Below are 115,062 nucleotides of genomic sequence, written 5' to 3'. Positions count from 1 at the left end.
TTCGGCTCGAACGCCGGGGCGCGATTGCGCTCATCACGGTCAACAATCCGCCGGTCAATGCGCTTGGCCACGCTGTGCGTGCCGGGTTGCAGGCAGCGTTTCAGGCGGCTGAAGCCGACCCTGAAGTGACGGCCGTGGTGCTGGTCTGCGAAGGCACCACTTTCATGGCCGGCGCCGACATCAAGGAGTTCGGCAAACCGCCGCAGGCACCGAGCCTGCCGGAGGTGATCGAGGTCATCGAGGGCAGTCGCAAGCCGAGCGTCGCGGTGATCCACGGCACCGCCCTGGGTGGTGGGCTGGAGGTCGCGCTGGGCTGCCATTACCGTATCGCCCGGCCGGACGCCAAGGTCGGCCTGCCGGAGGTGAAGCTGGGCCTGTTGCCCGGCGCCGGCGGTACCCAGCGCTTGCCTCGGCTGGCCGGTGTCGAGAAGGCGCTGGATATGATCGTCAGCGGCCAGCCCATCGGTGCGGCGGAAGCGCTGGAGCACCATATCGTCGATGAGCTGTTCGAAGGCGATCTGATCGAGGCCGGTCTGACCTATGCGCGTCGCCTGCTCGACGAGGGCCGCGGCCCGCGCCGCAGCGGCGAGCAGACCCGTGGTCTGGAAGGCGTCGACAACGAGGCGCTGATTCGCGCCAAGCATGCCGAGGTGGCCAAGCGCATGCCGGGGCTGTTCTCGCCGCTGCGGTGCGTTGCCGCCGTTGAGGTGGCGACCAAGCTGCCGCTGGCCGAAGGCCTCAAGCGCGAGCGCGAGCTGTTCACCGAGTGCCTGAATTCACCGCAGCGCGGCGCGCTGATCCATTCGTTCTTCGCCGAGCGTCAGGCCGGCAAGATCGACGACCTGCCATCCGACGTCAAACCCCGCCCGATCAGGACCGCCGCGGTGATCGGCGGCGGCACCATGGGTGTCGGCATCGCCTTGAGCTTCGCCAATGCCGGGGTGCCGGTGAAGCTGCTGGAGATCAATGAGGAAGCGCTGCAACGCGGCCTGCAGCGCGCCCGCGACACCTACGCGGCCAGCGTCAAGCGCGGCAGCCTGACCGAGGACGCGATGGAAAAGCGCCTCGCGCTGATCACCGGCGTCACCGATTACGGCGCCCTGGCCGATGCCGACGTGGTGGTCGAAGCCGTGTTCGAGGAGATGGGCGTCAAGCAGCAGGTCTTCGAGCAACTGGATGCGGTGTGCAAGCCCGGTGCGATTCTCGCTTCCAACACCTCGTCGCTGGACCTGAACGCCATTGCCGGCTTCACCAGGCGCCCCGAGGATGTGGTCGGCCTGCACTTCTTCAGCCCGGCCAACGTCATGCGTTTGCTGGAAGTGGTGCGTGGCGAGCGGACCAGCGATGAAGTGCTCGCCACTGCCATGGCGATCGGCAAGCAGCTGAAGAAGGTCTCGGTGGTGGTCGGCGTCTGCGATGGCTTCGTCGGCAACCGCATGGTCTTCCAGTACGGCCGCGAGGCGGAGTTCCTGCTGGAGGAAGGTGCCACGCCACAACAGGTCGACGGGGCGCTGCGCAACTTCGGCATGGCCATGGGGCCGTTCGCCATGCGCGACCTGTCCGGTCTCGACATCGGCCAGGCGATCCGCAAGCGCCAGCGCGCGACGCTGCCGGCGCACCTGGATTTCCCCTCCGTCTCGGACAAACTCTGCGCCGCCGGCATGCTCGGGCAGAAGACCGGCGCCGGCTACTACCGCTACGAACCCGGCAACCGCACCCCGCAGGAGAACCCCGACCTCGCGCCCATGCTGGAAGCCGCGTCGCGGGAAAAAGGCATCGAGCGAAAGGCGCTGGACGAGCAGTACATCGTCGAGCGCTGCATCTTCGCGCTGGTCAACGAGGGCGCGAAGATTCTCGAGGAAGGCATTGCCCAGCGCTCCAGCGACATCGACGTCATCTACCTCAACGGCTACGGCTTCCCGGCCTTCCGCGGCGGGCCGATGTACTACGCCGACAGCGTCGGCCTGGACAAGGTGCTGGCGCGGGTCAAGGAACTGCACGCGCGGTGTGGCGACTGGTGGAAGCCAGCGCCGCTGCTGGAAAAACTGGCCGCCGAAGGCCGCACCTTTACCGAATGGCAGGCCGGGCAGTGAGCCCCGCCCGCCTGCATTCCGAACGCACCATGAGGACCTTCCCATGAACGTCAACTATACGGCCGAAGAGCTCGCCTTCCGCGATGAAGTGCGGGCCTTCTTGAAAAGCGAGCTGCCGGCGGACATTGCCGCCAAGGTCAAGCTCGGCAAGCACATGTCCAAGGAAGATCACCAGCGCTGGCAGCAGATCCTGGTCAAGCGCGGCTGGTATGCGCCGGGCTGGCCGGTGGAGCTGGGCGGCACCACCTGGGGCCCGGTCGAGAAGCACATCTTCGACGAGGAGTGCGCCGCCTTCGGCGCACCGCGTACCGTACCCTTCGGCGTCAACATGGTCGCCCCGGTGATCATCAAGTTCGGCACCCAGCAGCAGAAGGACCATTACCTGCCGCGTATCCTGTCCGGCGAGGACTGGTGGTGCCAGGGCTACTCCGAGCCGGGAGCGGGTTCCGATCTGGCCAGCCTCAAGACTCGCGCCGTGCGCGATGGCGACCACTACGTCGTCAATGGCCAGAAGACCTGGACCACCCTTGGTCAGCACGCCAACATGATCTTCTGCCTGGTGCGCACCGACCCTGAAGCCCAGCAGCAGCGCGGCATCAGCTTCCTGCTGATCGACATGAAGAGCCCGGGCATCAGTGTGCGGCCGATCATCACCCTGGACGGCGACCACGAGGTCAACGAAGTCTTCTTCGACAACGTCCGCGTGCCGGTGGAGAACCTCGTCGGCGAGGAAAACCAGGGCTGGACCTGCGCCAAGTACCTGTTGACCCATGAGCGTACGGGCCTGGCCGGTATTGGCGCCTCCAAGGCGGCGCTGGCACATCTCAAGCGCATCGCCATGAAAGAGGTGTGCGACGGCAAGCCGATGCTCGAAGACCCGCTGTTCCGCGCTCAGGTGGCGGAAGTCGAGATGCAGCTGATGGCCATCGAGATGAGCACCCTGCGCATCCTCGCGGCGGCGAAGGAGGGCGGTGTACCCGGCGCCGAATCGTCGATTCTCAAGATCAAGGGCACCGAGATCCGTCAGGCCATCACCCACCTGCTGCGCAAGGTCATCGGCCCGTACGCGCTGCCCTTCCTCGAGGAGGAGCTGCAGCTGGACTACGACGGCGAGCTCTTGCACGCCGACTACAGCGCATCGCTGGCCGGCGACTACTTCAACATGCGCAAGCTGTCGATCTTCGGCGGCTCCAACGAAATCCAGAAGAACATCGTCTCGAAGATGATTCTCGAGCTGTAAGGGGGCACCGCCATGGACTTCAAACTGACCGAAGAGCAGCAGATGCTGCAAGACACCGCGGCGCGTCTGGTGCGCGACGCCTACCCGTTCGAGCAGCGCGAGAAGTTCAGCGAGTCGGAACTGGGCTTCTCGTCCGAGTTCTGGGCGCAGCTGGGTGAGCTGGGCCTGACCGCCGTGCCGTTCTCCGAAGAGATCGGCGGCTTTGGCGGCGGTGGCGTGGAAACCATGCTGGTGATGACTGAACTGGGACGCGGCCTGACGCTTGAGCCCTACCTGCAATCGGTGATCTTTGGCGGCGGCCTGCTCAACCAATTGGGCAGCGATGCGCAGAAACAGGACCTGCTGCCGCAAGTCGCAGCCGGTTCGCTGCAACTGGCGGTGGCGTTAGACGAGCCGCAGAGCCATTACAACCTCAACGACGTGCAGACCAAGGCAGAGGCAGCGGACGGTGGCTATCGCCTGAACGGCCGTAAAGCCGTGGTGATCGGCGGTCACAGCGCCGGGCTGATCATCGTCTCGGCGCGCACTTCCGGTGACAGCCGCGACGAGGCCGGCATCAGCCTGTTCCTTGTCGATCCGAACGCCCAGGGTGTCAGCCGTCGCGTCTACCCGACCATCGATGGGCGCAAGGGCTGCGAGCTGTTCCTCGATAACGTGCAGGTGGGTGCCGAGGCGCTGCTTGGCGAGCTGGGCAATGCGTTGCCCGCGATGCGCTACCAGCAGGGCCGCGCCATCGCCGCGCAGTGCGCCGATGCCCTCGGCAGCATGGATGAGGCCTGCAAGCTGACCCTGGATTACCTGAAGACGCGCAAGCAGTTCGGCGTGCCGATCGGCAAGTTCCAGGTCCTGCAGCACCGCATGGTGGACATGCAGACCGAGCTGGAGCAGGCCACCAGCATGGCGATCCTCGCCGCGACCTTTGCCGATGGCGAAGACAACGACGACCGCCGTCGCATCATCGCTGCCGCCAAGTACATCTGCGCCCGCGCCGCGCGCAAGGTGGCCGAGGAAGCCATCCAGCTGCACGGTGGCATCGGCATGACCTGGGAATACAACCTCGCCCACCACGCCAAGCGCCTGGTGATGGTCGCCCACCAGTTCGGTGACGACGACCACCACCTGAAGGCCTATGCGAAGCTGATGCTGGTGGCCTGATCGTCCCGCCTGCAGCATGAAAAAACCCGCTCTCAGGAGCGGGTTTTTTATGGCCCGATGGTCGTGTGTGGTTCGAGAGTGCAGAGGATCGAACGTGGGCGGGGTCGGGTCGGTGTCCCTGGGTGGATCGATAAGGCGTAATCCACTCCAGGGGCATGTCGGATCAGACCGGTTTGGCCTGCGCGTCGCTCCCCGCTGCGCTCTGCGGCTTCCACTCCTGCAAGCGATCCAGGCTGCCGCGGTAATGCTTGAGCCCCATGCCGAGCAGGATCATGGCGCCGACCAGGGCGATGCCGGTGACGATCAGCAGCGAGTAGCGCAGGGCGTTGTCGTCGCCGAAGACGAAATCGGTGCCCAGCGCCACCGCGGTCGGGCCGATGCCGAGGCCGACCATGGTGATGACGAACAGGTACACCGCCGACGCCTGGCCGCGCATGGAGTTGGGCATGATCTCCTGGATCGCCGCCGGGCCCACGCCGAAGGGCATGGCGATGGTGAAGACATGCAGGGCGATCAGCGCCAGCGCCAGTTCGCCGGTGCCGGCCAGGTAGGCCAGGTTGAGCGGCAGGGTCAGGGCGGCGGAGATGATGCCCACGCGCAGCGGCGCGTCGCGATAACCGCGCCGGTGCAGCAGGTCCGACAGTCGCCCGCCGGCGATGATGCCGATCGAGCCGGCCACCGCGACGACCGAGCCGTAGAGCACGCCGACGTCGCTGGCCGACCAGCCGTAGGTGCGGATGAAGAAGGTCGGAATCCACGCCGAACTGCCGTAGGCGGCGAACGCCAGGCAGGCGAAGCCGAAGTTGTGACAGAGCACGGTGCGACGGTTCTGGCGGATGTAGCCGGCCACTTCGCTCAACGGCACCTCGACGCCGGCGCCGACGCCCTTGCGCGACGGCTCGCGGATCAGCAAGAGCACGGCGGTGAAGAGCACACCGGCCGCGCCGAGTACGAGGAAGATCAGCTGCCACGGGCGCACCATGCCGAGCATCGGCAGCTCCACGTCGCCCTGTGCCGAGGCGAACTTGACCACCAGCCCGCCGAGCAGAAAGGCCAGGCCCGAGCCGATGTAGATGCCCATCGAATAGACGCTCATCGCGGTGCCGCGCAGCTTTGGAGGAAAGCTGTCGGCGATCAGCGAGTAGGCCGAGGGCGACAGCGCCGCCTCGCCGACACCGACGCCGATGCGGAACACGAGAAACTGCCAGAAGGTGCGCGCCGTGCCGCACAGCGCGGTCATCAGGCTCCAGACCAGCACACCGATGGCGATGATGCCGCGGCGGCTCTTGCGGTCGGCCAGACGCCCGATGGGCACGCCGCAGATGGTGTAGAACACCGCGAAGGAGAAGCCCATCAGCAGGCTCATGTGGGTGTCGGTGATATCCAGGTCGCGGCGGATCGGTTCCACCAGCAGGTTGAGAATCTGCCGGTCGACGAAGGACAGCACGTAGGCGAGCATCAGGATCGCGACCGTCATCCAGGCGCGGGTGCTCGAGGGGTAGCCGTTAGTGTTGCCGTTATTGTTGTTGTGCATGGCAGCTCCGGGTGGCGGGTTGGCTGTAACCAGCCCACTCACTGTTGTCGGAGATCAGCCATCCGGCAAGATCAATAACCGCTGCATATGTTTCGAAATATGCTTAGGGTGTTCCGCTGTGCGAAATCTCCTCAGGCTACCGTCCGCTGTTCGGCTGGTGTCAGCTCCGGTAGCAGCCAGCGCGACCATAAGCTGTCAGCGAAGCCTCGCCGAAAGAAACCGAAGTGGCCGATTCGCGTGGCGCCAACTTCGGCCGGTGCGAGGCGCAGCATGGTCTTGGGCGCCGAGCGGTAGAACCCGTGCAGGGACTCGGTATTGCGCGCTGACATCATCTCGTCGTCGCTGAAGGACAGCGAGGTCAAGGGGGTGCGCACGGCATCGAAGGCCTGGCGCATGGGCTCGCCTTCGACGCCGACCAGGTACTCCGGATGCAGGCACCAGCGCCGCCATTGGCGGATCACCCCGGCCGGCAGGTCACCGACCGCCCCGATGCGGCCGCCTGGGAAGTAGCCCGCCACCGCGGTCAGTACGGGCGCCAGGCCATGCCAGAGCAGCCAGGCCTTGTTGCGAATCTGCGGGCTGTTCTCGCGCCAGTAGCCGCTGCCGGCGGCGATGGTGACGATGCGGGTCAGGCGTTCGTGGCCGTTGACCAGTGGCAGGATCTGGGCACCGACGCTGTGCCCGATCCAGTACAGCGGCAATCCGTCGGCGGCCTCGGTTGCCGCGGCGAGCACGGCGCTGCAGTCGTGACGCCCCCAGTCGAGGATGTCCACCTTCAGCTGCCGCAGGGGCACCTGGCGCGAGCGGCCCATGCCCAGGTAATCGAAGGTCACCGCCAGGTAACCCCGGTCGGCCAGCCAGTTGGCGAAATCGGTATAGAAGCGCTGCGGTACGCCCATCGCCGGGGCGATCAGCACGACGCCGGCAGGCTCGTGGCTGGGCCGGTACCAATAGCTGGACAGGGCATGGCCGTTGCCGTTGTCGATGAAGCGTTCTTCAACCTGTATCGTCGCCATCTTGTTGTTCTCCGCGCTGTTGCGATTGCTGCGATCGGTGCAGTATACGAGCGGTAGAAGATAATTCTAGAAAAATATTCTAGTAGCACGGGAGGCCGGATGGCCCGCAGTAGCCGCAAGCAGGAAATCCTTCAGGCCGCGCTTGCCTGTTTCACCGAGTTCGGCGTGGAAGCGACCACCATCGAGATGATCCGTGATCGCTCCGGCGCCAGCATCGGCAGCCTCTATCACCACTTCGGCAATCGCGAGCGGATCATCGCTGCGCTGTATCTGGAAGGCATCGGCGAGTATGCCGCGTTGCTCGAAGCCGGGTTGATCGAGACGCTGGATGCCGAGGCCTGCGTCCGGCTGTTCGTCACCAGTTATATCGACTGGGTGGTGGCCAATCCGGACTGGGCGCGCTTCGTCCTGCACAACCGCGGGCGGGTCGAGGCGGGGGAGATGGGCGAACGGCTGCGCGAGGTCAATCGCGTACATGGCGAGCGGGTCGGAGCGATCCTGCGCCGGCATCGCGAAAGCGGAGCCTTTCGGCGCATGCCCGGCGACTGCTTTCTCGCGGTGGTGATCGGGCCCTGCCACGACCTGGCGCGCAACTGGCTGGCTGGGCGCTCGCGCACCGCGCTGGCGGACTGTCGCGAGCTGCTGGCGGATATCGCCTGGACCAGCGTCAGGGCCTAGCCAGGCGGTAGGCTAGACGCCGAGGCTCTCGATATCGCGAGCCAGCATCTCCAGCTGGTGGGCCAGCGAGCCCTTGAGGGTCTCCTCGCTGAGCTGGAACGAGGGGGCACCGCAGGTCAGCGCCATGATGCTGCCATCGGCCAGGTGCAGGGGAACGCCGGCGGCCTTGACGTTGCGGTCCCAATCGCCGAGTGACAGGCAGAACCCGTGCTGGCGAAACTCCTCGAAGGACTCCTCCAGCGATTGCTTCATCGCCGGCCACTGGTCGCCGTACTTGGTTTCCAGCGCGGCCATGAGGTGCCCGCGTTCTTTTTCCGGGGTGGCGGCGAGAAAGGCGCGACCGGCAGCGGTCGTGGCCAGCGGCAGGCGCACGCCGGCGTCCATGCGCAGGGTGGAGACTTCCGCGGGCCGGCAATTCTCGATGTAGATCATCGACAGGCGGTCGCGACAGGTCAGGCCCACGGTGGTGTTGGTCCGCCGCGCGAACTCGTCCATGTAGGGCTTGGCCAGCTGGCGCACGCGCAGATTGGAGACATAGGCATAACCGAGCGCCAGCACGCCGGAGTCGAGCTGATACTTCTCCAGCTGTTGCGAATAGCTGAGGTAGCCGAGCTTGGTCAGGGTGTAGGTCATGCGCGACACCGTGGGCTTGGGTAGCCCGGTGATGCGTGCGATGTCCTGGTTGCCCATCACCACCGAGCCGTGGGTGAAGGCGCGCAGCACATCCAGCCCGCGGGACAGCGCCTCGACGAACTTGCGGTCCTTGGGGTTCTCGGTGTCGATGTCTTCAACGTCGCTCATGGTGTCTCGGTCTGTCTGAAGGTGGGCCGCAGGCGATCGGCAGTAAGTCGCTGCCGGACCGGGTGGGCGGGTAATAAGCAGAGGGGCCATGGTAACCAAAACGGCCGGCAATTTCGCAGAGTAAAACCACAGCGACCGGTCGGGCTCTGGTCCGACGCTGGCGCGACGAACGGTACGGGACGGACGGGCCGCGGAGACCCGCAGCAACTGGCGCGTGCAGAGCCGGCGTGCTGTTGCGGCAAGTCAATCCGCGCTTGTTGCTCGGGGGGCTTTCTGATATAAAGCAGCGCTCTTTTCTAGGGGCCCGGTTTCTTCGCTTGCCGCGTAGCCGGTAAGACCCCAACGAAACGTGGCGCTGAGCGCCGAAAGACAAGTGATTTCAAGCGGCCAACCCATGCCGGGTTGGGCATGTGGTTTTAGAGGGCTGAGGCATGTCGAGAGTCTGTCAAGTTACCGGTAAGGGTCCGGTAACCGGGAACAACATTTCCCACGCGAACAACAAAACCCGTCGTCGTTTTCTGCCGAACCTGCAGCATCATCGCTTCTGGGTCGAGTCCGAGAACCGCTTCGTTCGTCTGCGCCTGACCGCCAAGGGCATGCGCGTCATCGACAAGCGTGGCATCGACGCCGTTCTGGCTGAAATCCGCGCTCGCGGCGAAAAGGTTTAAGGAGAACTATCATGCGTGACCTGATCCGTTTGGTGTCCAGCGCCGGTACCGGCCACTTCTACACCACCGACAAGAACAAGCGCACCACGCCCGACAAGATCGAAATCAAGAAGTACGATCCGGTCGTGCGCAAGCACGTGATCTACAAGGAAGCCAAGATCAAGTAATTGATCGGCCCTTGAAGGAAAAACCCGCCACTCGGCGGGTTTTTTCGTTTCTGGTGTCCGGTTTGCGTTGGGCGGTCCGTCATTGCGTGCCGCCCGCGGCTGGTGGGTCGCTCAGGCCGCTTTGCGAATGGCCCCGGCCAGGCGTTCGATCATCGCATCGATGTGCTCGCGTTCGACGATCAGGGCGGGTGACAGGGCAATGGTGTCGCCGCTGGCACGGGCCAGCAGACCATCGGCGAAGCACTGGCGGAAGATCTCGTAGGCGCGCTTGCCGACCCCATCGGGATGGGGCGCAAACTGGATGCCCGCCACCAGGCCCACCGTGCGGATGTCCAGCACGTTTGGCAGGTCCTGCAGGCTGAACAGGGCGTCCTGCCAGTAGCCTTCGATCTCGATCGCTTTCTGGAACAGATTCTCGCGCTGATAGATCTCCTGGGTCGCCAGGGCGGCGGCGCAGGCGACCGGGTGGCCGGAATAGGTGTAGCCGTGGAAGAACTCGATGGTGCTTTCCGGCCCCTGCATGAAAGCGTCGTGGATTCTCTCGTCGACGAACACCGCGCCCATGGGAATGGCGCCGTTGGTCAGCCCCTTGGCGCAGGTGAGGATGTCCGGCGTGACGCCCCAGCGCTGAGCGGCGAAGGCTTCGCCGACGCGGCCGAAGCCGGTGATCACCTCATCGAAGATCAGCAGGATGCCGTGCTTGCGGGTGATCTCGCGCAGGCGCTGGAGATAGCCCTTCGGCGGCAGGATCACCCCGGCCGAACCGGACATGGGCTCGACGATCACCGCGGCGATGTTTTCCGCGCCATGCAGCGTGACCAGCCGCTCGAGCTCCTCGGCTTTCTCTGCGCCATGTTCAGGCAGGCCGCGGCTGAACGCGTTGCGCGAAAGGTCGAGGGTATGGGGCAGGTGGTCGACACCCGGCAGCAGCGCGCCGAAAGCCTTGCGATTGTTTGCCATGCCGCCGACCGAGATGCCGCCGAAGCCCACGCCGTGGTAGGCCAGCTCGCGTCCGATCAGTCGGGTGCGACTGCCCTGGCCGATGGCCCGCTGATAGGCCAGCGCAATCTTCAGCGCGGTGTCGGCCGATTCCGATCCGGAGTTGGTGAAGAACACCCGGTTCAGGCCGGCGGGGCTGATGGCGGCGAGCTTTTCCGCCAGCTCGAAGGGCAGCGGGTGGCCCATCTGGAAGGTGGGCGCGAAGTCGAGCTGGGCGATCTGCCGGCTCACCGCCTCGGTGATCTCGCGCCGGCCGTGGCCGGCATTGCAACACCAGAGCCCGGCGGTGCCGTCGATCACCTGGCGGCCCTCCGTATCGGTGTAATACATGCCATCGGCGCGCTCGAGCAGCCGCGGGCTGCCCTTGAACTGGCGATTGGCGGTGAAAGGCATCCAGAAGTGTTCGGCTGAGGCGGCGCGCTGCGGATCGGTGGTCATGAGTGCTCCGGCACGGTGGCGGGTTCGGCGACTATGCTGTAGCGCGACTGCACCCGAGCGCCCAGCGGTTTCGGCGAGTCTATGTTTAATAAAACGAACAAAACAAGGCTGGCGCCGGCCGTTCGTAAAAAATATTGATAGGGCTGGCGTCGCTGGTTTAGGGTGCTTTTCTGACTATCCGACAGACACCGAGGACGCTCCATGACCACCCTGACTTACGCCGACTGGCAACAGCGTGCCCGCGACCTGCGCATCGAAGGCCGGGCCTTCATCCAGGGTGAATACACCGCGCCCAGCGCCGGCGCCAGCTTCGATTGCATCAGCCCGGTCGACGGGCGCGTGCTGGCGCAGGTGGCGAGCTGCGACGAGGCCGACGCCGACCGCGCGGTGATCAGCGCGCGCATGGCGTTCGAGTCCGGCGTCTGGTCACGCCTGGCCCCGGCCAAGCGCAAGGCGACCATGATCCGCTTCGCCAACCTTATCCAGGCCAACGCCGAGGAACTGGCTTTGCTGGAAACCCTGGACATGGGCAAGCCGATCAGCGATTCGCTGGGCATCGACATCCCCGGTTCGGCCAATGCGCTGCGTTGGGCCGGCGAGGCGATCGACAAGGTCTACGACGAAGTCGCACCCACGCCGCACGACCAGCTTGGCCTGGTCACCCGCGAGCCGGTGGGCGTGGTGGCGGCCATCGTGCCCTGGAATTTCCCGCTGATGATGGCCTGCTGGAAGCTCGGCCCGGCCCTGGCCACGGGCAATTCCGTGGTGCTCAAGCCGTCCGAAAAGTCGCCACTGACAGCCATTCGGGTGGCGCAACTGGCCATCGAGGCGGGCATCCCGCCGGGCGTGCTCAATGTGCTGCCGGGCTATGGCCATACCGTCGGCAAGGCGCTGGCGCTGCATATGGACGTCGATACCCTGGTGTTCACCGGCTCCACCCGCGTCGCCAAGCAGCTGATGATCTATGCCGGTGAGTCGAACATGAAGCGTGTCTGGCTGGAGGCTGGCGGCAAGAGCCCGAACATCGTCTTCGCCGACGCACCGGACCTGGAGGCGGCCGCCAGGTCCGCCGCCAGCGCCATTGCCTTCAACCAGGGCGAAGTCTGCACCGCGGGGTCGCGGCTGCTGGTCGAAAGCGCGATCAAGGAGCGCTTCCTGCCGATGGTGGTTGAGGCGCTGAAGACTTGGAAACCCGGTAATCCGCTGGACCCGGCAACCAATGTCGGCGCTCTGGTCGACACCCAGCAGCTCGACACCGTGCTCGGCTACATCGAGGCCGGCCGCAACGATGGTGCACAGGTGCTGATCGGCGGCCAACGGACGATGCAGGATACCGGCGGCCTGTACGTCGAACCGACCATCTTCGATGGCGTCAGCAATGCGATGAAGATCGCGCGCGAGGAGATCTTCGGCCCGGTGCTGTCGGTGATCACCTTCGATACCGCCGCCGAAGCCGTTGCCATCGCCAATGACACCCCCTATGGCCTCGCCGCCGCGGTGTGGACCGCCGACATCTCCAAGGCCCACCTGACGGCCAAGGCGCTGCGCGCCGGCAGCGTCTGGGTCAACCAGTACGACGGTGGCGACATGACCGCGCCCTTCGGCGGCTTCAAGCAGTCGGGTAACGGTCGCGACAAGTCGCTGCACGCGTTCGACAAGTACACCGAACTGAAGGCGACCTGGATCAAGCTCTGACGACATCCGTAGGGTGGATGTCGCTTTTCCCATCCACCTTGATGCTGGTGGACCGATGCAGCGTGATCCGCCCTACGGTTTTTCAGCGTTCAGCTAGCTTTGCCCCCACTGCCCGCTGCGGCGCATTGCGCCCCAGTGGTGCTTGCGTCGCGAGAACCACTGCCAGAGGCCGCGGCAACGCCAGAGGGTGTTGAGCTGGCGATAGCCGAAGTTCTCCAGCACGGCCATCAGGAACAGCCGAAGCATATCGCGGCGGCGTTCGTAGACGCGGAACGACATGGTTTCCAGCAGCAGTCCGTTGACCGATAGCAGGATGCCCATGCCGATGGCCACCAGCAGGAAGGCCGTCAGCGCCGCATAGGAGACCACGCCGAGCACGAAGCCGCCGATCATGAAGCCATAGCCGACCAGCTCGATCAGCGGGCCCAGCCATTCGAACAGGGCCATGAACGGCCAGGCCAGCCAACCCGGCGTACCGCCGCGCAGGCTGAAGGCCAGGCGCGCGTGACGGCCGAGGCTTTCGGCGAGGCCGCGCTGCCAGCGGCTGCGCTGGCGCCCCAGGGTGCCCAGGTCCTCGGGACATTCGGTCCAGCAGATGGGGTCTGGCAGGTAGCGGATACGGTAGGGAATTCGCCGTTCACGGTGATAGCGGTGCAACCGCACCACCAACTCCATGTCCTCGCCGACGGTGTCGGTCCGGTAACCGCCGACGGCCATGACCCGCTCACGGTCGAACAGGCCGAAGGCGCCGGAGATGATCAGGACGGCGTTCATCGGCGACCAACCCAGGCGGCCGAAAAGAAAGGCGCGCAGGTATTCGACAATCTGAAAGCGCGCCAGCCAGTTGCGCGGCAGCCCGGCGCGGATGAGAAAGCCGCCGCGCACCTCCGAGCCGTTGGCGATGCGCACGGTACCGCCGGCGGCAATGGTGCGTTCGTCCTCGAGAAAGGGCTGCACCACCCGCAGCAGGCTGTCGCGCTGCAGGATGGAGTCGGCGTCCACACCGCAGAACAGCCCGTGACGTGCCGCGTTGATGCCGGCGTTGAGCGCATCGGCCTTGCCGCCATTGGCCTTGTCGATCACCCGCAGGTTGGCGTAGCGCCGTGAACGGTAGATCGCCAGCACCGGCTGGTGCTGCACGGCCTGGCGCAGCGGCTCGGGGTGCGGCACCAGTTCGAATTCATCGATCAGCACGGCGAGGGTGTCGTCCTTGGAGCCGTCATTGATGACCACCACTTCGAATTCGGGATACTGCAGCTGCAGCATCGAGCGCACCGAGGTGCGGATCGTCGCCTGCTCGTTGTAGGCAGGCATGAGCACCGAGACGGGCGGCTCGACACCGAGGTAGGGCGCTATTTCGCCCGTCTCCGCGCGCTGACGGATGTAGCCCATCAGGCTCACCATCGACAGCATGTTGAGCAGCAGGTACATGCCGTTGAGCAAGAAGAAGTAGAGGATGAAGCCCAGTTGCAGCCACCACAGCCAATCGATCGTCACCGCCGGACCTCCGCGATCGCGCGGCGCAGGGCGTCCTGGCCATAGCGATCCTCGACCTGCAGCAACAGCTCCTGCAAGCGTTCGGAGGTAACGCCGGGAAGCCGGGCCAGGCTGTCCGCCGCGGCCTGGCGAACCCACCAGCTGGTGTCGGCGAGCAGGGGCAGGAAGACCGCGCTGTCCTCGCTGCGCGCCTGCTTGTCGAGCGCTTGCAGGGCGGCCAGCCGGACGTTGGGGTGCGCGTGCTGCATGGCGCGTAGCAGGCGGCCGCGGTCACGCGGGTCGGCCAGCTCGCAGAGGCAGCGCAGGGCTACCTGCAGCTGCTCCGGTGCAGCGTCCTCTTCCAGGCGCGCCCGCGCCCAGGGCGCCGCGTGCCGCGGGTCGCCATGAATCAGCAATGGTATGAGCCGTTCACGCCGCGGGTCCTCGGAGCCCGTCAGTGCGATCAGCAGCGGCAGGGTCACCGCCTGCTCGCCGGCCAGCTGACAGAGGTTGGCCAGGCGCGGCAGGGCCCAGTCCGGTCGGGTCACCGCGGCGGGCAGGATGAGCTGCATGGCGCGTGCGGCGTCCATGGCGATCAGCGTCTGCGCCGCGGCGAGCGAGACGGTCAGGTTGCGGTTCATCAGGAGGGGTTGCACGGCATCCCAGTGCGCGGGGTCGGCAAGGTTGCGCAGGCAGGTGAGGCCGATCAGCTTGCTGCGTACTCGGCCGCGCAGCAGGGTCAATGCCTGGCGGTCCATGCCGAGGGCGGTCAGCGCGCGATTCATGCGGTCGCGGGCGGCGCCACGCAGCTGCAACTGGGTGCGGTTCCATTGCAGCAGAAACCACAGCTGGCGACCGCGGGGCAATGGCGGCAAGGGATCAGGCAGCGTGTCGCCCAGACTGCAGAGCGCGAAAAACGGACGCCACTGGTCATTGAACTGCTGGCGGCGTGCGGCGCGGCGCCGGGACACTTCGCCCAGCAGCATCACCTGCACCATCACCAGCATGGTCAGCGCACCCAGGCCCAGCGCACAGTAGAGCGCCAGTTGCAGGATGCCGTCTTGCGGCCAGATCGACAGCCAGGCCTGGACCGGCGCTTCGCAGAGCCAGGACGGACACTGGACGATCAGGTCAAAACGCATGCCGCAGACCGAGCTGCAGCCAGCGCCGCGTGTAGTAATCGCCCTGCTCGTGGTGGCCGAGCTCCCAAGTCAGCGCCCAGCGGCTGTCCAGCCAGTGACGCCCCTGCAGGCTGACGGCGCGGACGTCGCTGGTGATCAGGCGCTGCTCCTCGACCGCTTCCTCTTCACCGGCGGTCAGCCTGAGCCCGGCATAGCTCAGGCCGTCGTAGAAATAGTCCAATGCCAGGTCATGGCCGATCGGGGTGCCGGCATTGGCGACATCGGTGATGTTCAGCGTGTAGCCGGCACGCCAGGCCCCCCAGTAGCGCTCGGCCGCCAGCGCGAGTCGATCGACTCGGGTGGTTTCGTATTCGGTACGCCTGACACTGGCCGCGCCGAGAAAGCCCGCCGGCAACCGCCGTTGCAGGCGCAGGTCCGCATGCCATTCGGGCAGGAAGTAGGGCGAGGGTTGATAGCCAACCTCGGGCTGCAGGGTCCAGTTCTCGTCCAGCGGGATGACTGCGCCCGCTTCGACGCCCTCGTCCCACTCGCCGAAGCGTTGCTCACGTAGCAGGGCGCCGTACCAGCCGAGGCCTTCGGGCTGCGTCGAGGTGTAGTCCAGGCGCTGGCTGCGCCAGTCGTCGAAGCCATTGTCGAGCCAGTCCTGACGAGCCGAGATTTCCAGTTCGTGACGGCGCTGCGCAGGCGCGGAGGCGATGGGCGCGGTTGCGGTGACCGGCGAGGTCAGCGCGGCGCGGGCCTGCTGGATCACCTGCTGGACCTCGGCGTAGTCCGGTGCGATTGTGGCGGCGCGCTCCAGCGGCTGCAGCGCCGCCTGCGGCCGCCCCGCCCAGAGCAGCGCCTGGCCCTGGCCGAGCAGGTAGTCGGCATTCTCGGGCTCGTCGCGCAGCAGGCGGTCATACAGCGGCAACGCCTGTTCGGGCTGGCCCTGCCAGGCGTGGACACGCGCCAGCAGGAAAAGCGCCTCGCTGTCCGCGGGTTGCTCGGCCAGGTGCGTGCGCAGCGTGGCCTCGGCCGCGTCCAGCTGTCCCGCCTCGACCTGTTGCCGCGCTGTGGCGACATCAGCCAGGGTCGGTGTTGCGAGCAGGGCTGCGGAGGCGGCCAGGGCGAGCGCCAGGCAATGTGACCTCATCGCGGCCTCCTCAGCAGACGGCGGATGCGTGCCAGCAGCTCCTCGGGTTGGAACGGCTTGGTCACGTAGTCATCGGCGCCCAGTTCCAGCGCCCGCACGATGTCCACTTCGCGCGCCTTGGCGGTCAGCATCAGCACCGGCACGCTTTCCCAGCCCGGTTGCGCGCGCAGGCGTTCGATCAGCTCGAGCCCGTCGTGGTAGGGCAGCATGATGTCCATCAGCGTGAGGTCGGGCGGCGAGGCGCTGGCCAGCTTCTCCAGTGCCTGGCGCCCGTCGGCGGCATGCTCGACGCTGAAACCGTGGCGCTCGAGCATGAAGCGGATGAGGAAGGCGATGTCCTCCTCGTCCTCCACCATCAGGATGCGCGGGTGGCTGGAATCGCTCATGCATTGACCTCTTCGGAATCCCGGGACTGGCCGGGCGGCCAGTGATTGAGCAGTTGCTGGATCAGCATGGCCAGCTCGGCACCGTCGTGTCGCGATTTGACCAGTTGGCGCAGGGCCAGGCGGCTGTCGTGCACGGGCGAGTCCATAGCCGAGAAGATGATGACCGGCGGCGGCGGGAGTGCCTGGGCCAGCTGGTCGAACAATTCGCTGCCATCGCCGTCAGGCAACATCAGGTCGATGATCGCCAGGTCGAACGGCTGCTGCTCGATCAGACGGCGCGCTTCGGCCAGGGTGCCCGCGCCCTGCAGGTCGACCTCCAGCGGCTCGACCAGACGGGCGAGCAGCACGCGCAGATCCTCGTCGTCCTCGACGTGCAGGATGCGCGGTCGCCCGCCGTTGCTCGTGAGGCAGGCGCGCACCACGTCCATCACCCGCGAGGGGTCGATCGGCTTGTGCAACCAGTCGATCACGCCCACCGCGCCGCCCCGCAGCACGCCATCGTCATTGTCACGGCGTTGCGGCTGCAGGCTGACGATGAGGACCGGCAGGTGACGGTAGGCGCTCTGGCTGCGCAGGTTCTGCAGAAAGGCGATGCTGTCTTCGTCGCTCAGGGCGGGGCTCAGCGTCAGGGCCTGGACGCTGAACTCGGCGAGCAGCTCGCGCGCCTTCACCGCGGTGTCGGCAGTGACGGTCGCGTAACCGTGTTCTTGCAGCGCGCTGGCCAATTGCTCGGCAGCCTGGGCGTCCGGCTCCAGCACCAGGATGCGCGCCTGTGGCCCAGCGGATCCACGCCCCGGCAGCGGAGGGCTCATCGTCGTGACCGCCGGCTGCGCGGGGGCCAGCTCCAGCGGCAGGCGCAGCCAGAAGCGCGTGCCCTGGCCCTCCTGCGAGTCGAAGCCGATGCGGCCGTGCATCTGCTGCACCAGCGAGCGGGTAATCGCCAGGCCCAGCCCGGTACCGCCGCGCTTGCGGGCATCGGAGGAGTCGGCCTGGGCGAAGCGCTCGAATATCCGCCCGCGGAAATTTTCCGGAATACCCTGGCCCTGGTCCTGGACGCCCACCTCCAAAGTGTTGCCGTCGCGGCGCAGATCGATGCTGACCACGCCCCCGGACGGCGAATGCTTGATGGCATTGGACAAGAGGTTGGCCAGCACCTGGGCGAAACGATCCGGGTCGAGGTTCACCTCGGTGGGCACCGGACCATCCGGCAGAAGCAGCGTCAGGCTGACGCCATATTCGTCGCCGTAGGGCTTGAGATCCGCCAGCGCCTGTTCGATCAGTGCCTGCACATCGCAGCGGGTGAAGTGGAAGGGCAAGCGGCCGGCCTCGAGCTTCTCGATGTCGAGAATGTCGTTGATCAGGCGTACCAGGCGCTCGCTGTTCTTGTGCGCGATGTCGAGTAGCGGACGGGCGCCTGCGTCGATGTCCCCGGCAACGCCGCCGACCAGCATGCCAAGGGCACCGCGGATGGCGGTCAGCGGCGTGCGCAGCTCATGGCTGACCGTCGAGATGAACTCGGTCTTCATCTGTTCGATGCGCCGCCGCAGGGAGATGTCGACCGCCACGGTAACCACGTGACAGCTGCCATTGGAGAGCGTCAGGGGGCGCTTGACCACCTGCAGCCAGCGTTCGTGGCCTTGCGTGTCGGTCACGCTGACTTCGGTGATGCGCAGTTCGCCGCTGCCGCCGAGCAGGTCCGCTTCGCCCTGTAACAGCGGCAGGACCAGGTGAGCCTGGGCGATTTCCTCGCTGCGACGCCCTTCGATGGCTTCCGGCTGGCAGCCCAGCAGTTCGGCGAACGCGCTGTTGCAAAGCAGAAAGCGGCCCTGGTCGTCGCGCACGAAAATCTGGTTTTCATCGGTGTCGACGACCCGCCGCAGAAAGACTTTCTGGTCCTCGAGGATATCCCGGGCGCGCTGCAGTTCGGTGATGTCGCGGGCGATCGCCAGGTGGTCGCCCAGCCCGGTAGGTGCGAGGCGCACCTCGAAGGTTCGCTGGCCATCGATCTCGCACCAGGTGGTCTGGCGCAGCTCGAGTGAGTGGTCGGCCTGGTCCAGCAGATTGACCAGCAGGGGCTCGATCGCGGCGGGGGCCGGTGCGCGCGTGCCGTTCGTTGCGGACAGTGCGGTCACCCGGCGCTTGCGATCGAGTGCATAGAGGTCGTCGGGAATCGCCTGCAGCAAGGCCCCGAGCCGGGCTTCTCCGGCCTGCGCCTTGACCGCCAGCGCCTGGCGGATGCGCAGGTTGCGGCGGATCGCCCATATCGCGGCGAGGAACAGCGCGGCGACCAGCAGGGCACCGATCACGGCGAGCTGGCGGCTGCGGTCGAGCGTATCGGCGACGGCCCGGTTGGCGGCGGCCAGCCGCTGGCGCTCGCGCTGTTCCACGGCGTTCAGCAACACGCGCAGGCGGTCCATGATCTGCTTGCCGCCGGCGCGTTGCAGCCGCTCGGCCGCCGCTTGCAGGCCCAGCTCCCGGCGCGCCTGGATGTTCGCGTCAGCGATCACCAGGCGTTCGGCGATGTTGCGGTCGAGCTGTTCGAACCAGCGCTGATCGGGGAAGTCGCGTTGCGCGACGAGGGGTTCGAGGCTGCGACGGTGCGCCTCGATCTGCTCGAGCCCGATCTCGTAGGGATCCAGGTAGCTCGGCTCGCCCGTCAGCACGAACCCGCGCGAACCGGTTTCGATGTCCTGCAGGGAGGACAGGATGGCCTGGGCCGCGGTGATGATCTCCAGGCTCTGGCTGACCGACTGGTTGGTCCGTAGCACGGCGTCCTGAGTGCGCTTGCCCTGCCAGCCAAGCGCGACGAGCACGAGGAACGCACCTAGAAACGCAAGCGAATGCCAACTTATCGCAAGTCTTGCGGGCAAAACCAGACTCCTTCAGCGGGACAGGCGTGTCGCATTGGAGCACAGGCGTTCACGGGCTCCAAACGGCAGGCTAGAGCCGGCGATACGCACGCCGGTCGTGGTCAGTGTAGTTGGAGTCGCGGCAGAGGGAAGCGGTTCGCTGGCCGATCGGTCAGCCGTGCCGGGCGATGCGCACCTGGTTGCGGCCGTTGTGCTTGGCGTCGTAGAGCGCCTGGTCGGCCTGCTCCAGCATCGCCCCCGGGGCGGCGTTGCCGTCGGTTTCGCTGATGCCTGCACTGAGCGAGACGCTGAAGGTTCGCGTGCCGGCGTGGAAGTTCAGCGCGGCGAACCGCAGGCGGATTTCGTCGAAGATCCGCCTGGCCTGCTCGGCGGTACAGTCTGGCAGGACGGCGACGAACTCCTCGCCGCCGTAGCGGCCGAGGCTGTCGATGCGTCGCAGTCGCTGGCGCAGCAGGTTGGCGAGCGAGCGGATCACGTTGTCGCCGGCCGCGTGACCGTATTGGTCGTTGACCCGCTTGAAGTGGTCGAGGTCGATCATCACCACGCTGGTCGGCTTGCCGTTGCGTTGCGCACGCTGGACCTCGAGTGCGACCTGTTCCTTGATGTCGGCGTGCTTGAGCAGTCCGGTCAGGCTGTCGCGGGCCAGCGCATTGCTCAGCGAACGTGCCCGCTTGGCGTGGGAGAAGACCGCGGCGATCAGCGCGTTGTCGCTGATCGGCTTGGTGATGAAGTCGTCGCCGGCCTTGAGCAGCGCGGCCATCTGCCGATTGATGTCGGTCTCGGCGGACAGGTAGATGATGGTCACGCGCAGCCATTCGGCGTGCAGGCGGATCATCTGCGCCAGCTCCGGGCCCGAGCAGCCGGGCATGTTCACGTCCAGCAGAAGCACTTCCGGGTTGAAGCTGTGCAGCGTCTCGAACAGCTCGCTGGGGTCGCTGAGGATTTCCACCAGCATCTGCGAATTGCGCAGCACCAGGCTGTAGCGGGCGGCCAGGTCGGCGTCGTCGTCGATGATCAGGATGCGGTAGGGCTCGTTGAGCTGCAGGTTGAGGCTGTGTTCGAGGCTGTTTTCCAGCTGGGTGATGTCCACCGGCCGGGTGAAGTAGCCCTGGGCACCGGCGCGCACGGCGGCGAGCTGGTTATCGAAGTCGAGGTGCTCACTGATCACCATCAGCGGAACGGGCGCAGGCAGGGATTGCTGCAGCTCGGTAAGGGTCTGCAGCTCGCCGTCGTACTGGCTGACGATCAGCGCGTCCGGCCGTTGCACCGCCGTGGCGGCCTGCAGGGCGCCGGTCTGGGTGAACATCAGCACCTCGTAACCGAAGTTCGCCAGGGCCTGGCACATCTGCTCGCCAGCGTCGCGGTCCGCCTCGAGCAGGTAGACGCGGCAGCCGGCAGGGCGTGACGCCTCCGGGTCCGGGCTCGCCACCGGCGTGTTGGCCGGGGCGTCGAGGGCTTGCGTCACCCACTGTTCGATCGCCTGGGTGAACTCGCGCAGGGCTTGGGCGCCGGGTTTGGCCGCATCCAGCCAGCGGTCGGCGCGCTGTTCCAGCTGCCGCGCCTGTTGACCCAGCGCGGCGAAGCCGAAGGTCCCGGCGGCGCCGGCGAGGCGGTGCAGGCGTTCGCGGATATCCACTACCTGGGCCCGACGCTGTTCATGTTCAGGGGTCTGTTGCAATCGCTCGGCGAGGGCGGCCAGTTCCGGCAGCTCCTGTTGCAGGCGCTCGGCGAATCGGTCGGTCAGCGCTTGCAGCTGGCTGAGCAGCGTGTCATCGCCGTTACTCATGTTCGCGTTCCCATATCTCGTTCAGCTGTGTCGCCAGTTGCAGGGGATCGAAAGGTTTTTGCAGGAGCTTGCGCACGCCCAGGTGTCGCAGTTCGTTCAGCTCGGCCGGGTGCTGCTGGCCGGTCAGCAGCACGACGGGGATGCGTTGCAGGTCGATGCGGCTGGACAGCTGGCGCAGCAGCTCCAGGCCATCCATCTCCGGCAGCATCATGTCGAGCAGGATCAGGTCCGGGGCGAAGGCGGCGGCCTGCTCCAGCGCCTGCTGGGCCGAGGCGCAACTGAGGACCTGGAAGCCACCGAGCTTTTCCAGCGCGATGCGCGTTACCACCTGGATGGAGGGCACGTCCTCGACATGCAGGATGCGCTTGAGCGGCTTCATGCTGGCGCTGCCTCGACAGGCGCGCATGGTAGCTCGAACCAGAAGCAGGCGCCGGCGCCCGGGGACGAGTCGAAGCCGATGCGGCCGTCCATGTGTTCGATCAGCTCCTTGCTGATGGCCAGGCCGAGCCCCGTGCCGCCCTGCTGGCGCGTGTCGGACGAGTCGGCCTGGGCGAACTTGCTGAAGATGCGCTCGCGGAAGGCCTCGCTGATGCCGGGGCCCTTGTCCCTGACGCTGACCCGCACGTGGCCGTCGCCGCGGGCTTCGGCCCAGAGTTCGATGGTTTCGCCGGTCGGCGAGAACTTGGCAGCGTTGGACAGCAGGTTGCTCAGCACCTGCTGCAGGCGCATGGTGTCGACCTTGATCATCACCTCGGGACAGTCGCCGAGCAGCAGGCTGACCTGATAGCTGTCGGCGTAGCCCTGGTTGCTGCGCACCGCCTGCTCGAGCAGCGGGCGCAGCGGTTGCTCTTCCAGTTCGAAGCGCATCTTGCCGGCGTAGAGCTTGTCGATGTCGAGCAGGTCGTCGATCAGCGCGCTGAGCCGCTTGCTGTTCTGGTGCGCGATGTCGAGCAGCTCTTCCAGCTCGGCGGGTATCTCGCCCATGACGCCGCCACAGATGAGTCCGAGCGAGGCGGTGATCGAGGTCAACGGCGTGCGCAGCTCGTGGCTGACCGTGGAGACGAAATCACGCTGCATGATCTCGATCTGCTTGCGCTCGGTGATGTCGTGCAGGACCACCACGGCGCCGCTCTGCTGGCCGTTGGAGGCATACATCGGGTCGGCATTGGCCAGGACGTGGCGCACCGTACCGTTGGTGACGATCGCCATTTCCGCGTTGCGGATCCGCTCGCCGCGCAGGGCCCGCATCAAGGGCACCTCGTCGACCGTCATGGGTGTCTCGCCATCGGCATGGAACAGCCGGTAATACTCCGGCCATTGCGCGGGAGGAATGGTGTGCGCATCCAGCCCGTGCCAGACACGGGCGGCGCGGTTGAACAGGGTCAGGTTGCCTTCGGCATCGCAGGCCACCACGGCCTCGGACAGCGCTTCGAGCAGGCGGCGGTTCATCTCCTGCTGCTTGTCCAGTTCGAACTGCGCGGCCTTGCGTTCGCTGACGTCGGTGACCAGGCCGTGCCAGAGCACCGAGCCGTCGGCCTGGCGCAAGGGCGTGGCGCGCGCCTCGACCCAGATCAGCCCCTTGCGCGGATGCTCGATGCGATGCTCAAGATGCCAGGGCGTGAGGGTGGTCGCTGCCTGACGGATGCTCTGCAGCACGCGCTGGCGGTCATCGGGGTGAATCTTGTTGTAGATCGGCCCGATGCTCGGGTCCATGTCGGCGGCGCTGACGCCGTAGATCTCCTCCACACCTTCGCTGACGTAGGGAAACGAGCTGTTGCCGTCCGGTCGCCAGCAGAACTGGAAGAGCATGCCCGGTACCTGAGCGGCAATCTGCTGCAGGCGCAGTTGCAGGTGTTCCTGGTGCGCCAGGTCGTAGGCGCTGACGACGTAGCCGCGCAGCAGTTCGCGCTCGTCGTGGATGGCCGACACGTTCAGCAGCACCGGCACGTTACCGCCGTTGCGGTGCAACAACCGCCATTCGCGCATCTCGCGGCGGCCTTCGATGAGGGGCGCGGTGAGCACGCCGAAGCCGGGCTCGACGGTTTCGCCCAGCTCGTTGCTGAGGATCTTCGCGCGGCGAGCCAGCGCATCGGGCGGGAACAGCTTGTCGGTCAAGGACTGACCGACGAGCATCGACTCGGGGTAGCCGAACAGCCGCTCGGCAGTGGGGTTGGCGCCGGAGATCCGCCCGTCGGCCGAGGTGACCAGCATGGCGCTCGCTGCGCTGTTGAGCAGCGCCTGCTGCATGGCGGCCTGCTCGGCGTAACGGTGCGACTGCAGGCGTTCTTCGAACAGGCGCATGATCTGCCGGCTGAGACGGGCCAGCGCGTCGCGCTGCTTGGCGCTGAGGCGGCGCGGCTTGCGGTCGATGACGCAGAGAGTGCCCAGGTTGTAGCCGTCTGGCGTGGTCAGCGGGGCGCCGGCGTAGAAGCGGACGTTGGGCGCCGCCGTGACCAGCGGATTGTCGCTGAAGCGGGGGTCCCGCGATGCGTCGGCTACCTCGAAGATGCCCTGGCCTTCGATGGTGTGCGTGCAGAAGGAAATGTCCCGCGGGGTTTCGTTCACGTCCAGGCCCAGGCGGCTCTTGAACCATTGCCGGTGATCGTCGAGCAGCGAGATGAGTGCGATGGGGGTCTGGCAGATGTGCGAGGCGAGCTGGGTGAAATCGTCGAAGGCCGATTCGTCAGGCGTGTCGAGGATTTCGTAGCGCAACAGCGCGGCGAGCCGGGACAGTTCGCGGGGCGGCGACGGTACGCTTGGCGGCATCGCGTTGAATTTCATCTGGCTACCCTGCCTCGCTTGAAGTGGAGCGCCGTCGGTCAGGCGCGACTGTCTTCCCAGATGGCGCGGATCTGCCCGGCCAGGCGCATGGGGTCGAACGGCTTGATGATCACGTCGCGCGCGCCGAGCTTGCGCAGATGGTCGATCTCGCTGGGCTGCACCTTGGCGGTCATGAAGGCCACCGGGACCTGGCTCAGGTCGATGCGCTCGCTCAGCCGGGCCAGCGTTTCGGGCCCCCCCATGCCGGGCATCATCACGTCCAGCAGGATGAAATGCGGGGCGAACCGTTCGACTTCCTCCAGGGCTTGCAGGCCGGAGGCACAGGAGAGCACTTCGTAGCCGCCGATCGCTTCCAAGGCCACTTTCGCCACGGCCTGGATGGACGGGTCGTCCTCGACGTGCAATATCCGTTTCAGTTCGGCCATGCGGTGTCTCCGTCGTTCAGTGCGCAGCGGACAGGCTGCGAGCAGTTTGCCATCTCCGCCGCGCGTTGACGCCGTCCGAGAAAAAATAGTCCTTATTCGGGCGGCGTGGCGGGCAGTTCGAACCAGAAGCAGGCACCCTGACCCTCGTCGGAATCGAAGCCGATCTGCCCGTGCATGCGCTCGATCAGCTCCTTGCTGATGGCCAGGCCCAGCCCGGTACCGCCCTTCTGTCGGGTATCGGACGAGTCGGCCTGGGAGAACTTTTCGAAGATCCGCGAGCGAAATGCCTGCGGTATGCCCGGCCCTCGGTCGCGAACCGCCACGCGGACCCGGTCGCCGCGTCGGCTGCTGCTCAGGGTTACGACTGCCCCGGCCGGCGAGAATTTCGCCGCGTTGGACAGCAGGTTGGCCAGCACCTGTTGCAGGCGGTGGCCATCGACACGCACATCGACGGCGACGTGCTCAGCCAGCTCGAAACGCACGTCGTGCCTGTCGGCATAGGCCTGGTTGGCGCGCAGTGCGTCCTCGAGCAATGGCTGCAGCGGCTGCTGCTCGAGGGTGAAGCTCATCTTGCCGGCGATCAGCTTTTCCATGTCGAGCAGGTCGTCGATCAGCAGGCCCAGGCGCTGGGCGTTCTGCTGCGCGATCGCCAGCATCTGCGCGGCGGTCGGCGGTACTTCACCGACCGCGCCGCCGTTGACCAGCCCCAGCGCGCCGGTGATCGACGTCAGAGGCGTGCGCAACTCATGGCTGACGATGGAGACGAATTCGCTCTTCATCTGCTCGATGCGCTTGCGCTCGGTGATGTCGCGCACCAGCCCGATGAACTTGCGCTCGCCGCGGTGATGGATTTCCGACACACGCAATTCGATGAGGAACAGCTCGCCGTTGCGACGCAGCGCCTGCAGTTCGCGGGTCTGCTCCAGCGCGCGGCCCTCGCCGCGTCGCTCGTAGGCACCGAGATAGCCGTCATGGGCGGCGCGGTGCGGCTCGGGCATCAGCATCGACAGGTTGTGCCCAAGGACCTCCTGCTCGCGATAGCCGAAGGTGCGCTCGGCGGCATGGTTGAAGGTTTCGATCAGGCCGTGCCCGTTGATGATGATGATCGCGTCGGCGACGTTGGCGATGAGCAGCCGCACATAGCGTTCGCGCTCATGGGCCTCGCGCTCGGCAAGGGTGCGGGCGGTGACGTCCCAGATGAAGCCGTCGTACCACTGCAACCGGCCCTGGGTGTCACGCAGGGCGCGGCTGATTTCCTGCACCCAGAGCGTTTCGCCACGCGCGTTGATCAGGCGGTAGCTGCGCTCGAGCTGATCCTGGCCGTTGCGCTGCAGGGTCTGGCGGTCCTCGGGATGAATCAGGCTGTTGTAGTCGCGGCTACCCGGCGCGAGAAAGTCGCTCGCCGGGTAGCCGGTCAACCGCTCGATGCCGTCGCTCAGATAGCGCAGCGAGCGCTCGGGGTCGACTCCACGCCGGTACACCGCGCCAGGCAGGTTGCTGACCATGCTGCGGAAGCGGCTCTCGCTCTCGGTCAGCGCCAGCGTGGTGTTCATCAGCGGGGTGATGTCGGCGACGAAGCCATGCCAGAGCGTCGAACCGTCGCGCAGGCGCTCGGCCGTCGCGTGGACCTCGACCCAGATCAGCCCCTTGTCGCGGTGGTTGATGCGATAGCGTGTCGTGGCGGCGCCCTGATCGGCGGCCGAGCGCTCCATCGCGTCGCGCAAGCCGGGGCGATCCGGCTCGTATACCGCCGAAAAAGCCAGCGAGGCGTTTTCGATCAGCTGCTCGGGTTCGATGCCGTAGAGCGCGCGCGAGCCGGCGCTGGCATAGAGGAAGCTGTAGCGGCCTTCGGCGGTGCGGCGCAGCTGGTAGACCATGCCGGGCAACAGGCTGGCGATCTTCTGGCCACGCTCGAACAAGCGTTTGCGCTTGCGCTCCTGCTTTAGCGAGCTGAGGCGATGGGCGCGCTGCACGACGCCGCGCCGATGCAGCACCACGGCGAGGGTCAGCAACAGGGCTTCGGTGATCAGCCAGGCCAGGGTCCACTTGAGCAGCATCCGCCGTTCGCCGCGCCGGTGCTCGTCCAGCGCTTCGGTTGTATCGCGCCAGGCCAGTGCAACGGCCATCGGCAAACGGCTCGGGTCGTCCTTCGCGCGGACATCGTGCAGCGGCACCTGGTTGAGCAGGAAGCTCCGCCCAGCGGCCTCGAGCAGGCGCAGGGCCTGACCCGACGCCGGTGCGGGCAGGCTCCGTTGCTGCGCCCAGTGCAGGATCTGCGGTGCTGAATGCGCATCGAGCAGCCAGCCGTCGAGGCCGTCCAGCTGGATACCGACCGGCGAGTTCCAGAAGACTTCCTCCAGCTCCTGGCGGTTGACCAGCAGGCCGAGCCCGGCGTTGAGTTCACTGCCCAGCTCGTCGAGCGACGGCAGGATGCCGAAGCCCACCTCGAGCGCACCGATCACCTGGCTGTCCAGGCTGCTGCTGGCGCGGATCGGCACAATGGCCCGGTTGCCGGCGCTGTGCTGGCCGATGTCCAGGCCCGAGACCACATGCCCCTGGGTCAGGGCCCGATAGAGCATGGGCCGCCGGTCGGCGACCGCATCGCCAAAGGCGTCCATGTCGTTCATGCGCACCAGGGCGATGCCGGCCTTGCCCCAGTAGACCTGCAATTGCAGGGCGCCCTGGGCCTTCATGGTCGTCCAGGTCGGTGTCAGCGAGCTGATCAGCTGCGCGCGGATGCGGCCCAGCCGGGGGCCGTCCCATTCGGCGCCGGCGTTGACCGCGCGGTCTGCCTGGCGGATCAGCCGCAGGGTCTGCGGGCTGGCGCTGAGCGCCGTGGCCAGCACCCGCGCGCGCTGCTCCAGCCCCTGCTGCGCGCTGCGCAGCGCCAGCGCCTGCAATTCGCCCTGCTGTTCGATCTGCAGGTTCCACAGCACCTCGCGGGCACGGTGGTCGTTGATCGCCAGCCCGCCGAACAGGAGCGCCAGCAAGAGGCTGCCAAGCCCCAGTATCCAGCGCGGATCGGTAGGGCGGCGAATGTTCTTCATCGGGACGGTACACCGTACAACGCTTGCATGGGGCTTGGACTCTCGGTGCCGCCTGCAGGGTTCCGCGGCAGAGACGGCAGGTTAGTGGCCAGGTGCCATATGCGCAAACCCGACCGTGCCTCCCTGTATCGGCGGGCGGGATGGTTCTGTCAGACCCTGAAACGAAAAAAGAGCGCAGAACGACGGACGGCGGCGTATATAGGCAGGGAGCGGAGAATAATGGCAGCCGGCCTGCCCTCTGCGGGTCCGCGACACCTTACAACGCGAGGCAGCACCCTTTTATGTGGTATTCCGGTTTTCTCGGCCTTTCCGCCTGGCAGGTGGTTGTGGCCACCTTGCTCCTGACCCACGTCACCATCGTGGCGGTGACGGTCTACCTGCACCGGTATTCGGCGCATCGCTCGCTCGAGCTGAATGCCGGGCTCAAGCACTTCTTCCGCTTCTGGCTGTGGCTGACCACCGCCATGAACACCCGTGAGTGGACCGCCATCCACCGCAAGCATCACGCCAAATGCGAAACCGAGGAGGACCCTCACAGCCCGGTTCAGAAAGGCCTCGGCACCGTTCTGCGGCGCGGCGCGGAGCTCTACATGGAAGAAGCGAAGAACGAGGACACCCTGCGCATCTACGGCAAGAACTGCCCGGACGACTGGATCGAGCGCAACCTCTATACGCGCTTTCCCAATCTGGGCATCGTCCTGATGCTGGCGATCGACCTCGCCCTGTTCGGCGTCGTTGGTCTGACCGTCTGGGCGGTGCAGATGATCTGGATTCCGTTCTGGGCTGCCGGTGTGGTCAACGGATTGGGCCATGCGGTGGGCTACCGCAACTTCGAGTGCCGCGACGCGGCGACCAACCTGGTGCCTTGGGGCATCCTGATCGGCGGCGAAGAACTGCACAACAACCACCACACCTACCCGAACTCGGCCAAGCTCTCGGTGCGCAAGTGGGAATTCGACATGGGCTGGGCCTGGATCAAGCTGTTCAGCCTGTTCGGCCTGGCCAAGGTGAACCGTACGGCGCCGATCGCTCACCGCGTCAGTGCCAAGCACCAGCTCGACATGGACAGCGCCATGGCGATCCTCAACAACCGTTTCCAGATCATGGCGCAGTACCGCAAGCTGGTCATCGGCCCGCTGGTACGCCTGGAGCTCGAGCGCGCCGACACCTCCGTGCGCCATCACCTGCGCCGTGCCAAGCGCCTGCTGGCCCGTGAACCGAGCCTGCTGCACGACGAGCAGCAGGCGCGCATCGCGGTGATCCTCGAGCAGAGCCAGTCGCTCAAGGTGATCTACGAACAACGCCTGGCGCTGCAGCAGATCTGGACCCGCACCAGCGCCAACGGCCATGAAATGCTCAATGCCATCAAACAATGGGTGCAGGAAGCCGAGGCGAGTGGCATCCAGTCGCTTCGCGAGTTCGCCGAGCATCTGCGGACCTACTCGCTGATGCCGGCCGTCGCCCGCTGACGACCTCTGATCGGCGCGATCGCTGAGGGTCGCGCCGGCCGGAACTTTAGGTAGGCGGCACTCTCTCAACTGCATTCTTTTGTCAGCGACAGCTGCGCCGGCACGCCGCCGGTAGCTGGCGCCTTTCTGGAACGCAGGTATGAATCTGTTGAAGCAGCGCAGCGAAACCGGCCAGGGCATCGTCCCCCCCACCGAGGCTCAGACCCTTCTGGCGCTGATGCACGCGCGCGCCGAGGTCGAGCGACTGAGCGAGCGCGAGCACCTGTTCAGTACACTCATGGGAGCGGTCAATGCGGTGCTCTGGGCCTTCGACTGGAAGGCCCAGCAGATGATCTATGTCAGCCCCGCCTACGAGCAGATTTTCGGCCGTTCCGCTGCCCTGCTGCTGGCCGATTTCGGCGAATGGCGCAACAGCGTCTACCCCGACGACGTCGAATATGCCCAGCAGACCATGCTCGACGTGCTCGAAAAGGGCGCCGTCGAGGAGCGCGAGTACCGCATCATTCGGGCTGACGGGCAGTTGCGCTGGCTGAGTGACAAGTGTTTCGTGGCGCGCCGCGCCGACTCCGAACACGGCCCCATCATCGTCGGCATCGCCGAGGACATCACCGAAAAGAAACAGCTCGAAGGTGAACTCCAGCGTTTGGCCACCATCGACGTGCTGACCCAGAGCAGCAACCGCCGGCACTTCTTCGAATGCGCCCAGCGCGAGTTCGACCTGGCTCGCCAGTACGCCTCACCGATGGCGTTTCTGTTGCTCGACATCGATGATTTCAAGCGCATCAACGACACCCATGGTCACCAGATGGGCGATCAGGTGCTGCAGCGGGTCGCCCAGTGTGGTTCCTCGGTGCTGCGCCGAGGCGACCTGTTCGGGCGCATCGGGGGCGAGGAGTTCGCGCTGCTGTTGCCCGGTTGCCAGCCGGATCTGGCCGAGCAGATCGCCGAGCGCTTGCAGCGGGAGATTCAGCGGCTGGTCTTCACCAGCGCTGACGGCCAGCGTTTCGGCGTGACCGCGAGCCTCGGGGTGACCTACCTGCGGGCCAGCGACACGGACCTCAGCGCCCTGTTCGCGCGCGCCGACGCGGCCATGTACAGCGCCAAGCGCCTGGGCAAGAACCAGGTGATCGTCGGCTGATTCCCCTCATGATCCGCTGATCGCCGCCGCCACGGGCCGTGGCGGCGGTCGGGTCAGGCCTGTGGCTGCTGCTGCGTGATGCAGTGAATGTTGCCGCCGCCCAGCAGAATCTCCCGACCCGGCACCATGACCACCCGATGTTCGGGAAATACCTCGGCGAGGATGCGCTCGGCCTCGGCGTCCAGCGGGTCGCCGAACGCGGGCGCGATGATGCCGCCATTGACGATGAGGAAGTTCACGTAGCTGCCGGCCAGTCGGATCGACGGGTCGCGCGGCTGGCTGCCGTCCAGCGCAACGACACCGGCGCACTCCGCTTCGGTGGCATGCAGCGGACCGGGGATCGGCATCTTGTGCACGGTGATCGCGCGGCCCTTCGCATCACGGGCCTGCGCCAGCACCGCCATGGCCGCCTGGCAGCGTTCGAAGTTGGGGTCGGTCGGGTCGTCGGTCCAGGCCAGCAGCACTTCGCCAGGGCGCACGAAGCAGCAGAAGTTGTCGACGTGGCCGTCGGTCTCGTCGTTGAACAGGCCGTGCGGCAGCCAGATGACCTTGTCGATGGACAGGTGATCACGCAAGACCGCCTCGATCGCTTCGCGCGACAGGTGCGGGTTGCGGTTGCGATTGAGCAGGCATTCTTCGGTGGTGATCAGGGTGCCTTCACCGTCCACGTGAATGGAGCCGCCCTCGAGCACGAAACCCTCGGTGCGGTAGCGATCGCAGCGCTCGATCTCTAGAATCTTCTGCGCCACTTCATCGTCGCGCTGCCAGTCGGCGTAAAGACCGCCGTCGAGCCCGCCCCAGGCGTTGAACGTCCAGTCCACGCCGCGCAGCCCGCCGTGGCCGTCGATGACGAAGGTTGGACCGGTGTCGCGCACCCAGGCATCGTCGGTGCTCATTTCCACCACACGGATGCGCGCATCGGCCAGCGCGGCGCGGGCGGTGTGGAACTGTTCGGGCATGGCGCAGACGGTCACCGGCTCGAAACGCGCGATGGCGGTGGCCACGGCAGCAAAAGCGGCCTGGGCCGGCGCACCGTTGTCACGCCAGTTGTCGGGGCGCTGCGGCCAGACCATCCACGTCTGACTGTGCGGTGCCCATTCGGCGGGCATGTGGTAACCGTCTTGGCGAGGCGTGGAGGTCAGGGTGGTCATTGAGGATCCTATGGTTGCAAGGTGGTGTGGTTACGCCGGCCCACCGGGGCAGTTGCGGGAACTGAAGGCGTCCACGGCTTGGGGGCCGGCTCGGCGAGCGCCGCCCAGGTGCCGTATTGGAAGCCATGACGGTGTGGGACGCAATCATCCGCTGGTCAGCGGGGCCAGCCGCCATTCTGTTGAGTCATGCACGCCGGGACCTGAGCCATTCGGGCCCGAGCGATTACCGCCTCGCCGGGTGTGGTATGCACGCTTTCGTGAGCATATCGCCGCTACGCTGGTCGGATGTCATGAGCCGTTCGACGAAACAGGTTCCAAAGCCGCAGGAGAAGCGTTGCGTTGACTGATACGACACCCTCTGACGCCACTCTGGATTGTGCCCAAGAGCCGATCCATCTACCGGGGGCCATCCAGCCGCACGGCGTGTTGCTGGGCTGCACCTTGCCCGACTGGTCCATCGCGCATGTCTCGGCGAATTGCCAGGCATTCTTCAGCGGCGTCGAGCCGGCGTCGCTGCTGGGGCAGCCGCTCGATCGTGTGTTGCCGCTCGAGACCGTCCACGCGGTGCGCAACCAGTTGCAGACGGCCATGCTCGCCGGTACGGCAGAGCGCCTGGATTGCCTGGCTCTGGACGTCGGGGCGCAGCGATATGACCTGACGGTGCACATGGCCGACGGACTTGCAGTGATCGAGGCGACGCCAGCGGTGCAGGGCTCGGGCGCGAACGGGGTCAGCCTGTTGCGCGGCCTGGCGGGGCGCCTGCGCCGTGCGCCAACGGTCGCGCGATTGCTGACGCTCGCCGCGCAACAGATGCGGGCGGTGACCGGCTACGACCGGGTGATGATCTATCGGTTTCTGCATGACGATTCAGGTGAGGTCGTGGCCGAGGCCGTACGGCCGGGTACCGAGTCCTATCTCGGTCTGCGTTACCCCGCCACCGACATTCCCGCACAGGCGCGCACGCTCTACCGTCGCCAGCCCCTGCGCCTCATCCCTGACGTCGATTACCAGCCGGTGCCGGTGCTGCCGGGGCGCGGCCCGGACGGACTGCCGCTCGACCTGGGCCTGGCGGCGCTGCGCAGCGTATCGCCCGTTCACATCCAATACCTGCGCAACATGGGGGTCCGGGCGACGTTGACGGTCAGCCTGATGAAGGGCGATCGCCTGTGGGGCTTGATCGCCTGCCACCATGGCGAGCCCCATTACCTCAGCGGCGCGCTGTGCTCGGCGGCCGAGCTGTTCGGTCAGATGCTGTCGTTGCAGATCGACGCGCGCGAACAGCAGCACGAGCAGCAGCGACTGTCCCTGGCGCAGGATGCACACGATCAGTTGCTGGCGGCCATGTCCCCGCGAGACACCGTCTTCGAAGATCTGGATCGCTATGCCGACATGCTCAACAGCATGATCGCCTGCGATGGCATGGCGGTCTGGTCCAACGGAGCGCTCAGCGGGCGCGGCATGCTGCCGCCCGAGGACGCCATCGCCGAGCTGATCGCCTTTCTCGAGCGGATGCCGGCCGACCGTATTTACGCCACGTCGTCGCTTTCCGAACATTTCGCCGCCGCGGGCCGGTTTGCCGAATGTGCCAGCGGGGTGCTGGCGATCCCCATCTCGCGAGTGGCGCAGGATTACCTCCTGTTCTTCCGCCGCGAGCTGATCCAGACGGTGAGCTGGGGCGGCAATCCTGACAAGGCGACCCAGAGGGACCCGGCGACCGGCAAGCTGCATCCGCGTAGCAGCTTCGAGGCATGGCGCGAGACGGTCCGGGGCCACGCCCAGCCGTGGACGACCAGCGAGCGGCGGGTCGCCGAAACGCTCCGGGTGGCCCTGCTCGAGGTGGTGCTGCGACGCTCCGAGCTGATCGCCACCGAACGTCAACGCGCCCAGGACAGCCAGTCCCTGCTGATCGCCGAACTCAATCACCGGGTAAAGAACGTACTCAGCCTGGTGCTGGCAACGACCCGTCAAAGCGCCCAGCAGGCGACTTCGGTCGAGGCGTTCACCGAGGAGGTCGAGCGGCGCATCCAGGCGCTGGCCAGTGCCCACGACCAGATCAACGCACCCAGCGGTACCTCGACGCATCTCCGCGCGCTGCTAGAGTCCGAAGCGCGCGCCTGGTGCCGCGAGGACGAGCCGGACGAGCGCGTGCAACTGACGGGCGATGCGGTGCTGCTCGATGTACGCGCCTATCAGACGCTCGCGCTGGTGTTCCACGAAATGATGACCAATGCGGCGAAGTACGGTGCGCTCAGCGTGCCGGGCGGGCAACTGGCCGTGACCTGGCGGCTGGTCGAGGGGCGCGGGTTGGAGATCGAATGGAACGAGAGCGGCGGACCGATCGTTCAGGCTCCGACGCGCCGAGGCTTCGGCAGCATCGTGACCGAGCGCACCATCGCTTTCGAACTGCAAGGCGAGGCGCGCGTGGAATTCAGGCCCGAGGGCCTGTTCGCGTTCTTCATGGTTCCGGCCGAGCACGTCTCGCCGAGCGCGGACCAACCGCGGCGGGCCGACGCGGCGAAGCGGACAACCAGCTCCATAGCCGGCCTGCGCCTGCTTCTGGTCGAGGACAGCATGATGATTGCCCTGGATGCCCAGACCATGCTGGAGGATGCGGGTGTGCAGGTCGAGATCGCCGGCTCGCTGGACGATGCGCGTCGTGCCCTGCGGCTCGATCGGTTCGATCTGGTGGTGCTCGACGTCAATCTGGCTGGCGAAACCAGCCTGGGCATCGCCGCCGAACTCGAGGCCGAGCAGCGTCCGTTCCTCTTCGCCACCGGCTATGGCGCTCGCACAGCCATCCCCGAACGCTTCGATCAGGTGCCGGTGGTGACCAAGCCCTACAACCTGAGTGCGCTTGCCTACGCCATGGGCCAGTTACCCGGCGTGCCGCGGTAGGGGCGACGGGCGCACCGCCACGTGCGCCCGCGCAACCGTCCGCTCAGACGGTATGCAGGTACCAGTTGTATTCCAGGTCGGAAATCGAGTGCTCGAACTCGGCCAGCTCGCTTTCCTTGCAGGCGACGAAGATGTCGATGTAGTCGGGGTTGATGTAGCGGGCCATGATCTCGCTGTCATCGAGTTCACGCAGGGCGTCGCGCAGGTTGGTCGGCAGGCTTTGCTCGACCTGCTCGTAAGAGTTGCCCTCGATCGGCTGATCGGGCTCGATCTTGTTGGTCAGGCCGTGGTGAACCCCGGCGAGCACGCCGGCCAGCAGCAGGTACGGATTGGCGTCGGCACCGGCCACGCGATGCTCGATGCGCACCGCATCGGGACTGTCGGTCGGGACGCGCAGCGCCACGGTGCGGTTGTCCAGCCCCCAGCACGGTGCGTTCGGCACGTAGAACTGCGCGCCGAAGCGCCGGTAGGAATTGACGTTGGGGCAGAGAAAGGCCATCGAGGCCGCCATGGTCTGCTGAATGCCGCCAATGGCGTGGCGCAGCGTGTCGCTTTCCAACGGGTTGTCGGTGGCGAAAATATTGTTGCCATTCTTGTCCAGCAGCGAGATGTGCACGTGCAGCCCGTTGCCGGCCTGGCCCGGATAGGGCTTGGCCATGAAGGTGCTGTCCATCTCGTGGTCGTAGGCGATGTTCTTGATCAGTCGCTTGAGCAGCACGGCGTAGTCGCACGCCTTGATCGGATCGGCGACGTGGTGAAGGTTGACTTCGAACTGCGCCGGGGCGCTTTCCTTGACGATGGCATCGGCGGGTATGCCCTGCTCCTTGGCGCCTTCGAGGATGTCCTGCAGGCAGTCGACGTACTCGTCGAGGTCATCGATCAGGTAGACCTGGGTGGAGTGCGGGCGCTTGCCCGAGATCGGTGAGCGCGGCGGTTGCGGGCGGCCGTTCACGTTCTCCTGGTCGATCAGGTAGAACTCCAGCTCGAACGCGGCGCAGATGGTCAGGCCCAGCTCGTCGAACTTGCTGACCACCTGGCGCAGCACTTCGCGGGGGTCGGCGAAAAACGGTGAGCCGTCGCGCTCGTGCATGGTCATCAGCAGCTGAGCGGTGGGGCGTTTCTGCCAGGGTTCGTTACTCAGGGTGTTGGGGATCGGGAAGCAGGTCCGGTCGGAATCGCCGATGTCCATGCCCAGCCCGGTGCTCTCGACGGTGATGCCATTGATGTCCAGGGCGAACAGCGAGGCGGGGAGGTTGATGCCTTTCTCATACACCTTGTGCAGGCTGCCGCGCTCGATGCGCTTGCCTCGGACGACGCCGTTCATGTCTGCAATCAGCAGGTCGACGTACTGGACCTCCGGGTGTTCCTTGAGAAACGCGTTCGCTTCGTTGAGCTGAACGGCACGCGGCGGGGGAAGCATGATGAAGCACCTTAATTGTTAAAAATTTCAATCATCAAACGGCTCGTCTTGGAGTCAATCGAAAAGCCTTGTCGCTGTCAATAGCGCCCGGAAGTGCCCTGTGAAGGCCCGCAATGGGCGTTTTTGGGGCAATTGGCCTGCATCCGATCAATCGAATAGGCTGCTTTGCGACACGCCAATGCTTGGCTATTGTCTATAAAAATGAACAAGACTACTCTCCGACGAGCCCTAACCGGAAAGACGAGTATCCCATGCCTCGCGTGCCATTGATCGGCGTTTCGGCCTGTACCAGGCAGATCGGCCACCACAGTTTCCACATTGCCGGGGATAAGTACCTGCGTGCTGCCGCCATTGCCGGCATGCCGCTGGTGATTCCGGCCCTGGGTGAGCTGATCGATCCCGATGCCCTACTCGATAGCGTAGACGGTCTGCTTTTCACCGGCTCGCCGTCGAATGTCGAGCCCCATCATTACGGTGGCCCGGCCAGTGCCGAGGGCACGCCGCACGACCCTTCCCGTGACCGCCTCACGCTGCCCTTGATTCGTGCAGCGGTGGACGCCGGCGTGCCTGTATTCGGCGTCTGCCGTGGTTTCCAGGAAATGAACGTGGCCTTCGGTGGCAGCCTGCACCAGAAGGTCCATGAAGTCGGCCGGTATGCTGATCATCGCGAGCGTGCCGACGATCCGGTGGAGGTGCAGTATGGGCTCAGCCATCCGCTGCACGTTCAGCCCGGTGGCCTGCTCGAGCAGCTCGGGCTGCCCCGGACCATCGAGGTCAACTCGGTGCATGGTCAGGGCGTCGAGCGGCTCGGCCAGGGGCTGCGCATCGAGGCGCTGGCACCGGACGGGTTGATCGAGGCGTTTTCCGTCGAGGGCGCACGCAGTTTCGCCCTGGGCGTGCAATGGCATCCTGAATGGAAGGTGCATGAGCACCCGTACTACCTGGCCTTGTTCGAGGGCTTTGCCCGCGCCTGCCGGGAACGCGCAGGACGGCGCTGAGCGCAGCCGGCACGGCGCTCGTAACATCAATTCTGAGGTCGATATGTCCAGCAAGCTTGACCAGCTCACCGGCTGGCTGAAAGAACGCAAGATCACCGAGGTGGAATGCCTGATTAGCGACCTGACCGGCATCGCCCGCGGCAAGATTTCCCCGACCAACAAGTTCCTCGACGAAAAAGGCATGCGGCTGCCCGAAAGCGTGCTGCTGCAGACGGTGACGGGTGACTACGTCGAGGACGACATCTATTACGAATTGCTCGACCCGGCGGACATCGACATGTTCTGCCGCCCCGATGCCGATGCCGTGTTCCTGGTGCCCTGGGCCATCGAGCCCACCGCCCAGGTGATCCACGACACCTACGACAAGATGGGCAACCCCATCGAGATCTCGCCGCGCAACATCCTCAAGCGCGTACTGAAGATGTACGCCGACAAAGGCTGGCAGCCGATCGTCGCGCCGGAAATGGAGTTCTACCTGACCAAGCGCTGCGAGGACCCGGATCTGCCGTTCCAGCCGCCGATCGGCCGCTCCGGGCGCCAGGAGACGGGCCGGCAGTCGTTTTCCATCGACGCGGCGAACGAGTTCGACCCGCTGTTCGAAGACATGTACGACTGGTGCGAGGCGCAGGGGCTGGACCTGGACACCCTGATTCACGAGGAAGGCACCGCGCAGATGGAAATCAACTTCCGTCACGGCGAAGCGCTGCACCTGGCCGATCAGATCCTCGTGTTCAAGCGCACCATGCGCGAGGCGGCGCTCAAGCACAACGTCGCCGCCACGTTCATGGCCAAGCCCATGACCGGCGAACCGGGCAGCGCCATGCACCTGCACCAGAGCGTGGTGGACCTCGAAACCGGGCGCAACATCTTCTCCAGCCCGGACGGCTCCATGAGCCAGCTGTTCCTGCACCATGTCGGCGGGCTGCAAAAGTACATCCCCGAGCTACTGCCGATGTTCGCACCGAACGTCAATTCGTTCCGCCGCTTCCTGCCCGATACCTCGGCGCCCGTGAACGTGGAATGGGGCGAGGAGAACCGCACCGTGGGGCTGCGGGTGCCGGATTCCGATCCGCAGAACCGTCGGGTCGAGAACCGGCTGGCCGGCGCCGATGCCAATCCCTACCTGGCGATCGCCGCGAGCCTGCTGTGCGGCTACATCGGCATGGTCGAGGAGCTCAACCCGAGCCCCCAAGTGCGCGGCCGTGGCTATGAGCGCCGCAACCTGCGCCTGCCGCTGACCCTTGAAACCGCCTTGGAGCGCATGGAGAACTGCCGCGAGCTGCGCAAGTACCTGAGCCCGAAGTTCATCACCGGTTATATCGCGGTCAAGCGCGCCGAGCAGGAGAACTACAACCGGGTGATCAGCTCCTGGGAGCGCGAATTCCTGATGTTGTCGGTCTAAACGCAGCTGCAAGCCGGAAGCCGAAGGCTGGCAAGAGGCTCCGGCGTCTGGCTCCAAAAACTTTCAAAGAGGTGATTGATGAGCGATTCGCAAACCCTGCAGTGGCAAGCCCTGAGCCGTGACCATCACCTGCCGCCGTTCACCGACTACAAGGCGCTGAACGCCAAGGGGACGCGGATCATCACCCGGGGCGAGGGCGTCTATCTGTGGGACAGCGAGGGTCATCGGATCCTCGATGCCATGGCCGGGCTCTGGTGCGTCAACCTGGGGTACGGTCGTGAGGAGCTGGTCGAGGCCGCGACGAAGCAGATGCGCGAACTGCCTTACTACAACCTCTTCTTCCAGACCGCACACCCTCCGGCGCTGGCCTTGGCCAAGGCCATCGCCGAGATCGCACCCGAGGGCATGAACCACGTGTTCTTCACCGGCTCCGGCTCGGAGGCGAACGACACCGTGCTGCGCATGGTGCGCCATTACTGGGCGATCAAGGGTCAGCCGCAGAAAAAGGTGGTGATCGGCCGTTGGAATGGCTACCACGGGTCCACCGTTGCGGGTGCCAGCCTGGGCGGCATGAAGGCGATGCACGAGCAGGGCGACGGCCCGATCCCGGGGATCGAGCATATCGACCAGCCCTACTGGTTCGGTGAAGGCGGCGACATGGACCCGGACGAATTCGGCGTGCGTGTCGCCGAGCAGCTGGAGCAGAAGATTCTCGAAGTCGGTGAAGACAGGGTCGCGGCCTTCATCGCCGAGCCGATCCAGGGCGCCGGCGGCGTCATCATTCCGCCGGACAGCTACTGGCCGAAGATTCGCGAGATCCTGGCGCGCTACGACATTCTCTTCGTCGCCGACGAGGTGATCTGCGGCTTCGGGCGCACTGGCGAGTGGTTCGGCAGCGACTACTACGGCAACGCGCCGGACTTGATGCCAATCGCCAAGGGACTGACCTCCGGCTACCTGCCGATGGGCGGCGTGGTGGTGCGCGACGAAGTGGTGCACACGCTCAACGAAGGCGGCGAGTTCTACCACGGTTTTACCTATTCAGGGCACCCCGTCGCCGCCGCGGTAGCGCTGGAGAACATCCGCATCATGCGCGACGAAAAGATCGTCGAGCGCGTGAAGACGAAGACGGCACCCTATTTGCAGTCTCGCTGGCGTGAGCTGGTCGAGCACCCGCTGGTGGGCGAGGCGCGTGGTGTCGGCATGCTCGGTGCGCTGGAGCTGGTGAAGAACAAGAAAACCCGCGAGCGCTTCGCCGGGTCAGGCGTCGGCATGCTCTGCCGCGAGCATTGCTTCCGTAATGGCCTGGTGATGCGCGCGGTGGGGGACACCATGATCATTTCGCCGCCGCTGGTGATCGACGAGGCGCAGATCGACGAGCTGATCGGTAAAGTCAGGCTGTGCCTCGACGCCACGGCGAAGGACGTTCATGGATGAAGGGTGGGGCCATGCCGCGCGAGCGGATGGCGCGGTGCCGGCAATGCCAACGAGTCCGCTGCAAAGCGCGTCCGGCCTGTTGAAAAAAAGCCACCGAACTTGCCAGACTGCGCGCGTGTTCTGGCCTGACTTACCGAGGGGTGTGTCGATGCCGGCACAGCCGCACTAGTAATCCAGGCGCAACGGGAATTGGCGAGCGAGCCGGGCCCTGCGTGTCCTGTCCCTAGCCCCGATACAAATGATCACAACAGGAGCTGCACGGATGAAACCCTTTGCCAAGACGCTACTCGCATTGACGCTGGCCGGCGCGGTCGCCGGCGCTGCACAGGCCGAAGACAAGGTACTGCACGTTTTCAACTGGTCCGACTACATCGCCGAAGACACCCTGGATAACTTCACCAAGGAAACCGGCATCAAGGTCGTCTACGACGTGTTCGACAGCAACGAGGTGCTGGAGGCCAAGCTGCTGGCCGGCAGCTCCGGCTACGACGTCGTGGTCCCGTCCAACCCCTTCCTGGCCAAGCAGATCAAGGCCGGCGTATTCCAGAAGCTCGACAAGAGCAAGCTGCCGAACTGGGAAAACCTCGACCAGGACCTGCTCAAGGCACTGGAGCCGAGCGACCCGAGCAACCAGTACGCCGTGCCGTACATGTGGGGCACCATCGGCATCGGCTACAACCCGGAAAAGGTCAAGGCGGCACTGGGCGAGGACGCGCCGGTCGACTCCTGGGATCTGGTATTCAAGCCCGAGAACATGGAGAAGCTGAAGGCATGCGGCGTGTCCTTCCTCGATTCGCCGACCGAGATTCTGCCCGCCGCGCTGCATTACCTGGGCTACGAGCCGGACAGCAACAAGAGCGACGAGCTGAAGAAGGCTGAGGAGCTGTTCATGCAGATCCGCCCGAACGTCGCCTACTTCCATTCCTCGAAGTACATCTCGGACCTGGCCAACGGCAACGTCTGTGTCGCCATCGGCTATTCCGGTGACATCTACCAGGCCAAGGCGCGCGCCGAAGAGGCCGGTGGCCAGGTCAAGGTCAGCTACAACATTCCGAAGGAAGGCGCCGGTACCTTCTTCGACATGCTGGCCATCCCGGCCGATGCGAAGAACGTCGAAAACGCCCATGTCTTCCTCAACTACCTGATGAAGCCCGACGTCATGGCCTCCATCACCAACTACGTACAGTTCCCCAACGGCAACGCCAAGGCCACGCCGCTGGTCGATGAGGCGATTCGTACCGACCCGGGCATCTATCCGAGCCAGGAAGTGCTGAAGAAGCTGTACACCTTCCCGGATCTGGAACCGAAGACCCAGCGCGCCATGACTCGCAGCTGGACCAAGATCAAGTCGGGGCGTTGATGGACCCCGTTCGGCCAGGCCGGCAGGCCTGGCCGGAGCGCAGGGCCACCGGCCCTGCGGTGTTCCAGATAGCCCGGCACGGCGCTCGCCGTCCGGGCCAAACAGGGCTACAGGCGGTACTTCCCAGGTACGGGCGCATCGGCAGTTGCGTTCTGCCAGTTGATTTTTAGAGGTTTTTCAAATAAACAGCCCGCCTTTCGCCTTGCTGAGCGCCTGGCGGCTGTCACAAAGAGGACCATTCCATGCGCACGACACTGAAGTCGCTCATCGTCGCCGTTGCCGTCAGTGGTGCCGTTTCGGCCCAGGCTGCCTCCGTACACATCTACAACTGGTCGGACTATATCGGCGAAACGACGCTGGAAGAATTCGAGAAGGAGACGGGCATCAAGCCGGTCTACGATGTCTTCGATTCCAACGAGACGCTTGAAGGCAAACTGCTCGCCGGCCGGACAGGCTACGACGTGGTGGTGCCGTCCAACCATTTCCTTGGCAAGCAGATCAAGGCCGGTGCCTTCCAGAAACTGGACAGGTCCAAGCTGCCGAACTGGGAAAATCTCGACCCATCGCTGCTCAAGCAGCTCGAGAAGAACGACCCGGGTAACGCCTACGCCGCGCCCTATCTGTGGGGCACCAATGGCATCGGCTATAACGTCGAACAGGTCACGACCGCGCTGGGCATCGAAAAGGTCGATTCCTGGGCGGTGATCTTCGAGCCCGAAAACGCCAAGAAGCTGGCCGGCTGCGGCATCGCTCTGCTCGACTCGGCCGACGAAATGATCCCGGCAATGCTCAACTACCTCGGGCTCGACCCCAACAGCGAGAACCCGGACGATTACGCCAAGGCCGAAGCCAAATTGCTGGAGATTCGCCCGTACGTGCGTTATTTCCACTCGTCCAAGTACGTTTCCGACCTGGCCAATGGCAATATCTGCATCGCCGCCGGGTTCTCCGGTGACGTCTTCCAGGCCGCCGCGCGGGCTGACGAGGCCGGCAAGGGCATCGACATCGCCTATTCGATTCCGAAAGAGGGCGGCAACCTCTGGTTCGACATGCTGGCCATCCCGGCCGATGCGCAGAACGTCGAGCAGGCCCACACCTTCATCAACTATCTGCTCAAGCCCGAGGTGATCGCGTCGGTGAGTGACTATGTCGGCTATGCCAACCCCAACGTGAAGGCGGATGCGTTGATGGACCAGGAAGTGCGCAACGACCCGGCGGTCTACCCACCGCAAGCGGTGCTCGATCGCCTTTACGTGTCGGCCGAGCTGCCACCGAAGGTGATGCGCCTGATGACCCGTACCTGGACCAAGGTCAAGTCCGGCCAGTGACGATACCGGGTGCCTCGGGTGGGCTATCCGCCCTCCGCGGCGCCTGCACACAGATTTCCTCCGGCAGTGCCGGGTTCATTTTTCATTCGGGAGTTCTCGCATGGCCGTAGCCTCCAGCGCCTACAAAAAGGCCCTCACCGGTGAGAGCCAGAACAAGCAGGTGCTGCTGAAGATCGATCGCGTCACCAAGAAGTTCGATGAAACGGTGGCGGTCGATGACGTCTCGCTGAGCATCCATCAGGGCGAAATCTTCGCGCTGCTGGGTGGGTCCGGCTCGGGCAAGTCCACCCTGCTGCGTATTTTGGCCGGCTTCGAGCGGCCCACAGAGGGTCGCATCTTCCTCGACGGCCAGGACATCACCGACATGCCGCCCTACGAGCGGCCGATCAACATGATGTTTCAGTCCTATGCGCTGTTCCCGCACATGACGGTGGAACAGAACATCGCCTTCGGCCTCAAGCAGGACGGCCTGCCAAAGGACGAGATCAAGGCGCGGGTCGACGAAATGCTCGGCCTGGTGCAGATGACCCAGTACGCCAAGCGCAAGCCGCATCAGCTCTCCGGCGGCCAGCGTCAGCGCGTGGCCCTGGCCCGTTCTCTGGCGAAAAGGCCCAAGCTGCTGCTGCTCGACGAGCCAATGGGCGCGCTGGACAAGAAGCTGCGCTCGCAGATGCAGCTGGAGCTGGTGCAGATCATCGAGCGCGTCGGCGTGACTTGCGTAATGGTGACCCACGACCAGGAAGAGGCCATGACCATGGCCGAGCGCATCGCCATCATGCACCTGGGCTGGATCGCCCAGGTTGGCAGCCCGATGGACATCTACGAGACCCCGGCGAGCCGCCTGGTCTGCGAGTTCATCGGCAACGTCAACCTGTTCGAGGGTGAGCTGGTCGAGGACATGGGCGATCACGCGATCATCGCCTGCCCGACGCTGGAGAACCCGATCTATGTCGGCCACGGCATCAGTACCCGCGCACAGGACAAGCACATCACCTATGCGCTGCGCCCGGAGAAGCTGTTGATCGCCTCCCAGTTACCGGAACTGGAGCGGCCCGGCTACAACTGGGCGAAGGGCATCGTGCATGACATCGCCTATCTGGGCGGGCACTCGGTGTATTACGTGAAGCTGCCGTCCGGTGGCGTGTTGCAGGCCTTCATGGCCAACGCCGAGCGCCACGTCAAACTGCCGACCTGGGAGGAAGAAGTGTTCGTCTACTGGTGGGATGACAGCGGCGTGGTGCTGCAAGCATGAGGCGCTCGCCCCTGAATGCCGGACGTCGCCTGGTCATCGGCGTGCCCTTCCTGTGGCTGGCGCTGTTCTTCCTGGCGCCGTTCGCCATCGTGCTGAAGATCAGCTTTTCCGAAGCCGACGTGGCGATCCCGCCTTACACCGATATCTTCGCCTATGCCGACCAGCAGCTTCAGGTGCTGATCAATCTGGGTAACTACATCTTCCTCAGCGAAGACGACCTCTACTGGGCCGCCTATGCCGGATCGCTGCGGATCGCCTTTTTCAGCACCTTGTTGTGCCTGCTGATCGGTTATCCGATGGCCTACGCCATCGCCCGCGCTCGCAAGGACGTGCAGACCGTGTTGCTGCTGCTGGTGATGATGCCGACCTGGACCGCCATCCTGATCCGTGTCTACGCCTGGATGGGCATCCTCAGCAGCAACGGCATCCTCAACGGGCTGCTGCAGGGGCTGGGGTTGATCGACGCGCCGCTGCAGATCCTCAACACCGATCTCGCGGTGTACATCGGCGTGGTCTATTCCTACCTGCCGTTCATGATCCTGCCGCTGTACGCCAACCTGGTGAAGCACGACTTCAGCCTGCTCGAGGCGGCATCCGACCTCGGTGCGAGCAACCTCAGCGCGTTCTGGAAAATCACCGTGCCGCTGTCGAAGAACGGCATCATCGCCGGTTGCATGCTGGTGTTCATTCCGGTGGTCGGCGAGTTCGTCATTCCCGAACTGCTTGGCGGGCCGGAAACGCTGATGATCGGCAAGGTGCTGTGGCAGGAGTTCTTCAACAACCGCGACTGGCCGGTGGCCTCCGCCCTGGCGGTGGTGATGCTGGCGATCCTGCTGGTGCCGATCATTTTGTTCAACCGCAACCAGAGCAAGGAACTGGAGGGCAAGCTATGAAGCGCTACAGCTTTTCCAACCTGATCCTGGTGCTCGGGTTGCTGTTCATCTACCTGCCTATGGTGCTGTTGGTCATCTACTCGTTCAACGCCTCGCGGCTGGTGACGGTATGGGGCGGTTGGTCGGTCAAGTGGTACGTCGGCCTGCTGGACAACAGTCAGCTCATGGGCGCGGTGATGCGCTCGCTGGAGATCGCCGCCTACACCGCCGTCGCGGCGGTGGCGCTGGGCACCATGGCCGCCTTCGTGCTGACCCGTATCCCGGTGTTCCGGGGTCGAACGCTCTTCGGTGGGCTGGTCACCGCGCCGCTGGTGATGCCCGAGGTGATTACCGGCCTGTCGCTGTTGCTGCTGTTCGTGGCCATGGCACAGCTGATCGGCTGGCCGGCCCAGCGCGGTATCGTGACCATCTGGATTGCCCACACCACCTTCTGCTCGGCCTATGTGGCAGTGATCGTGATGGCTCGCCTGCGCGAGCTCGATCAGTCCATCGAGGAGGCGGCGATGGACCTGGGCGCACGCCCATGGAAGGTGTTCTTCCTGATCACCATGCCGATGATCGCGCCCTCGTTGGCCGCTGGCGGCATGCTGTCCTTCGCCCTGTCCCTGGACGATCTGGTGCTCGCGAGCTTCGTCTCCGGTCCCGGCTCGACCACCTTGCCGATGGAGATCTTCTCCGCCGTGCGGCTCGGAGTGAAGCCGGAAATCAACGCGGTCGCCAGCCTCATCCTGCTGGTCGTGTCACTGGCCACCTTCATCGCCTGGTACGTCGGGCGGCGCGCCGAGCAGCGTCGCCTGCGTGCCATGCGACAGGCGATGGATGAAACCACCGGCCAGGGCTGGCAGCCACTGGACAGCGCCGTCAGGACGCCCCCCTCCGCCCATAGCTGAGGGGCAGGCTACGGCTGATCGCGTTCCTGCCAGTCGCAGAAGCAGGCGACCGCCAGCGAATGGCTGGCGCGTACGCTTCGACCGGCGAGGACGGCTTCGATGATGGGTTCCACGAAGCTGTTGTCCGAGCTGCACACCGCGCCTTCGCTGTATGGGCCGAGATAGGCGAGCTCACCCTGCGGGTCCCAGATGCCGACCGCCGGGCTGGCGGGAAGCTGATCCGCACCGGGAAGGGCCGGTAATGGCTCGAGCGCTGAAAGCTGCGCGGGCAGGCGGCCTTCGGTGCCCGGCTTTTGCACTATATAGAACCTGACCTCCTTGCCGGCGTAGCGCGACAGCAACTCTGCGAGATGTTGCTGGTTGCCGACGTTGCACGGGCAGCCCGGATCCCAGAAATGCACGAAGCGCACGGGCCCCGGACCCCGCAAGGCGGGCGGTAAGCTCAGCGCGTCACCGGAGAACAGCTCGGCACGCTCGCCCTCGAAGGTCCGCAGGTAGCGCGCCTCGAACCATCTGAACGCCGCCAGCATGGCGCCACCCCAGACCAGGGCGATCAGGACGAGGATGACGAGTGTGCGTTTTCTGGACATGGGGTCTCTCTCGTTGGGGCCGCCAGCTTGCCATGGCCGGCCGCAGAGCTGAATATTCCGCCACGTTCAAGTCAGATACCGCCATGTCCCCCGTCATCGACCCCGATCTTCTGCGTGCCCGGCTCGCGCCCTTTGGCCGCTGCGCCGAGCTGCCTGTCGAAGCGGCCCACTACCAGGCCTTCTACGGCCTCGACCTGCCACATCGGCACCGGGTGAGGCGGCATCTCGGTCGGCTCGCCGTGCATGACTACCAGATCGTTGCCCAGGCCTGGTATCCGGAACGGCCCGTCGCGACCCTGTTGGTCCTGCACGGGTATTACGACCACATGGGGCTGTACCGGCACGTCGTCGACTGGGGCTTGCGGATGGATTTCGCCGTGCTCGCCTGCGATCTGCCGGGTCATGGGCTGTCCAGTGGCCCGCGGGCCAGCATCAACGAATTCGACGAGTACCAGGCCGTGCTGGAGGCGCTACTAGACGAGGCGAAGCGGCTCGACCTGCCGCGTCCCTGGCACCTGCTTGGGCAGAGCACCGGCGCGGCCATCGTCGTCGATCACCTGCTGCACTCGCCTCCGCGACCGGAGTTGGGGCGGGGCATCCTGCTGGCGCCGCTGGTGCGGCCCTGTGCCTGGCGCTGGTCGCGGCTTACCTACGAAGTGGTGCGCCGCTTTGCCACGCAGATCCCGCGACGCTTCAGTGACAATTCAGGCGATCCGGACTTTCTGGCGTTCATTCGTTCCAAGGACCCGCTGCAGCCGGACATCCTGCCCACTGCCTGGGTCGGGGCGCTGGCGCGCTGGATTCCGCGTATCGAGGGGGCCGGTCCCAGTGAGCACAGTCCGCTCATCGTGCAGGGCGAGGCCGACATGACGGTCGACTGGCAGCACAATCTGCCGGTGCTCGAGAGCAAGTTCGCCGCGCCGGAGATCCTGCGGCTGCCCAGTGCACGGCACCATCTGGCGAACGAGCGCGAGGAGCTGCGCCGCCGCTATTTCGACTTTCTCAGCGAACGGTTGCGCTGAGCCTCAGGCGCCATGCTGGGCCTGGAGCTCTTCGCCGCTCAGGCCAACGGCTAGGCCCGCGCGCAGCGCCTCAAGGGCGGCCTGGTAATACGCCTGGCCTGCGTCGGAGCGGGCGAACTCGACGAACTCTTCGAGCTCGGCGTCGGACAGGTTGCGATAGATGAACAGGAGCGTGTTATCCAGGTCGCTCTCGACCTGCTGCTGCATGCGTTCACGCTGGCTGTCGAGCAACCCCTGGGCCTGGTTGCCACCGAGCAGGCCCGGGATCATCTGACTGAGGCTGTCGGCAGCGACACCGGCCAGCGCCAGGCTGACTTCCGCGCCGGCCTCGGCGGCCGGCAGGGCCTGGGCCAGATGGCGAATGAGCAGTTGCCGGTTGCTACCGGCCTCTATCCGCGGAATGCCATTCTCATAGCGGGCCAGCTGCTCGCGGCGCCCGGCAAGGGTCTCGGCTGCAACGACCTTGTGGCCCAGCGGGGACTGGAAAAACGTCAGCGCCGGCTGCGGATCGTCCAGGTGCTGCCGCAGGGCCTGCTTGGCGCGGTGGTCAATGGCGTCGACGGCAAAGCGGCGGTTGCTGTTGGTTACCAGGGCCTGGTAGACCGCTGGCGGGAGGGTGTTCTTGTAGCGCTGCTGGGCCGCCAGTAGCGCGTCCTTGAAGTTGGCGCGTTGTTCGGTCCAGCCGGCGGTCTCGTAAAGTTCGTCATAGGTGTCGGCGAAGCTGTGAAAGCTCAAGGCCAGCAGTGCAATAGCGATAAGGGCGCGCATGGAAACTCCTGTCGGGCGGGCAGTTTATTTTCAGCGCGCCGACGGTTGCTGTCGAGGCGCGAAAGGGCTGCTGATAGACTCCTGACAGTCCCCCTGGAGTCTCTTCCTTGCAGTTCGATACCATCATTGACGACCTTGCCGAGCGTGGTTGGTCGTTGCAGCGTCGTTTCCTTACTAGCGATCTGACCCTCGATCTGGCGGCAGAGTGCCGCAGACGCGAGGCCCGGGGTGCGCTGGCGCCAGCCGGTATTGGTCGTGGCGAAGCCGTGGCGGTACGCGAGGGGATCCGTGGGGACCAAATCCAGTGGATTGAACCAGGCCAGTCGGCGCTCTGCGATGGCTATCTTGCGCAGATGGACGCCTTGCGTCAGGCGCTCAACCAGGCGTTGTTCCTCGGGCTCGAAGAATTCGAATGCCACTTCGCCCTTTACCCGCCGGGCGCCTTCTACCAGACCCATCTGGATCGTTTCCGCGACGACGACAGCCGCTGCGTCACCACCGTGCTCTACCTGAATCCGGATTGGCAGCCCGGCGATGGCGGCGAGTTGCGCATGCATTTCGCTGACGGTACCCAGCTCGACATTCCGCCGTTGGGGGGCGACCTGGTGGTATTCCTGTCTGGCGATTTTCCTCACGAGGTGCGGGTGACACACGCCGATCGCCTGTCGCTCACCGGCTGGTTCCGCCGACGCCCGGCCGACATTCTCAATCTGTAACCGCCAGATGCAAAAAGCCCGGCGCGAGGCCGGGCTTCGGGTGACACTAGGCCGTTACATGCCCAGCAGGTTCGGCAGCGCCAGCGATATCGAGGGTACGTAGGTGATCAGCACCAGGAAACTCAGCATCAGCGCGAGCCACGGCAGGACGGCGCGGATGACCTGGGTGACCGGCATGCCGGTCACCGCCGAGGCCACGAAGAGGTTCAGGCCCACCGGCGGCGTGATCAGGCCGATTTCCATGTTCACCACCATGATGATGCCCAGGTGAATCGGGTCGATCCCGAGTTGAATGGCGATTGGGAACAGGATGGGCGCTAGGATCAGGATGATCGCCGACGGCTCCATGAAGGCCCCCGCCACCAGCAGCACGATGTTCACCACCAGCAGGAACATCCAAGGCTGCAGCCCGGCCTCGAGGACCATGGCGGTGATCTGCTGCGGAATCTGCTCGGTCGTCAACACATGCGCGAAGNATTGGGAACAGGATGGGCGCTAGGATCAGGATGATCGCCGACGGCTCCATGAAGGCCCCCGCCACCAGCAGCACGATGTTCACCACCAGCAGGAACATCCAAGGCTGCAGCCCGGCCTCGAGGACCATGGCGGTGATCTGCTGCGGAATCTGCTCGGTCGTCAACACATGCGCGAAGAGCATGGCGTTGGCGATGATGAACATCAGCATGATCGACAGCTTGCCGGATTCCAGCAGCACCTTCGGGCAGTCGCGCAGGGTGATGTCCTTATAGACGAACAGCGCGACGAAGGCCGAATACACCGCAGCCACAGCCGCCGCTTCGGTCGGGGTGAACATGCCGGTGTAGATGCCGCCGAGGATGATGACCATCAACAGCAGGCCCCAGATCGCCTTGCGCGCGGCGGACAGCCACTCGCGGAAGGTGGCGCGCGGCATGGCGGGCAGGTTTTTCTTCACGGCGACGATGTAGATCGCCACCATCAGCCCTAAGCCGAGCAGCAGGCCAGGCACGACACCGGCCATGAAGAGCTTGCCGACGGAGGTTTCGGTCGCCGCGGCGTATACCACCATGACGATCGACGGCGGGATCAGGATGCCCAGCGTGCCGGCGTTACAGACGATGCCGGCGCCGAACGCCTGCGGGTAGCCCGAGCGCACCATGCCGGCGATGGCAATAGAGCCGACCGCCGCTACCGTCGCCGGGGAGGAGCCCGACAGCGCGGCGAACAGCATGCAGGCCATGACCGCGCCGATGGCCAGGCCCCCGCGGATATGGCCGACGGTGGCGTTGGCAAAGTCGATCAGGCGCTTGGCCACGCCGCCGGTGGTCATGAAGGCGCCGGCGAGCAAGAAGAAGGGAATCGCCAGCAGGGTGTAGTGCTCGGAGGTCTCGAACAGCTTGATCGCCAGCGAGCGCACCGAATCCTGGCTGAAGAACATGATGGTCAGCGAGCCGGCGAGGCCGAGGGAGATGGCAACCGGCACGCCAATGAACATCAGCGCGAAGAGCGCGAGGAACAAGAACAGGATTGTCATTATTTCGGCTCCTCTTCACCGAGCTTGGCCGCTTCGGCGGCCTCGTCGGCCAGCCCCAGCCCGGTCTGCTCGTTGCGCAGGATGCGCACGAAGATCTGGGCGAAACGGATGAACACCATGGCGAAGCCGATGGGCACGATCATCCCGATATGCCACTGCTTGATGCCGATGTGACCAAGGTCTTCGGCACCGATATTGGCGATGAACAGGGCCTTTATCCATTCGTAGCTGGCCACGGTGAGCAGGCCGGCGTAACCGAGGCAGAACAGGCAGGCGACAATGGCTATGTAGCGCTGCACAGGGCGCGACGCGAGCTTGACCAGCGCGTCGACGCCGATGTGGCCGGCGGTGCGCACACCGTAGGCCAGGCCGGAGAAGATCAGCCAGGCGAACAGGGCCTTGGTCAGCGCAGTGCTCCAGGTCATCGCCTGGGCCAGGCCGATGACAAAGTCACCGATAGCGAAGAAGAGGTCTTCCGCGGCCGGGAAAGTGTCAGCCAGGGTGTAGAAGACGGTATAGAGGTTGTTCAGAACCACGTAAACGAAGGTCACCAGCGTCATGGCGGCCAGCAGGAAGGCGATGAACCCCTCCTCGAAGTGGTCCCAGACGCGCCAGAGGGCGTTCATGGATGACATCTCCCGATGGATTGCATTTTGTTCGATGTGGCGGACAGAACGTGCGCCATGAGCCGGTCAGCCGACCGGAAGACAGAGCAATGAAAAACGCTGATTTTACGTGCGCACCGGGCATGAAGCGTGCGAACCCTGTCGCTGCCGGCCGCTTGTCTTTTCACTGGGCTGTCGCTATCGCAAGGGTTGGTTGGAGGGCGGGTTCGCCGCCCTCCGGCAAGGCTTACTGAGCCTTGTTTGCCTCTTCGGCGGCCTTGATCAGGTCGGCGCCGATTTCGCCTTCAAACTTCTGCCAGACCGGCTTCATGGCTTCACGCCACTTGGCACGCTCTTCCGGCGTCAGCACGAGGATTTCGGTGGTGCCGGCTGCCAGGATGTCCTGCTTGGCCTTCTGGTTCAGCGCGTCGGCCTGCTTGTTCACCTCGACGGTCACTTCTTCGACGATCTGCTCCAGTTCGCCGCGTACGTCCTCAGGCAGGCCGTTCCAGAACTGGGTGTTGGTGATCAGCATGTAGTCCAGCAGGCCGTGGTCGGACTCGGTGATGTGCTTCTGCACCTCGTGCATCTTCTGCGAGTAGATGTTCGAGTACGGGTTCTCTGCACCGTTGACCACGCCGGTCTGCAGGCCTTGGTAAACCTCGGCGAAGCTCATCTTGCGCGGGTTGGCGCGCAGGGCCTTGAACTGCTCGTCCAGTACGGCCGACGCCTGTACACGGAACTTCAGACCGCGGGCATCCTTCGGCTCACGCAGTTCCTTGTTGGCGGACAGCTGCTTCATGCCGTTGTGCCAGTAGCCCAGACCGGTGATGTTCTTGTCTTCCATGGAGCTCAGCAGCTTCTGGCCTGCTTCGCTCTTCTGGAAGCGGTCAACCGCCTGGATGTTGTCGAACAGGAACGGCAGGTCGAAGACCTGAACGCCCTTGGAGTAGTGTTCGAACTTGGCCAGCGAAGGAGCGATCAGTTGAACGTCGCCCAGCAGCAGCGCTTCCATTTCCTTGCCGTCACCGAACAGCGAGGAGTTCGGGTAGACCTGCACTTCCACCTTGCCCGGCAGACGCTCTTCGACGAGCTTCTTGAACATGATGGCGCCCTGGCCCTTCGGGGTGTTCTCGGCCACGACGTGGGAGAACTTGATCAGGATGGGATCAGCGGCCTGCGCGAGGCTTGCCATACCCAGGGACAGTGCACAGGCGAGTGCCGTGGCGGTCAGCTTGAACATTGTTGTTTTTCCTCTTGTTGTGAAGTGAGCCACCGCATCGTAGCGGTCACTCGGCTGTAGCCAGCAAGACAAGTCTAGGCGTAATCGGCCAGGCCGTTGCGCCCGTGCAGGCTTGTGTCGCGGACTCATTAGGGTTGCGGGAGCAAGGCTTGTGCCAAATAGCCATGGCTTGCTCCCGTAAGGGGCGAGTTTACCCCGGTGATGGCAAAAAGCTGACGATTAATTCTCACGCGGCCCGTCTAGCACAATGTTTCCCGTCAGCCTTCGTTCCGTACCGCGCCGGCACATGGAACCCGAGAAAGATGTCCGTCGCGTGTCAGCGCACCAGTTGCCCTGGCCGTATGGACGTGGAGCTCCGCGATGGGTGGCGGAAAACCGCCACCTATTCGCCCGTATCGGGCGGGGTTCCGCCAGCGTCGGTGAATACCAGGCCGTGTTTGCGCAGCTTGTCATGAAGGGTTTTGCGAGGGAGACCGAGGGCTTCGGCGACGCTGCGCAGCGAGGGGTGCGGGCGGCTCAGTTCGGCGGCGATCAGCGCGCGTTCGTAGGCATCGACCTGATCGTTCAGCGAGCTACCCACAGGCGCGGGGATTTGCGCCACCGGCACCGCTTCGTCCAGCCCCAGCTCCAGGCCCAGGGCAAAGCGCTCGGCGGTGTTCTGTAGTTCACGCACGTTGCCTGGCCAGCTATGGCGCAGCAGTTGCGCTCGCTGCTCGGGGCGAGGTTCGCGCAGCGGCAGACCGTGCCGGTTGGCACCGGCTTCGGCAAAGTAGCGGAACAGCAGCAGCACGTCTTCGCTGCGTTCACGAAGTGGCGGGATGCGCAGGGGCGCGACGTTCAGCCGGTAATAAAGGTCGGCTCGGAAGCGGCCCTGGTCGGCTGCCTGGCGCAGGTCTTCCTTGGTCGCCGCGATGACCCGGATGTCGAGTGGAATCGACTGGTTGCCGCCCAGCCGCTCAACGACCCGTTCCTGCAACATGCGCAGCAGCTTGACCTGCACGTCCAGGCTCATGCTCTCGATTTCATCGAGGAACAGGGTGCCGCCGTTGGCGAACTCGAATTTGCCGATCCGGCGCTTCTGCGCACCGGTGAAGGCGCCGGCCTCGTGGCCGAACAGCTCGCTCTCCACCACCGATTCGGCCAGCGCGCCGGCGTTGATGGCGACGAAGGGTCCGCTCCGCCGGTTGGACAGATCGTGCAGGGCGCGGGCAACCACCTCCTTGCCGGCGCCGGTTTCACCGAGGATCAGCACGTCGGCCTGAGTCCCGGCCAGTGCTCCGATCTGTTCGCGCAGGCGCTGCATGGCCGGCGACTGGCCGAGCAGCCGGCCGGACAGTTGCTGGCGGTCGGCCAGGGCCAGACGCAGGCTGCGGTTGTCGAGCACCAGTTTGCGCAGGGCCAGGGCGCGCCGCACGCTGTCGAGCAACGCTTCGCTGGGAAAGGGCTTCTCGAGAAAGTCATAGGCCCCGGCGCGCATGGCCTGCACCGCGAGCTGGATGTCGCCATGGCCGGTGATCAACAGCACCGGCAGCTCACTGTCGAGTGCATGCAGCCGCTGCTGCAGCTCGAGGCCGTCGATGCCCGGCATGCGGATGTCGCTCACGATCACGCCAGGCCAGTCCGGCGGCAGCATGGCGGCGAGGCCGCGCGCGTCAGCCAGACCGACGGCCTTGATGCCGGCGAGGTCGAGCGTCTGGCTCAGGGCCTTGCGCAGATGAGGATCGTCGTCGACCAGGACAACCTGGGTCTGCGGGTCGATCTGGCTGGTCATGCTAGTCCTCGCTGGGGAAGGCCACGCCGGGGTCGGCCGATTGCAGGAAGAGGGTGATCTGGGCGCCGCCCTCGCGGTGATTGCCGAGGGTCAGCTCGCCGTCGAGCGCGCGCGCCAGGGTATCGCAGATCGCGAGGCCCAGGCCTAGTCCCTGGGTGCTGGTCTTGGTGGTGAAGAAGGGCTCGCGGGCACGTTGCAACGCTTCGGCGGAAAAGCCCGGCCCGTTGTCGCGTATCGTCAAGAGCACGCCGTCGCCCTGGCGCTCGGCACGCAGCCAGATGCGCCGTATCGGAGGACGCTCGTTGAGCGCATCCAGAGCGTTGGCCAGCAGATTGGCGAGGATCTGCCGCAGCCGGGTTTCACCACCCTGGACCCAGAGCGTTGCGTCCGGCAGGTCGCGGATCAGTTCGACGTTCATCGCCTGGCGACGCTTGGCCAGCAGCGCCAGTGCATCATCCAGGGCCGGTTGCAGCGCGACCCGCTCCGGCGCGTGGCGATCGCGGCGGGCAAAGGCCCGCAGGTGGGCAATGATCGAAGCCATGCGCGCCGTCAGTTCGCTGATCAGCTTGAGGTTGTCGCGTGCTTCGTCGTTGCGCTGCTGATCGAGCAGCACGCCGGCATTGTCCGCGTAGCTGCGAATGGCGCCGAGTGGCTGGTTCAGTTCGTGACTGATGCTGGCGGACATGGTCCCCAGGGCAGAGAGTTTGCCGGCCTGCAGCAGTTCGTCCTGCGCACGGACCAGCTCCTGCTGCGCCTGCTCGCGCTCGAGCACCTCCTGCTTGAGGCGGCTGTTCAGCGCCTCGAGGTCCTGGGTGCGCTCCTGTACGCGGCGCTCCAGTTGCTGGCGTGCCTTGGCATCCAGGGCGATGCGCTCCAGGTAGTGGCGGCGGCGCTGCATCATCAGGCCGAGCAGCAGGAGCACGGCGGCCAGGGTCGCGGCGCCGATCGCGACCACCGTGCGTACCGGACGCTCCACCAGGCTGATCGGGGCAAGGATGCGTACCGTCCAGTCGATCTCCTTGAGTTCGCGGCTCTGAATCAGCCAGGCGCCGAGGTCGAGGGTCAGGTTCCGTGGCTCCAGGGTCGGATAGGGCCGGTCGAATGCGATCTGTTCCCGCTCGTCGTTATCCAGTGCACGGCTGGCGCGGAATCGCCACTCGGGACGGGACGTGAGGATCACCACGCCGAAGTTGTCCGTCACCATCAGTTGTTCCGGCGTGTTGCCCCAGAGCGTCTCGGTGTGGTCCAGGTCGACCTTCACCACCAGTGCGCCCAGGGCTTCCTCGCCGTCGCGCACGGCGGCGCCGAAGTAGTAACCGCGTTTGCCGGAGGTCGTACCCAGGCCGAAGAATCGACCGAGCTCACCGGCCAGCGCCTGACGGAAATAGGGACGGAAGGCGAAATTGCGATCGACGAAGCTGTCTTCGTCGTTCCAGTTCGACGCTGCCAGCGTCGTGCCATCCGGCGCCATGAGGTAGATGACGTCCGCACCGGTCTGCTTGCGCAGTTGATCGAGCAGCCGATTGGCCGCGTCCCGGGCCGCGGGATTCTGGGCATCGCGCAGGGCTGCGCGCAGCGTCGGCAGGTCGCCCAGGATGCGTGGCAGCACTTCGTAGCGACGCAGCGAGCCGAGCAGGTTGGCGACATAGAGGTCAAGCGTCTGGCGGTTCTGCTCGATCAGCTCGTTGCTGTAGTAACGCTCGGCCAGTCGCTGCAACGGCCAGAGCAGGGGAAACAGCAGCAATGCCAGCAACGCGAGATTGCGCCAGCGAGGGCGACGGGGTGATTCGACTGGAGTCATGCGGATGCGCCTGTAGATGCGGCACATTATGCACGTTCGGCAGGTACGCGGCGTGTCGCTCAGCGCCTTGGTCAGGCCGCTCCGCGTTCGTCGAGCCGAGTGCGAGGGGTGGCGAGGCACTGGTCCATGGCCGTCGCCCAATCTGGCAGTACAATGCGCCAGTCGTGCTGCAGGCGGTCGCAGCTCAGGCGGGAATTGAGGGGGCGCTGGGCAACGGTGGGGTAGTCCTGCGCAGGGATTGGCAGGATCTTGGCGTGTGGGCGGCCTTGCTGGCGCAGCTGCTCGGCGATGCGCAGGGCGAAGCCGTACCAGGAGGTCTCGCCGGTTGCGGTCAGATGGTAGAGCCCCATGGGTCCGCCGCTGCCGTTGCGCCATTTGCGAATCATTTCAGCGGTCACGGTCGCCAGCGTGCCGGCCCAGGTCGGCGCACCGATTTCGTTGTCGACCACCGACAGCGCGTCCCGCTCCTGCATCAGGCGCTGCATGGTCAGCAGGAAGTTGCGCCCGTGGGTCGAATACACCCAGCTGGTGCGCAGGATCAGGTGCTCATCGAAGACAGCCTGGATCGCCCGTTCGCCGGCCAGTTTGCTGGCGCCGTAGACGCCCAGCGGCGCTGGCTGATCGTCTTCACGGTAGGGCGCCGGCTTGCTGCCGTCGAACACGTAATCGGTGGAATAGTGGATGAGCGGGACGCCCAGCGTTGCCGCTTCCTCGGCGAGCACACCGGGTGCGGTCGCGTTCACCGCATAGGCCTGCGCCTGGTTGTGCTCGGCCGCATCCACGGCAGTGTAGGCCGCCGCGTTGACGATCAGGTCGGGACGCAGCTGGCGGACCTGTTGGCGGATCTGCGCCGAGTCGGCCAGGTTCAGCGCCTGTTGCCCCAGTGCCAGCACCTCCCCTTCACCGGCCAATGCCAGTTGCAGCTCGCGCGACAGTTGCCCTCGGCTGCCGGTGATGAGGATCTTCACGCGAACAGCTCCGCTTCGCTGAGCACCTTGCCGTCGATGTCCTTCTGCGACAGCTGCGGTGGCTCCTCGATCGGCCAGTCAATGCCGATCTGCGGGTCGTTCCACAGCAGCGAGCGCTCGTGAGCCGGGGCGTAGTAGTCGGTGGTCTTGTAGAGGAACTCGGCGCTCTCGCTGAGCACCACGAAGCCGTGGGCGAAACCCTCCGGTATCCACAGTTGGCGTTGGTTGGCCGCGCTCAGGTGACACCCGACCCAGCGGCCGAAGGTCGGCGAGCTGCGGCGCAGGTCGACGGCGACGTCGAACACCTCGCCGGCCACCACTCGCACCAGCTTCCCCTGCGGCTGCTGGATCTGGTAGTGCAAGCCGCGCAGCACGCCGCGCTGCGACTTGGAGTGGTTGTCCTGCACGAAGCTGCGCTTGACGCCCGTCGCGGCCTCGAAGGCCGCGGCGTTGAAGCTTTCGTAGAAAAAGCCGCGCTCGTCGCCGAACACCTTCGGCTCGATGATCAGCACCTCGGGAATGTCGGTCTTGATGACGTTCATGCCTGCTCACCGGCCAGTTTGAACAGGTACTGCCCGTAGCCGGTCTTGCCCAGCGCATCGGCGCGACGCAGCAGCTGCTCGCGGTCGATCCACTTGTTCTGGTAGGCGATCTCTTCCAGGCAGGCCACCTTCAGGCCCTGGCGGTGCTCGATGGTCTGCACGTACTGCGAGGCCTCGAGCAGGCTGTCATGGGTACCGGTGTCGAGCCAGGCAAAGCCGCGGCCGAAGCGCTCGACGTTGAGGTCGCCACGCTTGAGGTAGGCCATGTTGACGTCGGTGATCTCCAGCTCGCCGCGTGGCGAGGGCTTGATCGACTTGGCGATCTCGATCACGTCGTTGTCGTAGAAATACAGGCCGGTCACTGCGTAGCTGGACTTCGGTTTCGCCGGCTTTTCCTCGATGGACAGCGCCTTGCCGTTCTGGTCGAAGTCGATCACGCCGAAGCGCTCCGGGTCCTTGACCCAGTAACCGAAGACCGTGGCGCCCTTGTCCTGGCGGGAAGCGCGCTGCAGCATCTCGGTGAAATGCTGGCCATGGAAGATATTGTCGCCGAGGATCAGGCACACCGAATCGTCACCGATGAAGTCCTCGCCGATCAGGAAGGCCTGCGCCAGGCCGTCCGGCGACGGCTGTTCGGCATAGCTGAAGCGCACACCGAACTGGCTGCCGTCGCCCAGCAGGTTCTTGTACTGCGGCAGGTCCTGCGGGGTGGAGATGACCAGGATGTCGCGGATGCCGGCGAGCATCAGCACCGAGATCGGGTAGTAGGCCATCGGCTTGTCGTAGATCGGCAGCAGCTGCTTGGATACGCCAAGGGTGATGGGGTGCAGACGGGTGCCGGAGCCTCCGGCGAGGATGATTCCTTTCATGCGTGCTCCAGTGCGCCGAGGCGCTCGCGTTGATAGCTGCCGTCCTGAACGCGACGGCACCATTCGAGGTTGTTCAGGTACCACTGTACGGTCTTGCGCAGGCCGGTCTGGAAGGTTTCCCGCGGCGTCCAGCCCAGCTCGCGCTCGATCTTGCTGGCGTCGATGGCGTAGCGCAGGTCGTGCCCCGGGCGGTCCTTGACGAAGGTGATGAGGTCTTCGAAGCGTTCGATGCCAGCAGGCTTGCCCGGTGCCAGTTCTTCCAGCAGCGCGCAGATGCCACGCACCACGTCGATGTTCTGCTGCTCGTTGTGGCCGCCGATGTTGTAGGTCTCACCGACCTTGCCCTCGCTGACCACCTTGAACAGCGCACGGGCATGATCTTCGACGAACAGCCAGTCACGCACCTGGGTGCCGTTGCCGTACACGGGCAGCGGCTTGCCGTCGAGCGCGTTGAGGATGACCAGCGGGATCAGCTTTTCGGGGAAGTGATAGGGCCCGTAGTTGTTCGAGCAGTTGGTGATCAGCACCGGCAGGCCGTAGGTGCGCTGCCAGGCACGGACCAGGTGGTCCGACGAGGCCTTGCTGGCCGAATATGGCGAGCTCGGCGCATAGGGCGTGGTCTCTGTGAAAAGATCGTCGACACCATGCAGGTCGCCGTACACCTCGTCGGTGGAAATATGGTGGAAGCGGAAGGCCTCGCGACGTTCGGCCGGCAGTGTCTGCCAGTAGGCGCGGGCCGCTTCGAGCAGCTGGTAGGTGCCAACGATGTTGGTCTGGATGAACTCGGCCGGGCCGTCGATGGAGCGGTCGACATGGGACTCGGCGGCCAGGTGCATGATGGCGTCCGGCTGGAACTCGAGCAGGGCCTCGCTGACCCGCTCGCGGTCGGCGATGTCGGCCTGTAGGAACCGATAGCGGTCACTGCCGTCGACCTCGGCCAGCGATTCGAGGTTGCCGGCATAGGTCAGCTTGTCCAGGTTGAGGACGCTGTGCTCGGTGTCGTGGATGAGATGGCGGATCAGAGCAGAGCCGATGAATCCGGCTCCGCCGGTAACGAGAATGCGCATGTCGATAGGCTTCCTTGGCGCGCTACAGAGCTTCAGGCTCCAGGCATGTCGGCAGATAGACCGGCCGCGTCTGCAAAAATTCCCACGCGCAGCGTCGCCTGGCCAACGGTGGTTGTCGAGGTGTCGCGAGGTGCGTAACGGCGGGCATGGGGGTGATCTGCAGCACTGTGAGCCGGTTGACGATTGCAGTAGTATCGCGGCTCCGCAACCGCCGGTAGCAATGGAATGCCCGACCGTAACGAACAGCTCGACGAACTGCTGGTGTTCACCGCGCGCAGTATCTCTCAATTGACCGAAGCCTTGAATGCGCTGTCCTTCGAGCTGATGGCCAGCGAAGATCCGGCCGTGCGCATCGCCAGCCGCCGGATGGTGTCACGCATCGCGGCCGTGCAGGCGGGCTTCGAGCAGCGTTGGCGTCAGCTCGGCCCGCTGCCGGAGGGTGAACCCGTTGTGGTGCCGATGGACGACGACGCCTCCTTACGCGACTAGCGCAACGACACCCGCAGCCGCGACAGCGCACCGACGAAAAACACCGCGCCGATCACCGCCAGCGCGAGCAGCTGCGGCCAGACGATGGCCACGCCGGCGTTGCGGAACAGGATCGCCTGAGCCAGTTCGACGAAGTGCGTGGTCGGCGCCACCAGCATGATGTTCTGCACCAGCTCCGGCATGCTCTCGCGCGGCGTCACCCCGCCGGAGAGGATCTGCAGCGGGATCAGCGTGAGGATCACCAGCAGGCCCAGCTGAGGCATAGAACGCGCCACCGTGCCGAAGAAGATGCCCATCGAGGTGGCGGCGAACAGGTGCAGCGCCGCACCGCCGGCGAACAGCCACAGCGAGCCCTGGATCGGGATATCGAGCCAGCCCTCGACGACGAAGCGCAGGGCGAACGCCGCTGCCGCCAGCACCACCAGACCCATCGCCCAGACCTTGCCGACCATGATCTCGAACGGCGTCACCGGCATCACCAGAAGGTGCTCGATGGTGCCGTGCTCGCGCTCGCGGATCAGCGCCGCGCCGGTAAGGATGATCGCCAGCATGGTGATCTGGTTGATCACCTCGTTCACCGCGCCGAACCAGGCGCGGCTGAGGTTGGGGTTGAATGCGGTGCGCACCACCGCTTCGACCGGCAGCGCGTCTTCGCTGCGGTAGCGACGAACGAACTCGGCGGTCTCGCTGGCGATGATCTGCTGGATGTGCCCGGCGCCGGTGAATGCCTGGCTGACCTGGGTGGCATCGACGTTGAGCTGGATGGTCGGCTGGCGGCCGGCGAGCAGGTCCTCCTGGAAGCGCGGCGGGATGTTCAGGGTGAAGGTGTAGAGCCCATCGTCCATGCCGCTGTCCATCTCTTCGTGCGTGATGGATTTCGGCTCGATGAAGTAGGGCAGCTGGAAGGCATTGACGATGCGCAGCGAGGCCTGCGAGCGGTCCTCGTCCACCACCGCGATGCTGGCCCGGTGCGGCGCCTCGGGAATTGCCGTGGCACCTTCGTAGATCGCCACGGTGAACGAATAGATGATCAGCACCAGCATCGCCGGGTCGCGGTAGAGGCTGCGCAGCTCCTTGAGGCCGAGCTGGAAGATGTTGCCGAGCTTGCGTCGCAGGCCACCCATGTCACTTCTCCTGCTTGCGCAGGCCGGCGACGCTGAGCAGGGTCAGCAGCGGAATGGCCAGCAGCATGGGAATGAAATAGGGATACAGCTCGGCCAGCCCGAGCGCCTTGGAGAATACCCCGCGGCTGATGATCAGGAAGTGGCTGGTCGGGTAGAGCTTGCCGATGAAGGCGCCGGCGCCCTCCATCGCCGAGACCGGGTGGATCAGTCCGGAGAACTGGATCGCCGGCAGCAGGGTGACGATGGTGGTGCCGAAGATTGCCGCGATCTGGCTGTTCAGGATCGATGACATCAGCAGCCCCAGGCCCGTCGCGCAGGTGACGTAGAGCAGCGCGCCGAGGCAGAGGGTGAGGATGCTGCCCTTGATCGGAATGCCGAAGACGAACACCGCCAGCAGCGCCAGGGTGGCGAAGTTGAACATCCCCAGCGCGATGTAGGGCAGCTGCTTGCCGAGCAGGAATTCCAGGCGGGTGGTCGGCGTGACGTAGAAATTGGTGATCGAGCCCAGTTCCTTTTCACGCACCACGCCAAGGGCGGTGAGCATCGCCGGGATCATCATCAGCAGCAGCGGGATCATCGCCGGTGCCATGGCCGGCAGGCTCTGCACGTCAGGGTTGTAGCGGTAGCGGATGGCGACATCGGCCGGTGCCAGCTGCCCTTCGACACCGGCCTCGCGGGCCAGCTGCTGCAGGTAGTTGAGGTGGATGCCCTGCACATAGCCCTTGATGGTGTCGGCGCGCATCGGCATGGCGCCATCGATCCAGAACGCGACCTGGGGCACCGCGCCGCGCTTGAGGTCGCGGCCGAAGTTCGGCGGAATCTCCACGGCCAGGCTGATGTCGTTGCTGCGCATGCGCTGGTCCAGCTCGGCATGGTTGGCCAGCGGCGCCTGCTCGATGAAGTAGCGCGAGCCGGCCATGTTCAGCAGGTAGTGCTGGCTGGTGGTGGTCTGGTCGCGGTCGAGCACGGCGTAGGTCAGGTTCTCCACGTCGAAGCTGACCCCGTAGCCCATGATGAACATCAGCAGCACGCTGCCGAGCATCGCCAGCGTTGCGCGGATCGGGTCGCGGCGCAGCTCCATGGCCTCGCGGCGGGTATAGCTGAGCAGACGGCGCAGGCTGAAGCGGGCCTGACGGCTGCTGTCGCTGGATGCCTCGAGCGGGCCGCGCGTGCTGGCCGGCGTCGCGGCGGCCGGCTGCTCGGCGGCATTGGCCGCGGCGGCTTCCTCCAGATAGGCGATAAAGGTCTGTTCCAGCGTCGGCAGCCCGCGCTTGGCCATTAGCGCCTGCGGCGTGTCGCTGTCGAGCACTCGTCCGGCGTGCATCAGCGAGATGCGGTCGCAGCGCAGCGCCTCGTTCATGAAGTGGGTGGAGATGAAGATGGTCACGCCGTCCTCGCGCGACAGCTGCACCAGGAGTTCCCAGAAGCCGTCACGGGCCACCGGGTCGACCCCGGAGGTGGGTTCGTCGAGGATCAGGATCTCCGGGTTGTGAATCACCGCCACCGCCAGCGACAGGCGCTGGCGCACGCCCAGGGGCAGGCTGCTGGGCAGGCTCTCGGCATCGTCGGTGAGGTCGAAGCGTTCGAGCATTTCCTGGATGCGCGCGTCGCGCCGCTCTGCCGGCAGATGGAACAGCCGCGCGTGCAGGTCGAGGTTCTGCCGCACGCTCAGCTCGCTGTACAGCGAGAAGGCCTGGGACATGTAGCCGACGCGCTGACGGGTCTGCATGTCGTGCGGGTCCACCGGCTTGCCGAACAGCAGCGCCTCGCCCTCGCTGGCGGGCAGCAGGCCGGTGAGCATCTTCATGGTGGTGGTCTTGCCGCAGCCGTTGGAGCCGAGGAAACCGAAGATCTCGCCGCGGGCGATGCGGAAATTGACCCGGTCCACCGCAACGAAATCGCCGAAACGCATGGTCAGCCCGTGGGCCTCGATGGCAATGCTGTCGCTTTCCGGCTGCGGCGGGATGATCAGTTCGCGGTGCTGGCTGCGCTTGGCTTCCGGCAGCAGGCGGATGAAGGCCTGCTCCAGGGAGTCGCTGCCGGTACGCGCCAGGAGTTCGGCCGGCGTGCCGGTGGCCAGCACCTGGCCGGCGTCCATCGCCACCAGATGGTCGAAGCGCTGCGCCTCGTCCATGTAGGCAGTGGCCACCAGCACGCTCATCTGCGGGCGTTCGCCACGGATGCGCTCGATCAGCTCCCAGAACTGCGCACGCGACAGCGGGTCGACGCCGGTGGTGGGCTCGTCGAGGATCAACAGGTCGGGGTCGTGGATCAGCGCGCAGCAGAGGCCGAGCTTCTGCTTCATGCCACCGGAGAGCTTGCCCGCCGGGCGCTCGACGAAGGGCGCCAGGCCCGTGCTGCGGGTCAGCTCGGCGATGCGCCAGCGGCGCTCGGCGGCGTCCTGGCCGAACAGCCGGCCGAAGAACTCGAGGTTCTCGAACACCGTCAGCGTCGGGTAGAGGTTCTTGCCCAGCCCCTGTGGCATGTAGGCGATGCGCGGGCAGACCGCGCGGCGGTGGCCGGCATCGCCCATGTCGCCGTCGAGCACTTGCACATGGCCCTGTTGCAGCTTGCGCGCACCGGCGATCAGCGCCAGCAGGCTGGACTTGCCGACTCCGTCCGGGCCGATCAGGCCAACCATGCAGCGTGCCGGCAGGCTCAGGCTGAGGTCATCGAGCGCGCGGGTCTTGCCGTATTGCAGGCTGACGCCGCTGATTTCGGCGACCGGGGCAGATGACGGATTCATTGGCCGACATTGATCTGCAGGTGGGCCGGCCATTCGGCGTCCGCGTCCAGCTTGAGGTAGGCGACGCCCGGCAGGCCGGTCTTGACCTGCTCCATGTGCTTTCTCAGCAACCCGGGATCGATCCGCGCCTTGACCCGGAACATCAGCTTCTCGCGCTCGCTTTCGGTTTCCACCGTCTTCGGCGTGAACTGCGCGACGCTGGCGACGTAGGTGATCCGGGCGGGAATCACGTACTGCGGTGCGGCATCGATCACCAGGCGCGCCTCCGAACCCATGGCGACACGGCCGGCCTGGCGCTCGGGCAGGAAGAAGGTCATGTAGACGTCGGCCAGGTCGACCAGATTGAGCAGCTTGCCGCCGGCGCCGAGCACCTCGCCCGGTTGTGCCACCCGGTACTGCACGCGGGCCACGCGGTCGGTCTTCAGCTCGCTGTCGCGGATGTCCGCCTGCAGCCGTGCCACGCTGGCCCGTGCGGCCTCGACAGCAGACTCCGCCTCGATCACCTGCGATTTGGCCGCGGCGATGCCGGCCTCGGTCGATAAGACTTGCGCACGCGCGGCGGCAAGCGCCGCCTGCAGGCTTTGCATGTTGGCGAGATCGTCATCGAGCTGCTGACGCGGCATGGCGTTGCGCGCGACCAGGGTTTCGGTGCGCTGGTAACGTTTCTGCGCTGCCGTCAGCTCAGCACGGCGCTGGGCGACGACGGCTTCGGCGGTAGCCTTCTCGCTTTCGCGCTGGGCCACCATGGCCTGGGCGGTGAGGATGGCGTTTTCTGCCTGCCGGACCTGGGCGCGCGCCTGGTTGAGCTGGGCGTCGAGCACCTCGGTGTCCATCCGTGCGAGGACCTGGCCCGGCTGGACGAAGTCGCCTTCATCGACGGTGATCTCCAGCACGCGGCCCGGTGTCTTGGTGGCCACGTCGATTTCCGTGGCCTCGATGCGGCCGTTGCCACTGGTGAAGGCATCGCCCAGCCCCTGGGGCCGTAGCTCGCTCCAGACCAGCAGGGCAATCACGGCGGCGACACCGACGATCGCCAGGGTTTTGAGCGCAGTGCGTGAAAGGGCCGGGTTCATGGATGGCTCCGACTGTGAAGAATCGAAACCATCCTAGGTCTGTCCGGATGACAATGCGTTCACCCAGATCAATTCGACGACGATTAGCCGACCCGTCGGGCGCCGCGTGGGCTCAGTCGAGCGTGCGGGCGTGTTCGAGGGTCCATTGCAGTACGTCGGCGCTGAGGCGGTCGCCGGCCTGGCCGAAGGCTTCGACGACGCGTTCGACGTCGGTGCCGGTGCTGGGCTGGCGTACTTCGAAGCGGCGGTTGGCCAGGGTGTGCTGGTCGTTGCGGTTGACCAGGCGCGCGTCAAGGCGGATCACCACCACCGGCTGACCATCGACATACTCGCTCTGGAACGCCCGCAGGTCGCTGTGCAAGCTGAGGTCGGCATAGAGATTGACGTCCTCGTTGCTCACCGAGGGCATCCGGCCGTCGCGCTGGAAGGCCTCGATCAAGCGATCACGCAGCAACACCGGCGCCGCATCGCTCCAGCGTGCACCACGGTACGCGCTGATCTCGTTGCCCTGGGGCACGACCGCGATGCGCTGGCTGGCGAGGATGCGGCTGGCCTGCGGCGTGTTGATCCGCAGCGCTTTCTGCATCGTCGGTTCGCTGCTCTGGGCGGGTGTGGACGAGGTGGGCAGCAGGAATATCCGCAACGTCTCGGACTCCGGTAGCACCGAGCACGCCGCCAGCACCGAGAACAACCCCAGCAGGGCGAGGCGGGAAAGGGAACGAAGGCTCATGGGGTGAACTCCTGCAGTCTGTCGCGGCCGAGCAGGAAGCCGCTGGGGTTGTCTTCCAGGCGCTGGGTGACCCGGCGCAACGCGCCGAGGGTGGTGCGCAGTTCATTGATCGCCGGGCCGAGCTCGTTGAAACCCTGCATGCCGTTGTTCAGCGCGCCCTGGTTTTCCTCGAGCAGGCGATCCAGTCGCGCGGTGGTGCGGTCCAAGGTGTTCATCGATTGCGCCGCGCTGGTCAGCACGCTGCGGCCCTGATCGTCGAGCAGGCCATTGGCGTTGCGCGCCAGATCCGACAGCTCACCCATGACGGTATTGGCCTGCTGGCTCAGCTGGTTGAACTGCTGCAGTGTCTGGGCGAGGTCGCCGCGTTGCTCGGACAGCACGCTGGTCGCCTGTTCGAGGTGTTCGAGCGTGCTGCTCAGGCGCGTGATGTTCTCTTCGGAGAAGATCTGGTTGGCACTGAGCAGCAGGTTGTTGATGTTGCTCATCAGGTCTTCGCCGTTCTCCAGCAGCGCGTTGAGCGAGGAGGGGTCGGCGATGATCAGCGGCGGATCGTCGCGGTCCCCTTCCAGACGTGGACTCTGCGGCGTGCCGCCGTGCAGCTGGATGACCATGCTGCCGGTGATGTTGGCCAAGGCCAGGCGCGCCTGGGTGTCTTCCTTGATCGGCGTGCCGCCGTAGACGCGAATGCGCGCGCGCACCTTGCGCGGGTCGTCCGGCTCCAGCCAGAGCTGGGTGACGTCGCCGACCTTGATGCCGCTGTACTCCACCGAGCTGCCGCTCGACAGACCGCTCACCGCCTGGCTGAAGCCGATGTCGTAGTAGGCATATTCGCGGTCCATGCTGGACTTGCCCAGCCAGAGGGCGAAGAGCAGGGCGCAGCCGACCGCGACCACGGTGAACAGACCGATCAGGACATGATGGGCACGGGTTTCCATCAGACATTCTCCAGCTTCAGGGCGGCATCATGCGCCGCGCGGCCGCGCGGGCCGTGAAAGTACTCGCGAATCCAGGCATCGTCCGTGGCGGCGACGGCTTCCAGGGTATCGACCACCAGCACCCGCTTTTGCGAGAGCACCGCGACGCGGTCGCAGATGGTGTAAAGGGTGTCCAGGTCGTGGGTCACTAGGAACACGCTCAGGCCCAGCGCGTCGCGCAAGGTCAGGATCAGCTGGTCGAAGGCCGCCGCGCCGATGGGGTCGAGGCCGGCGGTGGGCTCGTCGAGAAACAGCACTTCCGGATCCAGCGCCAGCGCGCGGGCCAGCGCGGCGCGCTTGACCATGCCGCCGGACAGCTCGTCCGGGTACTTGCAGGCCGCTTCCGGCGGCAGGCCGGCCAGCGCCAGCTTCTGCCGTGCCAGGTGCTCGGCATCCTTGCGCTTGAGGCCAGCGTGTTCGATCAGCGGCAGGGCGACGTTTTCCTGCAGGTTGAGCGAGGTGAACAGCGCACCGCCCTGGAACAGCACGCCGAAGCGCCTTTCCACTTCCGAGCGGTGTTGGCTGGACAGCTTCAACAGGTTTTCGCCGAACACCTTGACGCTTCCGGCGTTCGGCTGACGCAGACCGACAATGCTGCGCAACAGCACCGACTTGCCGGTACCGGAGCCGCCGACCACGCCGAGGATTTCACCACGGCGGATGTCCAGGTCAAGGTTGACGTGTACCGCCTGCTTGCCGAAGCGGTTGACCAGGCCGCGGACCTGGATCACGGGTTCGTCTGTCGTCACCAGCCCATCTCCATGAAGAACAGCGCGGCGACGGCGTCGAGCAGGATCACCATGAAGATCGACTGCACCACGCTGGAGGTGGTGTGCTCGCCCACCGACTGGGCGCTGCCGCTGGCCTTGAAACCTTCGAGGCAGCCGATCACCGCGATGAGGAAGGCGAACACCGGCGCCTTGCCGATGCCGACAAGGAAGTGGTTGAGCGGGATGTCACGCTGCAGGATGGTGAAAAACATGGCCGGCGAGATGTCCAGCGCCAGCGAGCAGACCACCAGGCCGCCGAGGATGCCGCTGATGATGCCGATGAAGGTCAGGATCGGCAGCGTGATCAGCATCGCCAACACCCGCGGCAGTACCAGCAATTCGATCGGGCTCAGGCCCAGGGTGCGGATGGCGTCGATCTCCTCGTTGGATTTCATCGCCCCGATCTGCGCGGCGAAGGCGCTGGCCGTGCGCCCGGCCAGCAGGATCGCCGCGAGCAGCACGCCGAACTCGCGCAGGAAGGAAAAGGCCACCAGGTTGACGGTGTAGATGGTCGCGCCAAAGTCGGCCAGCACCGTGGCGCCGAGAAAGGCCACGACCGCGCCGACAAGAAAGGTCAGCAGGGCGACGATAGGGATCGCGTCCAGCCCCGTCTGTTCGATGTGCGCGACCAGCGAGGTGATGCGCCAGCGTCTGGGGTTGGGCAGTACGGTGAACAATGTCTGCAGCGTCAGGCCGATGAAGCCGAGCAGGGTGCGCTGCTGGTTCCAGACGCCGGCCACGGTGCGGCCGATATGAGCCAGGACATCGGCCAGTGCATGCGTCTGCGCCGGTAGCTCGGCGGGCGGCTTGTCCAGTGCGTTGGCAACAGTGCGCAGCAAAGCTTTGCGCTCGGCTGGCAGCTCCGGCGCCCACTGGTCCACCTGCAAGGCGCGTGTCGGGCCGAGCAGTTCGACGAGCAACCCGGCGCCGGCCGTGTCCAGCTCGCCCATGGCGTCCAGCTCGATGCGATCGGCCTCGTTCAGCAGACGGCGGTTGCGCTCGACTTCCCGACGCAGCGTGGCGTAATGGCGAAGCGTCCAGTCGCCTGCGATGGCCAGGGTGGCGGCTTGCCCGTCGCTTGTCGAATGCCGCTGCAGGCTGCCGGGCGGCGAGGTGGGTTGCGTCAAGGTGCTGTCCCGATTGGCTGATGGCGTGCGAGGCGTGCGCCTGTCGCCGTGACGTTGGCGAATGCTATCAGTTCGACCGACGGGAGGTGATTCCGTTTTGCCAAGCATGCCGTGCGCCGGTCGGCGCGGCGCAATTTGTTACAGCGCGTCGGCGAACTATCGCCGCGCATTGGGCTCATAGCGGGCAAGCCGCATCCGACGGCGTATGCTTCGCATCCTGCGCGGGCCGACTGGCTCGTCGGCCCGGACCGCCTTCCTGCCATCCGTATCGCTCATCCACCGACCGCGAGAGCTTCCCTTGTCGATGAATCACCTGCGTTACCTGCCGTTTTTCGCTGTGCTGGCGACCATTCTCTTCACCGGGCTGCGCCCCGATCCGATACCGCAGGCGTTCGACCAGCAGGACAAGTTGCATCACCTGCTCGGCTTTGCCGCACTCATGTTCACCATGCGCCTGGCGTTTCCGCAGTGGCGGTTGGCCTGGGCGGTGGCGCTGAGCCTTGCCGCGGCGCTGCTGATCGAGATCGGTCAGGGCATGCTGCCGGCCCGGCAGGCGTCGATGGGCGACATGCTGGCCAATACCCTCGGTGTGCTGTTGGGCTGGGCGAGCTCGACGTTGGCCTATCGCTGGTACCTGCGCCGCATCGGCGTGACCACCGAGCCCGAGGCGGCCGAGCCGGTTGCGCGCCGCGCGAACGCCACCCGCCTCTGACACGGGCTGCCGCCGCGGGAGCCTGTTGCCGCTGGCCGGAGCGGCTTGCCTGGCGACCTTTTCCGCGATGCCGCAGTCACACGCCCAATGCCCGCAGAGATGGATTCCTGTGCCTCTTCTGACGCCAATCCCTGGTGTGACTTGCGCCGACCTTGGTGATCTCGGTCGGCAGACCCGGTGCTGCGCTCGCAGCAGGCGGACAGGCGCGGCGAGCAGCGCGGGCGGGCTCTGCGCATGATCTGGCGACCCTTGTCACTGACGCTCGGCCTGGTGACGCTGGCAGCGGTCTGGCTCGGCCCATTGCCCGCCATGGCCGACCGCCTGTTCGTGGGCCACATGCTGATGCACGTGATGGTCGTGGCCGTGGCCGCGCCATTATTGGCGATCGGTGTGGCTGGCGGTCGGCTGGATCTGTCCGCTCGACTGCCGCTGCTGTTCTCGCCGATTCTCGCCTCGGTCATGGAGCTGTTCGTGGTCTGGGCCTGGCATATGCCGGCGTTGCACCATGCGGCGCGTACCTCGACCTGGGCCGGGCTACTGGAGCAGGGCAGCTACCTGGTTGTCGGCCTGCTGGTCTGGTTGGCGGCGTTCGGCGGTGTTCGGTCGCGGCGCGCCCTCGCCGGTATCGCGGGCTTGTTGCTGACGTCCATGCACATGACGCTGCTCGGCGTGCTGCTGGCAATGTCGAACCGGCCGCTGTTCGAACACACCGGTTCGGGCCTGTCGGGCCTGAGTCCGCTCGAGGACCAGCAGATGGGCGGTGTGATCATGCTGGCCTTTGGCGGCAGCGCCTACCTGATTGGCGGACTGTACCTGCTCTTTGGCGTCTTGCATGAGCGGCACGATCCCCGCTCCGTCAGCTGATCGGCGATGCTGCGGCTGGGCAGTCGTCGTGGTCGAGGCGATGATCGCGCTGGATACCCGGCCCTAACGAAGCCTGATGGCTTCAAACAGTACAGGTGATGGATGTTCGACAAGATCGTGGAAATCGTCTCGGCGTTCGGCTACATCGGCGTGTTCCTGCTGATGTTGCTGGAGAACATCTTTCCGCCCATTCCCTCGGAGTTGATCATGCCGCTGGCCGGCTTCGTCGCGGCGCGCGGCGATCTCGATTTCATCCTGGTGATCCTTGCCGGCACGGCCGGCTCGGTGGCCGGTGCGCTGCCTTGGTATTACGCCGGCGCCAAGCTCGGCAAGGACCGCATGAAGCGCCTGGCCGAACGCTGGGGCCACTGGCTGACCCTTTCCCCCGAGGACGTCGACAAGGCCAGCGACTGGTTCGACCGCCACGGCAAGGCCGCGGTGTTCTTTGGTCGCCTGATTCCGGCCGTGCGCACCCTGATCTCGGTGCCGGCAGGTATCGCCGGCATGTCCATGACCCTGTTCCTAATCTACTCAACGCTGGGCTCGTTGATTTGGACGGCGCTGCTGGCGCTGGCGGGCTTCCTGCTCGAGTCGCAGTACCAACGAGTCGCACAGTACCTCGACCCGGTGTCCACCGGCGTCGTGGTGCTGATGCTGGCCTACTATCTGTACCGGCTTATTCGCCAGCGCACGGCCCGCCATTCCTAGCTGCGCCGGAAGGGCCCTGGGGCGCCGCCGACGGGGCCGGCAGCGCTACGGCGGTCAGGCCGCGCCTGCGGTCCTGGGGTGGGGTTGGGTGACCCGCTCGCATTGGTCGATGACTTGGAAGACCTGCTGCCACATCTGCTCGGATTGCTGCTTGAGCTGGTCGGTGCGAGCCTGGATCACGCCCTGGATCCGCTCGCGCTCGTCGATCAGCAGGTCGAGCTTGCGCTTGATTTCGGCCTCGTCTGTGGTGACCTGCACCAGCCCCTCGGGGAAGCCATAGTCGTCGAACAGCATCTGGTACTTATGGCTCCAACCGGTCGCCAACGCCGGGACGCCCTGCGACAGCGCGCTGACCAGGCCATGGAAGCGGCTGCCCAGCGTGCCGCTGCAGGCGCCGAGGATGCCCTTGATCTCCAGCGGGCCGCTCTCCTTGACGATCGGGATGCCGCCTACTGCGGCCGACACTTGCTCGGCCAGGCGCCGGTCGCCCTGCCCCTCATGCACGAGCACGAACGGCTTGGCGCCTCGTTCCACCAGATAGGCCGCGCAGCGGATCAGGAAGGGCAGGTAGGTGTCGCGCGTCTGCTGGTCAGTCTTATCCAGCATCCGGCAGTTCGGCACGATGCAGAAGCGGTTCTGCTCGACGTCGAAGTTCGGCGGCAGCACGCCCTGGATGAGATTGGTGAAGTCCGGCGCCTGGCGGATCTTGTCCTGTTCGCCGACCAGTTGGGTCAGGTATTCGTACGAAACCCGCTCGCGCGCGAAGATCAGGTCGATGTTCTCCACGGCGGTCTTCATCGCCGCCTGGTTTTTCTCGGACTTGAACGGGCCCAGCGCCTGCGGCAGCAGGATCACGCGGGTGCCATTCTTCTTCCAGCGCTTGGCTGACTGGGCAAGCTCGACGCTCGGGTCGTCGCCCCACTGGTCGCTATAGGCGAAGCCGGCCGCGTCGATGACGACGTCCACTTCCTTGTCCAGCACCACGCCATACATCTCGCGAAGCTGGCGAGGCGCCAGGTTGGCCAGGTCTCCCCACTGGATGCCGTAGCGCCACAGCGAGGCTTTCGGAAAGAAGCCCAGTTGCACAAGCTTGCGGAACGGGTGGTCGGACTTCTCAGTGGTCGGGGCCATGACGAAGGTCGCGTCCGGATAGCGGGACTTCAATTTCTGCTGTGCGGCGTGCAGCATCAGCTCCGCACCTTTATTGACGAATCCTGCTTTTCTGATCTCGATAATCATCGCTTGCCTCAGTTGTAGACGATCAAATCGTGCTCGGTCTTCTTGTCCGAATAAGGAATCCCTCCCGTTGGGTCGGCGTAGCCCACGGCTAGCAGCATCACGGTGCGCTCGTGGTAGGCCAGGCCCAGTTTCTTTTCCAGCTTGCGTTCGGCCGACTCGATGTCCGGCCAGTTGATCGGGCAGGTGGACAGCCCGAGGCTTTCGAAAGCCAGCATCAGTTGCATCGCCGCCAGCGAGCCGTCGATATAGACGACATGGCGATCGCGCGCCTCCGGGTAGCAGCCCAGGTCGCCGACCACGGCGATCACGCACGGCAGGTTGTCGTGGAAGCCACCGGTACCGCCGGCGCATTGGGCGATGTCGGCGGCCTTGGCAGCATCGTTGCTGACGTAGAAGCGGAACGGCTGACGGTTGCAGGCCGAGGGTGCGAGCGTCGCGGCACGCACGGCCTGTTCGATCAGCGCATTGCTGACGGGTTTGTCCTGATACCAGCGCACCGAGCGACGCCGGCGAAACAGCACCATCAGCTGCTCGTAGCTGACCGGGCATTCGGGCAACTCGCTGTGCGGGTAGGGCACGCAGCGGCCGGCGCTGTCGTCAGGCTGGCTGCTGGTGAACTCGCGCCGCGCCGAGTCGATCCGCGGCGAGCTCTGCACCGCCGAAAAATAGTCCGTCAGCACGTCATTGGCCCAGCGTTGTTGGCCTGTGACCACGCCGGTCCGGGTTGCATCGGCGAAGCAACGCACCGTCGGGCCGATGTAGTCCTCGGCGAAGGTACTGCGGCGTGGGCGCATGATCAGTCCCTTTTCCAGACGGTGCACGTTGCGCCGCAGGAAGGCGTCGTTCTCGCCCCTGCGTTGCATCAGGCGGGCGAACTGGAGACGGCCGAGCAGCACGGCGCGGTGCTCGCGGTCGAACTCGCGGCTGATCAGGCAGTAATACAGCGAGGCCAGGAAACCGTTGCTGGAGAACAGCTGGACCAGACCCAGGCGGGTCCGGTCGCGCACGCCCTTGAGCAGGTCCTTGACCGGCTCGGGCAGCATTCGAACTAGGGGCTTGAGGCTCATCGGGAGGCTCCTGCGGCATTGAAGGCGTAGCGGACGGGGCTGAACATCGACTTCGTCATCATGACGAACACCGGCCGGGTCTTGGGGTGCACCAATAGCGCCGCGTACGATGCGATCGCATAGGAAATGAGGGTGGCTATGGCGGCGCCTTCCCCGCCATAGCGCGGGATCAGCAGCAGGTTCAGGCCGATGTTGAACAGGGCGCCGAGGCCCTGGGTGATCAGCGAAAACATCAATGCGCCTTCGATCAGGATCCAGCGGCTGAATGCCGCTCGCATGAAGATGAACACGCCTGCCCAGATATGGATGGTGAGGATCGAGGCGGAGTTCTGGTATTCGTCGCCGAACAACAGCGCAATCAGGGGCGCGGCGATGAGCGATACCAGTACCGCGACGGCGATCGCGAGCACGAAGAGGACGTCCAGCAACTGCTGGAACCGCCGATTGAACATCGCCGGGTCGGCGGCGTGGAGCTTGATCAGCTTCGGGAAGAAGGACGCCACGATGGCCGTCGGCAGGAAATACCAGGCCTCGGAGAGCTGGGCGGCAACGGCGTAGACCCCCACTTCCTCGGTGCCGACCATCCACTTGAGCATGACCTGGTCGATCTTCATGTAGACCACCGCGAAGATCGAGCCGAGGTAGATGATCCAGCCCTGGGCGAGCAGCTCGCGGGCCTTGGCGAAACTTGCCTTCCAGCTGGTGACCGAGACCCGCGTGGTGCCCTTGTAAAGCACCGCGAGAATGATTGCCGCGGCGACGAACTGGGCAGTATGGGCGAAGGCGAACGCCACCACGCTGGCGCCGCCGAGCGCCAGCAGCAGCTTGATGGCCGCCGACAACAGGATCGCGCAGGATTTGGCGATGGCCGGGTACTTAGCCTGTACCTGCGACTGGAACCAGTACTCCACCACATCGAAGGTCTGAAAGAAGATCGCCGAGGCGACGATCAGCAGCATCCAGAACTCGGTGCCGCCGACTTCCTCGAACGCCAGCGCGTAGATCAGGATCAGCACGAAACCGATCGCCATGCCGGTGAGCTTGAGCATAAAGGTGGTGCCGAGCGTCTCCGGCACCTTGTCCGGCTGCTTGACGACCTCACGCACCACCAACCCGGCGAGGCCCATATGGCCGGCCGAGGCGAAAATCGCCGTCATCGAGATGGCGTAGGCGAGGATGCCGTACTGCTCCGGCCCCAGGTAACGGGCCAGTAACACGGCCGTGAGAAAGCCCACGCCGATGTTGAGCAGGCGTTCGGCCATCATCCAGGAGGCATTGAACAGGTAGTGCTTGAGCTTGTTGAACAGGGTGTTGATCGCGGTCATCGAGTGGCCTGGCTCCTCAAAGGTGGACTTCGTGGTGGCAGGCTTAGCCTATGGTCAGGGGGTGGCGACGCTAAGCTGACCGCGATTCGCCGCGCATGTTCCGCGCCTGCACCGCTAAAAATTCATCGAAGCGGTAAGGTGCGACAGACTTGGCAATTGGCCATGCACCGCTCTGGAACGCGGATTCGGCTTGAGATGGGGCGTCCAGGCGGGATTGGTCACTTTGGTGTCCGGAAACCTTGGGTAAAAGAGGCGTTAAGGCTCGCCGCTCCGGCGGGCTTAAGCTGTAGTGGCGATCTCATCTTAATAAGATGAACTTTTGCCATCACGCAGGCTCATATGCTCGCTGCCGCTGCTGGCCGGTCCGTGTCCCATCTCGATGCGCCACCCGCCGCCTAGCACGGCGCGGCTGCTTACTCCAAAGCTTGCAGTCATGGCTGTCGCGACGGACATCGCAAAGCGCCTGGATGGCGCACGGAGAAGCGGCTCGGAGCCGCCATAAGGATCAGGACCCAGCCCAAACCAGAAGGCCCCGCTTCCATCAGGAAGCGGGGCCTTTTGCTTTGTCGGTTCCCTGAAACGAAAAAAGGCCCGCATTTCTGCGAGCCTTCAAATCGTGGTGCCGGCACCAGGAGTCGAACCCGGGACCTACTGATTACAAGTCAGTTGCTCTACCAGCTGAGCTATACCGGCCAAAAGAGGGCGCCATTATAGCGATTGCTCGCGGCGAGTAAACCGTTTGTTGCCAGCGAGTTAGCGTGTTTCGTCACGTTCGGCCAGCAACATCAGGTTGCGTGGGGTCAGGCTGCTGGGGCAGAAGGTGCCGAGGCGCACCTGGTAGCCCTGTTCGCTGAGAAAGAGCGCGCGGTCCAGCAGCAGCCAGAGCTCCAGCGGCCGGCGAAACAGGCCGCGTACGAGTTCGAGGTTGCGGACCTCGGCCAGGCGTTGCCAGCCGCGTTGTTCGAGCCGGGCCCAGTCCAGGTCCGGCAATGCGGGCATGGCCTTGAGCGTAGCGAGGTCCTGGCAGTAGTCGGCAAAAGGTTTCTTCAGCCAGGCGCCGGGCAGCGAGGGGGTTGGCAGGTAGCTGTCCACGCCGCGCACTTGTCGCTGCAGCAGATCGAAGGCCAGCCGCCAGGCCATGGACTGGTCACGTTGGCGCCGTTCGCGCGTCCCGGCGGTGACGGTTTCGCTCAGCGGCAGGCCGAGGTCGTCGCGCGACAGAATCAGCGTCGATTGCTTCGCGAGGGCGGAAAGCGGTTGGTAGTGCTCGGCCCAGGTGCGGTTGTAGCAGCAGGGCGCGACGGCCAGCCGGCGGCAGCCACGTTCAGTGCTCAGCTGCAACAGGCGAACGTGCAGATCGCCGCAGGCGTGCAAGGCGGCCGGGGTGGTCGCGGGGGCGAGATGCTGCGCCGCGTCTTCGTCCATCACGTCCTGCTGGAGGTGACGGGCGTCGATGCCCAGTCGCCGGCTCAGCTGATGGCCGGCATCGACCAGCTGTGGGTCCCACTCCAGACAGGTCAGCGCGCCCCCTTCGCCAGCCAGATGACGACCGAGATGGCCCTTGCCCGAGCACCAGTCGATCCAGTGGTCGGGCGGTTCGCTGAATCGGAGGACCGCGCTGAACGCACGGATCTGCTGCCATTTGCGCCCGGGCACGTCCACCGATTGCCGCGGATCCGGCTCGCTGAGCTGGCGCTTTGGCAGCGGCTCGACGTGGCTCAGCGCGCGCGCCTGGGCGGCCAGCTCGGGAAAGGGCGCCGGAGCGTTCAGCTCGGCAGGGTCGTTGTGAATGGCTTCGGCCTGTTCCAATGAACGGGCGCGGAGCCAGGCAGCCAGCTCCGGATGATCGTCTTCCCACGCCATGTGGCGTTCGGTGAAAGGGCGCGGGCGCCAGAGGGCCTGGTGCTCGATAAGAAAGGTGTCGAGCGCGCGAAAGCGGCGGGCAAGCTGCGCGTGTCGTGGGACGGAGGTAGGCATGGCGGGAGCGGCTGACGGACATTGGCACGCATCATCGCGCCGTTGGCCCGCTGCGGAAAGAGAGACGCCCGTCGAAACGGGCGTCTGGGTGTATTACTTGCCGTAGACCTGCTCGGGTAGCCAGGTCACCAGCCCCGGGAACTGGTAGGCGATGACCAGCAGCAGAAGCTGGATCAGGATGAAGGGCACCACACCCTTATAGATGGTGCTCGTGGAAACCGACTTCGGCGTTACGCCACGCAGGTAGAACAGCGCGAAGCCGAACGGTGGCGTGAGGAAGGAGGTCTGCAGGTTCAGTGCAATCATCACGCCCAGCCAGACCGGGTCGAGACCCATGGCCAGCAGCACCGGGCCGACGATCGGAACCACCACGAAGGTGATCTCGATGAAGTCGAGGATGAAGCCGAGCAGGAAGATCACCAGCATCACCACGAAGAACGCACCCAGCACGCCGCCCGGCAGCTGGGCAAAGACGTCCTCGATCAGCACTTCGCCGCCGAAACCACGGAACACCAGCGAGAACAGCGACGCACCGATCAGGATCAGGAACACCATGGCGCTGATCTCGGTGGTGCCGTAGGCGACGTCACGCATCTGCGCGAAGTTCAGCTTGCCCTTGTAGAAGGCGAGGACCATCGCACCCAGCGCACCCAGTGCCGCGGCTTCGGTCGGTGTGGCGTAACCGGCCAGGATCGAACCAAGCACGGCGCTGATCAGCAGCAGTGGCGGCACCAGCGCATTGACCAGCTTGCCCCATTCGATCGGGCCGAGCTCTTCCTGCGGCAGGGCCGGCAACTTCTTCGGTTGCAGCACCGCGACGGCGACGATGTAGACGATATAGAGGCCAACCAGCAGCAGCCCCGGCAGCAGTGCGCCGACGAACAGGTCGCCGACCGATACCGTCTTCGGCGAGAAGATTCCCATCTTCAACTGCGCCTGCTGATAGGCGCTGGACATGACGTCACCCAGCAGCACCAGCACGATCGATGGCGGAATGATCTGCCCCAGCGTGCCGGTGGCGGCCAGCGTACCGGTGGAGATCGCCGGGTCGTAGCCACGACGCAGCATGGTTGGCAGGGCCAGCAGGCCCATGGTGACCACTGTGGCACCGACGATGCCGGTACTGGCTGCCAGCAAGGCGCCGACCACGCAGACGGAAATCGCCAGGCCGCCACGCAGAGTGCCGAACAGGCGCGACATGGACTCGAGCAGGTCTTCGGCGACCCGGCTCTTTTCCAGCATGACGCCCATGAAGACGAACAGTGGCACCGCGAGCATCGTCTGGTTGTTCATGATGCCGAACAGGCGGTTCGGCAGGGCGCTGAGGTAGCCGCCATCGAAGGTGCCGGTAACGATGCCGAGGCCGGCGAACAACAGCGAGACGCCGCCGAGGGTGAACGCCACCGGGTAGCCGGCCATCAAGGCCGCGCAGATGCTGATGAACAGCAGGATCGCCATCAACTCAGCCATGCTTCACCTCCGGCTCGGGCAGGCGACCGGCGATGGCGTAGCCCGCCTTGATGATCTCGGAGAGACCTTGCAGCGCCAGGCAGAAGACCAGCACCAGGATGATGCTCTTCTGCAGGAAGACGTACTTCAGGCCCCCGGATTCGCTGGAGCCCTCCAGCGTCGCCCAGGAGTTGCTGACGTAATCCCAGCTGGCCCAGGCAAGGAACAGGCAGACCGGAAGCAGGAACAGCAGCGTGCCGAGCAATTCGACCACTGCCTGATGGCGCGGGCTGAAGCGTTGGTAGAAGATGTCGACGCGAACGTGGCCGTTGCGTTGCAGAACCCAGGCGGCGGCGCCCATGAACACCAGAGCGTGTGCATAAAGCACGGCTTCCTGGAGTGCGGTGGCACCAATGCCGAAACCGTAGCGCAGCACCACCACGATTGCGGTGCCGATGACCAGGAACAGGGTCAACCAGGCGCAGGCCTGGCCGAAGCGAGCGTTGCAGGCGTCGATCAGACGCGCAAGGCCCAGCAATGGAGGGGCGTGTTTCGACATGGCAGGACCTTTATTGTTATGGGTACGAAAGGCAGCCCGCGATTCTAGGCGGCTGCGCGACGGCGTCGCAACCGGCAGTACTACGTACGTAGTGCCCATACGTAGTCGCCAGGCTTGAGGGTTCGATAGCCATATGATAGCTAGAGCTACCTGAATGCGTGTTCCGGCGTTCAGCCATTACAACAACAAGGAGTTACCTCATGAAACGTCGTCAGATTCTGGCCGCCGCAGGTGTCGGCCTGGCCGCTACCGCCCTGGCCGGGTGCAACAAGGAAGGCGAAACCGCCGCCAAGCCCGAAGGCACCGCCAGCACCGAGAAATTCAACTGGAAGATGGTCACCTCCTGGCCGAAGAATTTCCCCGGCGTAGGCGTCGGTGCGGAGAACTTCGCCAAGCTGGTCAACGAGATGAGCAATGGCCGTCTGACCGTCAAGGTGTACGCCGCGGGCGAACTGGTTCCGGCATTGGAAGTCTTTGACGCGGTGTCGCGCGGCACGGCCGAGATGGGCCACGGCGCCCCCTACTACTGGAAAGGCAAGGTGCCGGCGGCGCAGTTCTTCTGCGCGCTGCCCTTCGGCCCGAATGCACAGGAGATGAATGCCTGGCTGCATCGTGGCGGCGGCATGCAGCTGTGGGAGGAGGTCTACAAGCCGTTCGGCGTCCTGCCGATGGCCTGCGGCGCGACCGGCGTGCAGACCGCCGGCTGGTTCAACAAGGAAATCAACTCGGTCGACGACTTCAAGGGCCTGAAGATGCGCACCCCGGGCCTGGGCGGCGAGGTGCTGACCAAGATGGGCGGTACCGTGGTCAACATGCCGGCCGGCGAGATCTTCACCGCGCTGCAGACCGGCGCCATCGACGCCACCGAGTGGATCGGCCCGTACAACGACCTGGCCCTCGGCCTGCACAAGGCATCCAAGTACTACTACACGCCGGGCTGGCAGGAGCCGAACGTCACCTTCGAACTGGACGTCAACCTCAAGGCCTGGGAAACCCTGCCGGACGACCTCAAGGCCATCGTTCGCGCCGCGGCCCGTGCGGTCAACGGCGACATGCTCGACGACTACAACGCCAAGAACATGGAAGCGCTGGAACAGCTGCGCGAGCAGGGCGTGGAAGTCCGTCGCCTGCCGGACGAAGTGCTGGCGCGCCTGAAGGAAGTGGCGGCCGAAGTGGTCGATGCCTCGGCGAAAGCCGACCCGACCGCTGCCAAGGTCTGGGAACAGCAGAGCGCCTACCTGAAGCGCTTGTACGAGTACGCCGAGCTGAACGAGAAGGACATCTACAACATCCGCGGCTGATCGGCCCGAGCGTTGTGGATCGTGAAAACGCCGTCCTCCGGGACGGCGTTTTTCATTTGCCTGACTGCTTAGCCCTCGAGTGTCGCGTTCAGGCTGATCTGCGCATTCAACACGCGGGATATTGGGCAGCCTTCCTTCGCCTTGTTGGCGATTTCCCGGAATTGCTCTTCGCTGGCGCCCGGCACCTTGGCCTTCATCGTCAGGGCGATCTGAGTGATCGCGAAGCCCTCGCCCTGCTTGTCCAGCGTGACTTCGGCGCTGGTGTCGATCCGCTCGGGGGTCAGACCCGCCTGACCGAGCATCATCGAGAAGGCCATCGAGAAGCAGCCGGCGTGGGCGGCGCCGATCAGCTCTTCCGGGTTGGTCCCCGGTGCGCCTTCGAAGCGCGTGTTGAAACCGTAGGGATTGTCCTTGAGCGCGCCGCTCTGGGTGCTGATGGTGCCCTTGCCGCTCTTCAGATCACCTTGCCAGACGGCCGATGCGGTTTTTTTCATGATGCCTCCAGGTTCGTTGTCGGGACGGTACTCACGCGGCAGGGCGGCGAAGATACGGCGTCGCGCCTTCGCGTACGGTTACTGCTGTGCGGCGAGCACGGCGCTGGCCAGCTCCATGTCGGTGGCATGCAGGTCAGGCTGGTCGCTGCGGATTTGCTGCAGCATGGCTTCCAGATAGGGGCCGCGAATCTCGCCATCGCTGGCCACGAAAGTGCCCGCATCTTCGCGTGCCGCGGCGACCAGTTTGTCGTCGCGGAAGGTCATGTAAGTCGATGCGGTGGTCGCACCCGAGGAGAGGATTTGGCGGACGAAGCCGTTGTCCGCCATCGCCGCGCCGAAGGGCATGGCACTCAACGCGACAGCTGCCAGGAATTGTTTGCGCATTATCGTTGCCTCCGATGATTGACTCATCAAGAAGAGTGCAACGATAACCGCAGAGTTCCTTGTCTCGCGGTTATCCGCTGCGCTCGATCAACTGGCGGACCTTGGCGCCCAGCATGTCGATGCTGAACGGCTTGGACAGCATGTCCATGCCCGGCGCGAGAAACTCGCCCCGCACTTCGGCATTCGGCGCATAACCCGTGATGAACAGCACCTGAAGATCGGGGCGATGCTCCCGGGCGATCTCGGCCAGCTGGCGGCCGTTCATGCCCGGCAGACCGAAATCGCTCACCAGCAGATCGATGCGCCGGTCGCTTCGCAGATAGGGCAGCGCCGAGTTGCCGTCGACGGCTTCAAGCACGTGATAGCCCAGCTCCTGCAATACCTCCACCACAAGCATGCGCACCGCGGCCTCGTCTTCGACCACCAGGACGGTCTCGTCCGATTGCGCGCCTTGTACCGCTGCCGGCGTCTCGCTCGGCGCCTCGTTCACCTCCACCTGCGCCTGATTGCGAGGCAGGAAGAGGGTGATCAGCGTGCCCTGGCCGGGCGTGCTGTCGATGCGCACGTGGCCCCCGGTCTGCTTGACGAAACCGTAGACCATCGACAGGCCCAGACCGGTGCCCTGGCCGATGGGCTTGGTGGTGAAGAAGGGATCGAAGGCCTTGGCGACCACCTCGGCCGGCATGCCGCAGCCGGTGTCGGCGACGCTCAGGGTGACGTAGTCCCCGGGCTCCGGGCTGTTCGGCTGGGGCGTGCCGACATGCACGCAACCGGTCTGGATGACCAGACGACCACCGCCGGACATGGCATCGCGCGCATTGATGACGAGGTTGAGCAGCGCATTCTCCAGCTGGTGCGCATCCGTGTACGCCAGCCAGGGGTCGGTTTGCAGCAGGGTCTCGAAGCGGATGTGCTCGCCGATGGTGCGACGTAGCATGTCTTCCATCGACTGCACCAGCTGGTTGATGTCCACCGGCCGGGTATCGAGCGATTGGCGCCGCGCGAAGGCGAGCAGGCGGTGGGTCAGCGCAGCGGCGCGGTTGGCCGAAGTGGTCGCGGCGTCGAGGTAGCGGCCGAGGTCCTGGGTCTGGCCGCTGGCGACGCGGCGCTGGATCAGGTCGAGTGCGCCGAGCACGCCGGTGAGCATGTTGTTGAAGTCGTGCGCCAATCCGCCGGTGAGCTGCCCGATGGCCTCCATCTTCTGCGCATGACGAAGGGTTTCCTCGGCGCGCTCGCGTTCGCCCATTTCCACGTGCAGCAGGTGGTTGATCTCGGCCAGCTCGCGGGTTCGCTCGGCGACGCGGCGCTCGAGGTTGTCGTTGAGCTCGCGCAGCGCCTCCTCCGCGGCCACCTGCGCGGTAATGTCGGTATTGGTGCCGAACCATTGCGTCACCTGGCCGAACTCGTCGCGAATGGGCAGGGCGCGGGCCAGGAACCAGCGATACTGGCCATCCTTGCCACGCAGCGGGAAGGTCTCTTCCCAGATCGAGCCGATCGCGACGGCGCGCTTCATCGAGGCGCTGACGCGCATGTGATGGTCGGGGTGGTGCACCGATCGCCAGCCAAGGGCACGCATGGCTTCCAGCGTGGTGCCGGTGTAGTCGTACCAGCGCTTGTTGTACCAGTAGATACGCCCGGCCGGATCGGCCATCCAGGCGAACTGACTCATGTTGTCGGCCAGGGTGCGGAACTGCTCCTCGCTGGCACGTAGCGCACGTTCGGCCCGCATGCGCTCGTCGGCGGTCCAGGCGCGGTCGGCCACTTCGCGAATGAAGGAGATGTCTTCCTCGGCCCATTGCCGGGGATGGTCCTGCAGGAGGATCAGCGCGGCGCTGAAGCGGCCCTGCTCCTGCAATGGCACACAGACCAGGCTCTGAATGCGGCGCAGGCGCAGGCTGGCGGCCTGGGCGGCGGTACGGGTGTGGTGCAGCACGTCTTCGACCACGACCATCTCGTCGTTCTGCAGGTCGTAGACGAAATCACCGTAGTCGGCGAAGCACATGCGCTCGCTGTATTCGCCCAGCGCGCCGTCGCTCCAGTACCGCTCGACCGTGGCGTACTGGCCGCCCGGGTCGACGGTGAGGAAGGCGGCGCGGGTGACGTTCAGAGTAGTGCCGAGCGCGCGAACCGCGGCGGTCACGATGGTGATGCTGTCGGGCTGCCCGCGAAGCAGGTCGCCAAGCTCCATGAGCACCGACTGGCGTTGCTCGGTCAGCTGGCGTTCCTGGATCTGTTCTTCGAGCAGCGCATTCATGCGCAGCAGCTTGAGCGCGGCGTTACGCTCGGCAGTAATATCGCGGGCCGTCCCGAGCAGGCGAACCTTGCCTCCGGCGTCGATGATCCGGCGGCCGCGGTTGGTGAGCCAACGGAACTGCTCGGTACCCTCGTCGTACACGCGGTAATCGAGATTGAGCTCGCCGCCGGCGAGGCCGTCCAGCGCATTGCGGAACGCGTCGATGAGGGTGCGTCGGTCATCGGCGTGCACCCGTGCGAAGAACTCGTCGACGCTGAGCTCCGGCTCGTCCGGAGCGACACCGGCGAGCGCCTTGATCTGGGCGTCCCAGTGCAGGCGATTGTTTTCCAGGTCGTACTCCCAGACGCCGATCGAAGCGATCTCGTTGGCCAGGCTCACTCGCTGCTCGGCCTCCAGCACCGCCTTGCGTCCGATGGCGCGGTCGGCGGCGGCACGGATGCGTTCGATGACCTCGCGAACCAGGGCGATATCGGCTTGGCTCCAGTTGCGCGGCGTGGCGCTGGCGAAGAGCAGTACCGGGCAATCCGCGACCTCCTCGAGCAGCGGCGCGAGCAGCAGGCTGCGGCAGCCCAGCTGTCGATGCGCGGCCTCGCAATCGGCGCGGCAATCCGCTTCGTCGAGCAGGTCGTCGAGGGGCACGATCAGGCCCTGGCCGAGGCGCAATTGCAAAGTCTGGGCGCAGCAGCCGAAGCGAATCGGGGCCTGCGCCGCTGGCTGGCCGGCAGCGCTCCAGCGCTGCTCGATGACCAGGCACTGCTGCTCATCCAGCCGACCGAAGGCGATGAGCTGGACGCCGAGCAGCTGCGCCAGCTGTTCGGCCATGACATCGCCCAGTTCGATCTGCCCGTCGCCATCCTGCAGGCGGTCGCTCAGTTCCAGCAGGTAACCCTGCTGCGCTTCGCCGCGGGCGCGCTCGCTGATGTCGGTGAAGGTGCAGATGGCGCCCTGCAGCTGGTTGTCGCGGTACAGCGGGGCGACGCGGTATTCGACCGGCAGGCTGCTGCCGTCCTGGCGAAAGAAGAGTTCATAGGCGACGTGCGCGGGCTCCCCGGTGACCGCGGTGCGCTGGATCGGGCAATCCTCGACGGCGTAGGGCGAACCGTCCGGGTGGCTGTGGTGAATGGCGGCATGCAGGTGACGGCCGAGCACCTCCTCCTTGCTGGCAAAGCCGAGCAGCCGAACGAAGGCCTCGTTGCAAAGGGTGACGCGGCCGTGCGTGTCGATCGAATAAAACCCTTCGCTGGCCGAATCTAGGAGGCTGCGGGTAAAGGCCTCGCTCTCCAGACGCTGAAGCTCGGCGCGCCGCCGCTCGTGAACGTCCTGGGCGACGAGCACCCAGTGCAGCAGATGACCATCGCAGTCGTAGACCGGGGCACCGCTGCCCTGGAACCAGCGTGGTTCGCCATCGGCGTTGATCAGCGGAACCTCGAAATTGCCGGCTTGCCCGCTCTTGAGCGCCCCCTTCCATTGCTGCATCACCGCGTCCCGGTGATCGGCGGCGACCGCCTCGAGCCAGCCCATGCCGGCGGAGGCTTCCAGCGAGCGGCCACTGAACTCGGTCCAGTAGCGGTTGCAGAAGATGAGCTCGCCGCGGGCGTCGCATTGCCAGATGATCTGCGGGCTGAGGTCCACCAGCGCGCGGTAGCGCTCCTCGGCCTGTCGAATCGCCGCCTGCTCGTGCAGGCGCTCGGTCAGGTCGCGCAGGATATGCACGAAGCCGAGAGGCTCGCCTTCGTCGTTCTTCAGTCGCATCAATACGCCGCTGGCCCAGAACTGGCTGCCGTCCTTGCGCTGCTGCCAGCGCTCGTTGATGGCCGAGCCGTCTCGCGCTGCGGTGGCCATTTCCTCGTTGGGAACGCCGCGAGCAATGTCGTCATCGGTATACAAACGCGCGGCATTGCTGCCGAGCACCTCCTCTGCCGTCCAGCCGAGGATGAGTTCGGCGCCCTGGTTCCAGCTGGTGATCTGGCCCCGGGCATCGGTGGCGAGGATGGCGTAGTCCACCGCGCTGTCGATGATCTGGCGGTTGCGCTCGTTATGCTCGCGGCTGCGGCGCAATTCGAGCAAGGCCATCACCTGCCGCGCCAACGCTTGCAGGTGCGCCTTTTGCCGCTCCGAGAGCTGGCGCGGTTGGGTGTCCATCACGCACAGGGTGCCAAGCGGCAATCCCTCGGGCGTGCGCAGGACGGCCGCGGCGTAGAAGCCGCTCGCGCCGTCGAGTTGCGGCAGTTCGGCCAGGTTCTCTATCACCAGCGGGTCGGCGTGCGTAATGGCACGGGCGCACAGCGCCTGGTGTCGATCGAGGTCATGCTGGGGGACGTTGACCGAAGCCTTGGCCCATTGGCGATCCTTGTCGATGAACACGATGGCTGCGCTTGGCGTGGCGCAAAGCTCGGTGGCCAGCAGGACCAGGTCGTCGAATGCCGCTTCCGGCGGTGTGTCCAGGATGCGATATCGGGCCAGTGCCGCCAGTCGATCAGCTTCGTTCCAGGTGTGGGCGTCGTTTTCGATGTTCAAAATCTGCTCTGCTATCCATGGCGGCAAAGGTGTCGGAAATCCTGGGGGGCGCCCAGGGCTCGAAAGCGCGCCGGCTGGACCATTGCTACCTGCAAGGCTGGCCGTGCGCAAGATACCCCGGCCCGAGACGGGGGCAAGTAGACCTCGGTCTACGGGCAATCTGCCAGAGCCGCCGGTCTGGTGGCCGCTGCGCGGAGTGGGCTTCCCTATCCTTTATTCAAGCAGAGCATCCCGGTCGGCGCTGCGCAGCGCCGCAAGCAATGTACCGTCACGGTGATAGATGTCCGGTCGGAAGCGCGGGGTGCCGGCGCTGTCGGCTTCGGCCGTCCAGTAGCCCAGCAGGATCGGGGTCGGCTGGGCCAGACGGAACTCGTAGGTTTCGCCGCGCGCCAGCAGGGTCTCGACGCGCTCTCGCTCCTCATCGGTCAGCAGCAGATCGACCAGCTCCATGATCGACTGGACACGCACGCAGCCCGAGCTGAAGGCCCGCTGGTTACGGGTGAACAGGCCCTGGCTCGGCGTATCGTGCAGATAGATCGAGAACGGGTTGGCGAAGCGGATGACCACCCGGCCGAGAGGGTTATCGGGGCCCGCAGCCTGGCGCAGCATGATCTTGCCGGGGTTCGCCCAGTCGACCTGCTGCGGGTCGAGCACCCGGCCATCGTAGTCGATGACCTGCAGCCCCTGCTCGGCAAGGTAGTCGATGTTCTCGCGGATCTTCGGCAGCTTGTCTTCGCGCTGAATGGTGGGCGGTATGGTCCAGGTGGGGTTGAGCGTCAGGCGCGTGACGTTCGACTTGATGGCCGGCGTCGGCCGGGTTTCGCGACCTACCTGGGTGCGTGCCTCCCATCGCGGTTCGCCGTCCTGGAAAAAGACGACGCGGCCACCGGCGATGTCAACCAGCAGCGAGTGCGGCTCGATGTCGCGCGCCAGCCAGCGCATGCGTTCCAGATTGACCCGCAGCTGGCCCAGGCGCTCGGCCGGCGTGGCATTCAGCGCGGCGAGCGTCTCGGCACCGACGATGCCGTCATCTTGCAACCCATGCCGGGCCTGGAAGGCCTTGACTGCCGCGATGTCGCGGTCGCCGTAACCGGTCGCGACGTCTGCCTCCAGACTGGACGCGGGCAGGTAGTCTCCGGCGACCAGCCGCTGACGCAGCAGGGGCAGCCGGTCATCGTCCATGCCGGGTCGCAGCGTCTTCCCCGAGGGCAATGGCAGCCACGAGGCCGGCGGCGCCTGGCGTAGTCGCGCATATGCCTTGCGCAGGTTGTGGTAAGGCTCCAGCGCCGGTCGCGCCTGCTCGAACGCGCCGGCGATATCGCCCAGGCCTGCCCGCGCGATCGCCTGCATCCGGCGCGTTTCCTGTTGTTGCGCTGTGGCGTTCGGGCTGCGCCAGACCGGCTCGAAGCGGTCCTGCGGTAGACGGCCGTGAGCGAGGTGATCGAGTGCCTGCAGGTAGGCCTGGCTGGCCTGGATGTCGGCGCATTCGCGATGCAGGGGATCGGCCGTGGCCGTCTGCATCGCGTGGCGGATGCGTTCGGGGCCATAAACCGACGGCTCCAGGCCGTCGTCAGCCAACGCCTTCAGCTGCTCCAGCAGTGGGTCGAGACGCGCATAGCTGGTCCAGATCGGGGCGAAACCTTCCGGCTGGTAGAAGGCGACCAGGCGCTCGCGTGCGGCCTGGTCAAGCGGAGCACCGAGCGCCGGGCAGCGGGACGTCGGGCTGTCCAGAACCGTGCGCAACGGTGGCGGGGTTTTGTCATCCGCGGCGACGCCAGCGGCAACAGGGATAAACAGCAGGGCTGCGAACAGACGAAATGCATGTTTTTTGTACAACGCTTCACTCCCGGCTCTCCCGACGACTGCTAGACTCCGCTGCGCAAACCCTCGCGGCGTCTGGGGAAACCAGGCCCGTACAGGCCAATAGAACAGGTTCTGTCAGATCGCGCGGCCCGCTCGTGGCCGTGCCGGTCTGGCTTCGTATCGCTGCCGCTTCCCGCCTGGCAGCGAATGTTGGTGGGGCCGGAAACGATGCCGGTCGTGTCCGCCGCTGAGGTATTCGACGAACATGATGGTCACGCTCCGACGCCTTTGCCTGGTCGCAGGCATGCTGTTGTCAGCGCCGCTGCTGGCGGCCTCGCCCCCTTATCAACCCCTGGTCGACGACCTGGCCCGCGTGGCGCCGAGCCTCGATCGCAGGGTGCTCACCCATGCCGTGGCGGCAATGCAGTGCGCGGTCAACAACGGTGCCACGCCGGCCCAGCGTCTGGCGGTGATTGATTTCTCGCTGCCCTCTTCCGAGCGACGACTCTGGATCTTCGACCTGCACCGCGGTCGATTGTTGCTCGAGGAGTTCGTCGCCCATGGCATGAAGTCCGGCGAGAACCTGGCAACGCGCTTTTCCAACGTCGTCGGCAGTCACCAATCGAGCATTGGCCTGTTTCGCACCGCCGAAAGTTACAGCGGCAAGCACGGCTACTCGCTGCGCATGGATGGCCTCGAGCCGGGCGTCAACGATCGTGCCCGCGAGCGCGCCATCGTCATCCATCCCGCCGCTTACGTGAACCCGGCGTGGATCGCCACTCAGGGTCGCATCGGCCGCAGCCAGGGCTGCCCGGCCGTCCGCCCGGAAGTGGCGCGCATGGTGGTCGATAGCCTCAAGGGCGGCCAATTCATGTTCTCCTGGTATCCGGACCAGCAATGGCTGCAATCCTCGGCCTATCTGAACTGCGAGCCCAACCAGGTAGCGAGCATTCTCGCCGCACGTTCGGGCGGCTGATGCAGTATTCGGATCGTCGCAAAGGTCGCCGTCATCGGCGCAAGTACGGGCACTGACGCAGGTGCGGTCCGAGCTGGCGTAGGGTGGATCACGCTTCACCGATCCACCGGGCGGAGTTGCGGTGGAAGTAAAAGCGACATCCACCCTACAAATACCGAGCCTCCGGCTACTTCTGCTCGCTCTGCGGCGTCACTCGCAGCACTTCTTCCAGAGTCGTCAGCCCGGCGGCGATTTTCTGTGCGCCCGACAGGCGCAGGCTGTGCATGCCGTCCTTGAACGCCTGGCGGCGCAGCGTAATGAGATCGGTGTCAGCGGTGATCAACGGCTTGATCGCGTCGTTGAGCAGCATGATCTCGTAGACCCCGGCGCGCCCCCGGTAGCCGGTGTCGCGGCATTCGATACAGCCCACCGCGCGGTGGGCGTTGCCGGGCAGCGGTGCGTTCCAGGGTTTGGTCAGGGCCTGCCAGTCCTCCGCGTCGAGCTGGACGGGCGCCTTGCAATGCGGGCACAGCGTGCGCACCAGGCGTTGGGCCATGACGCCTAGCAGCGTCGCTCGCAGCAGGTAGTGCGGCACACCCAGTTCGAGCAGGCGGGTGATCGCCGACGGCGCGTCGTTGGTGTGCAGCGTCGAGAGGACCAGGTGCCCGGTCAGCGCCGCCTGGATCGCCATCTCGGCGGTTTCCAGGTCGCGGATTTCGCCGACCATGATGATGTCCGGGTCCTGGCGCATCAGGGCGCGCACGCCGCTGGCGAAGGTCAGCTCGATGTTGTGCTGAACCTGCATCTGGTTGAACGCCCCTTCGATCATCTCGATCGGGTCTTCGATGGTGCAGACGTTCACCTCGGGCGTCGCCAACTGCTTGAGCGTGGTGTAGAGCGTGGTGGTCTTGCCCGACCCGGTGGGGCCGGTGACCAGGATGATGCCGTTGGGCTGGCCCGTCATGCTCTGCCAGCGCCGCAAATCCTCGGCGGAGAAGCCCAGCTGGTCGAAGCCCTTGAGCAACACGTCCGGGTCGAAGATGCGCATGACCATCTTTTCGCCGAAGGCCGTCGGCAGGGTCGACAGGCGCAGCTCCACCTCGCCGCCGTCCGGGGTCTTGGTCTTGACCCGGCCGTCCTGCGGCTTGCGCTTTTCGGCGACGTTCATCCGTCCGAGTGACTTCAGGCGGCTGACCACGGCCATCGCCACCTGCGGCGGGAACTGATAGACGTTGTGCAGGACACCGTCGATGCGAAAGCGCACCGTGCCCTGCTCGCGCCGGGGCTCGATATGGATGTCGCTGGCGCGCTGGTCGAAGGCGTACTGGAACAGCCAGTCGACGATGTTCACCACGTGCGCGTCGTTGGCGTCCGGCTCCTGGTCGCTGGCGCCGAGGTTGAGCAACTGCTCGAAGTTGCCGGTGCCGCTGATCTTCTGGTCGCTGGCGGTGGCGCCGCTGACCGATTTGGCCAGCCGGTAGAACTCCACGGTAAAGCGTTGCAGGTCCGCCGGGTTGGCGACGACCCGCTTGATCGGACGCTTGAGCACGTGGGTGAGGTTGGCTTCCCAGCTCTTCACGTAGGGCTGGCTGCTGGCGATCGTCACGGCGCTGGCGTCCACCGCGACGGCCAGAATCTTGTGCCGCTGGGCGAAGGCATAGGACATCAGCGGCGTGACCGCTGCGACATTGATCTTCAGCGGGTCGATGCGCAGATAAGGCTGGCCAGCCTGCTCGGCGAGCCAGACGGTCAGGGTCTCGAGATCGAGCGTCTTGCCCGGCCTGGACAAGTCCTCGAGCTGTTGCGCAGCGATGAACTCCAGCGGGTGCTGCTGGTTCTGCGTGGCGCTGCGGCGCAGTGTCATGCACTGCTCGGCCGTCTCCTGGTGCAGCCGCCCCTGGGCGACCAGGTCGCGTAGCAGGTCGTTCAGGTCGAGCAGACGATCGGCAACGGACGGGGCGAAGGCGGACATGGGGACTCCTGGGAAAAACCGACAAAAGCGCTGGAGGGCTGCAAAGCATCGACGGATGCCGCGGCGTGCCCGCGCGCAGCAATTCCTGCGAACGAGATCGGCCAGCCAGTGGCTCGGCCGATGCGGCTTCAGTCTTCAGCCTGCCAAGCCTACTTGGTCAACAGCTTCCACGGTTTGAGCGTCCACACAGTATGGGCCTGCTCGACGCGCGCGCCGAGGCATTCGTCGCTCAGCGGTCGCTGTGCCAAGGCGTAGAGCTTGGCCAGCTCCCCGTACATCCGATCGGTTTCCGGTAGGTCCAGGGCGGTGCGGGCCAGGTGCAGCCAGACCAGCAGCCGCTCCATGCGCGGGCGCTGCTCGGCCAGGTCCTCCGGCTGCCGCTCATAGCGCGGCAGCTGCAGGGCCTGGGCCTCGTCCGCCAACAGCCGGGGCAGCCAGTTGCCCAGCTCGGCCGTGCCCTGGCGCTCGCCGCGGTTGTTGCGGTTGGTCATCCAGCCGCGCTGCAGCAACCACAGCGAGGTTTGCAGCGAGAACAGGCCCCAACGCGGCTGGTCGAGTTCGTGCGTGAAGGCCTCGGGCGCGGACTGGCGGACGCCTTCGTCTTCCTGGCCGGCGTCGATCATGGGTCGCCAATCCTGGATCAGGGCATCGAGCTGTTCGCGCAGTGCGCGGCTGCTGACCCGTGGCGCGGCCTGGCCGAGGCTGCCGAGCAGGGCGCGCAATTCGATCAGCTGCTGCAGCCAGTCGCCGAGCAGGGACCAGTGGCCGTTGTAACGGTATTGCTCGGCCAGGCGCTGGCTATTGCCCAGCAGGTACCAGGCCAGCGCGGCAAAGGCGTCGTCCAGGGGCAGACTCGGCTCGATCGGCGGGCTGGGCAGGCTCAATGAGTAGCTGTCGGGGTCGTGCAACCGATAGCCGCGCTCGGCCTTGCTGATGTCGCATGGCATCAGTGGCAGGTCGGCCGCAAGCTCGGCGGCCAGCTCCAGCAGAGCCTGCGGTTCGCCCTGGCGCAGTTCCAGCTCGAGTTCGCAGATGTCCTCCGCGTGCTTGCCGGCCACGACCTTGCCCAGGTCCAGCGCCGCTTCGATGACCACGCGCGCCTTGCCACGGCCCCAGGCGATCTCGGCCTTTTCGCGGACGAAGTCGGTGGTGAAGATGGGCTTGAGTGTTTTCTTGTCCAGGTCGGCCAGGCTCGCTGGCCAGCAGTCATCCGCCAGCTTCTTGAGGTCGAGCTTGGCTTTGTCCAGGTACCAGTCCCACTCGTTGCGCTCGGACAGCCCGGCCACGCTCTGCCCGCGGCTCTTGAGCGTCTGGATGAACTGTTCACCGTCGCGCCGCAGGCGCAGGGCGACTTTCGCCCGAGCCAGATGGCGCTCGGGAGTGTCGTAGTACTGGTTGAAGAGTTCGTGACGCTGCCAGCCGCTCTTGTTGCGCTTCTTCAGCAGCGGGTGCTCGCGCAGGGCCGCCAGGGTTTCGCGACTGGCGCGCAGTTTGATTTCGGTTTCTTTCTGCATGGTGCCGAGATGATGCCTATGTTTGAGTGTGACCTACGTCACTTGGTAGCGGCCCTTTGAGGTCATCCGTATACTTGCCGCCTTCTGAAGCCGGGGTGTTCCCTATGCCAATCAATCCTTTCGTCAGCCTGTTCGGACGGTCGCCCATCGGTCCGATGCAACAGCATATGGCCAAGTCTCACGAATGCGCCGCCAACCTGGTGCCGCTGTTCCAGGCGATCACTGCAGAAGACTGGGAGCGGGTCGAGCAGATCCAGAAAGAGATGGCCCGACTGGAAAACGAGGCCGACAAGCTCAAGAAGAGCGTCCGTCAGCACCTTCCGAAGAGCCTGTTCCTGCCGGTGCCGCGCTCGGACCTGCTGGAGCTGCTGAGTGTACAGGACAAAATTGCCAACCGCGCCAAGGACATCGCCGGCCTGATGCTGGGTCGCTGCATGACCATTCCGGTGGCTCTGCAGCCGGAAATGATGGCCTTCGTGCAGCGCAGCGTGGACGCCAGCTGCCAGGCGCTCAAGGCGCTCAAGGAGCTGGATTCGCTGCTGGAAACCGGTTTCGCCGGCCGCGAGGCCACGCTGGTGGAGAAGATGGTCGAGGAGCTCGAGGAGATCGAGCGAGAGACCGACCGCATGCAGATCACGGTGCGTCGTGCGCTGTTCAGGCTGGAAAAGGAATTGCCTCCGGTAGACGTGATGTTCCTCTACAAGATCATCGAATGGATCGGTGACGTGGCCGACCGCGCCGAGCGCGTCGGCAACCGTCTGGAACAATTGCTGGCGCGCTGAGGCGCCAGCATCCTTTCTGGCTTCAACAGGTAATTCTTATGTCCTTCATCTCGGAATACGGTTTCGTACTCCTGATACTCGCCTGCGCATTCGGTTTCTTCATGGCCTGGGGCGTCGGCGCCAATGACGTCGCCAATGCCATGGGCACTTCCGTGGGCTCCCGTGCCCTGACGATCAAGCAGGCCATCCTCGTGGCCATGATCTTCGAGTTCTGTGGCGCCTACCTGGCCGGCGGTGAGGTCACCGAAACGATCAAGAACGGCATCGTCGACGCCGAGGTCATTTCGCCCGACCTCATGGTGCTCGGCATGATGTCGGCGTTGCTCGCGGCGGGCACCTGGCTGCTGATCGCGACGATGAAGGGCTGGCCGGTCTCGACCACCCACTCGATCGTCGGCGCGGTGATCGGCTTTGCCGCTGTCGGGGTCTCGCTCGATGCCGTGCATTGGGAGTCGATCGGGCCCATCGTCGCAAGCTGGGTCGTCACGCCGATGCTCTCCGGTATCGTCGCCTTCGGCCTGTTCATGAGCGTGCAGAAGCTGATCATCAATACCGATGAACCCTTCCTCAACGCCAAGCGTTTCGTGCCGCTGTACATGTTCCTGACCGGCTTCATGGTCGCGCTGATGACCGTGACCAAGGGCCTCAAGCATGTCGGACTGACGCTGACCAGCAGTCAGGGCATCGCCCTGGCGTTCGCCATCGGCGTGCTGGTGGCGCTGGTCGGCGTCGCCTTGCTGTCGCGCATCAAGGTCGACGAGGAAGCCGACAAGACCTTCCACTTCGCCAGCGTGGAAAAGGTCTTCGCGGTCCTCATGATTTTCACTGCCTGCTCCATGGCCTTTGCGCACGGCGCCAACGACGTGGCCAACGCGGTGGGCCCGCTGGCTGCCGTGGTGGGCGTCATCGAGTCCGGTGGCGCGGCGGAGATCGCGGCCAAGTCGGCGGTGCCGGGTTGGGTGTTGCTGCTCGGTGCGGTGGGCATCGTCATCGGCCTGGCGACCTACGGCTACAAGGTCATCGCCACCATCGGCAAGGAAATCACCGAACTCACGCCCAGCCGCGGTTTCGCCGCCGAGCTGGCGACCGCGACCACGGTGGTCGGCGCTTCGGCCATCGGCTTGCCGGTCTCGACCACCCATACGCTGGTCGGTGCGGTACTGGGTATCGGTATCGCGCGCGGCATTGGCGCGCTCAACCTCGGCGTGGTCGGGTCGATCTTCATGTCATGGCTGATCACCCTGCCCGCCGGCGCTTTCCTCTCCATCGTGTTCTTCACCATTCTCAAGGCGATCTTCGTCTGACGACCCTGCCGCCGCAGTTTTTCCGCTTCGCAAGCGCTGCGGCGGCGCGTTTCGTGTTTCACTGGGCGCCTTCGTTCCTGTCTTGAAGGAGGTCGTCGGTGCCCATTCCCTCGCTCAAGGACCGGTTCGCCGCGCTGATCGCGGCACCTTCGGTAAGCTGCACCCAGGCGCACTGGGATCAGACCAACCGCCCGGTGATCGACCTGCTCGCGCTCTGGCTGGGTGATCTCGGCTTCGCCTGCGACATCCAGCAAGTCACGCCGGGCAAGTTCAACCTGCTCGCCAGCCGCGGCAGTGGCGCCGGTGGCCTGGTTCTCGCCGGGCACAGCGATACCGTTCCCTTCGATGCCGAACTTTGGGCCGCCGATCCGCTGCGCCTGCGCGAGGCGGACGATCGTTGGTACGGCCTGGGCAGCTGCGACATGAAGGGCTTCTTCGCATTGATCATCGAGGCGGTGCTGCCGCTGCTCGATCAACCCTTCCGTCAGCCATTGCTGATCCTGGCGACCTGCGACGAGGAAAGCTCGATGTCCGGTGCCCGCGCGCTGGCCGAGGCCGGGCGGCCGCTCGGGCGTGCCGCGGTGATCGGCGAGCCGACCGGCCTGCGCCCGGTTCGGTTGCACAAGGGCATCATGATGGAAGGCATCGAGATTCACGGGCAAAGCGGGCACTCGTCGAACCCGGCCTATGGCCACAGCGCGCTGGAGGCGATGCACGAGGTGATGGGCGAGCTGATCGCCCTGCGCCGCGAGTGGCAGGGCCGGTACGCCAACCCACTGTTCGACGTGCCGACGCCCACCCTCAATCTGGGCTGCATCCACGGCGGCGACAATCCCAACCGCATCTGTGGCCAATGCTCGCTGGAATACGACCTGCGCCCGCTGCCAGGGATGGACCCGGATCAGCTGCGCGAGGCGATCGCCGGTCGCCTGCGGCCAGTGGCCGAGCGGCATCAGGTCAAGATCGACCTGGCTCCTCTGTTTCCCAGCGTCCCGCCCTTCGACCAGCCGGCCACGGCGGAGTTGGTCAGGCTCGCCGAGCAACTGACCGGGCACGCCGCCGAGGCGGTGGCCTTTGCCACCGAAGCACCTTATCTTCAGCAGCTTGGCTGCGAGACGCTGGTGCTCGGCCCAGGCGATATCGCCTGCGCGCACCAGCCGGATGAATACCTGGACCTGGACCGGATCGAGCCCACCGTGAACCTGCTGCGTGGAATGATCGAGCACTATTGCCTGCAACCGGCGAGCCGAGGATAGGAGCAGGCCCGGCGATCGTGCTGTCAGCCGTCGCCAGCGGACCTGCTCCTGGCCCTCTTCACGCCCGGTTCTCCGGTAAACAGGTTGTCACCCTAAGGCTTTTGCAATGCACGACTACGTCACCTGGCTTCGCGACTCTTCCCCCTACATCAACGCCCACCGCGACCGCACCTTCGTGGTCATGCTGCCGGGCGACGGGCTGGAGCATCCCAACTTCGCCAATATCGTCCACGACCTGGTGCTGCTGCACAGCCTTGGGGTGCGTCTGGTGCTGGTGTTCGGCTCTCGCCCGCAGATCGAGGCACGGCTGGCCGCTCGGGGCATTCAGCCGCGTTTCCACCGGGACCTGCGGGTGACCGACTCGGCGACGCTCGAATGCGTGATCGACGCCGTCGGGCAGATGCGCATCGCCCTCGAAGCGCGGCTGTCCATGGACATGGCGGCCTCGCCGATGCAGGGCGCACGGCTGCGGGTAGCCAGCGGCAACTTCATCACCGCGCGCCCCATCGGCGTGCTCGATGGCGTCGACTACCACCACACCGGAGAAGTCCGCCGAGTGGACCGCAAGGGCATCGGGCGGTTGCTGGACGAGCGCACCATCGTACTGCTGTCGCCGCTGGGGTATTCGCCGACCGGCGAGATCTTCAACATCGCCTGCGAGGACATCGCGACTCGGGCGGCCATCGACCTGCAGGCCGACAAGCTGGTGCTCTATGGCGCCGAGCGAGGCCTGCGTGACGAAAGCGGCCGACTGGTGCGCGAGCTGACGCCGCCCCAGATCCCGGCCTACCTCCAGCGCCTGGTTGGCACCTACCAGGCCGAGTTGCTCGATGCCGCAGCGCAAGCCTGCAAGGGCGGCGTGCGGCGCAGCCATGTGATCAGCTATGCCGAAGATGGCTCCCTGCTCAATGAGCTATTCACCCGCGACGGCGGCGACGGCACCCTGGTGACCCAGGAGCAGTTCGAGCGCCTGCGCGAGGCAACCATCGAGGATGTGGGCGGCCTGATCGACCTGATCACGCCGTTGGAAGAGCAAGGCATCCTGGTGCGGCGATCGCGCGAGGTGCTCGAGCGGGAGGTCGAGCAGTTCAGCATCGTCGAGCGCGACGGATTGATCATTGCCTGCGCGGCGCTCTATCCGATCGCCGACTCGGATTCCGGGGAGCTGGCCTGCCTGGCGGTCAACCCCGAATACCGCCACGGCGGCCGGGGCGACGAGCTGCTCGAGCGCATCGAGGCGCGGGCCCGCCAGTTGGGGCTCAAGACGCTCTTCGTGCTCACCACGCGCACGGCCCACTGGTTTCGCGAGCGCGGCTTCGAGCCCAGCGGTGTCGAACGCCTCCCGGCGGCGCGCGCCTCGCTCTACAACTACCAGCGCAACTCGAAGATCTTCGAGAAGAAGCTGTAGAGCCGATCAGAGCGCCAGGGCGCAAGGCTCAACGGAAAAAGCGGTTGCACTTGGCAACCGCTTAAGAGGGTCGGAGCCGACCTGGCCGCTTCAGGCCCCATCGCCTCCGGCTGCCCGCTACAGCTGCGTCAGACTCCGCTGATACTCCTCGACGAAGCTGTCGAAGTCCTGGGTGTCGTTCGCTTCCATCTCGGCCTGCTGGGCCAGCGACTGACGGGCGGCTTCTTCGAAGTCGGCCGTTTGCGCGGCGGGCAGCGGGCGGGTGCGTAGTGCCTCGGCGTGCAGGCGGGTCTGGCGCATGGCGAATTGGCTGAAGCTCTCGCCGTGTTGACGTAGCGCCTCGAGCACCTTCGCCGAGGGCGTCAGGCTGCTGTCGGCGACCTTGGCCCGCTGCGCCGCCAGTGCTTCGGCATGGGCCCCCGTGCCACGGCTCTGGTCCAGCAGGGCCGCGACCTGGCCGATCTCGTCCAGCAGTGCCTGCGCCCATTCCTGCAGATCGACGCGCTCGCCGCCGCGGCGCAGCTGGAGCCCGGGCTTGCGGCCCTGCTTGACCACCTGCAGGAAATTGTCGCTGCTGGCGCTGCACTCTCCATCGACGAGGCAAGGGCTCTCGTGCAGGGCGCAATACAGCAGGAAAGCGTCGAGAAACCGGGCTTCGACGAGGTCGATGCCCAGTGGCAGGAACGGGTTGATGTCCAGGCAGCGCACTTCGATGTACTGGATCCCGCGGCTTCGCAGCGCATGCAGGGGTCGTTCACCGGTTCTGGTGACGCGCTTGGGGCGGATGTTCGAGTAGTACTCGTTTTCGATCTGCAGCACGTTGGTATTGAGCTGCTGCCAGTTGCCGTGCGCATCGCGGGTGCCCCAGGCGGCATAGTCGGGGTAGGGCGTCGAGACGGCGCGGTGCAGGCTGCTGGTGTAGCTGGGCAGATCGTCGTAGCAAGGTGTCAGACCGGCCTGGGCGTTGCTCTGATAGCCCAGGTCGCTCATGCGCAGGCTGGTCGCGTAGGGCAGATAGAGGGTGTCGTCATCGAGCTGCTCGAGCTGGTGCGGGCGACCGCGCATGAAGCTGGCGTCCAGCGCCGGCGAGGCGCCGAAGAGGTACATCAGCAGCCAGCTGTAGCGGCGGAAGTTGCGGATCAGTGCGATATAGCGCGACGACTGGAAGTCCTGTGGCGAACGCGTGTCGCTCTCGTCCTGGCGCAGCAATTCCCACAGTCCCTCGGGCAGCGAGAAGTTGTAATGGATGCCGGCGATGCACTGCATCGTCTTGCCATAACGCAGCGCCAGTCCCTGGCGGTAGACGTACTTGAGCCGACCGATGTTGGAGCTGCCGTATTCGGCGATCGGGATTTGCGCCTCGTCCGGCAGTGGGCCCGGCATCGAGGGGCTCCAGAGCAGCTCGTCGCCCAGCTTGCTGTAGGTGTAGCGGTGGATGGCGTCGAGTTCGTCGAGCGTTCTGGACGGATCGGTCGCGGTGCCGGTGATGAATTCCAGCAACGCTTCGGAATAATCCGTGGTGATCCTTGGATGGGTCAGCGCCGAGCCCAGCGCGCGCGGGTGCGGCGTCAGGGCGAGCTGGCCGTCCGGCCCGATGCGCAGGCATTCACGCTCGATCCCGTGCAGGCATTGCGAGAGCAGCGGCAGGTTGGGGTGCTCGGCCAGCAACGCCAGGCGGTGGGAGAAAAGATCGCTCAATTGGAATTCCTTCACGCATCGGTCGGCACAATATGGGGCGGCGGCCCGCAAGCTTCAAGCCTGGCGCACCAGGACGGCGCCAGGCGCTGCAGCTGCTATAGACAGGCGAAGGTCGCCTGCGCCTTGGCGATGAGTTTGTCGCCCTGATGCACCTCCGCCTCGAGCACCTGAGTGCGGCGCCCGCCATGCACGACCCAGGCACGACAGGTCAGCTCGCCTTCCGTTACCGGTCGGATGTAGTTGACCTTGCACTCGAGGGTGACGCTGTTCGGTTCACCGCCGTTGAGGCTGTGGCTGGCCTGGCCCATGGCGGTATCGATCAGCGAAAACAGGGCGCCACCGTGCAGCTTGCCGTGCAGGTTGCGCAGGCCGTCATGCATGACCAGGCGGAGCACCGCTTCGCCCTGGTCGGCCTTGAGGATCTCCAGCCCCAGCAGGCGCCCGAAGGCGCTGCTGCTTCCCACTGCTTCGACTTCACGCAACGTTATTTCCTCAGGCTCTTGGCATTGGCGAACAGGGCTGCCATGGCGTTGTTGGCCGGCGCCGGCTTTTCCGGCTTGGCCTGCCGCGACTGGCCGCCGCGCGCTTGGCCGTTGCCGCGCACCGTTTCGGTCTTCTCACCTGGGGTGTCGCTCATGCGCATCGACAGCCCGACGCGGTTGCGCGGGATGTCCACTTCCATGACCTTGACCCGAACGATGTCACCGGCTTTGACCACTTCGTACGGGTCTTTGACGAATTTCTCCGACAGGGCGCTGATATGCACCAGGCCATCCTGGTGCACGCCAACGTCGACGAAGGCGCCGAAGTTGGTCACGTTGGTCACCACGCCTTCGAGCACCATGCCGGGCTTGAGGTCGCTGAGCTTTTCCACGCCCTCCTGGAACTCGGCGGTCTTGAACTCGGGTCGCGGGTCGCGGCCGGGCTTGTCCAGCTCCTTGAGAATATCGGTCACGGTGGGCAGGCCGAAGGTTTCGTCGGTGAACTGCTTGGGATCCAGGCGCTTGAGGAAGGCCGAATCACCGATCAGCGAGCGGATGTCGCGGCCGGTGTCCTGTGCGATACGCGTGACCAGCGGGTAGGTCTCGGGGTGCACGGCGGAGGCGTCCAGCGGGTTTTCGCCGTTCATCACGCGCAGGAAGCCAGCGGCCTGTTCGAAGGTCTTCTCGCCCAGGCGCGGGACCTTCTTCAGGTCGCTGCGGGACTTGAACGCGCCATTGGCATCGCGGAACTGCACGATGTTGTTGGCCAGCGTCGCGTTGAGGCCGGAGATGCGCGCCAGCAGCGCGGCCGAGGCAGTGTTGACGTCGACGCCGACGGCGTTCACGCAGTCCTCGACCACGGCATCCAGCGAGCGCGCCAGCTTGAGCTGGGAGACGTCATGCTGGTACTGGCCGACGCCGATGGCCTTGGGTTCGATTTTCACCAGCTCGGCGAGCGGATCCTGCAGGCGTCGGGCGATCGACACGGCACCGCGCAGGGAAACATCCAGATCCGGGAATTCCTTGGCGGCCAGTTCGGATGCCGAATACACCGAGGCGCCCGCTTCGCTGACCATCACCTTGGTCAGTTTCAGGCCGGGCACCTTCTTGATCAGCTCGCCGGCCAGCTTGTCGGTCTCGCGGCTGGCGGTGCCGTTGCCGATGGCGATCAGGTCGACGCCGTGCTTGGCGCACAGCTTGGCGAGCACGGCCAGCGTGCCGTCCCAGTCGTTGCGCGGCGCGTGCGGATAGACGGTCGCGGTGTCGAGCAACTTGCCGGTGGCATCGACAACGGCGACCTTGCAGCCGGTGCGCAGACCGGGGTCGAGCCCTAGGGTGGCGCGCGGGCCGGCCGGCGCGGCCAGCAACAGGTCGTGCATGTTGCGCGCGAAGACGCCGATCGCTTCGTCCTCGGCGCGGTCGCGCAGTTCGCCGAGCAGGTCGGTTTCCAGGCTGGTGTAGAGCTTGACCTTCCAGGTCCAGCGCACGACCTCGGCCAGCCACTTGTCGGCAGCGCGCCCGCGGTTGGCGATGCCGAAGCGCTCGCCGATCATGGTTTCGCCCGGGTGCATGGTGCCGGGTGCCTCGTCGCCGACCTTGAGGCTGACACCGAGCACGCCTTCGTTGCGCCCACGGAAGATCGCCAGCGCACGGTGCGAGGGTGTGTTCTTCAAGATTTCGTCATGCTCGAAGTAATCGCTGAACTTGGCGCCTTCGGTTTCCTTGCCCGGTACGACTCGGGCACTGAGGGTGGCGTTGTGCTTGAGGAAGTCACGCAGCCTGGCCAACAGATCGGCGTCTTCGGCGAAACGCTCCATGAGGATGTACTTGGCGCCTTCGAGCACGGCTTTTACATCGGCGAAGCCCTTCTCGGCGTCGATGAAGCGCTCGGCTTCCTGCTCTGGCGTGAGGTCCGGGTTGGCAAACAGCGCATCGGCCAGCTCGCCAAGACCGGCTTCCAGGGCGATCTGGCCCTTGGTGCGGCGCTTCTGCTTGTAGGGCAGGTAGAGGTCTTCGAGACGGGTCTTGGTGTCGGCGAGATCGATCTCGCGCTTGAGCTCGGGGGTCAGCTTGCCCTGTTCCTCGATGCTCGAAAGGATCGCCGCACGGCGCTCGTCCAGTTCGCGCAGGTAGCGCAGACGTTCTTCCAGGTTGCGCAGCTGGGTATCGTCGAGGCTGCCGGTGACTTCCTTGCGGTAGCGGGCGATGAAGGGCACGGTGGAGCCTTCGTCGAGCAGTGCCACGGTGGCGGCAACCTGTTGGGGGCGTACGCCGAGTTCGGCGGCGAGGCGGGAGTTGATGCTGTCCATGAAGCTACCTGATCTGTCCGGAACCATGCAGGGTGTACCTGCGCGAAGGGGCGCGATTATAAAGGCAGCAGAAAAGCTTGCGGCCGAAAGCCGGACGAAAAAGCCAGACGCGCCGCTCGGACGGGCACTGCACGCTGCCAGCGGCGGAAAAATCTGCTAACAATGGCCGGCAAGTCGCGCCATAACCTCTGTGCGCATAATGCGCCGTCGAATTCTTCGGGAGTTTCCATGAGCAGCACTGCGCCCCCCAGCGAAGGCGAAAAGATCCTGATTGTCGATGACGATGCACGGCTGCGTCGCCTGCTCGAGCGCTTTCTCGATGAGCAGGGTTATCGCGTGCGTACCGTGGAAAGTGCCGAGCAGATGGATCGCGTACTCAGCCGCGAGCTGTTCCACCTGGTCGTGCTGGACCTGATGATGCCCGGCGAGGATGGCCTGTCCGCCTGCGCCCGGTTGCGCGCCGCGGGCAACCAGATCCCGATCATCATGCTCACCGCCAAGGGCGACGAGGCCAGCCGTATCCACGGACTGGAGCAGGGGGCGGACGATTACCTGGCCAAGCCGTTCAATCCGCGCGAGTTGCTGGCGCGGATCCGCGCGGTGTTGCGCCGCCAGGCGCCTCAGGTGCCGGGTGCGCCGGGCAGTGAAGACGAGACGGTGACCTTCGGTGACTATGAGCTGTTCCTCGGCACCCGCGAGCTGAAAAAGGGCGACCAGGTGCACATGCTGACCACCGGCGAATTCGCCGTGCTCAAGGCGCTGGTCCAGCATGCCCGCGAACCGCTGACCCGCGACAAGCTGATGAACCTGGCCCGTGGCCGCGAGTGGGACGCACTGGAGCGGTCCATCGATGTGCAGATTTCCCGGCTGCGCCGTCTGATCGAGCCCGACCCCTCCAAACCACGCTATATCCAGACGGTCTGGGGCGTGGGCTACGTCTTCGTGCCGGACGGGAATAAAGGCTGAAAGGGTCGGTAAAGGCGCCGGAGGCTGAACGAAGGCGCGCGTGCTGCTTTGTCGTTCAGCTTCCAGCGTCCAGCGCTTGCATTCGGCTTTTGCTATGAAAACTCCCCTCTGGTTCCCGCAAAGCTTCTTCGCCCGCACGCTGTGGATGGTGCTGATCGTCGTCCTGTTCTCCAAGGTGCTGATGCTGGTGTACCTGATGATGAACGAGGACGTGATGGTCGACCGCCAATACAGCCATGGCGCGGCGTTGACCTTGCGCGCCTACTGGGCGGCGGACGACGAGAACCGTGAGCGCATCGCCCAGGCAGCGGGGTTGCGCCGGGTTGAGACGGCCGACGTGCCGGTCAGTGAGTACCACTGGCCCTACACCGAGATCTTCCTGCGCCAGATGCAGGCCGAGCTCGGGGTGGAAACCGACGTGCGGGTGCGCATCCAGCCGCAGACAGCGATCTGGGTGCGGGCGCCGAGCCTCGGCCCGGACTGGCTGCAGGTGCCGCTGTATGCCTACCCGTTGCGGGGGCAACGCATCTGGAGCGTGCTTGGCTGGTTCCTCGGGATCGGCCTGCTCTCGACGGCGGCGGCCTGGATCTTCGTCAGTCAGCTCAACCTGCCGCTCAAGCGGCTGGTCTACGCCGCGCGGCAGATCGGCAAGGGGCGCAGCGTGCGGTTGCCGATCAGCGACACGCCGAGCGAGATGACCGAGGTGTACAGAGCGTTCAACCAGATGGCCGAAGACGTCGAGCAGGCCGGGCGCGAACGCGAGCTGATGCTCGCTGGCGTGTCCCACGACCTGCGCACGCCCCTGACGCGCCTGCGGCTGTCGCTGGAGTTGTTGTCCAGCGATGCCGAGCTCACGGAGGACATGGTTCGCGATATCGAGGACATGAACGCCATCCTCGACCAGTTTCTCGCCTTCGTTCGCGATGGCAGCGACGAGCCGGTGGAGAACATCGACCTCGGCGAGCTGGTGCGTGAGGTCGTGGCGCCGTACAACCAGTATGGCGAGAGCGTGCGGTTGTGCGTCGAGCCGATGCCGAAACTGGCGCTGCGCCGGGTGTCGATCAAGCGGCTGCTGGTCAACCTGATCGAGAATGCACTGCGCTACGGCGGCGACCGGGTCGAGGTCGCCGCGCATGTTTCCGGCGACAGCAACGCGCCCTATGTCGTGCTCAGCGTGCTCGACCGCGGTGCCGGTATCGATCCGCAGGAGCTGGGCGAGATCTTCAACCCCTTCATCCGCGGCGACCGCGCCCGTGGTGGTCAAGGCGCCGGGTTGGGGCTGGCCATCGTCAAGCGCATCGCCTCGCAGCATGGCGGTGTGGTCGAGCTGCGCAACCGCGAAGGCGGCGGACTGGAGGCGCGTGTCAGCCTGCCGCTGGGGCTGTTGCTGCCCAGGGATGCTATCAAGCCGTGAAAACGGCAGAAGCGCGACAGGACGGGGGAGAGGCGGCCATGGCGTTTAGGTAACGCCTGGACTGCCGACTCGTTCACCGCCAGATGAAAAGCGGGGCGTAACTGCCCGGCTGTCCAACCCCAGCCGCTTAGCCCTTGCCTTTCGTCCGCGTCAGGTGTGGTCCGGCGTTCTTTTCCAGGTACTGGATGATCAGACCGGCGACGTCCTTGCCGGTGGTTTCCTCGATGCCCGCCAGGCCGGGCGAGGAGTTGACCTCCATCACCAGCGGGCCGTGATTGGAACGCAGGATGTCGACGCCCGCGACGCTCAGGCCCATCACCTTGGCGGCGCGGATGGCGGTCATGCGTTCTTCCGGGGTGATCTTGATGAGGCTGGCAGTACCGCCACGGTGCAGATTGGAGCGGAATTCCCCGGGCTTGGCCTGGCGCTTCATCGCGGCGATCACCTTGTCGCCAACGACGAAGCAGCGGATGTCCGCGCCGCCGGCTTCCTTGATGTACTCCTGCACCATGATGTCCTGCTTCAGGCCCATGAAGGCCTCGATCACCGACTCGGCCGCCGTGGCGGTTTCGCACATGACCACGCCGATGCCCTGGGTGCCTTCGAGCACCTTGATCACCAAGGGGGCGCCGCCGACCATCTGGATCAGATCGGCGATGTCGTCCGGCGAGTGGGCGAAGCCGGTGACCGGCAGGCCGATGCCGCGGCGTGCCAGCAGTTGCAGCGAGCGCAGCTTGTCGCGGGAGCGCGCGATGGCGACCGACTCGTTGAGCGGAAACACGCCCTGCATCTCGAACTGGCGCAGCACGGCGCAACCGTAGAAGGTGACGGAAGCGCCGATCCGCGGGATCACCGCGTCGAAGCCTTCCAGCGGACGCCCGCGGTAGTGGATCTGCGGGTTGTGACTGGCGATGTTCATGTAGGCGCGCAGGGTGTCGATGACGACGACCTCATGGCCACGTTGCTGGCCCGCCTCGATCAGACGACGGGTCGAATACAGGCGTGGATTGCGCGACAGCACGGCGATTTTCATGGGGCACCGGGAGAAGTGAGGGTCTGGGGTTTTTCCTGCACGTAGGTGCGGGCAGGGTCGACCAGCCATTTGCCGTCCATCAGGGCTTTTGACCCGAGCAGCAGGCGATAGCGCATGGTCTTGCGACAGGTGAGGGTGAACTCGACCGGCCACAGGTGATCGCCCAGGGCCAGCAATGTGCGTACCACATAGCGGGTCTGTGCCTGGCCGTTGGAGCTTTTGATGATCTTGCGCGCCACCAGTGGCGCTTCACAGCGATGGCGGCGCTGCACCAGGGTGCCCAGGTGCGCCGTGAAACGAACCCAGCGTTCGCCATTGCGCTTGAATTCGCTGATTTCGGTGGCATGTAGGGCAGAGGTGCTGGCTCCGGTATCGATCTTGGCACGCAGGCCGACCACGCCGAGTTCCGGGAGGGCGATCCATTCGCGCAAGCCGATGATGGTCTGAGGGTCGGGATTGTTCAAAAGGCGTATCCGGTAGAGTTGCGCGCATTCTAGTCGGGGTGCATGACAACCGCATCCACCTGTACCACCCTAATGACAACGAGACGTCAGGCAGAGTTGAACGATGAGTGAGAGCGACGACGGCAAGGTCCGTCTGGACAAGTGGCTGTGGGCGGCGCGTTTCTTCAAGACGCGAGCCTTGGCCAAGGCGGCGATCGAGGGCGGCAAAGTGCATTGCCGCGGTGAGCGCTGCAAGCCGAGCAAGGAACCCAAGCTCGGCGAAGAGCTGGTGATCCGCACCGGCTTCGACGAGCGTACGGTCACCATCCGTGCCCTGTCCGCAGTGCGCCGTGGTGCGCCGGAAGCGCAGCAGCTCTACGAGGAAACCGCCGAAAGCCAGGCGCGCCGGGAGCAGGCCGCCGCGCTGCGCAAGGCTGGCGCCCTGGGTGTCGAGACCGACGGCCGGCCGAGCAAAAAGCAGCGCCGCGCCTTGCAGCGCTTTCGTTCGGATGCGGGCTGAGCGCGCCGGTTGGACGGTCGCCACTTTCCACCTAGAATGCGGTCCCTTCTTTATCCGGGGGGCCCGGCCGGCTGAACCGGTGGCGCGCCGCCTTGCCTGTCACCCCACTTGCTCTGGTCATGCCCATGCTCGATTCCGATTACACCCAGCGTTTTCTCTTCGACGATTCCGATGTGCGCGGCGAATGGGTCGAGCTCGAGCGCAGTTACGCCGAGGTACTGGCCAAACACGACTATCCCGAGCCGGTTGCGCAACTGCTCGGCGAGTTGCTCGCCGCGGCCGGGTTGCTGGTCGGTACCCTGAAGTTCGACGGGCTCATGGTGCTGCAGGCAAGGTCTTCCGGCGCGGTGCCCCTGCTGATGGTCGAATGTTCCAGCGAGCGCGAAGTGCGCGGCATCGCCCGCTTCGATGCCGCGCAGGTGACCGCGGGCGCGACCTTCACCGAACTCATGCCCGACGGCGTGCTGGCGATGACCATCGAACCGGCGAACGGCCAGCGCTATCAGGGGATCGTGTCGCTCGATGGCGTGACCCTGGCCGAAAGCCTGTCGAGCTACTTCGCCTCATCGGAGCAGCTCCCCACCCGTTTCTGGCTGGCCGCCGACGGCCGCCGCGCCTGCGGCATGCTGCTGCAGCAACTGCCGGCCGATCGCATCCGCGAGCCGGAGGAGCGCGAAGCCAGCTGGCAGCACCTGCGCACCCTGGCCGATACGCTGTCGGCAGAAGAACTGCTGGGGCTGGATGCCCAGACGGTCCTGCATCGCCTCTACCACGAGGAGCAGGTCCGCCTGTTCGAGCCGCGTCCGATCGTCTTCCGCTGCAGCTGTTCGCGCGAGCGTTCGGCCTCGGCCGTGATCAGCCTGGGCCAGCAGGACGCCGAGCTCCTGATCGAGGAGCAGGGGGGCGAAATCACCATCGACTGCCAGTTCTGCAATCAGCGGTACAGCTTCGACGCGGCCGATGTGGCGCAGCTGTTCGCCGGAGCCGGCACCGAAGGTCCCTCCGACACCCGCCACTAATGCATCGAGCGGGTTAGGAACCTTTTCGCCATCACGGCCTCATACCCAGCGCCGCGCGTTTTCTGTCATAATCGCGCGCACTTTTTTCGGTGTAGTCCACCGCGCGGTGGGCTACAACAGCATGGAGGAATCGGCCGAGGGCCGACGGGAAACTCATGACGCAAGCCACTAACGCCGTGTACACCGATATCAGCACCGCTCAACTGATCGAAGAAGCCATCAAGCGCGGTGAGGGCGAACTGGCCGCCAACGGCGCACTCGTCGTGAAAACCGGTCACCGGACCGGTCGTTCACCAGCCGACCGCTTCATCGTCGAAGAGCCCAGCACCAAAGACTCCATTGCCTGGGGCCCGATCAACCGCCCCTTCCCGGCCGACAAGTTCGATGCCCTCTGGGATCGCGTCGCGACCTTCAACCAGGCTCAGGAACACTTCGTTTCCCACGTACATGTAGGCTCCTCCGAAGGCCACTACCTGCCCGTGAAGATGACCACCGCGACCGCCTGGCAGAACCTCTTTGGTCGGCAGCTGTTCATCAATCCGGCGCCATACAACCCCGCCGGCAAGGAGGAATGGCAGGTTCTGAACGTCGCCAACTTCGAATGCGTGCCTGAGCGTGACGGCACCAATTCCGACGGTTGCGTGATCATCAACTTCGCGCAGAAGAAAGTACTGATCGCTGGCATGCGCTACGCCGGCGAGATGAAGAAGGCCATGTTCTCCGTGCAGAACTACCTGCTGCCGGAAGCCGACGTGCTGCCGATGCACTGTGCCGCCAACATCGGCGAAGACGGTGACGTCACGCTGTTCTTCGGCCTGTCCGGCACCGGCAAGACCACCCTTTCGGCCGATGAGTCGCGCTACCTGATCGGCGACGACGAGCACGGCTGGGGCACCGGCGTGGTGTTCAACATCGAGGGCGGCTGCTACGCCAAGTGCATCGACCTGTCCGAGAAGAACGAGCCGGTGATCTGGAAGGCCATCCAGTTCGGCACCGTACTGGAAAACGTCGTGCTCGATGAGGCGCGCGTCGCCGACTATGCCGACGACAGCCTGACTCAGAACAGCCGCGCCGCCTACCCGCTGGAGTTCGTCGAGAAGCGTTCCGAGAAGAACCTCGGTGGCGAGCCGAACGCGGTGATCTTCCTGACCTGCGACCTGACCGGCGTACTGCCGCCGGTTTCGATCCTCAACGAAGAGCAGGCGGCCTACCACTTCCTCTCCGGTTACACCGCGCTGGTCGGCTCCACTGAAATGGGCTCGGGCAGCGGCATCAAGTCGACCTTTTCCACCTGCTTCGGTGCGCCGTTCTTCCCGCGCCCGGCCGGCGTTTACGCCGAGTTGCTGATCAAGCGCATCCAGGCGTTCGGCTCCAAGGTCTACCTGGTCAACACCGGCTGGACCGGTGGTGGCTACGGTGTCGGCAAGCGCTTCAACATCCCGACCACCCGTGCCGTGATCGCGGCGATCCAGAGCGGTGCGCTGATCGGTGCGGAAACCGAGCACCTGCCGATCATCAACCTCGACGTGCCGAAGGCCGTCGCCGGTGTCGATGCGCAGCTGCTCAACCCGCGTAACACCTGGGCCGATGCCAGTGCCTATGACGAGGCGGCGAAGGAGCTGGCGAGCAAGTTCATCGAGAACTTCAAGAAGTTCGACGTCTCCGACGCGATCAAGTCCGCCGGCCCGCAGCTCTGATCCGGTAGCCGTCAGATGATGAAGCCGCCTTCGGGCGGCTTTTTCTTGGCCGTCGTCCGGCCGCGAGCGGCTCGGTTCGAGGCGGCGAGCGACTCGCAATGCCGCTCGACCTTGATGCATCGGCGGATTCGATCGCTTCCATCAGCCAAGCCGGATGGATTCGATGAGTGGCGGCGCCTAGCATAGCGGCCACGTTCTCACTTCAAGGGAGTCACCCCATGCAGATCGAAGAAGCCATCCAGACCCGTCGTGCCGTCAAGGCCTACGATCCGGAGTTCCAACTCAGTCGCGACGAGAAGGACGAGTTGCTGAAGCTTGCCATGCTCGCGCCCTCGGCCTTCAACCTCCAGCATGTACGCCTGGTCGAGGTCAGCGATCCGGCTTTGCGCGCGCAGATTCGTGAGGTGGGCTGGAACCAGGCCCAGATGACCGACGCTTCGATGCTGATCGTCTTCTGTGCCCAGGTCGACAGCTGGGAGAAGAACGTCCGCCGTGTATGGGACGGGGCACCCGCCGAGGTGCAGGATTACATGGCTGGTGCCATCGACAACTACTACCGCGGCAAGCCGCAGGTGCAACGTGACGAAGCCATGCGCAGCTGTGGCCTGATGGCGCAGACCCTGATGCTCGCGGCGCGGGGCAAGGGTCTGGATTCCTGCCCGATGGATGGCTTCGATTTCGACGCGGTGGCCAAGCTGATCAATCTGCCGGATAACCATGTGATCGCGCTGATGGTCGCGGTCGGCAAACGCGCGGCCGAGCCCAAGCCGCGCGTAGGCAAGCTGCCGTTCGATGAGGTGGTGATTCGCGATCGCTTCTGATCGCGTCCGCGAGTCACGCACCAAGCGTGGCTGATGCGGCAGGCGCCTCGGTCAGCTGATCGAGGCTGCTTCCGAGGCGCTTCAGTTCTGGTTCTTGCAGGTGTCGGACAGGGTCCGATAGGCCAGTTGGCGCTTATGCCCAGCCGAGTCCAGGTAGGTCATCACCGCGTCGGTGACTTCGCAGTTCGGCGTCGGCTTGAGCTTGATGGACAGCACGGAGGCCACGTCGAGTTTGGTGCCGTAGGTGTAGACGTCGGGTTTACTGCTGTCGGCGTGGGCAACGGAGGAAAGCAGTAGGGCAGTGGCAATGAAGATAGCGCGCATGGCAGGAAATCCTGTTCTGATTTGAGGAACCGTCCTGTTCGCGTGTCGGATCACCCGATCCGACGGCGCTTATGCTTGTTTTCAGGAGCTCGAGAATCGTAAAAGTAGATAGCCTGCTAACGGTAATTGCCGATTCCAATCCCCCCGATTGACTGAAATGGCTGGCCGTTCCGCCTGTTAGCTGCCCACCGATTACGCCGCCCCGGCGGCCCGGAGCCCTGGGCTGGTTTGCAGCACCCGCTCGCGCCTTTTGCTACCCTCCGGCCCTTCCGTCACGGAGCGCCGCATGATCGAACAGACCCTCAGGCAGACGTTTGGCTACGACAGCCTGCGTCCGGGCCAGGAACAGGCCATTCGCGCCGTGGTGGCGGGACGTTCGACGGCGGCGATCTTCCCCACCGGCTCGGGCAAGTCGCTCTGCTACCAGCTGCCGGCGCTGCTGCTGCCGCACCTGACACTGGTGATCTCGCCCTTGCTGGCGCTGATGCAGGACCAGCTGGCCTTTCTGCATCGGCGCGGCGTCGCCGCGGCCAGCATCGATTCGGCGCAGAGCCGCGAGCAGACGAGCGAGACCATGGCCCGCGCCAAGTCCGGCGAGCTGAAGATCCTCATAATCTCGGTGGAACGGCTGAAGAACGAGCGCTTCCGCCACTTCATCAGCCAAGTGCCGATCTCCCTGCTGGTGGTGGACGAGGCGCACTGCATCTCCGAATGGGGCCACAACTTCCGCCCGGATTACCTCAAGCTTCCCGACTACCAGCACCAGTTCAACATTCCTCAAGTGCTGCTGCTGACCGCCACGGCGACGCCGCCGGTGATTGCCGACATGCAGCGCAAGTTCGCCATCGCCGCCGAAGACGTGGTGACCACCGGCTTCTACCGGCCCAATCTCAATCTGCTGGTGGAGCCGGTCAGCGGCTTCAACAAGCCGCACCGGCTGGTGGAATGGCTGGCGGACAGGTCGGGGCAGCCGACCATCGTTTACGTCACCCAGCAGAAGACGGCCGAGCAGGTCGCCGAGCACCTGGCGCAGCGGGGGGTTCCGGCCAGCGCCTACCACGCCGGCATGGCGCACGAGCTGCGTGAATCGATCCAGCGCCGCTTCATGGCCGGCGAGCTGAACGGCATCGTCGCTACCATCGCGTTCGGCATGGGCATCGACAAGGCCGATATCCGCAACGTGGTGCACTACGACCTGCCCAAGTCGGTGGAGAACTACAGCCAGGAGATCGGCCGCGCCGGGCGCGACGGGCAGCCGTCCGACTGCCTGGTGCTGGCCAATCGCGACAGCCTCAGCGTGCTGCAGAACTTCGTCTATGGCGATACGCCGGAACGTGAGGGCATTCGCTGCGTGCTCGACGAGCTGCTGCAGGCCGGTGCCAGCGGGCAATGGGAGCTGATGCTCAACCAGCTGTCGGACCAGAGCAACATCCGCCAGCTGCCGCTGAAAACCCTGCTGGTGCAGCTGGAACTGCGCGGCATCATTGCACCGCGTTTTGCGTATTTCGCCGAATACCGCTTCAAGTACCTGCTCGAGCCCGAGGCGCTGGTGGCGAAGTTCGAAGGCGAGCGGCGGCAGTTCGTCGAAGCCATCGTGCACACCTCGGCGCGGGCGCGGACCTGGTGCACGCTGGATTTCGACGCGCTTTACGCGCAGCACGGCGCCGACCGTGCGCGGGTGGTCAAGGCGCTGGAATATTTTCAGGAGAAGGGCTGGATCGAGCTGGAGAGCAAGCAGATGACCGAAGTCTATGCGCTGCTCGACGCGCGCTTCGATGCCGAGGCTCTGAGCGGCGAGCTGCACGCCTACTTTAAGGAGCACGAAGCCAGCGAGATCGCTCGCATCGACAACATGCTGGCCTTGTTCGAGTCCCGCGAATGCCTGAGCCAACGGCTGGCCGCCTACTTCGGTGACCGCCAGGCGCCGCAGCGCTGCGGGCATTGTTCGGTTTGCAACGGGCAGGTCGCGAAACTGCCGGAACCGCCCGCACTGGCGTCGCTGGAGCAGATCGACCTGGATGCCCGCTGCGCCGAGTTCGTGGAGCGCTACCGGCAGCTCAAGGGCGGCGCGCCCAGCCGCGAATGCCTGACGCGCTTTCTCTGCGGCATCAGCGTGCCGGTGTTCACCAAGCTCAAGGCGCGCCAGCTCCCCGGTTTCGCCTCGCTGGAAGCCTATCCCTACGCCGAGGTTCGCGCGCGGCTGGCGGGCTCCTAGCCCGGCCTCGATCGCTCCGCGCGCCCCCGCCGGCACACCCTGAACGAGGCCAGCGGCATGGATCACTCCAGATCGGTCAAAAAACGACCACCGGTCTTCCAGCGCATCTGTCAGCGGCCGATAGCCTGATCGAGTCCCGCAGGAGCGTGCCATGTTTCGTTATTTCGCAGATCTCGGATTTCGCTGGAAAATCACTCTTCCCGTGGCCGGCCTGGCGCTGTTGCTGGTGCTCATGGGCGGTCTTGGCTTGCGCGGCATCGCGCAGGTTGCCGACACCAGCAAGCAGCTGGCGACGAGTCACCTGCCGGCAATTACCTTGCTACTCAATGCCGATCGCGACCTCTATCAGGCACTGGTAGCCGAGCGCAGCCTGCTCGACAGCGATGCCGGTGACCACGTCAAGGCGCTGCGGGAGAGCCACGCGGAGAACCTTCAACAGGCGTACGATCGCGTCCAGAAATACGCGGCCATGCAGCCTGGCGCCGAAGCCCTGGCTCTGGTCGATACCTTCAACCGTGGCTTCTCGCAGTGGTCCGAAGTGTCCCGGCGGGTGATCGAGCAGATCGATCTCGATCCGCAAGGCGCCAGTGCGCTCAGCTTTGGCGAAAGCGAAACGCGCTTCGAAGCCATGCGCGAGGCCATCGACCAGTTGGGCGACCTTGAGGATCAGGCGGCCCAGGCAAACGGCGAGAGGGCCGGCGCCGTTGCAGCCACGGCGCTTGGTCAGCAAGGCACGGTGTTGGTCGTCGGCTTGCTCGGCTGCGGGCTGCTGGTGCTCGGCCTGCCTCTGGTCGTGCTGCGTCCGATGCGGCGCCTGCTCGAGCGCGTCCGGCAGATCGCCGAGGGGGACGGCGACCTGCGTGCGCGCGTCGAGGTGCGTTCGGCCGACGAGCTGGGGCAACTCGGTACGGCCTTCAACCGCTTTCTCGACAAGCTGCAGCCGCTGATTGCCGAGGTCGGTCGGGTGACCGATGAAGTGGATGCGGCCGCACGTGGCATGGCGGGCATGGCCGCGACCAACGATCAGCTGATCAGCAGCGAGCATGCGGCGGTGGATCAGGTCAGCACGGCAGCCACGGAGATGAGCGCAGCGGTGCACGAGGTGGCGCTCAACGCCCAGAATGCGTCGGATGCCGCACGCGACGCCGAACAACAATCCAGCCAGGGCGCGGCCGTCGTAAGCGGCACTATCGCCTCGATCCGGCAGTTGGCCGAGGAGGTCGAAGGCGCATCGCAAACCATAGGCGCCCTCGCCGAGGAGACCGCCAGCATCGGTGCGGTACTGGAGGTGATTCGCGGCATTGCCGAGCAGACCAATCTGCTGGCGCTCAATGCGGCGATCGAAGCCGCGCGTGCCGGCGAGCAAGGCCGTGGATTCGCCGTGGTGGCCGATGAGGTCCGGGCGTTGGCCGCACGGACCCAGGACTCGACTCGCGACATCCAGGCCCGCATCGAACGCTTGCAGACCGGTGTGGGCCGGGCCGTACAGGCGATGCAGGCCGGCAGCACCCGGGCGCAGGACAGCGTGGCGCGTGCATCCGGCGTCGATCAGGTGCTTGCCGACACCACGGCGTCGGTCCAGCGAATCAACGACATGGCCGCGCAGATCGCCACGGCCTGCGAAGAGCAGAGCAGCGTCACCGAGGAGATCGCGCGCAACATCACCGATATCCGCGATCTGTCCAATGATGCCGCCGCCAATGCCTCGCAGAGTCTGCAGGCCAGCCAGCGGTTGTCGGAGCTGGCCGGGACGTTGTCGAAGTTGGTCGGTCGGTTTCGAACCTGACGGGCCGTTACAGAGCCACCCGCAGCAGTTTCCCCAGGCCACTGTCGGCCGGCAGCAGGAGCAGGCTGAGGGCGAATACCAGCATCAAGCCGGCGGCATAGCAAAGGCTGCCGAGCCTGCTTCGCAGGCGGCGGACATACGCAGACGATGCGGGCGCGCGATGCGCCGGTCGCGGGAACTGGCTGGGCATGGAAGGTCTCGTCGTGTTCGAGCCTCCCCAAGGTGCGGTCCAGGGGGCTGCTGGGCTCGTCAGGCGGTGCAGTAGACCTGAAATGAAGTCATATTGCCACCACTCCACATGCCTACGCTGCCCATGTCAGCCTGTCCGAACATGGTCCTGAAACATCAAGAAAAGCTCCCAGGCCTCGGCTGCCCGGCATGCCGCGCACGCTCGACCATACTCAGAGGTCGTTGCCATTACCGAGCCGGGAGACCCCGCCATGCCGACGCGCCGCCAGCTCCTTCACCGTTCCGCCCTGATCGCCACCTTCGCGGCGCTTGACCCCTTGCTGCCGTCGCTGCTGCAAGCGGCCGAGGGCCTGCGTCGCCGCAGTATTCCGGCGACGGGTGAAACGCTACCCGTGATCGGTCTCGGTACGTCCATCACGCATAACGTGAGCCTCGATGATCCGCAGATGGAGCGTCTGCTGGAGGTGCTTCGGGTGCTGGTGGAAGGCGGTGCCTCGCTGATCGACACCGCGCCGAGCTACGGCAATGCCGAGCGCGTCGTCGGCGAGCTGGTCACGCGTCACGGCCAGCGCGACAAGGTCTTTCTGGCCAGCAAGGTGTCCTCGACCGGTCGTGAGCGCGGTATGGCGCAGATCGAGGCGAGTTTCGAGGCACTGCAGACCGACACCATCGACCTGATCCAGGTGCACAACCTGCAGGACACCCGCACCCAACTCGGCCTGCTGCGCGAGCTCAAGCAGGAGGGGCGGGTGCGCTACATCGGCGTGACGCACTATGTGGAATCGGCCCACGATCGCCTGCTGGACACGCTGAAACAGGAGCAGGTCGACTTCGTGCAGTTCAACTATTCGGTCAGCGAGCGCAACGCCGAGAAGCAGCTGCTGCCCTACTGCGCCGACAACGGCATCGCCACCCTGATCAACCGACCCTTCACCCGCGGCAACCTGCTGTCGAAGGTCCGGGACAAGCCGTTGCCGGACTGGGCCGCCGATATCGACGCCAGCTCCTGGGCGCAGCTGCTGCTCAAGTTCATCCTCGCCGAGCCGGCGGTGACCGCGGTCATCCCGGCCACCTCCAACCCGCGCTACATGGCCGACAACCTGCTTGCCGGCCAGGGCCGTCTGCCCGATGAGCGGCAGCGGCAGATGATCGTCGACGCCTTCCGCTGAGCCGGGCCGAATGCCCGTCGCTCCGGCTGCGCGCCTCGCCGCCCTGATCAATGCCCGCCCCGGCGAACTCCGCGCGGCGCTGGCCGGCTTCGGCCTGTTCTTCTGCCTGTTCGCCGGCTATTTCATGCTGCGCCCGATCCGCGAGTCCATGGGCATCCAGGGCGGCGTGGAGAATCTGCAGTGGCTGTTCACCGCGACCTTTGTCGCCATGCTGGTGGCGGTGCCGCTGTTCGCCTGGCTCAACTCCAGGGTGGCGCGCCTCCATTACATCGACTGGGTGTACGGCTTCTTCTGCGTCAACCTGCTGCTGTTTGCCGCGCTGTTCTTCGCGTTGCGTGACAGCGTCTGGCTGGCGCGGGTGTTCTACGTGTGGATCTCGGTCTACAACCTGTTCGTGGTCTCGGTGGCCTGGAGCCTGATGGCCGATGTGTTCGACGCGCCGCAGGCGCGCCGGCTGTTCGCCTTCATCGCTGCCGGGGCCAGCGTGGGCGGACTCGTCGGCCCCGCGGCCAGCGCGTTGTTGGTCGGCGTGCTCGGGCAGTTCGGGCTGATGCTGCTGGCAGCGCTGCTCCTGGTCGCGGCGGTGGCGCTCAAGCGCTACCTGATGGCCTGGCGCGAGGTGCTGGGTGCTGGCCGGCCCGGCGCCGAACGGGCGGAAAGTCCGAAGCGGCCAGTGGCTGGCAACCCGTTCAGCGGCCTGACGCGGGTACTGGGTTCGCGCTATCTGCTGGGCGTCGCGGTGTTCGTGTTGCTGTTGACCACTGCCAGCACCTTTCTCTACTTCGAGCAGGCGCGGCTGGTGTCCGAGCTGTTCACGGACCGGGCCGAGCAGGTACGGGTGTTCGGTGCCATCGATTTCGTGGTCCAGGCCGGGGCGCTGCTGTCGCAGCTGTTCATCACCGGTCGCGTGGCACAGCGCCTTGGTGTGCGGGTGCTGCTCACGGCAGTGCCGCTGCTGGTCTGCCTGGGCTTCGTCGGGCTGGCGCTGGCACCGACCTTCGCCGTGCTGGCGGCGGTGATGATCGTGCGCCGGGTTGGCGAGTACGCCTTCGTCCGTCCGGGCCGGGAGATGCTCTTCGCACCGCTGGATGCCGAGAGCAAGTACAAGGCGAAGAACTTCATCGACACCGTGGTCTATCGCGGCGGCGATGCGCTGAGCGGCTGGGCCAAGAGTCTGCTCGACAGCCTCGGCCAAGGCGCCTGGCTGGTGGGGCTGGTGGGGGCGGTGTGCGCGGCCATCTGGGGGGCGGTGGGCTGGTCTATCGGTGGGCAGGCCGATCGCAAGGCGGTGCTGCAAGGTGCTTCCGGACAAAACCGCTGAACCTTCGAACATGCCCGCGCCTCGAACTCTGGTAGGTACGTCATCTATCAGGAGTTCTCGTATGCATGTTCAGGTCAACAGCAACCATATTCCCGGCAGTGTCGAGCTGCACGAGTGGGTCGGCACGACCGTCGAGGAACGG

Annotated in this window: 93 protein-coding genes, 1 tRNA gene and 2 pseudogenes (2 of these 96 running past the window's edge); 41 read left to right on the top strand and 55 right to left on the bottom strand. The window is 65.4% G+C overall.

From position 1 onward, the window contains the following. The 3 genes in view from MST27_RS02710 to MST27_RS02700 are tightly spaced (at most 43 nt apart) and all read left to right on the top strand, a layout consistent with a single transcriptional unit that may run on beyond the window. Nucleotides 1-2,093, top strand: the 3' portion of a protein-coding gene (locus MST27_RS02710; protein ID WP_243604460.1) for a 3-hydroxyacyl-CoA dehydrogenase NAD-binding domain-containing protein. Its footprint begins 13 nt before the window's first position; the window shows 2,093 of its 2,106 coding nt (coding positions 14-2,106); its start codon lies off the left edge, out of view; its stop codon occupies nt 2,091-2,093. Nucleotides 2,094-2,136: 43 nt separating this feature from the next. Further along, nucleotides 2,137-3,333, top strand: coding sequence for an acyl-CoA dehydrogenase family protein (locus MST27_RS02705; RefSeq protein ID WP_243604459.1), 1,197 nt, complete (start codon nt 2,137-2,139; stop codon nt 3,331-3,333). Between the two features lie 12 nt (nt 3,334-3,345). After that, on the top strand, nt 3,346-4,488 hold the full coding sequence (locus MST27_RS02700; protein WP_243604458.1) for an acyl-CoA dehydrogenase family protein: 1,143 nt from the start codon (nt 3,346-3,348) through the stop codon (nt 4,486-4,488). 163 nt (nt 4,489-4,651) lie between these two features. Here the strand turns inward: MST27_RS02700 and MST27_RS02695 are convergent, their stop codons facing one another. Next, on the bottom strand, nt 4,652-6,022 hold the full coding sequence (locus MST27_RS02695; protein WP_243604457.1) for a spinster family MFS transporter: 1,371 nt from the start codon (nt 6,020-6,022) through the stop codon (nt 4,652-4,654). 131 nt (nt 6,023-6,153) lie between these two features. Next, nucleotides 6,154-7,038 (bottom strand): alpha/beta hydrolase family protein, encoded by an 885-nt coding sequence (locus MST27_RS02690; protein WP_243604456.1) that lies wholly within the window; start codon nt 7,036-7,038, stop codon nt 6,154-6,156. A 99-nt stretch (nt 7,039-7,137) separates the two neighbouring features. Here MST27_RS02690 and MST27_RS02685 point away from each other — a divergent pair, with 99 nt between their 5' ends. Further along, a complete protein-coding gene (locus MST27_RS02685) occupies nt 7,138-7,716 on the top strand; it encodes a TetR/AcrR family transcriptional regulator (protein ID WP_243604455.1) in 579 nt (192 codons plus the stop codon). A gap of 12 nt (nt 7,717-7,728) precedes the next feature. Here the strand turns inward: MST27_RS02685 and MST27_RS02680 are convergent, their stop codons facing one another. Then, a complete protein-coding gene (locus MST27_RS02680; protein ID WP_243604454.1) occupies nt 7,729-8,517 on the bottom strand; it encodes an IclR family transcriptional regulator in 789 nt (262 codons plus the stop codon). A gap of 431 nt (nt 8,518-8,948) precedes the next feature. On the opposite strand from MST27_RS02680, the gene rpmB reads away from it, so the two are divergent. Beyond that, a complete protein-coding gene (gene rpmB, locus MST27_RS02675) occupies nt 8,949-9,185 on the top strand; it encodes a 50S ribosomal protein L28 (RefSeq protein WP_025243688.1) in 237 nt (78 codons plus the stop codon). An 11-nt stretch (nt 9,186-9,196) separates the two neighbouring features. Then, the gene (gene rpmG, locus MST27_RS02670) at nt 9,197-9,352 is read left to right on the top strand and encodes a 50S ribosomal protein L33 (protein ID WP_014854577.1); all 156 of its coding nucleotides are present in this window, start codon (nt 9,197-9,199) and stop codon (nt 9,350-9,352) included. Between the two features lie 111 nt (nt 9,353-9,463). Here the strand turns inward: rpmG and aptA are convergent, their stop codons facing one another. Next, nucleotides 9,464-10,789 carry an omega-aminotransferase AptA gene (gene aptA, locus MST27_RS02665; RefSeq protein ID WP_243604453.1) on the bottom strand — a complete coding sequence of 442 codons (1,326 nt, stop codon included), beginning with the start codon at nt 10,787-10,789 and terminating at the stop codon, nt 9,464-9,466. A 201-nt stretch (nt 10,790-10,990) separates the two neighbouring features. Here aptA and MST27_RS02660 point away from each other — a divergent pair, with 201 nt between their 5' ends. Then, nucleotides 10,991-12,484: an aldehyde dehydrogenase gene (locus MST27_RS02660; RefSeq protein WP_243604452.1), complete on the top strand. Its 1,494-nt coding sequence runs from the start codon at nt 10,991-10,993 to the stop codon at nt 12,482-12,484. A gap of 93 nt (nt 12,485-12,577) precedes the next feature. Here MST27_RS02660 and MST27_RS02655 read toward each other — a convergent pair whose 3' ends face one another. From MST27_RS02655 to MST27_RS02610, 10 genes are all read right to left on the bottom strand, one after another. Continuing rightward, entirely contained in the window at nt 12,578-13,981 is a 1,404-nt protein-coding gene (locus MST27_RS02655) for a glycosyltransferase family 2 protein (protein ID WP_243604451.1), read from the bottom strand. Next, complete coding sequence (locus MST27_RS02650; protein ID WP_243604450.1) at nt 13,978-15,102, bottom strand: HEAT repeat domain-containing protein; 1,125 nt, start codon at nt 15,100-15,102, stop codon at nt 13,978-13,980. The genes MST27_RS02655 and MST27_RS02650 overlap by 4 nt, the downstream gene beginning before the upstream one ends. Then, nucleotides 15,092-16,234 carry a YaiO family outer membrane beta-barrel protein gene (locus MST27_RS02645; RefSeq protein WP_243604449.1) on the bottom strand — a complete coding sequence of 381 codons (1,143 nt, stop codon included), beginning with the start codon at nt 16,232-16,234 and terminating at the stop codon, nt 15,092-15,094. The genes MST27_RS02650 and MST27_RS02645 overlap by 11 nt, the downstream gene beginning before the upstream one ends. Next, nucleotides 16,231-16,620 (bottom strand): response regulator transcription factor, encoded by a 390-nt coding sequence (locus MST27_RS02640; RefSeq protein ID WP_243604448.1) that lies wholly within the window; start codon nt 16,618-16,620, stop codon nt 16,231-16,233. Before MST27_RS02640 ends, MST27_RS02645 begins: the two co-directional genes overlap by 4 nt. After that, complete coding sequence (locus MST27_RS02635; protein ID WP_243604447.1) at nt 16,617-19,433, bottom strand: CHASE3 domain-containing protein; 2,817 nt, start codon at nt 19,431-19,433, stop codon at nt 16,617-16,619. The genes MST27_RS02640 and MST27_RS02635 overlap by 4 nt, the downstream gene beginning before the upstream one ends. Before the next feature lie 208 nt (nt 19,434-19,641). Beyond that, nucleotides 19,642-21,276: a diguanylate cyclase gene (locus MST27_RS02630; protein ID WP_243604446.1), complete on the bottom strand. Its 1,635-nt coding sequence runs from the start codon at nt 21,274-21,276 to the stop codon at nt 19,642-19,644. Beyond that, the gene (locus MST27_RS02625; RefSeq protein WP_243604445.1) at nt 21,269-21,655 is read right to left on the bottom strand and encodes a response regulator; all 387 of its coding nucleotides are present in this window, start codon (nt 21,653-21,655) and stop codon (nt 21,269-21,271) included. The genes MST27_RS02630 and MST27_RS02625 overlap by 8 nt, the downstream gene beginning before the upstream one ends. Beyond that, the gene (locus MST27_RS02620) at nt 21,652-24,057 is read right to left on the bottom strand and encodes a PAS domain S-box protein (RefSeq protein ID WP_420864208.1); all 2,406 of its coding nucleotides are present in this window, start codon (nt 24,055-24,057) and stop codon (nt 21,652-21,654) included. Before MST27_RS02620 ends, MST27_RS02625 begins: the two co-directional genes overlap by 4 nt. Before the next feature lie 38 nt (nt 24,058-24,095). Beyond that, nucleotides 24,096-24,482 carry a response regulator gene (locus tag MST27_RS02615; RefSeq protein ID WP_243604444.1) on the bottom strand — a complete coding sequence of 129 codons (387 nt, stop codon included), beginning with the start codon at nt 24,480-24,482 and terminating at the stop codon, nt 24,096-24,098. A 92-nt stretch (nt 24,483-24,574) separates the two neighbouring features. Then, nucleotides 24,575-27,529, bottom strand: coding sequence for a PAS domain-containing sensor histidine kinase (locus tag MST27_RS02610; RefSeq protein WP_243604443.1), 2,955 nt, complete (start codon nt 27,527-27,529; stop codon nt 24,575-24,577). A 281-nt stretch (nt 27,530-27,810) separates the two neighbouring features. On the opposite strand from MST27_RS02610, the gene desA reads away from it, so the two are divergent. Further along, a complete protein-coding gene (gene desA / locus MST27_RS02605; RefSeq protein WP_243604442.1) occupies nt 27,811-28,998 on the top strand; it encodes a delta-9 fatty acid desaturase DesA in 1,188 nt (395 codons plus the stop codon). A gap of 139 nt (nt 28,999-29,137) precedes the next feature. Then, nucleotides 29,138-30,136 carry a GGDEF domain-containing protein gene (locus tag MST27_RS02600; protein WP_243604441.1) on the top strand — a complete coding sequence of 333 codons (999 nt, stop codon included), beginning with the start codon at nt 29,138-29,140 and terminating at the stop codon, nt 30,134-30,136. A 53-nt stretch (nt 30,137-30,189) separates the two neighbouring features. On the opposite strand, the gene aguA is transcribed toward MST27_RS02600, so the two are convergent. Next, nucleotides 30,190-31,287 (bottom strand): agmatine deiminase, encoded by a 1,098-nt coding sequence (aguA, locus tag MST27_RS02595; RefSeq protein WP_243604440.1) that lies wholly within the window; start codon nt 31,285-31,287, stop codon nt 30,190-30,192. A gap of 339 nt (nt 31,288-31,626) precedes the next feature. Between aguA and MST27_RS02590 the strand changes: the two genes are divergently transcribed. Beyond that, on the top strand, nt 31,627-34,182 hold the full coding sequence (locus tag MST27_RS02590; protein WP_243604439.1) for an HWE histidine kinase domain-containing protein: 2,556 nt from the start codon (nt 31,627-31,629) through the stop codon (nt 34,180-34,182). Between the two features lie 43 nt (nt 34,183-34,225). Here the strand turns inward: MST27_RS02590 and MST27_RS02585 are convergent, their stop codons facing one another. Next, nucleotides 34,226-35,602, bottom strand: a complete 1,377-nt coding sequence (locus MST27_RS02585) for a glutamine synthetase family protein (protein ID WP_243604438.1) — start codon at nt 35,600-35,602, stop codon at nt 34,226-34,228. A gap of 251 nt (nt 35,603-35,853) precedes the next feature. Between MST27_RS02585 and MST27_RS02580 the strand changes: the two genes are divergently transcribed. The 8 genes from MST27_RS02580 (at nt 35,854) to MST27_RS02545 (ending at nt 45,162) form a co-directional block, all read left to right on the top strand. Further along, complete coding sequence (locus MST27_RS02580) at nt 35,854-36,600, top strand: gamma-glutamyl-gamma-aminobutyrate hydrolase family protein (protein ID WP_243604437.1); 747 nt, start codon at nt 35,854-35,856, stop codon at nt 36,598-36,600. 43 nt (nt 36,601-36,643) lie between these two features. Continuing rightward, a complete protein-coding gene (locus MST27_RS02575) occupies nt 36,644-38,002 on the top strand; it encodes a glutamine synthetase family protein (RefSeq protein ID WP_243604436.1) in 1,359 nt (452 codons plus the stop codon). 78 nt (nt 38,003-38,080) lie between these two features. Then, complete coding sequence (locus MST27_RS02570; RefSeq protein WP_243604435.1) at nt 38,081-39,439, top strand: aspartate aminotransferase family protein; 1,359 nt, start codon at nt 38,081-38,083, stop codon at nt 39,437-39,439. A 262-nt stretch (nt 39,440-39,701) separates the two neighbouring features. Continuing rightward, nucleotides 39,702-40,799 carry a polyamine ABC transporter substrate-binding protein gene (locus MST27_RS02565; RefSeq protein WP_243604434.1) on the top strand — a complete coding sequence of 366 codons (1,098 nt, stop codon included), beginning with the start codon at nt 39,702-39,704 and terminating at the stop codon, nt 40,797-40,799. Nucleotides 40,800-41,041: 242 nt separating this feature from the next. Continuing rightward, nucleotides 41,042-42,127, top strand: coding sequence for a polyamine ABC transporter substrate-binding protein (locus MST27_RS02560; RefSeq protein WP_243604433.1), 1,086 nt, complete (start codon nt 41,042-41,044; stop codon nt 42,125-42,127). A gap of 100 nt (nt 42,128-42,227) precedes the next feature. After that, the gene (gene potA, locus MST27_RS02555; protein WP_243604432.1) at nt 42,228-43,379 is read left to right on the top strand and encodes a polyamine ABC transporter ATP-binding protein; all 1,152 of its coding nucleotides are present in this window, start codon (nt 42,228-42,230) and stop codon (nt 43,377-43,379) included. Next, nucleotides 43,376-44,272, top strand: a complete 897-nt coding sequence (locus tag MST27_RS02550) for an ABC transporter permease subunit (RefSeq protein WP_243604431.1) — start codon at nt 43,376-43,378, stop codon at nt 44,270-44,272. The genes potA and MST27_RS02550 overlap by 4 nt, the downstream gene beginning before the upstream one ends. Then, complete coding sequence (locus tag MST27_RS02545) at nt 44,269-45,162, top strand: ABC transporter permease subunit (RefSeq protein ID WP_243604430.1); 894 nt, start codon at nt 44,269-44,271, stop codon at nt 45,160-45,162. Before MST27_RS02550 ends, MST27_RS02545 begins: the two co-directional genes overlap by 4 nt. Nucleotides 45,163-45,170: 8 nt before the next feature. On the opposite strand, the gene MST27_RS02540 is transcribed toward MST27_RS02545, so the two are convergent. Next, a complete protein-coding gene (locus tag MST27_RS02540) occupies nt 45,171-45,752 on the bottom strand; it encodes a DUF6436 domain-containing protein (protein WP_243604429.1) in 582 nt (193 codons plus the stop codon). Between the two features lie 83 nt (nt 45,753-45,835). Here MST27_RS02540 and bipL point away from each other — a divergent pair, with 83 nt between their 5' ends. Continuing rightward, complete coding sequence (gene bipL, locus MST27_RS02535; RefSeq protein WP_243604428.1) at nt 45,836-46,774, top strand: phospholipase BipL; 939 nt, start codon at nt 45,836-45,838, stop codon at nt 46,772-46,774. Between the two features lie 3 nt (nt 46,775-46,777). Here the strand turns inward: bipL and MST27_RS02530 are convergent, their stop codons facing one another. Further along, entirely contained in the window at nt 46,778-47,542 is a 765-nt protein-coding gene (locus MST27_RS02530; protein WP_243604427.1) for a hypothetical protein, read from the bottom strand. 107 nt (nt 47,543-47,649) lie between these two features. On the opposite strand from MST27_RS02530, the gene MST27_RS02525 reads away from it, so the two are divergent. Continuing rightward, on the top strand, nt 47,650-48,258 hold the full coding sequence (locus MST27_RS02525) for a 2OG-Fe(II) oxygenase (protein ID WP_243604426.1): 609 nt from the start codon (nt 47,650-47,652) through the stop codon (nt 48,256-48,258). Nucleotides 48,259-48,312: 54 nt separating this feature from the next. Here the strand turns inward: MST27_RS02525 and MST27_RS02520 are convergent. The 10 genes and pseudogenes from MST27_RS02520 to rfbB form a co-directional block, all read right to left on the bottom strand. Continuing rightward, nucleotides 48,313-48,732: pseudogene (locus tag MST27_RS02520) on the bottom strand (TRAP transporter large permease subunit); the annotation flags it as partial. A 4-nt stretch (nt 48,733-48,736) separates the two neighbouring features. After that, nucleotides 48,737-49,771, bottom strand: a pseudogene (gene dctM, locus MST27_RS02515) (C4-dicarboxylate TRAP transporter large permease protein DctM); the annotation flags it as partial. After that, the gene (locus tag MST27_RS02510; RefSeq protein ID WP_243604425.1) at nt 49,771-50,397 is read right to left on the bottom strand and encodes a TRAP transporter small permease; all 627 of its coding nucleotides are present in this window, start codon (nt 50,395-50,397) and stop codon (nt 49,771-49,773) included. The gene MST27_RS02510 and the pseudogene dctM, both read right to left, overlap by 1 nt. A gap of 226 nt (nt 50,398-50,623) precedes the next feature. Next, nucleotides 50,624-51,619, bottom strand: coding sequence for a C4-dicarboxylate TRAP substrate-binding protein DctP (gene dctP, locus MST27_RS02505; protein ID WP_243604424.1), 996 nt, complete (start codon nt 51,617-51,619; stop codon nt 50,624-50,626). A gap of 382 nt (nt 51,620-52,001) precedes the next feature. Beyond that, on the bottom strand, nt 52,002-53,390 hold the full coding sequence (locus tag MST27_RS02500) for a sigma-54-dependent transcriptional regulator (protein ID WP_243604423.1): 1,389 nt from the start codon (nt 53,388-53,390) through the stop codon (nt 52,002-52,004). 1 nt (nt 53,391) lies between these two features. Further along, complete coding sequence (locus tag MST27_RS02495) at nt 53,392-55,191, bottom strand: sensor histidine kinase (RefSeq protein ID WP_243604422.1); 1,800 nt, start codon at nt 55,189-55,191, stop codon at nt 53,392-53,394. Between the two features lie 71 nt (nt 55,192-55,262). Beyond that, nucleotides 55,263-56,159, bottom strand: coding sequence for a dTDP-4-dehydrorhamnose reductase (gene rfbD, locus MST27_RS02490; protein WP_243604421.1), 897 nt, complete (start codon nt 56,157-56,159; stop codon nt 55,263-55,265). Beyond that, a complete protein-coding gene (rfbC, locus tag MST27_RS02485; protein ID WP_243604420.1) occupies nt 56,156-56,701 on the bottom strand; it encodes a dTDP-4-dehydrorhamnose 3,5-epimerase in 546 nt (181 codons plus the stop codon). Before rfbC ends, rfbD begins: the two co-directional genes overlap by 4 nt. Next, nucleotides 56,698-57,570, bottom strand: coding sequence for a glucose-1-phosphate thymidylyltransferase RfbA (rfbA, locus tag MST27_RS02480; protein ID WP_243604419.1), 873 nt, complete (start codon nt 57,568-57,570; stop codon nt 56,698-56,700). Before rfbA ends, rfbC begins: the two co-directional genes overlap by 4 nt. Further along, nucleotides 57,567-58,637 (bottom strand): dTDP-glucose 4,6-dehydratase, encoded by a 1,071-nt coding sequence (gene rfbB / locus MST27_RS02475; protein ID WP_243604418.1) that lies wholly within the window; start codon nt 58,635-58,637, stop codon nt 57,567-57,569. The genes rfbA and rfbB overlap by 4 nt, the downstream gene beginning before the upstream one ends. Nucleotides 58,638-58,862: 225 nt before the next feature. Between rfbB and MST27_RS02470 the strand changes: the two genes are divergently transcribed. Beyond that, entirely contained in the window at nt 58,863-59,126 is a 264-nt protein-coding gene (locus tag MST27_RS02470; protein ID WP_243604417.1) for a hypothetical protein, read from the top strand. Here the strand turns inward: MST27_RS02470 and MST27_RS02465 are convergent. From MST27_RS02465 to MST27_RS02435, 7 genes are all read right to left on the bottom strand, one after another. Next, nucleotides 59,123-60,250, bottom strand: a complete 1,128-nt coding sequence (locus tag MST27_RS02465; RefSeq protein WP_243604416.1) for an ABC transporter permease — start codon at nt 60,248-60,250, stop codon at nt 59,123-59,125. The genes MST27_RS02470 and MST27_RS02465 overlap by 4 nt on opposite strands. Before the next feature lies 1 nt (nt 60,251). Further along, entirely contained in the window at nt 60,252-62,996 is a 2,745-nt protein-coding gene (gene rbbA / locus MST27_RS02460) for a ribosome-associated ATPase/putative transporter RbbA (protein ID WP_243604415.1), read from the bottom strand. Continuing rightward, nucleotides 62,993-64,069, bottom strand: coding sequence for an HlyD family secretion protein (locus MST27_RS02455; protein ID WP_243604414.1), 1,077 nt, complete (start codon nt 64,067-64,069; stop codon nt 62,993-62,995). Before MST27_RS02455 ends, rbbA begins: the two co-directional genes overlap by 4 nt. 112 nt (nt 64,070-64,181) lie before the next feature. Beyond that, nucleotides 64,182-64,799 carry an ABC-type transport auxiliary lipoprotein family protein gene (locus MST27_RS02450; RefSeq protein ID WP_243604413.1) on the bottom strand — a complete coding sequence of 206 codons (618 nt, stop codon included), beginning with the start codon at nt 64,797-64,799 and terminating at the stop codon, nt 64,182-64,184. Further along, nucleotides 64,796-65,734 (bottom strand): MlaD family protein, encoded by a 939-nt coding sequence (locus tag MST27_RS02445; RefSeq protein WP_243604412.1) that lies wholly within the window; start codon nt 65,732-65,734, stop codon nt 64,796-64,798. Before MST27_RS02445 ends, MST27_RS02450 begins: the two co-directional genes overlap by 4 nt. Beyond that, nucleotides 65,734-66,522 carry an ABC transporter ATP-binding protein gene (locus MST27_RS02440; protein WP_243604411.1) on the bottom strand — a complete coding sequence of 263 codons (789 nt, stop codon included), beginning with the start codon at nt 66,520-66,522 and terminating at the stop codon, nt 65,734-65,736. Before MST27_RS02440 ends, MST27_RS02445 begins: the two co-directional genes overlap by 1 nt. Then, on the bottom strand, nt 66,519-67,640 hold the full coding sequence (locus MST27_RS02435) for an ABC transporter permease (RefSeq protein ID WP_243604531.1): 1,122 nt from the start codon (nt 67,638-67,640) through the stop codon (nt 66,519-66,521). Before MST27_RS02435 ends, MST27_RS02440 begins: the two co-directional genes overlap by 4 nt. Before the next feature lie 334 nt (nt 67,641-67,974). Between MST27_RS02435 and MST27_RS02430 the strand changes: the two genes are divergently transcribed. The 3 genes from MST27_RS02430 to MST27_RS02420 all read left to right on the top strand — a co-directional run bounded on the left by MST27_RS02430 (nt 67,975) and on the right by MST27_RS02420 (nt 69,954). Beyond that, nucleotides 67,975-68,382 (top strand): VanZ family protein, encoded by a 408-nt coding sequence (locus MST27_RS02430; RefSeq protein WP_243604530.1) that lies wholly within the window; start codon nt 67,975-67,977, stop codon nt 68,380-68,382. Between the two features lie 177 nt (nt 68,383-68,559). Then, nucleotides 68,560-69,246 carry a cytochrome c oxidase assembly protein gene (locus tag MST27_RS02425; protein ID WP_338052414.1) on the top strand — a complete coding sequence of 229 codons (687 nt, stop codon included), beginning with the start codon at nt 68,560-68,562 and terminating at the stop codon, nt 69,244-69,246. Between the two features lie 102 nt (nt 69,247-69,348). Then, the gene (locus tag MST27_RS02420; RefSeq protein WP_243604409.1) at nt 69,349-69,954 is read left to right on the top strand and encodes a DedA family protein; all 606 of its coding nucleotides are present in this window, start codon (nt 69,349-69,351) and stop codon (nt 69,952-69,954) included. A 54-nt stretch (nt 69,955-70,008) separates the two neighbouring features. On the opposite strand, the gene MST27_RS02415 is transcribed toward MST27_RS02420, so the two are convergent. The 7 genes from MST27_RS02415 to MST27_RS02385 all read right to left on the bottom strand — a co-directional run bounded on the left by MST27_RS02415 (nt 70,009) and on the right by MST27_RS02385 (nt 77,570). Continuing rightward, nucleotides 70,009-71,193, bottom strand: coding sequence for a polysaccharide pyruvyl transferase family protein (locus MST27_RS02415; RefSeq protein WP_243604408.1), 1,185 nt, complete (start codon nt 71,191-71,193; stop codon nt 70,009-70,011). A gap of 8 nt (nt 71,194-71,201) precedes the next feature. Next, entirely contained in the window at nt 71,202-72,260 is a 1,059-nt protein-coding gene (locus tag MST27_RS02410; RefSeq protein ID WP_243604407.1) for a nitroreductase family protein, read from the bottom strand. Continuing rightward, nucleotides 72,257-73,585 (bottom strand): flippase, encoded by a 1,329-nt coding sequence (locus tag MST27_RS02405; protein ID WP_243604406.1) that lies wholly within the window; start codon nt 73,583-73,585, stop codon nt 72,257-72,259. Before MST27_RS02405 ends, MST27_RS02410 begins: the two co-directional genes overlap by 4 nt. Before the next feature lie 617 nt (nt 73,586-74,202). Next, nucleotides 74,203-74,278: transfer RNA gene (locus tag MST27_RS02400), tRNA-Thr, on the bottom strand. A gap of 60 nt (nt 74,279-74,338) precedes the next feature. Next, on the bottom strand, nt 74,339-75,562 hold the full coding sequence (locus MST27_RS02395; RefSeq protein ID WP_243604405.1) for a methyltransferase: 1,224 nt from the start codon (nt 75,560-75,562) through the stop codon (nt 74,339-74,341). A 93-nt stretch (nt 75,563-75,655) separates the two neighbouring features. Beyond that, nucleotides 75,656-77,032, bottom strand: coding sequence for a TRAP transporter large permease (locus tag MST27_RS02390; protein ID WP_243604404.1), 1,377 nt, complete (start codon nt 77,030-77,032; stop codon nt 75,656-75,658). After that, nucleotides 77,025-77,570: a TRAP transporter small permease subunit gene (locus MST27_RS02385; protein WP_243604403.1), complete on the bottom strand. Its 546-nt coding sequence runs from the start codon at nt 77,568-77,570 to the stop codon at nt 77,025-77,027. Before MST27_RS02385 ends, MST27_RS02390 begins: the two co-directional genes overlap by 8 nt. A gap of 200 nt (nt 77,571-77,770) precedes the next feature. Between MST27_RS02385 and MST27_RS02380 the strand changes: the two genes are divergently transcribed. After that, entirely contained in the window at nt 77,771-78,871 is a 1,101-nt protein-coding gene (locus MST27_RS02380; protein WP_243604402.1) for a TRAP transporter substrate-binding protein, read from the top strand. 68 nt (nt 78,872-78,939) lie between these two features. Here the strand turns inward: MST27_RS02380 and MST27_RS02375 are convergent, their stop codons facing one another. The 4 genes from MST27_RS02375 to MST27_RS02360 all read right to left on the bottom strand — a co-directional run bounded on the left by MST27_RS02375 (nt 78,940) and on the right by MST27_RS02360 (nt 86,356). Next, on the bottom strand, nt 78,940-79,365 hold the full coding sequence (locus MST27_RS02375; RefSeq protein ID WP_243604401.1) for an OsmC family protein: 426 nt from the start codon (nt 79,363-79,365) through the stop codon (nt 78,940-78,942). 78 nt (nt 79,366-79,443) lie between these two features. Further along, a complete protein-coding gene (locus MST27_RS02370) occupies nt 79,444-79,749 on the bottom strand; it encodes a DUF2388 domain-containing protein (protein ID WP_243604400.1) in 306 nt (101 codons plus the stop codon). A 70-nt stretch (nt 79,750-79,819) separates the two neighbouring features. Next, nucleotides 79,820-84,520: a PAS domain S-box protein gene (locus MST27_RS02365; protein ID WP_243604399.1), complete on the bottom strand. Its 4,701-nt coding sequence runs from the start codon at nt 84,518-84,520 to the stop codon at nt 79,820-79,822. 213 nt (nt 84,521-84,733) lie between these two features. Continuing rightward, complete coding sequence (locus MST27_RS02360; RefSeq protein ID WP_243604398.1) at nt 84,734-86,356, bottom strand: L,D-transpeptidase family protein; 1,623 nt, start codon at nt 86,354-86,356, stop codon at nt 84,734-84,736. 232 nt (nt 86,357-86,588) lie between these two features. Between MST27_RS02360 and MST27_RS02355 the strand changes: the two genes are divergently transcribed. Continuing rightward, entirely contained in the window at nt 86,589-87,299 is a 711-nt protein-coding gene (locus tag MST27_RS02355; RefSeq protein ID WP_243604397.1) for a murein L,D-transpeptidase catalytic domain family protein, read from the top strand. Nucleotides 87,300-87,465: 166 nt separating this feature from the next. Here the strand turns inward: MST27_RS02355 and tfpB are convergent, their stop codons facing one another. Both tfpB and MST27_RS02345 read right to left on the bottom strand, forming a co-directional pair. Continuing rightward, nucleotides 87,466-89,250, bottom strand: a complete 1,785-nt coding sequence (gene tfpB, locus MST27_RS02350; protein WP_243604396.1) for a type IV pilus assembly ATPase TfpB — start codon at nt 89,248-89,250, stop codon at nt 87,466-87,468. Nucleotides 89,251-89,399: 149 nt separating this feature from the next. Next, entirely contained in the window at nt 89,400-90,764 is a 1,365-nt protein-coding gene (locus tag MST27_RS02345; protein WP_243604395.1) for a CYTH domain-containing protein, read from the bottom strand. A 104-nt stretch (nt 90,765-90,868) separates the two neighbouring features. Between MST27_RS02345 and MST27_RS02340 the strand changes: the two genes are divergently transcribed. The 4 genes from MST27_RS02340 (at nt 90,869) to argA (ending at nt 95,514) form a co-directional block, all read left to right on the top strand. After that, nucleotides 90,869-91,546, top strand: coding sequence for a TIGR00153 family protein (locus MST27_RS02340; RefSeq protein ID WP_243604394.1), 678 nt, complete (start codon nt 90,869-90,871; stop codon nt 91,544-91,546). A gap of 38 nt (nt 91,547-91,584) precedes the next feature. Then, nucleotides 91,585-92,850 carry an inorganic phosphate transporter gene (locus tag MST27_RS02335; RefSeq protein WP_243604393.1) on the top strand — a complete coding sequence of 422 codons (1,266 nt, stop codon included), beginning with the start codon at nt 91,585-91,587 and terminating at the stop codon, nt 92,848-92,850. Between the two features lie 98 nt (nt 92,851-92,948). Next, the gene (argE, locus tag MST27_RS02330; protein ID WP_243604392.1) at nt 92,949-94,106 is read left to right on the top strand and encodes an acetylornithine deacetylase; all 1,158 of its coding nucleotides are present in this window, start codon (nt 92,949-92,951) and stop codon (nt 94,104-94,106) included. 106 nt (nt 94,107-94,212) lie between these two features. Then, complete coding sequence (gene argA / locus MST27_RS02325) at nt 94,213-95,514, top strand: amino-acid N-acetyltransferase (RefSeq protein ID WP_243604391.1); 1,302 nt, start codon at nt 94,213-94,215, stop codon at nt 95,512-95,514. 117 nt (nt 95,515-95,631) lie between these two features. Here argA and gshA read toward each other — a convergent pair whose 3' ends face one another. From gshA to MST27_RS02310, 3 genes are all read right to left on the bottom strand, one after another. Further along, a complete protein-coding gene (gene gshA / locus MST27_RS02320) occupies nt 95,632-97,212 on the bottom strand; it encodes a glutamate--cysteine ligase (RefSeq protein ID WP_243604390.1) in 1,581 nt (526 codons plus the stop codon). A gap of 95 nt (nt 97,213-97,307) precedes the next feature. Further along, complete coding sequence (locus MST27_RS02315) at nt 97,308-97,694, bottom strand: PaaI family thioesterase (RefSeq protein WP_243604389.1); 387 nt, start codon at nt 97,692-97,694, stop codon at nt 97,308-97,310. Nucleotides 97,695-97,696: 2 nt separating this feature from the next. After that, complete coding sequence (locus MST27_RS02310) at nt 97,697-100,003, bottom strand: Tex family protein (RefSeq protein WP_243604388.1); 2,307 nt, start codon at nt 100,001-100,003, stop codon at nt 97,697-97,699. 228 nt (nt 100,004-100,231) lie between these two features. Between MST27_RS02310 and ompR the strand changes: the two genes are divergently transcribed. Together ompR and MST27_RS02300 are read left to right on the top strand one after the other, a co-directional pair. After that, on the top strand, nt 100,232-100,969 hold the full coding sequence (gene ompR / locus MST27_RS02305; protein ID WP_243604387.1) for an osmolarity response regulator transcription factor OmpR: 738 nt from the start codon (nt 100,232-100,234) through the stop codon (nt 100,967-100,969). A 94-nt stretch (nt 100,970-101,063) separates the two neighbouring features. Beyond that, the gene (locus MST27_RS02300) at nt 101,064-102,383 is read left to right on the top strand and encodes an ATP-binding protein (RefSeq protein WP_243604386.1); all 1,320 of its coding nucleotides are present in this window, start codon (nt 101,064-101,066) and stop codon (nt 102,381-102,383) included. 127 nt (nt 102,384-102,510) lie between these two features. On the opposite strand, the gene rimK is transcribed toward MST27_RS02300, so the two are convergent. Both rimK and rimB read right to left on the bottom strand, forming a co-directional pair. Continuing rightward, entirely contained in the window at nt 102,511-103,416 is a 906-nt protein-coding gene (gene rimK, locus MST27_RS02295) for a 30S ribosomal protein S6--L-glutamate ligase (protein ID WP_243604385.1), read from the bottom strand. Beyond that, entirely contained in the window at nt 103,413-103,880 is a 468-nt protein-coding gene (gene rimB, locus MST27_RS02290; RefSeq protein ID WP_423705760.1) for a retropepsin-like aspartic endopeptidase RimB, read from the bottom strand. The genes rimK and rimB overlap by 4 nt, the downstream gene beginning before the upstream one ends. 103 nt (nt 103,881-103,983) lie before the next feature. On the opposite strand from rimB, the gene MST27_RS02285 reads away from it, so the two are divergent. From MST27_RS02285 to MST27_RS02270, 4 genes are all read left to right on the top strand, one after another. Then, a complete protein-coding gene (locus MST27_RS02285) occupies nt 103,984-104,379 on the top strand; it encodes an RNA-binding S4 domain-containing protein (RefSeq protein ID WP_243604384.1) in 396 nt (131 codons plus the stop codon). Nucleotides 104,380-104,504: 125 nt separating this feature from the next. Beyond that, a complete protein-coding gene (hslO, locus tag MST27_RS02280; protein ID WP_243604383.1) occupies nt 104,505-105,398 on the top strand; it encodes an Hsp33 family molecular chaperone HslO in 894 nt (297 codons plus the stop codon). 155 nt (nt 105,399-105,553) lie between these two features. Further along, nucleotides 105,554-107,095 carry a phosphoenolpyruvate carboxykinase gene (locus MST27_RS02275; protein ID WP_243604382.1) on the top strand — a complete coding sequence of 514 codons (1,542 nt, stop codon included), beginning with the start codon at nt 105,554-105,556 and terminating at the stop codon, nt 107,093-107,095. A gap of 218 nt (nt 107,096-107,313) precedes the next feature. Further along, the gene (locus MST27_RS02270; RefSeq protein WP_243604381.1) at nt 107,314-107,916 is read left to right on the top strand and encodes a nitroreductase family protein; all 603 of its coding nucleotides are present in this window, start codon (nt 107,314-107,316) and stop codon (nt 107,914-107,916) included. 81 nt (nt 107,917-107,997) lie between these two features. Here MST27_RS02270 and MST27_RS02265 read toward each other — a convergent pair whose 3' ends face one another. After that, nucleotides 107,998-108,240: a DUF2790 domain-containing protein gene (locus MST27_RS02265; protein WP_243604380.1), complete on the bottom strand. Its 243-nt coding sequence runs from the start codon at nt 108,238-108,240 to the stop codon at nt 107,998-108,000. Between the two features lie 286 nt (nt 108,241-108,526). Here MST27_RS02265 and MST27_RS02260 point away from each other — a divergent pair, with 286 nt between their 5' ends. Together MST27_RS02260 and MST27_RS02255 are read left to right on the top strand one after the other, a co-directional pair. After that, the gene (locus tag MST27_RS02260; RefSeq protein WP_243604379.1) at nt 108,527-110,455 is read left to right on the top strand and encodes a RecQ family ATP-dependent DNA helicase; all 1,929 of its coding nucleotides are present in this window, start codon (nt 108,527-108,529) and stop codon (nt 110,453-110,455) included. A 151-nt stretch (nt 110,456-110,606) separates the two neighbouring features. Beyond that, nucleotides 110,607-112,241, top strand: coding sequence for a methyl-accepting chemotaxis protein (locus MST27_RS02255; RefSeq protein ID WP_243604378.1), 1,635 nt, complete (start codon nt 110,607-110,609; stop codon nt 112,239-112,241). A 7-nt stretch (nt 112,242-112,248) separates the two neighbouring features. Here the strand turns inward: MST27_RS02255 and MST27_RS02250 are convergent, their stop codons facing one another. Then, entirely contained in the window at nt 112,249-112,431 is a 183-nt protein-coding gene (locus tag MST27_RS02250) for a hypothetical protein (protein ID WP_243604377.1), read from the bottom strand. 250 nt (nt 112,432-112,681) lie between these two features. On the opposite strand from MST27_RS02250, the gene MST27_RS02245 reads away from it, so the two are divergent. The 3 genes from MST27_RS02245 to MST27_RS02235 all read left to right on the top strand — a co-directional run. Next, on the top strand, nt 112,682-113,599 hold the full coding sequence (locus MST27_RS02245; RefSeq protein WP_243604376.1) for an aldo/keto reductase: 918 nt from the start codon (nt 112,682-112,684) through the stop codon (nt 113,597-113,599). A 10-nt stretch (nt 113,600-113,609) separates the two neighbouring features. Then, entirely contained in the window at nt 113,610-114,920 is a 1,311-nt protein-coding gene (locus MST27_RS02240) for an NTP/NDP exchange transporter (protein WP_243604375.1), read from the top strand. Between the two features lie 61 nt (nt 114,921-114,981). Beyond that, nucleotides 114,982-115,062, top strand: partial view of an HPF/RaiA family ribosome-associated protein gene (locus MST27_RS02235; RefSeq protein WP_243604374.1) — the 5' portion only. The gene runs 342 nt beyond the window's last position; 81 of the gene's 423 nt are visible here — the first part of the coding sequence; it begins with the start codon at nt 114,982-114,984; the stop codon falls past the right edge of the window.

The sequence above is a fragment of the Stutzerimonas marianensis genome, from assembly GCF_022810315.1.
Taxonomy (GTDB): Bacteria; Pseudomonadota; Gammaproteobacteria; order Pseudomonadales; family Pseudomonadaceae; genus Stutzerimonas; species Stutzerimonas marianensis.
Note: the sequence above shows the minus strand (reverse complement) of the source record. Positions and strands in the feature narration are given on the sequence as shown.

What these genes read in the sequence shown, in the direction of transcription:
- MST27_RS02450 (WP_243604413.1), bottom strand. Translation starts at nt 64,799, where the DNA reads ATGAGCCTTCGTTCCCTTTCCCGCCTCGCCCTGCTGGGGTTGTTCTCG.
- MST27_RS02680 (WP_243604454.1), bottom strand. Translation starts at nt 8,517, where the DNA reads ATGAGCGACGTTGAAGACATCGACACCGAGAACCCCAAGGACCGCAAG.
- aptA (WP_243604453.1), bottom strand. Translation starts at nt 10,789, where the DNA reads ATGACCACCGATCCGCAGCGCGCCGCCTCAGCCGAACACTTCTGGATG.
- rfbB (WP_243604418.1), bottom strand. Translation starts at nt 58,637, where the DNA reads ATGCGCATTCTCGTTACCGGCGGAGCCGGATTCATCGGCTCTGCTCTG.
- MST27_RS02405 (WP_243604406.1), bottom strand. Translation starts at nt 73,585, where the DNA reads ATGACCGCGATCAACACCCTGTTCAACAAGCTCAAGCACTACCTGTTC.
- MST27_RS02495 (WP_243604422.1), bottom strand. Translation starts at nt 55,191, where the DNA reads ATGACTCCAGTCGAATCACCCCGTCGCCCTCGCTGGCGCAATCTCGCG.
- MST27_RS02355 (WP_243604397.1), top strand. Translation starts at nt 86,589, where the DNA reads ATGATGGTCACGCTCCGACGCCTTTGCCTGGTCGCAGGCATGCTGTTG.
- MST27_RS02630 (WP_243604446.1), bottom strand. Translation starts at nt 21,276, where the DNA reads ATGAGTAACGGCGATGACACGCTGCTCAGCCAGCTGCAAGCGCTGACC.
- MST27_RS02565 (WP_243604434.1), top strand. Translation starts at nt 39,702, where the DNA reads ATGAAACCCTTTGCCAAGACGCTACTCGCATTGACGCTGGCCGGCGCG.
- MST27_RS02695 (WP_243604457.1), bottom strand. Translation starts at nt 6,022, where the DNA reads ATGCACAACAACAATAACGGCAACACTAACGGCTACCCCTCGAGCACC.
- MST27_RS02455 (WP_243604414.1), bottom strand. Translation starts at nt 64,069, where the DNA reads ATGAACCCGGCCCTTTCACGCACTGCGCTCAAAACCCTGGCGATCGTC.
- MST27_RS02685 (WP_243604455.1), top strand. Translation starts at nt 7,138, where the DNA reads ATGGCCCGCAGTAGCCGCAAGCAGGAAATCCTTCAGGCCGCGCTTGCC.
- potA (WP_243604432.1), top strand. Translation starts at nt 42,228, where the DNA reads ATGGCCGTAGCCTCCAGCGCCTACAAAAAGGCCCTCACCGGTGAGAGC.
- MST27_RS02375 (WP_243604401.1), bottom strand. Translation starts at nt 79,365, where the DNA reads ATGAAAAAAACCGCATCGGCCGTCTGGCAAGGTGATCTGAAGAGCGGC.
- MST27_RS02260 (WP_243604379.1), top strand. Translation starts at nt 108,527, where the DNA reads ATGATCGAACAGACCCTCAGGCAGACGTTTGGCTACGACAGCCTGCGT.
- ompR (WP_243604387.1), top strand. Translation starts at nt 100,232, where the DNA reads ATGAGCAGCACTGCGCCCCCCAGCGAAGGCGAAAAGATCCTGATTGTC.
- MST27_RS02255 (WP_243604378.1), top strand. Translation starts at nt 110,607, where the DNA reads ATGTTTCGTTATTTCGCAGATCTCGGATTTCGCTGGAAAATCACTCTT.
- MST27_RS02270 (WP_243604381.1), top strand. Translation starts at nt 107,314, where the DNA reads ATGCAGATCGAAGAAGCCATCCAGACCCGTCGTGCCGTCAAGGCCTAC.
- MST27_RS02705 (WP_243604459.1), top strand. Translation starts at nt 2,137, where the DNA reads ATGAACGTCAACTATACGGCCGAAGAGCTCGCCTTCCGCGATGAAGTG.
- MST27_RS02640 (WP_243604448.1), bottom strand. Translation starts at nt 16,620, where the DNA reads ATGAGCGATTCCAGCCACCCGCGCATCCTGATGGTGGAGGACGAGGAG.
- MST27_RS02240 (WP_243604375.1), top strand. Translation starts at nt 113,610, where the DNA reads ATGCCCGTCGCTCCGGCTGCGCGCCTCGCCGCCCTGATCAATGCCCGC.
- MST27_RS02285 (WP_243604384.1), top strand. Translation starts at nt 103,984, where the DNA reads ATGAGTGAGAGCGACGACGGCAAGGTCCGTCTGGACAAGTGGCTGTGG.
- MST27_RS02560 (WP_243604433.1), top strand. Translation starts at nt 41,042, where the DNA reads ATGCGCACGACACTGAAGTCGCTCATCGTCGCCGTTGCCGTCAGTGGT.
- MST27_RS02430 (WP_243604530.1), top strand. Translation starts at nt 67,975, where the DNA reads ATGAATCACCTGCGTTACCTGCCGTTTTTCGCTGTGCTGGCGACCATT.
- bipL (WP_243604428.1), top strand. Translation starts at nt 45,836, where the DNA reads ATGTCCCCCGTCATCGACCCCGATCTTCTGCGTGCCCGGCTCGCGCCC.
- MST27_RS02510 (WP_243604425.1), bottom strand. Translation starts at nt 50,397, where the DNA reads ATGAACGCCCTCTGGCGCGTCTGGGACCACTTCGAGGAGGGGTTCATC.
- MST27_RS02580 (WP_243604437.1), top strand. Translation starts at nt 35,854, where the DNA reads ATGCCTCGCGTGCCATTGATCGGCGTTTCGGCCTGTACCAGGCAGATC.
- MST27_RS02395 (WP_243604405.1), bottom strand. Translation starts at nt 75,562, where the DNA reads ATGCCTACCTCCGTCCCACGACACGCGCAGCTTGCCCGCCGCTTTCGC.
- desA (WP_243604442.1), top strand. Translation starts at nt 27,811, where the DNA reads ATGTGGTATTCCGGTTTTCTCGGCCTTTCCGCCTGGCAGGTGGTTGTG.
- argA (WP_243604391.1), top strand. Translation starts at nt 94,213, where the DNA reads ATGCACGACTACGTCACCTGGCTTCGCGACTCTTCCCCCTACATCAAC.
- MST27_RS02370 (WP_243604400.1), bottom strand. Translation starts at nt 79,749, where the DNA reads ATGCGCAAACAATTCCTGGCAGCTGTCGCGTTGAGTGCCATGCCCTTC.
- MST27_RS02550 (WP_243604431.1), top strand. Translation starts at nt 43,376, where the DNA reads ATGAGGCGCTCGCCCCTGAATGCCGGACGTCGCCTGGTCATCGGCGTG.
- MST27_RS02690 (WP_243604456.1), bottom strand. Translation starts at nt 7,038, where the DNA reads ATGGCGACGATACAGGTTGAAGAACGCTTCATCGACAACGGCAACGGC.
- MST27_RS02700 (WP_243604458.1), top strand. Translation starts at nt 3,346, where the DNA reads ATGGACTTCAAACTGACCGAAGAGCAGCAGATGCTGCAAGACACCGCG.
- MST27_RS02445 (WP_243604412.1), bottom strand. Translation starts at nt 65,734, where the DNA reads ATGGAAACCCGTGCCCATCATGTCCTGATCGGTCTGTTCACCGTGGTC.
- MST27_RS02340 (WP_243604394.1), top strand. Translation starts at nt 90,869, where the DNA reads ATGCCAATCAATCCTTTCGTCAGCCTGTTCGGACGGTCGCCCATCGGT.
- MST27_RS02620 (WP_420864208.1), bottom strand. Translation starts at nt 24,057, where the DNA reads ATGAAATTCAACGCGATGCCGCCAAGCGTACCGTCGCCGCCCCGCGAA.
- MST27_RS02470 (WP_243604417.1), top strand. Translation starts at nt 58,863, where the DNA reads ATGCCCGACCGTAACGAACAGCTCGACGAACTGCTGGTGTTCACCGCG.
- MST27_RS02615 (WP_243604444.1), bottom strand. Translation starts at nt 24,482, where the DNA reads ATGGCCGAACTGAAACGGATATTGCACGTCGAGGACGACCCGTCCATC.
- MST27_RS02300 (WP_243604386.1), top strand. Translation starts at nt 101,064, where the DNA reads ATGAAAACTCCCCTCTGGTTCCCGCAAAGCTTCTTCGCCCGCACGCTG.
- rpmG (WP_014854577.1), top strand. Translation starts at nt 9,197, where the DNA reads ATGCGTGACCTGATCCGTTTGGTGTCCAGCGCCGGTACCGGCCACTTC.
- rpmB (WP_025243688.1), top strand. Translation starts at nt 8,949, where the DNA reads ATGTCGAGAGTCTGTCAAGTTACCGGTAAGGGTCCGGTAACCGGGAAC.
- MST27_RS02265 (WP_243604380.1), bottom strand. Translation starts at nt 108,240, where the DNA reads ATGCGCGCTATCTTCATTGCCACTGCCCTACTGCTTTCCTCCGTTGCC.
- MST27_RS02415 (WP_243604408.1), bottom strand. Translation starts at nt 71,193, where the DNA reads ATGATTATCGAGATCAGAAAAGCAGGATTCGTCAATAAAGGTGCGGAG.
- hslO (WP_243604383.1), top strand. Translation starts at nt 104,505, where the DNA reads ATGCTCGATTCCGATTACACCCAGCGTTTTCTCTTCGACGATTCCGAT.
- MST27_RS02530 (WP_243604427.1), bottom strand. Translation starts at nt 47,542, where the DNA reads ATGCGCGCCCTTATCGCTATTGCACTGCTGGCCTTGAGCTTTCACAGC.
- dctP (WP_243604424.1), bottom strand. Translation starts at nt 51,619, where the DNA reads ATGTTCAAGCTGACCGCCACGGCACTCGCCTGTGCACTGTCCCTGGGT.
- MST27_RS02310 (WP_243604388.1), bottom strand. Translation starts at nt 100,003, where the DNA reads ATGGACAGCATCAACTCCCGCCTCGCCGCCGAACTCGGCGTACGCCCC.
- MST27_RS02420 (WP_243604409.1), top strand. Translation starts at nt 69,349, where the DNA reads ATGTTCGACAAGATCGTGGAAATCGTCTCGGCGTTCGGCTACATCGGC.
- MST27_RS02465 (WP_243604416.1), bottom strand. Translation starts at nt 60,250, where the DNA reads ATGGGTGGCCTGCGACGCAAGCTCGGCAACATCTTCCAGCTCGGCCTC.
- MST27_RS02245 (WP_243604376.1), top strand. Translation starts at nt 112,682, where the DNA reads ATGCCGACGCGCCGCCAGCTCCTTCACCGTTCCGCCCTGATCGCCACC.
- MST27_RS02410 (WP_243604407.1), bottom strand. Translation starts at nt 72,260, where the DNA reads ATGAGCCTCAAGCCCCTAGTTCGAATGCTGCCCGAGCCGGTCAAGGAC.
- rimK (WP_243604385.1), bottom strand. Translation starts at nt 103,416, where the DNA reads ATGAAAATCGCCGTGCTGTCGCGCAATCCACGCCTGTATTCGACCCGT.
- MST27_RS02645 (WP_243604449.1), bottom strand. Translation starts at nt 16,234, where the DNA reads ATGAGGTCACATTGCCTGGCGCTCGCCCTGGCCGCCTCCGCAGCCCTG.
- MST27_RS02500 (WP_243604423.1), bottom strand. Translation starts at nt 53,390, where the DNA reads ATGACCAGCCAGATCGACCCGCAGACCCAGGTTGTCCTGGTCGACGAC.
- MST27_RS02545 (WP_243604430.1), top strand. Translation starts at nt 44,269, where the DNA reads ATGAAGCGCTACAGCTTTTCCAACCTGATCCTGGTGCTCGGGTTGCTG.
- tfpB (WP_243604396.1), bottom strand. Translation starts at nt 89,250, where the DNA reads ATGTCCGCCTTCGCCCCGTCCGTTGCCGATCGTCTGCTCGACCTGAAC.
- MST27_RS02585 (WP_243604438.1), bottom strand. Translation starts at nt 35,602, where the DNA reads ATGCTTCCCCCGCCGCGTGCCGTTCAGCTCAACGAAGCGAACGCGTTT.
- MST27_RS02570 (WP_243604435.1), top strand. Translation starts at nt 38,081, where the DNA reads ATGAGCGATTCGCAAACCCTGCAGTGGCAAGCCCTGAGCCGTGACCAT.
- MST27_RS02335 (WP_243604393.1), top strand. Translation starts at nt 91,585, where the DNA reads ATGTCCTTCATCTCGGAATACGGTTTCGTACTCCTGATACTCGCCTGC.
- MST27_RS02575 (WP_243604436.1), top strand. Translation starts at nt 36,644, where the DNA reads ATGTCCAGCAAGCTTGACCAGCTCACCGGCTGGCTGAAAGAACGCAAG.
- MST27_RS02380 (WP_243604402.1), top strand. Translation starts at nt 77,771, where the DNA reads ATGAAACGTCGTCAGATTCTGGCCGCCGCAGGTGTCGGCCTGGCCGCT.
- MST27_RS02610 (WP_243604443.1), bottom strand. Translation starts at nt 27,529, where the DNA reads ATGAAGAACATTCGCCGCCCTACCGATCCGCGCTGGATACTGGGGCTT.
- MST27_RS02540 (WP_243604429.1), bottom strand. Translation starts at nt 45,752, where the DNA reads ATGTCCAGAAAACGCACACTCGTCATCCTCGTCCTGATCGCCCTGGTC.
- MST27_RS02390 (WP_243604404.1), bottom strand. Translation starts at nt 77,032, where the DNA reads ATGGCTGAGTTGATGGCGATCCTGCTGTTCATCAGCATCTGCGCGGCC.
- rbbA (WP_243604415.1), bottom strand. Translation starts at nt 62,996, where the DNA reads ATGAATCCGTCATCTGCCCCGGTCGCCGAAATCAGCGGCGTCAGCCTG.
- MST27_RS02600 (WP_243604441.1), top strand. Translation starts at nt 29,138, where the DNA reads ATGAATCTGTTGAAGCAGCGCAGCGAAACCGGCCAGGGCATCGTCCCC.
- MST27_RS02275 (WP_243604382.1), top strand. Translation starts at nt 105,554, where the DNA reads ATGACGCAAGCCACTAACGCCGTGTACACCGATATCAGCACCGCTCAA.
- aguA (WP_243604440.1), bottom strand. Translation starts at nt 31,287, where the DNA reads ATGACCACCCTGACCTCCACGCCTCGCCAAGACGGTTACCACATGCCC.
- MST27_RS02345 (WP_243604395.1), bottom strand. Translation starts at nt 90,764, where the DNA reads ATGCAGAAAGAAACCGAAATCAAACTGCGCGCCAGTCGCGAAACCCTG.
- MST27_RS02625 (WP_243604445.1), bottom strand. Translation starts at nt 21,655, where the DNA reads ATGAAGCCGCTCAAGCGCATCCTGCATGTCGAGGACGTGCCCTCCATC.
- MST27_RS02250 (WP_243604377.1), bottom strand. Translation starts at nt 112,431, where the DNA reads ATGCCCAGCCAGTTCCCGCGACCGGCGCATCGCGCGCCCGCATCGTCT.
- rfbC (WP_243604420.1), bottom strand. Translation starts at nt 56,701, where the DNA reads ATGAACGTCATCAAGACCGACATTCCCGAGGTGCTGATCATCGAGCCG.
- MST27_RS02650 (WP_243604450.1), bottom strand. Translation starts at nt 15,102, where the DNA reads ATGCGTTTTGACCTGATCGTCCAGTGTCCGTCCTGGCTCTGCGAAGCG.
- MST27_RS02385 (WP_243604403.1), bottom strand. Translation starts at nt 77,570, where the DNA reads ATGTCGAAACACGCCCCTCCATTGCTGGGCCTTGCGCGTCTGATCGAC.
- MST27_RS02660 (WP_243604452.1), top strand. Translation starts at nt 10,991, where the DNA reads ATGACCACCCTGACTTACGCCGACTGGCAACAGCGTGCCCGCGACCTG.
- rfbA (WP_243604419.1), bottom strand. Translation starts at nt 57,570, where the DNA reads ATGAAAGGAATCATCCTCGCCGGAGGCTCCGGCACCCGTCTGCACCCC.